Origin of the sequence: Neorhizobium sp. T25_27 (genome assembly GCF_002968565.1) — a bacterium.
GTDB classification, from domain to species: Bacteria; Pseudomonadota; Alphaproteobacteria; order Rhizobiales; family Rhizobiaceae; genus Neorhizobium; species Neorhizobium tomejilense.
Map to the genome: position 1 here is coordinate 498,425 of NZ_PVBJ01000002.1, position 112,049 is coordinate 610,473.

The window sequence follows — 112,049 nt, forward strand, 5'->3', positions numbered from 1 at the left end:
GATTGGAAAGAAAGGCGAGAGGCGCGAGGATGACATAGGTCGCATAGGCGAGCGGGACGGTAAACCAGTTGCGCACCACGATCAGAATCCGCACGAGCGGCATGAAGCGCAGAATGAAGCCGAGGGCGATAAGCGCCACGGCCGGCACGACCCATTGGGCTGCTTCGAGGACCAGCATCTTCAGGAAAAAGATGAAGGAATAGTCCTCTCGTTGAGGGAAATGGCGAAGGTATTCCATCCGCCGGAAGATCCAGCCGATAATTAATGCCGGCGCGCACCAGGCGACTGCCCAGAACGAACGTAACACGCCCTCGTCCGAAATATCGAACGGCCGCAAACCGCGCGCATCGCCGCGGATCAGCAGCCAGAGGCCGCCGAGGTAGAGCCTGACTTCATGATAGGAGGGCATTATCGAACCAGCGGGAGAGAAAGGTCCCATAGATTTGGGTAAGCGTCTCCAGATCGGCAAGGGCCACGCGCTCGTCGATCATGTGCATGGTCTTGCCGACCAGGCCGAATTCCACAACGGGGCAATAATCCTTGATGAACCGGGCATCAGACGTTCCGCCCGTCGTAGAGAGCTTCGGCACCTTGCCGGTCACGCTCTCGACAGCGCCGGAAAGCGACGCGATCAGAGCGTTGTTGCGGGTCAGGAACACGTGGCTTGGGCGCTCCGCCCAGGTGATTTCGTAGCGCGCCGGTTCCCGATTCGGGCGAAACGGGCCGCCGATCGCCGCCACATCCAGCCGTCGGACGATCTCTGCCTTGACGGTATCGGCAGTCCAGGTGTCGTTGAAACGGATGTTGAACGCGAAACTGGCCTTTGCCGGAATGACGTTGGTCGCCGGATTGCCGACATCGATGGATGTCACTTCCAGGTTGGAGGCCGGGAATTCCGCCGTGCCGCCGTCGAAGGGCGGGTCCATCAGGGCAGATGCAAACGGCAGCAGGCCGCGCACCGGATTGTCGGCCAGATGTGGATAGGCCGCGTGGCCCTGCACGCCGAAGATGGTGACCTTGCCGGAGACCGAACCGCGCCGGCCGATCTTGATCATGTCGCCGAGCACATCGGGATTGGTCGGCTCGCCGACCAGGCAGGCATCCCAGGTCTCGCCCCGTTCAACGGCCCACTTCAGCAGCTTCTCGGTCCCGTTGACCGCCGGGCCTTCCTCATCGCCGGTGATCAGAAAAGAAATCGAGCCTTTTGGCGCGCCATTTTGCTCTATGTGGCGGGCGACGGCGGCGACGAAACAGGCGATCCCACCCTTCATGTCCACCGCGCCGCGGCCGAACAACTCGCCCCCGATGATGTCGGCGGCAAACGGTGGCCGGCTCCATGACGTTTCATCCCCCGGCGGCACCACATCCGTATGGCCGGCGAACATCAGATGCGGCGCATCGCTGCCGAGCCGGGCATAAAGGTTCTCGATGTCCGGCATGCCGGGCTCCGTCGCCACCATGCGCTCGACCTTGAAACCGAGCGGAAGCAGCATGGCCTCCAGCGTTGCCAGCGCGCCGCCCTCGGCGGGTGTCACCGAGGGGCAGCGGATGAGCGTCTGGAGATTGGCGATGGGATCGGCACTGGACATTGGATGAGATCAGTCGCGCAGCAGTTCGTTGATGCCGGTCTTGGAACGGGTCTTTTCATCGACGCGCTTGACGATCACGGCGCAATAGAGGCCGGGGCCCGGCTCGCCGTTCGGGAACGGCTTGCCCGGCAGCGTGCCGGCGACGACCACCGAATAGGGCGGTACTTCGCCATAGCTGATCTCACCGGTGGCGCGGTCGACGATCTTGGTCGACTTGCCGATGAACACGCCCATGCCGAGCACTGAACCCTGGCGGACGATGCAGCCTTCGACCACTTCCGAGCGGGCGCCGATGAAGCAATTGTCCTCGATGATGGTCGGGCCTGCCTGCATCGGCTCCAGCACGCCGCCGATGCCGACGCCGCCGGAAAGATGCACGTGCTTGCCGATCTGGGCGCAGGAACCGACGGTCGCCCAGGTGTCGACCATGGTGCCTTCATCGACATAGGCGCCGAGGTTGATGAAGGAGGGCATCAGGACGACGTTTTTGGCGATATAGGCAGAGCGACGCGCGACCGCGTTCGGCACGGCGCGGAAGCCGGCGGCGCGGAACTCGTTCTCACCCCAGTTCTCGAACTTGGAGGGCACCTTGTCCCACCAGGTGGAGGCACCGGGGCCGTTCTTGACCACTTCCATGTCGTTGAGGCGAAAGGACAGGAGCACCGCCTTCTTCAGCCACTGGTGCACCGTCCACACGCCGTCTTCGCCCCGGCTTGCAACTCGCGCCCTACCGCTGTCCAGCAGGTTGAGCGCTTCTTCGACCGCGTCGCGGATCTCTCCCTTGGTCGAAACCGTTACGGTGTCGCGGTTGTCGAAGGCCGTCTCGATAGTCTTTTCAAGAGAAGAGAAGTCGGGGCTGCTCATGGGAAATCCTTAAACGTCACTCTGTATCGTGATGGTGGGAGAGGTGGCCATTTGGTGTCTTTTGATCTAAGCGACCGCCACTCAAGCGTCAATGTGAATTGGCGTCAATGCATTTGACGCCGGAAGGATCATGCGAATGGCAAAGGCGAAGAAGGACGGGCCGCGGCGCAAGGACGGGGTCTGGGATCCGCTGAAGGACAACAAGGCGGACAAAAACGACGCCGCAGTCCAGCCGAGGACGCCGCAGACGGAATCGCATTCCTATCGCCTCGCCTATGCGGATGACGAATTCCTGAGCCGCGAAGAGCTTCGTCCCGTGCGGCTTCAGCTCGAGCTGATGAAGACGGAAATGGCACTGGCAGAGCGCGGCATCAGATCGACGGTCGTGCTGTTCGGCGGCGCGCGCATCCCGGCTCCCGGCCAGAGCGCCTGGGCCGCCCGCAACGACACCCAGCGCCAGAACCTCGAAGCGGCTTCGGTCTATTACGACGAGGCGCGCAAGTTCGCGGCCCTTTGCGGCAAACACTCGGCCGGCTACAATCATCAGGAATACGTGGTGGTGACCGGCGGTGGCCCCGGCGTCATGGAGGCTGGTAATCGCGGTGCGTCGGAAGCCGGTGCCCCGAGCATCGGGCTCAACATCATGCTGCCCCACGAGCAGGCTCCCAACCGCTTCGTAACGCCGGAGCTCAGCTTCAACTTTCACTATTTCGCCATCCGCAAGATGCATTTCATGATGCGGGCGAAGGCAGTCGTTGTCTTCCCCGGCGGATTCGGCACCCTGGACGAAATGTTCGAGGCGCTCACCCTCATCCAGACCAAGCGCATGGAGCCCATACCGCTCATCCTGTTCAGCGAATCCTTCTGGCGCGGCATCATCAACTTTGGCGCGCTCGCGGAGTTTGGCACCATCGCGCCGGATGACCTGAACCTCATCAGTTTTGTTGAAACCTCGGAACAGGCTTGGAAGATCATCTCGGATTTTTACGAGCATTGAGGGCCTGATTGAAAGTCCGGACGTTCGCGATTAGATTGTTGGTAGAGGATCGTACCGATGAGCGATGAAGTCGTAGACCTGAATTTTCTGGCGAAGCTTGGACAGCGGACGAACGATGAGATTCGTGCGCTTCGCAAGGAAGTTGCTGAAATCAGAACCCTGACGATTCAGACTTATGAATTTTCGAAGCGCCTGGAACGACGTCAGGCGGAAGTTCGGGATGATCTTGAGCTTTCCATCAAAATCGAACTTGGCGGGGCTTTATCCCACATGCAGTCGACGATCGAGCACTCTCTTGTCCGGATCGAGGACAAGGTGGAGGAGGTCGCCGACCGGGTGACTGCGGTCGAGCAGAGACCTTCCTGACCCGAAAATAAAAGAACCCGCCCCTTGGGGAGGGGGCGGGTCCTTTGGACGACTGTCGGAGCTAGTTCCAAGGGGGCGGAGAACTAGAGGGGGCGGTCCGGCAGGTCGTCGATGGAAATGGTTCCATCCTTGTTGCTATCCATGCGGGCGAACAGCTTGTCGGATGCGGTGGTGGCTTCCGTCTTGGTGATCTTGCCGTCCTTGTCTTCATCGACCATGCGGAACATGCCCCGGCCCATCATCTGACGGTCGTGCGGGCCTTCCCACCGAGCGTCTTCGCGGCGCCCGCCGTGGCGGCCCTGACCATCATGGTTCCATGCGGAACGATCGCGGTCCCGACGGTCATCACGCCGGTCGGCCATGTTACGGTCGGCCATTTTATCGTCGGATTGGTCGTCCTTCGGGTCCGTGGTATTGGCGACGTCGGGCTGATGGGTCTTGCGGAACTCTTCCATCTTCGCCTGACGATAGTCTAACATCTCGCCTCGGGTCAGTGAGCCATCCTTGTTGGCGTCGATCGCGGTGAAGAGCTTGTCCTGAAATGCGGTCATCTCGTCCTTGGAGATTTTGCCATCCTTATCGGTATCGGCATTCTTCAGGAGGCGCACGAACATCACGTCCTGCATCATCGCGCGGCCGGGACCACCATGGCGGCCGGGACCATCACGCCCTGGGGCTGCAAAGGCAGGAACGGCTGCGCCGGCGATCAGCGCTGCTCCAAGGGTCGCCAGAACGATCTTCTTCGCGGTCATTGCGGTGGTCCTTCAGGTTGTTTCGATAGCCTGAAGATAGAGCCTGCAACGGTCAAAACCACTTAAACATCCGTAATGTGGATGAACTTTTAGTAATGCCGATAAAACCTTAGCCGATATTGAGGCCGCTGAGGAAGCCTGTCAGATCGTCCGTGACGTAGTCGATATGATCGTCCTCGTCGCTGAGCTTTTCCCACCGTTCCATCAGCACCGCGTCCAGGTTGCGCGGCACGAGGAGGATGGTGCGCATGCCGAGTGCTTTCGGCACCTGCAGGTTGCGCGGCAGATCCTCGAACATCGCGGCTTTTTGCGTATCGACCCGGTGCAGGCTGGCGAACTTGTCGTAAGTCGCGCCCGCCGGCTTCGGCACGTAGTCTGCGGCGACGATGTCGAATATGTCGTCGAAATTGTCGAGAATGCCGAGTGCCCTGGCGGCGGCTTCAGCATGCGGCACGCTGCCATTGGTGAAGATGAACTTGCGGCCGGGAAGCGCCTTGATCGCCTCGCCGAGTTCCGGATGCGGCAACAGCGCCGAATAGTCGATCGCATGCGCCTGCTCGAGAAACCCGTCCGGCTCGATGCCGTGGTTCAGCATCAGGCCCTGCAGCGTCGTACCATGCTCGTGGTAATAGCGTTTCTGCAGGGCTTTCGCTTCCGCCGGCTCGAGCTGCAGCAGTTCCTGCACATAGGCCGTCATGTTCTTGTCGATTTGCGCGAACAGATTGATGTGATGCGGATAAAGCGTGTTGTCGAGATCGAACACCCAGTCGCGGACATGGGCGAAATCGGCGGGGTCGGGCGAGGTCTGCGGCTTTTTTTCCATGGCCGCTTTATGCACCGGCTCGACGGCAAAGAAAACGAAAAAGACGAACGCTTTCGGCCTGAGCCGGCCTTGGCGATCTGCCGGAACGCGTGATACCGCCAGCATATGGAACTCTGGATCCCCATCACCATCGCCGCTGCCTTTCTGCAGAACCTGCGCTCTGCCCTGCAGAAGCATCTGCAGGGTTCGCTTGGCACGCGGGGAGCGAGCTTCGTGCGCTTCGGCTACGGTTTTCCGATCGCGATCCTCTATGTCCTCTGTCTTCACCATATCGCCGGTTATCCGTTCCCGGTACTGAACTGGACCTTCGCTCTTTGGGCGGTGATCGGCGGCCTGGCGCAGATCTTTGCGACCATGATGCTGGTGCATCTCTTTTCGCTCAGGAATTTTGCGGTCGGGACGGCCTATTCCAAGACCGAGCCGGTGCAGGCCGCCATATTCGGCTTCATCCTGCTCGGCGAAAAGCTGACGCCGGGCTCAGTCGCGGCGATCATCGTCGGGGTGATCGGCGTGATGACGATCTCGATGGCGCGCATGCCGCTCTCCTGGCGCAACCTGCTGGTCGCGCTGACTAGCCGCACCGCCCTGATCGGCATCGCCTCCGGGGCGGTCTTCGGTATTTCGGCCGTCTCCTACCGTAGCGCTTCGCTGTCGCTCGGCGGCCCAGGACCCGTCATGGAGGCCGCGGTGACGCTCGCCTGCGTCACGACGTTCCAGACGGCCTTCATGCTGGTCTGGATGTTCTGGAAGGACAAGCGCGAGATCGTCCAGGTCGTTCTCTCGTGGCGTTCATCCTCTCTCGTCGGCCTGGCAGGCGTCGTCGGCTCGGCCGGCTGGTTCACCGCCATGACCCTGCAGCAGGTGGCCTATGTCCGCGCGCTCGGGCAGATCGAACTCGTCTTCACCTTCATGGCGTCCTATTTCCTCTTCCATGAACGGGTGAACCGCATGGAAGTGTTCGGCTGCCTCTTGATCGTCGGCGGCATCCTCGGGTTGCTCTTTTCCTGATCGACGCCCGATTTGCGGCGGCATCCGTCACCGAAACCGGTTAGGGTATTCCGATCAATGGGAGGATCATTCATGCCACAGAAAGACAAGGCTGCCGCGTTCGCAGCGCTTCACCGGAAGGGCAATCCGGTCATCATCTACAACATCTGGGATGCCGGCACCGCCAAGGCGGTTGCGGAGGCTGGGGCGAAGGCGCTCGGCACCGGAAGCTGGTCGGTTGCCGCAGCGCAAGGGTATGCCGACGGCGAGAACCTGCCGCTGGACGCCTTGCTCGCCACGGCGAAATCGATCACTGCAGCGATCGACCTTCCCTTGTCGGTGGATTTCGAGGGCGGTTATGCGGAAGACCCGGCCGAACTGGCGGCAAATGTCGCTAAGGTCATCGACGCCGGCGCTATAGGCGTCAATTTCGAGGATCAGGTTGTTGGCGGCAGCGGCATCTATCCGGTGGAGCAGCAGGCCGAGCGCATCCGTGCCATCCGGGCCTTGGCAGACACCCGTGATATGCCGTTCTTCATCAACGCCCGCACCGATCTCTTCCTGCAGGAAGGCGACCGGACGAAGCATGCAGCACTTCTCGATCAGGCGATCGAACGTGCCAAAGCCTATGCCGAGGCTGGGGGTAACGGGTTCTTCGCACCCGGACTGGCCGATGAGGCGTTGATCGAGACGCTCTGCAAGGCCTCGCCGCTTCCGGTCAACATCATGATGTTCGGAGGCGTTCCGTCGCCGAAACGCCTCGGTGAGCTCGGGGTTGCCCGGGTCAGTTACGGGCCGGGGCCGTATCGGGCGATGATGGCGAAGCTGAAGGAAGACGCCGCGGCGGTTTTCACCGCCGCCGGCTGAGCCTTGAAGCCGTCCGCGATCAGGGAACGATCAGGGTGCCGGCGCCGTGCTCGGTGAAGATTTCGAGCAGCACCGAGTGGGCCGTCTTGCCGTTCAGGATGACGACACCCTGCACGCCAGCCTTGATCGCCTCGATGCAGGTCTCGACCTTGGGGATCATGCCGCCGGAGATCGTGCCGTCCTTGATGAGGGCCAAGGCCTGGGCGACCGTGAGTTCCTTGATCAGCTGCTTGTCCTTGTCCAGAACGCCCGGAACGTCGGTGAGGAAGAGCAGGCGGGTGGCGCTGAGCGCGCCGGCGATGGCGCCCGCGAACGTGTCGGCATTGATGTTGTAGGTCGCGCCGTCGCGGCCTGGGGCGACCGGAGCGATGACCGGGATCATTTCCGATTTGGCGAGCAGGTCGAGCAAGGTGCGGTCGACTTCCACCACTTCACCGACGAAACCGAGGTCGAGGACCCGCTCGATATTGCTGTCCGGATCGATGATGGTCTTCTTGGCCTTTTCGGCAAAGACCATGTTGCCGTCCTTGCCGCAAAGGCCGATCGCCCATTCGCCGGTCTGGTTGATCAGCGCGACGATTTCCTTGTTGATCGAGCCGGCGAGAACCATTTCGACAATCTCGACGGTCTTCTGGTCGGTGACGCGCAGGCCGGCTTCGAATTTGGACTCGATGCCCATCTTCGTCAGCATGGCGCCGATCTGCGGGCCGCCGCCATGCACGACGATCGGGTTGACGCCGGATTGCTTGAGAAGCGCGATATCCGCGGCGAACGCCTTGCCGAGTTCGGTGTCGCCCATGGCGTGGCCGCCGTATTTCACGACGATCGTCTTGTTTTCGTAACGCTGCATATAGGGCAGCGCCTGTGCCAGAAGCTTGGCCTGAAGTTCGCTTTCGGAAGCCGTCATCGGATACCCCTGAATAATAAGTGGGGCCTTTTAGCGCATGTTTCTGACAGAGGAAATAATCAGTCCGCGAGATTGTCGTCCAATCGACGTGCCGGCGCCGGATAAATGGTGGTCGTATTCCGGCAAATACCCTTCGCGGGAAGGCCCAGACATTGCAGTTTGCAAATGGCCCGACAGATATAGGCAAATAAAAACAGCAGCTTGAAAGTTTAACGGCGGTTTTGTCGTCAGCGTTGAAACTCTTCTTCCCGGCCTTCCGTCTCTTGTGATGTCTCCGCCGATGTCGGGACGCCATGCCTTGGGAGGCGCGCATCCGCGCCGGGGCAATTAGTTTCGTTGAGAGGAAGCCATCATGTTCAAGACCGCATTCCGCACGCTCGCTGTCGCCACCGTTCTGTCCGCCACCGCCGTGGCCGTTTTTGCCGCCAATCCTAAGGTCGGCGGCGCGGCGATGTACGAAGGCAAGAACATCGTCGAAAATGCCGTGAACTCCAAGGACCACACGACGCTCGTCGCGGCCGTCAAGGCTGCCGGCCTGGTGGAGACGCTCCAAGGCAAGGGTCCGTACACGGTTTTTGCGCCGACCAACGAAGCCTTCGCTGCTCTGCCCAAGGGCACGGTCGAAACGCTGCTGAAGCCGGAAAACAAGGCTCAGCTCACCAAGGTGCTGACCTGCCACGTGGTCGCGGTCAGCGCCATGTCCACCGCCATCGAGAAGATGATCAAGGACGACAAGGGCACCCATGACGTCAAGACCGTCGGCGGCTGCATCCTGAAAGCCAAGGAAAGCATGGGCAAGATCACGCTCACCGACGAAACGGGCGGCGTGTCGAATGTCACGATCGCCGACGTCAAGCAGTCGAACGGCGTCATCCACGTGGTCGACAAGGTTCTGCTGCCGAAAATGTAAAAGCCGGTCACACCCCTTTGGGGCTTTTGCATCAGGATCCGGTCGCCTCGCTCGGGGCGGCCGGATCTGCCGTTTCTAATAGGGCAGCGTCAGAGCGCCCGGCCGACGGTTTCGGCGATCGCCTGACGCAGTTCCTCGATCCCCTTGCCTTTTTCGGACGAGGTGGAGAGCACGAACGGGAAGGCCGCCGGGTGCATGCGGATCTTTTCCTGCGTCTCGGCCAGCAGCTTCACCACGGCCGGTTCCTTGATCTTGTCGGTCTTGGTCAGCACGATCTGGTAGGAGACAGCGGCCTTGTCGAGGAGGTCCAGGACTTCGTCGTCGTTCTTCTTGATGCCGTGGCGGCTGTCGATCAGCACATAGACGCGCTTCAGCGTCGCGCGGCCGCGCAGATAGTCGAAGACGAGCCTGGTCCAGGCATCGACGGTTTCCTTCGGAGCCTTGGCATAACCGTAGCCCGGCATGTCGACCAGCGCCATCGGCGGCAGGTCGGCACCTGCGCCCGAATAGCCATCCGGCACGAAATAGTTGAGTTCCTGAGTACGGCCGGGCGTATTGGAGGTGCGCGCCAATCCCTTCTGGCCGACGATCGCGTTGATCAGCGACGACTTGCCGACGTTTGAGCGACCGGCAAAGGCGACTTCGAGCGGGCCTTCCGGTGGCAGGAACTTCATCGAGGGCACGCCGCGGATGAAAATCCAGGGGCGGCCGAAAAGCGGCTTGTCGTCCGTGCTCATGTCTGCGGGCATCGGTTCTGGTCGTCCTGTTCTGTCGAAGGGCACGGCTTCAAGGTTTTGGCCGGCAATGTCAAGCTTTCGGGCTTCCCAGCCCTATTCCAAAAGAAAAACCCCGGACCAGCCGGGGTTCCTCATCGGTGTGTTGGGGGATGCTATTTTGTCGGCGCTTCTTTTCGTCGGAAGAAGCCCTTCAGATTGTCAAAGAGTTCGATCTTGGCGCCATGACGCTTCATGATGATCGCCTGCTGCGTCACCGACAGGGTGTTGTTCCAGGCCCAGTAGATGACGAGACCGGCCGGGAAGGACGCCAGCATGAAGGTGAACACCAGCGGCATCCAGGTGAAGATCATCGCCTGGGTCGGATCCGGCGGCGTCGGGTTCATGCGCATCTGCACGAACATTGTGACGCCCATCACCAGCGGCCAGACGCCGATCATCAGCGCGCTCGGCACGTCGAAGGGCAGCAGGCCGAAGAGGTTGAAGAGCGACGTCGGGTCGGGAGCCGAGAGATCCTGAATCCAGCCGAAGAACGGCGCGTGCCGCATTTCGATGGTGACGTAGATGACCTTGTAGAGCGCGAAGAAGACCGGGATCTGCAACAGCACCGGCCAGCAGCCGGCGATCGGATTGATCTTTTCTTCCTTGTAGAGCGCCATCATCGCCTGCTGCAGGCCCATCCGGTCGTCGCCGAACTTGGCCTTCAGCTCTTCCATCTTCGGCTGCATGCGCTTCATGTTGGCCATGGAAGCGTATTGCTTGCTGGCGAGCGGGAAGAACAGCGCCTTGACGACAATGGTGGTGAGCAGGATTGCCACGCCGAAATTGCCCACGTGACGGAAGAAGAAGTCCATCAGCTGGAACATCGGCTTGGTGATGAAGTAGAACCACCCCCAGTCGATCAGGCGGTTGAACTGCGGAATGCCGAACTCCGTCTCGTAGCGCGAGATCAAGGGCACTTCCTTGGCGCCGGCAAAGACGAGGTTCTTGAGCTCGGTGGATTGACCCGGCTGAACCGTCAGGTCGTCGCCCTTGTAGTCCGCCTGATAGCTCGCCTGAGCACCGGCGAAATGCGAGAAGCGTGCAACATAGGGCAGCGTCTGCGGCGGCACGATGGTGGCAGCCCAGTACTTGTCGGTGATGCCCATCCAGCCGGTCGTGGATTTCTCGTTGGTGAACTGCTCTTTTTCAATATTGGAGTAGGTGTGTTCGTCGAGGCTGCCGCTCTCACCCATCACGCCGATGAAGCCTTCGTGGATGACCCAGACGGACGGCGTCGCCGGCTTGTTGTTGCGCAGCACGCGGCCATAGGGCGTCAGCGTCACCGGGGCGGCCGTCTTGTTGTCGACCTTGTCGGCGACGGTCAGCATGTAGTGGTCGTCGATCGAAATCGTGCGCGTGAAGGTCACGCCCTTCTCGTTGGTGAAGGTCAGCGTCACCGGTGTCTGCTGAGTCAGCTTGTCGCCGCTTGCGAGCGTCCATTGCGTGCCGGTGCCGGGGGTGGCGCCGATCGATTCATTAGGGATATAGCCGATTTCCGTGAAATAGCCGTCGGTCGTATCGGACGGCGAAAACAGCGTGATGATCGGGCTCTTGTCGTCGACAGTCTCGTGATATTCGCGCAGCTTCAGGTCGTCGAAGCGGGCCCCGGTCAGGTTGATAGAGCCGATCAGGGCCGGCGTCTCGATCTGCACGCGCCGCGACCGTGCGAGCGCCTGGTCGCGGGAGAGCGCGGCAGCTGCCGGGTTGGCGCCGGGCAGATTGCCCAGTACGCCACCACTCTGAGCGCCGGGGCTCTCCGGGGAAACAGGCTGAGCGCTTTCGCCCTGAAGCGCACGGCTGGCTTCTTCGGCACGCTGCTGGGCTTCCATCCTCGGGTTCATATAGAGGAACTGCCAGGCAAGAACGATCAGCACCGAGAGCGCGATCGCGATGAAGTAATTGCGGTTCTTTTCCATCATGCTTTCCTGGAACGGGTCTCCTCGGACCGCTTTGGTCTCGGCTTGCTTTCGATACGCTCGATAAGCTGGGCCGTCATATCCGCAAAGGGAGCCTTAAGCACCTCCCGCCGCGCGACAATCACATAGTCGTGTCCGTTCTTCATTGCAAATCCGGCAGATTGCCTCACCGCCTCGCGGAGACGGCGGCGCATGCGGTTGCGTTCGACCGCGTTGCCATGTTTTTTGGTAACGGTGAAACCGACGCGCGGCGCTTCGTCCGGCTGGTTTCTATCAAGGACTTCCAGAAGGAAGTTCCGGCCTCGGCGGGCTTCGCCTGCCCGGACGGCAAGGAACTGCGGCCGGCTTTTAAGCCGCCCGACAGTTTTCTCGTTCTTTGTCTCAGTCGTCATCGCCCGGTCGTCTCGGGCATCTCAGGCCTTAGGCCGAGAGACGCTTGCGGCCACGGGCGCGACGTGCGGAGAGAACCAGACGACCACCTTTGGTGGCCATACGGGTACGGAATCCGTGGCGGCGCTTGCGAACAAGCTTAGACGGTTGATAGGTACGCTTCATTTATTTTAATACCGCGGTGTGCGGCCCTTCTTGGAGTTTGCCGTCATCACGACGGCAAGAGCGCTTCGGAAAAACGATCTGCGCAAGCGGCTGCATGCGTGCAAGCCCGCCGGAGCTGAACGTGGGCGGCTTATAAGAGGACTCCGCCGCAAAAGTCAATCGCTGCCGGGATTTTTGGGCCTTTAGGCCGAGAGCTGGCCGATCTTGATCTGTCCCGCCTGCCGGGCGACGTTGCAGGTGCCGCTCCACTAATGTTCCCCCATGAATTTAGGGGTGAGAAATAGTAGGTAACGGCCATCTTCCCTGTCAAACGTCAAATATCTCAACCGAGGCGCGCGCCCGTGAAAACCATGCCCGCCGGGGCTGCGCAAACACTTTTTCTCTAAGCGTTTCTTTAATTTCTAAAGGCTAATTTTAGCAGTTGAATGGAAGAGAATTGGGTTACGGGCCTGCCTTCCGCGCATGACAAGTCCCGTCTGGAAGGGAAAGAAATGAAAATTCGAGGGAAAATCAACCTCCTCGTCGGCCTCATGAGCCTCGTCGCCTGCTTTATCGGCGGCATGGCTCTGTTTGCCATGGCCGAATATCGCCAGATGATGGTTCAATATGAATTGGCCGCAGACCGGGCGCACAAGGGCGAACACCTGAACCGGCTCGTCACCGCCGTCGTGATGGAATCCCGCGGCGTCTACATGTCGAAGGATACCAAGGAGGCTGCAAAATTCGCCGACGGCATCCTCGTGTATCTCGATGAAATGGGCAAGCTTCTCAAGGAATGGGACAAGATCGTCCCGGCCGACGAGCGTGCCGTATTCGATAAGCTGCTTGCCCGTTCCAAGGAGTTCAACGGCTTCCGGACCGAGACCGCCCGCCTGGGTCGGGAAGTGAGCCCGGCTGCCGCCAACGAGCAGGGTAACAACGACGGCAACCGCAGCAACCGCAAGGCCTATCAGGTCGAGATCGATGCTATCGTCGGCACCGACAAGGCCGTCCTCGCCGCGGTCAATGAAGAGCTCAACAGCTTCACGCGGACCCTTTTTATTCTTGTCTCCGCAGTAACCCTTGCAGGCGTTGCCGCAGGTGCTGGTTTCGGCCTCTATCTGGGGCGCCGCCAGCTCAGCCATCCGATCACGGCTCTGACCAAAGCGATGAAACATATCGCCGACGGCAAATTTGATACGGTGGTCCACGGGGCCGACCGCGCCGACGAGATTGGCGACATGGCCGCCGCGATCGAGATCTTCCGCAGGAACGGCATCGAAGTCGCGCGCATGAATGCTTCCGAAGCGACCATGCGCGGCAAGAACGACGACCTCCAGGCGCGTATGGCCACCGTCGTCGCCGCCGCTGCCGAGGGGGATTTTACCCGCCGCATCGACAAGCAATGGGGCGAGGAGAGCCTCGACCGCTTCGCTCGTGACGTCGACATGCTCGTTGCGAGCGTCGATGCCGGTGTGTCGGAAACCCGGCGCGTCGTCAAAAGCCTTGCCGAAGGCGACCTTACCGACAGCATGCGGGGCAACTTCAAGGGCGCATTCGCCGAGCTGCAGCACAATGTCAACGGGACCATGGATACGCTGCGCGGCACGATGCGGAATGTCCGTACCGCCACCGGCTCTATCAACGGTAGCGCCGCCGAGCTGAGCCGGGCGACCAATGATCTGTCCCGCCGCACCGAACAGCAGGCTGCCGCGCTGGAAGAAACGTCCGCTGCGCTGGAAGAGATCACCGCCGTCGTCAAGACGTCGACCGAGCGGGCGCATGAAGCAACCGTGATGGTCGGCGAGGCCAAGCAGAGCGCGGTCCAGTCGGGCGAGGTGGTGCGGAGCGCCGTCGACGCGATGGGCCGGATAGAGCAGGCCTCCCGCGAGATCGCCCAGATCACCAATGTCATCGACGAAATCGCCTTCCAGACCAATCTTCTGGCGCTCAATGCCGGCGTCGAGGCCGCCCGTGCAGGCGAAGCCGGCAAGGGTTTTGCCGTCGTCGCTCAGGAGGTCCGCGAACTCGCCCAACGCTCGGCAAGTGCCGCAAAGGGCATCAAGGCGTTGATCAGCAAGTCCGGCGAGGAAGTGGCCGGAGGCGTGATGCTGGTCCAGAAGACCGGCGAGGCATTGTCGGAAATCGAAAGCCGCGTGTTGCGCATCAACGACCATATCCATTCGATCGCCGTCGCTTCCCGCGAGCAGGCGACGGGGCTTGCCGAGGTCAATACCGCCGTCAACCAGATGGACCAGGTGACGCAGCAGAATGCCGCCATGGTCGAGGAGACGTCCGCGGCGACGCAGACATTGTCTTCCGAGGCCGACAGCCTGTTTGCACTTGTCTCCAATTTCGACATCGGCCAGGAGGGCGAGCGCGCCGCCGAGCCGGTCAAGACCACGCGGTCGGTTGCGGCAGCTGCCGTGCGGCCGGTTGCGGCAGCTCCCGTCCATCGGCCGCGCGTCTCTCCGGTTAAGGCGATGACGGGTGCGCTCTCGCGGGCCTTCGGCGGAGCCGCCGTCGCAACGGCAGCGGTTGCCGGAGAATGGGAAGAATTCTGATCCAAGTTCGCACATCAGCCGAATAAGAAAGCGGAGAGGGGCAACCCTCTCCGCTTTCTCTTTTGCACTGCGGCAAAGGGGACTGGTAAAAAACCGCCGAACCTCTAAAATAAGCGATCATCCGTAGGCTCGCATCAATCCGGCGGGCCGGGTATTCGGAAATGGAGATCCGCATGGACGACGAGGTTCATACCTCGGGGCGCTCGGGGTCCTCGCCGGTAGGCGTAGGTCCGGAAACCATGCCGCGCCTTTTCCGCGGCCTTTCCGGCAGGCTTCTCTGGCTTACCGTCATTTTCGTGATGATGGCCGAAGTGCTGATCTTCGTCCCCTCCGTCGCCACCATGCGGATGAACTGGCTGCGCGATCGGCTGGATACGGCCGCCGCCGCCGGCATCGTCATCGACGGGCTGCAGCCCGCCGAGCTTCCCCGCGCCGTGCAGGACGATACGCTGCTTGCGACCGGCACCAAGGTGATCGCCCTGCGCAAGGACGGCACCTCGCGGCTGCTGGCTGCAACGGACACGCAGCCGCAGATCGACGAAGTGTTCGATCTTGCCAATGTCCCGATAGCATCCTCGATGCGTGACGCACTCGACACGCTCATCTTTGGCGGCGGCCGCGTGATGCGCGTTTATGGCCCGATCGGCGACAGCGACATGGTCATCGAACTGGTCATGACCGATGACGCATTGCGCAAGGACATGCTGAAATATTCGAAGACGATGTTTCTCCTGTCGCTGCTGATCTCCCTGATTACCGCCGTACTGATCTTCCTCGCCATCAACCGGATGATGATCATGCCGATCCGGCGGCTCACCCATAGCATGCAGTTTTTCTCGGAGCAGCCGGACGACCCCGCCCGCGTCTTTAGCGCCGATCGTTCCCGGGGCGAACTTGCAGTCGCCGGCCGGCACCTCACGGCCATGCAGGCGCAATTGCAGCGAACGCTGAAGCAGCAGAAGAACCTGGTCGATCTTGGCCTCGCCGTTTCGAAGATCAACCACGACATGCGCAACATCCTGGCATCGGCGCAGCTGATGTCGGACCGCCTGACGGACGTCGACGATCCGATGGTGAGGAGTTTCGCGCCGAAACTGTTGCGCACGATCGACCGGGCGGTAGGTTACACGAACGAGGTGCTGGCTTACGGTCGGGCCTCCGAGGCAGCGCCCCGCCGCCGCCGCATCCGCTTTGCAGCGCTGGCCCAGGAAGTGCGCGACATGCTGGCGATCGATCCGGAGATCGGCATCGAATTCCTGGATCAGATCGCCGCCGATCTCGAAGTGGATTGCGACAGCGAGCAGATTTTCCGTGTCATCCACAATCTCTGCCGAAATGCCGTCCAGGCGCTGCTGAATTTCGATCCGCAGGATACGTCCATTGTTCGCCGGGTCACGGTCTCCGCGCACCGGGTGGGCAGCGTTGTCAGCATCACCATCGACGACACCGGCCCCGGCATGCCGCGAAAAGCCCGTGAGAACCTGTTCTCCGCTTTCCGCGGCTCGGCGCGGTCGGGCGGCACCGGCCTCGGCCTCGTCATTGCCCGTGAGCTAGTCCTGGCCCATGGCGGCACCATCGCACTTGTCGAGAAACCAGGCCCCGGCACGCAGTTTAGAATAGAAATTCCCGACCGTCCGGTCTCTCTGGAGGACTACCGGGTTCGGGCTTGACGCAAATAAATGTTGCTTCTCAACGGTTTGAGCGAGAAGTGACAGCAAAATGACGTTGCCTTCGGTAAAATCGCTTGCAATCGGAATGCGGACGTTTTAGAGGATCGCCACGCAAGCGGTGACGCACTGCTTGCAGACGCACCCGTAGCTCAGCTGGATAGAGCACCAGACTACGAATCTGGGGGTCAGGAGTTCGAATCTCTTCGGGTGCGCCATTTTTCCTAGACGACGCCATTGGCGTCACTCTCCATCGTCTACGTGTCCTGAAGGACAATCTTCCTCAAAATCTTGATTTGGCGACCGTGTAGCTGCTTTCGATTGGAGTCGCGGAACCTCTCAGCCGGCGGAGCCGATCCTGCCGAGCGCCTGCCGCAGTCTCGGTGCGGCAAAATCCAGAAAGCTGCGCATCTTGAGCGGCATCTGGCCACGCGCGGCGTGAACGAGATGGACGGGTGCGGGCTCCGGCTCGAAGGATTCCAAGATGATCCGGAGCGCTCCGGCTTTGATTGCTTCCGCCGCCTGGTAATGGAGCAACCGCGTGACCCCGACATTGCATATCGCGGCCTCCGCAGCGGCCTCGGCGGTCGAGACGGATAGACGGGATGCAGCCACGGTCGCACTCAATCCTGGCGGCAGCATTTGCCGAATTGACGATGGAGCCGGCCCTTCGAATGTCACCCACGGCATTCTTCGAAGATCCTCCGGTATCTGCGGAACGCCGTGAGCCGCAAGCAGGGCCGGGCTGGCGCAGGTCACCATCCGCATCGATCCGACCCGCGTCGCAACCATCGTGCTGTCCGGCAGCTGGCCGATCCGGACTGCCATATCGACATGATCGTCGACGAGGTGAACGTTGCGGTCGGCCAACTGCAGGCGGATGTTGATTTCGGGAAACAGAGCCAGGAAATCGATGACGATGGGCAGGACATGGAGCCGGCCGAACATGATCGGCGCTGTGATGACCAATTCGCCCTTTGGTGTTGTGAACTCACCGGCGGCCTCCCGTTCCGCATCCTCGACCTGTTCGAGAATGCGTCGCGCCGCCGCTACATAGGTGGCGCCGACATCGGTCAGGGTGAGTTTGCGGGTCGTGCGGATCAACAGACGCGTGCCGAGCGATGCCTCGAGCTCCGAGATTTTCCGGCTGAGCGTCGGTACGGGCACCCGGAGGGCCCGGCCTGCGGCAGACAGGCTACCCTTGTCCACCACCTCCAGCAGCATCGACATGGCTTCGAAGCGATCCATCCATCTTTCCATTTTTTGACAAGATGAGTTCCAGCAATACTATATTATGCTGGATTATGGAAAAGGCTATGCATCCTCTTCAACGGCGCCGATAGCGGCTCTGCCGGGAAGGAGCTCCTTCATGCCCTATGGCTTTCTAGACATCGCCATCACACCGAGCGTTCGGGCCGCACAGAAGGCTATGGGCGCCGATCACATCTGGCAGAATTTCGCTGGTGATCGTGACTTCGATCGCCTGACAGAGAATGAAGCGGCCTTCATCGCCGACCGGGACAGCTTCTACGTGGCGACGGTCTCGGAGACGGGTTGGCCCTATGTCCAGCACCGCGGCGGCCCGCGCGGCTTCCTGAAGGTAATCGACGACCGGACATTAGCCTTCGCGGATTATCGCGGCAATCGCCAGTATATCAGCACCGGCAATATCGCGGCGAACGACAGGGCATGCCTATTCCTGATGGATTACGCCCGTCGTGCCCGGCTGAAGATCTATGTGCATGTGGAGGAGGTGGCGCTTGATGCGGATCCAGCCCTGGACGCACTTGTCATCGATGCGGTCTACCGGGCGAAGCTCGAACGGATTTTCCGGCTGCGGCTCGAGAGCTTCGACTGGAACTGTCCGCAGCACATCACTCCCCGCTTCACCGAGGAACAGGTCGGCGAGGCGGTCCGTCCCCTTCGGGACCGACTGGCCGAGCTCGAATCCGAAAACGCTGAACTGCGCGCCCGCCTTGCCATTCATGGAGATACCCAATGAGCGATCAACGTCCGCCCCTGCCGCCGTTCACGCCGGAAACGGCGGTCGAGAAAGTCCGCCTTGCGGAGGATGGCTGGAACAGCCGGGATCCGGCGCGCGTGGCGCTCGCCTACACGGTCGATAGCTACTGGCGGAACCGGGCCGAATTCGTCGAGGGGCGTGAGGCGATCATCGGCTTCCTCACCCGCAAATGGCAGCGCGAGCTGGACTACCGTCTTGTCAAGGAGCTGTGGAGTTTCCGGGAGAACCGCATCGCGGTCCGCTTTGCCTATGAGTGGCACGACGACGGCGGCAACTGGTTCCGCTCCTACGGCAACGAGAATTGGGAGTTTGACGAACATGGCTTGATGCGCCGACGGCTCGCCTCCGTCAACGACGCGCCCATCCGCGAGTCGGAGCGGCGTTTCCATTGGCCGCTCGGCCGGAGGCCGGACGATCATCCAAGCCTCAGCGCTCTCGGTTTTTGACCTGTAAGGAGATTGGCAGGAAATCCACACGCGTTCAATTTGGCGCAAGTTATCAAACGGCGAGCGCGCGGTTTCTATTGATCCGCGTCGCAGGCTGTGCCACCTGCTTTGTATGATAACTTTCTCATAAGGCAAAAATGAATCGCGAGAGCGTGGGCGCGGTGCGTTCCGAAGAGTTGATCAAACCCGGCCGGCTGACAGGGTTTCTGGCTGGCGGCCTTTGGCCCGCGGCGCTTTTTTTAGGCGCTTATTTCCTGCTGAGCATCGCTGTCCGCCTGATGCTGCCCAACGCACTGACGCTGGACGAGGCCGAGCAGGCGCTGTTTTCACAATACTGGCTTGCCGGCTACGGTCCGCAGCCGCCTTTCTACAACTGGGTTCAGAATGCCTTTGTCAGCGTGATCGGCATCTCGCTCTTTTCGCTGACCTTGCCGAAATTCCTGATGCTGCTGTTGTGCTACCTATTCTTTGGCATGGCGGCGCGTGAGATCGACGCCCGACCCGCCTTTGCGGCGATGGCGATGCTGAGCCTGCTCACCCTGCCGCAGCTTTCCTACATGCCACAGCAGGATCTGACGCACACCGTCGCGGTGCTGATGGCGACGTCGCTGTTCCTCTACGGGCTCTTCCGAACCCTTGTCCGGGCGGATTGGCAGGGCTACCTGATCGTTGGGGTCGCGATCGGCATCGGCATGATCTCGAAATACAATTTTGGGCTGCTGCCTGCCTCCGCCCTCATTGCCGTATTCTGCGACAGGGAATGGCGTGCCCGTCTTCTTGATCCGCGCATCCTGCTGACCGCGATCGTCGGCCTGGTAATCGTCTTCCCGCACGCCCTCTGGCTTCGCGGCAATCTCGATCTCGCGACATCCGGCACGATCGGCAAGATGGTTGAAGCGAACGCGCCGCATGGCATTGTTCGTATTGTACGGGCACTTGGCTCGCTGGTGCTTGCCTGCATCGCGTTCGGCGCACTGACGGTCGCCATCTTCGCGATAGCCTTCAAAAAGGACTTCAGGCGATCGCTGTCCGCTGGCGACCGCTGGACGCGCCTGCTGGGCCTGATGATGGCGGTAGGCCTGCTGGGTGTCGTATTGGTGATCCTCTTCGCCGGCACGACCAAGATCACCGAGCGCTGGCTGGATCCCTATCTGCTGCCTCTGCCACTCTATCTTCTGCTGAAGTTGGAACGAGCGGGCATCGATACCACGCTCCATCTCAAGCGCCTCGTCCCCGTCTTCATCGTCATCATGGCTGTGACATCGGTCCCGCTGGCGGGCAAGACTTTCACGGGTGGGCTCACCGGCGCCTATACCCGGATCAACTATCCGCTCGCCTCCGTCGCGGAAGCGCTGAAAGCGGAAGGCCGGCCGGCGGTGATCGTTGCAGCCGGCATGCATCTTGCCGGCAATATGCGGCTACAGTTTCCCGATGTGCCGGTCGTCAATTCCGAGCAGCCGATCGCCGGCTTCCCGGCTCCAGATGACATGAAGGGGCCGGTTCTGGCGATCTGGGCCGATGGCGCGCGCCCGACGGGCACGCCGCAGATCGATCTTTCCTCCGCTGCTACGCTCGGATTAACCGCATCGCCTGCAAAATCTCTCTCGCTGCCCTATTATTACGGCGACGGCAGAATGCAGCTCAACCTCGGTTATCTCTGGCTTCGCTGAAGACGGTAGGCAAACCGGCGAGGCTGATATATCTGTTCGGGGAAGCCTGCTCGAGGCGGATAAAGACCCCAAGGAGATTCCGATGGCTGAGACGGAAAAGGTCGCGCTAATTACCGGCGGCGGACGTGGCATGGGTGAGGCGATCGCCCGCGAACTGCACGCCGAGGGTTACAAGCTCGCGCTGATGTCGCCCTCGGAAAGCTGCGAGAAGCTGGCAGCCGAACTCGGTGGCGTCGCCTCGCGGGGTGTCGCGGAAAAGGCCGAGGACATCCAGGCGATTTTCGACCTCACCATGAAGACCTACGGCCGTATCGATGCCGTGGTCAATCATACCGGCCATCCGCCGAAGGGCGACCTGCTCGACATCAGCGACGAGGACTGGACACTCGGTTCGGACATGATGATCCTGTCGCTGGTGCGCATGGCGCGCCTGGTGACGCCGGTCATGCTGAAACAGGGCAAGGGCGCCTTCGTCAACATCACCACCTTCGCCGCCTACGAGCCCTCGCTCGTCTTCCCGGTTTCCTGCACTTACCGTGCAGCTGCGGGTGCCTTCACAAAGCTCTACTCGGATCGCTATGCGGCCGACAATATCCGCATGAATTGCATCCTGCCGGGGTTCATCGACAGTCTCGATCACAAGCCCGGAACGGCGGAAAAGGTACCGATGAAGCGTGTCGGCCAGGTCGAAGAAATCGCAAAGACTGCCTCTTTCCTCTTGTCGGATGGCGCCGGCTACATCACCGGCCAGAACATCCGCGTCGATGGCGGCATCACCCGTCACGTCTGATCGGAGTATCTGAGATGAGATGGAAGCGCACGATCCAGCTGCTGGACGTTCATTGCGAGGGTGAGATCGGCAAGGTCGCGATCGGCGGCGTGCCGAAGATCCCGGGCGAAACGGTTGCCGCCCAGCTTCACTGGCTGAACACCGATCCGAAGGGCAACGAGCTTCGTCGTTTCCTCTGCCTCGAGCCGCGCGGAGCGCCGATCGGCTCTGTCAATCTGCTGCTGCCGCCGAAACATCCCGATTCGGACGCCGCATTCATCATCCTGCAGCCGGACCAGGCGCATGCGAGTTCCGGGTCGAACTCGATCTGCGTGACAACGGCGCTTCTGGAGTCCGGCATTGTCGAAATGCAGGAGCCTGAAACCGTCGTTATTCTGGAAACCGCGGCCGGCCTCGTGCGTGCGACCGCGACGTGCCGCGACGGGCGCTGCGAGAAGGTGAAGCTCACCATGGTGCCGTCTTTCGTGCATCAGCTTGATGTCACGGTTCAGACCCCGTCGTGGGGCGATATCACGCTCGACCTTTGTTATGGCGGGATCTTTTACGGGCTGGTGGATGTCGGCCAGATCGGTCTCACCATCGAGAAGGGCAATGCGGCAGCACTCGTCCAGGCCGGCATGGTGCTGAAGGACCTCATCAACAGGCAGATCGAAGTCGTCCACCCGGAAATCCCCGCGATCTCCGGCGTCGCTTATGTGATGTTCCGGGACACCGAAGCCGATGGCACGGTGCGGACCTGCACGACGATGTGGCCGGGCAGGGCGGACCGTTCGCCCTGTGGCACCGGCAATTCCGCCAACCTGGCAGCGCTCCATGCGCGCGGCAAGGTCAAGGTGGGGGACGTCTTCAAGTCGCGCTCGATCATCGGTTCTGAGTTCGAGGTGGGATTGGCGTCCGAAACGGAGGTCGCAGGAAAGCCGGCGATCGTTCCGACGATCACCGGCCGTGGTTTCACTTTCGGTCTGCATCAGATTGCCCTTGATCCGTTCGATCCGCTGTCGGACGGATTTGCGATGACCGACGTATGGGGGCCATCCGCTGGGGAAATCTGAGTTTCAGATTTTCTTGCCGTTGCCGGCCGACTGCTCCATGTCGCCCGGCTTCAGCACCAGCGAATTGACACCTTCGATCGTCGCGGGGTCGCTCGGACCCGGGACAATGCCCAGTTCCTGCATCTGCATAAATTTGTAGGCGCCGAAGACATCGCCTTTCTCGGCAGCCTTGCCGTACATTTCGGCAGCCTTCAGAGCATTGGCTTCGATGCCTTCGCCGGCCTCATACATCAGCCCGAGATTGATCATCGCATCGGTATTGCCGCGCTGAGCCGCAAGGTCGTACCAGGCGATCGCCGTCTGGTCGTCCTGCTCCACAAGTTGGCCTTCGTCATAGATCGCCCCGATATTGAAGGCAGCCGTGTCGTCGCCTTCCGCCGCCGCCTTTTCAAACCACGTGAGCGCCCGCTCGACATCCGGCTGGGTGCCGAGGCCATCGCGATAAGCGACGCCGAGATTGTAGGCGGCCAACACGTTGCCGCCATTGGCAGCCTCGGTATAGAGCTGGAACTCCGATCGTTCGTCGCCGAGCCGGCCCATCAGCATGCCGAAATTCACCTTGGCGGCGGCATATCCCGCCTGGACTGCAACATCGTAGGCATTCATCGCCTGGTCGGCCTGCTGGGTCTTGTTGAGAGCCCGGCCGAGCTGATAGGCGAAACGCGGATTGCCGGTCGCGTCATAGGCCATGCGGCAGGCGTCTACCGCGGTGCCGTCGATATCCGAAATGCCGACAGGTGCAAACTTTCCGTTGCGCTGCTGATCGTAGGGGCTGCCGGCGAGGCGGTCACATTCCGTCTGCACGGCAGAGGTGAGCTGCAGTTTGGCGCGTTCCTCGGCGCCCAGTGAAACCGTCAGGGCGCAGAGCGCGACGGCGGTACCTGTGGCAATTGCAAAACCCCTGTTGACTTTCGAGAGGCGGGATTTCATCTTGCGCTCCGATTTAACTGATCATTCAGATTGCTTAACGAACGCCGGAAGCAGGCACCGGTTCCGCGTGCCTTTCAGGTTTCGTGCGCGAGAAGCCTTTGCATCCCGCACATTCGCGTGAGAAGTAACCTGGATCGGGCCTGCTGGATTGCAGGTTCCTCGCATGATCGGATTGTTTTGTCCGAACCATTGATGTTATGGCGGACTGATCGACCACGTCCGGAAGTTCTCCCATGAAAACGCTCACGCTCCGCCGCCCTGACGACTGGCACCTGCACCTTCGCGACGGCGACGTCCTGCAAGCGGTGATCGGCGATACGAGCCGGCATTTCGCACGCGCAATCATCATGCCCAACCTGGTGCCGCCGGTGGTGACGACCTCGGATGCCAGGGCTTATCGCGACCGCATTCTCACCGCCCTTCCGGCAGGCGATCGCTTCGAGCCGCTGATGACGCTCTACCTGACGGAGAATACCGACCCGGACGACGTGGAAGAGGGCAAGACGAGCGGCCTGATCTCGGCCGTAAAACTTTATCCCGCCGGGGCCACGACCAATTCCCATGGCGGCGTGCGCGACTTCAACAAGGCGATGCCGGTTCTGGAACGCATGGCGAAGATCGGTCTGCCGCTCTGCGTGCACGGCGAGGTGACCACCCCGGAAGTGGACATCTTCGATCGCGAAGCCGTCTTCATCGAAACAGTGCTCGATCCGCTGCGCCAGCGCCTGCCGGAACTGAAAATCACGATGGAGCACGTGACGACCGCCGACGGCATCGATTACATCAAGTCGTCGAAGGGCAATCTGGCCGGTTCGATCACCACCCACCACCTGATCATCAATCGCAACGCCATCCTGGTCGGCGGCATCCGCCCCCATTATTACTGCCTGCCGGTGGCCAAGCGCGAGAACCATCGCCTCGCACTACGCGCGGCAGCGACATCCGGTGATGCGCGCTTCTTCCTTGGCACCGATTCCGCACCCCATGTCGATCCGCTGAAGGAATGCGGCTGCGGCTGCGCTGGCATCTATACGTCGGTCAACACCATGAGCTGCCTCGCGCATGTGTTCGAGGACGACAATGCACTCGACAAGCTGGAGGCTTTCACCTCGCTGAACGGCCCTGCCTGGTATGGGCTGAAGCCGAACGAAGAAACGATCACGCTTGAAAAGCGTGATGAACCGGTGAAGTTTCCAGCCAAGCGCGACAGCGGCGCCGGGCCGATCACGGTCTTCGATCCGATGTTCCCGCTTCATTGGCAAGTGATTGATTAGTAAATTCTAATGGTCATCGATTGATGGAATTTGGATCGATCCGGTAACCTTTTGGATAGAATCCGGGCTTAGCTTGGCGCCCAAGATTTTCCGGCGGGGATGTACCCGAAGAGAAAGCTAGGCATGATGCTCGACTATCATTCTCTTCTGCTCGCGCTGGGCGTCTCAGCGGCGTGCCTGATGGTGACGCTGTTCGGCACATGGTATTCGCGTCGCACCGATTCCTTCCTTCTCACCCTCGTCATCGCGCTCTGCCTCACGGTTTCGGGCATTTTCGCCTATAGTTCCTATACCGTCGAAGCCGACGTCGTCGGCGCCTCGATCGCCTATACGTTCCTGATGGCGGGGTTCGGCACGATCTATGCGGCATCGGTGCAGTTCCGCAGCGGGACCCGGCCCTGGATCATGGCCGGTGCCATTACCGCTGCTTCCGTGACTTTCGGCCTGCCGCTGATGATTGCCGGCCTCGATGGCCTCGGGTTCATCGTCATGAACCTTGCCACGGCGGGGCTACTCCTCGAAACCGCCAGGCAATATTGGTGCGCACGCCGGGAGGCGCCGGGACCACTCATCGGAATGGCGGTGCTCTACGCCGCCACCGCGGTGTCTTTCGCCCTATGTGCCGTCGTCCTGATCGACGGGCAACAATGGGTGCTGGGCCACGCGCCCGACAACTGGGCCGAAAACCTCAATATCGCTGTCTGCATCGCCGGCATGACCGGCATCGGTGCGCTGTCGCTGGCGCTGCATCAGTGGCGCATGGCGGCCCACCATCGCCACGAAGCGATCACCGATGCGCTGACGGGGCTTCTCAACCGCCGCGCTCTCTTCGAGCAGTATGGCCATCGCACTCTCGGTCCGTCGACTGCCGTCGTCGTTTTCGATATCGATCGGTTCAAGGCCATCAACGACCAGCACGGCCATGCCGCCGGCGACGAAGTGCTGAGGCTTTTTGCCGACGATCTCAGAAGCGGCACTAAAATTCGCAACACCGTGGCTCGGCTTGGCGGCGAGGAGTTCGTGATGATCCTCGTCAACGCCCTTCCCGGACGGGCCGAGCGGATCGCCAATGACATCTCCCGCCGTTTCGCCGCTCGCGAGATCATCATCGGCGACGCGGTGCTCAAGTGCACGGTCAGCGCCGGTGTGGCGGTCGGTGCCCCGACCGGCCAGCCTTTCGAAGCCGTGCTGGGCCTTGCCGATAACGCGCTCTACGAAGCAAAGCGGGCCGGCCGCGACCGCGTGCATGTCGCAGGTTATCTTCGCCCGGTGGACCTGAACGAAACGCGTACCACCGCCTGACTCCCTCCTTATTTTTCGCATCGTCTGGCATACTCTGCCGCATGCTGCTATTGCGGCGCGTGGTTTTGACAAAAGGAGCGGGCGCATGATTCAAACCACATTTCCGGACCGCGGCGTAATGGCCGAACTGATGGCGAAGATGCTCTGGGAGATCGGAGCGGTCCATTTCAGCGCCGACAAGCCCTATAAATTTGCCTCCGGCCTGATGAGCCCGGTCTATATCGACTGCCGCAAGCTGATTTCCTATCCGCGCATCCGCTCGGCGATCATGGATTTCGCGGCCGCGACCGTCATGCGCGACGCCGGTTTCGAGAAGTTCGACTGCGTTGCCGGCGGCGAGACCGCAGGCATTCCCTTCGCGGCTTTCCTCGCCGAACGTTTGGGCCTGCCGATGATCTACGTTCGCAAGGCGCCGAAGGGCCACGGGCGCAATGCCCAGATCGAGGGCCATCTGCCGGAGGGCGCGCGCGTGCTGGTCATCGAGGACCTGACGACTGCCGGCGGCAGCATGTTCAAGTTCATCGATGCGATCCGGGCTGCCGGCGCTACCGTCGATCACGGCATCGCGCTCTTCTTCTACGATATTTTCCCGGAAGCCTACGAACGCTTCTCGAACGGCCAGGTGAAGCTTCATCACATCGCCACCTGGCGTAACGTCCTGGCGGCGGCCAGGGAAGGCAAGCTTTTCGATGACAACACGCTGTCGGAAGTCGAGGCCTTTCTCGACGCACCGCTGGCCTGGTCGGGACGCAATGGCGGCGTCGGCGAGATCGCGCTCTGAATTTTTGCTCTGGCCTTTTGGCAAAAGCTCGCTTAATCGATTGAAAAACTGCTGAGAAGCGCGCGGGAGGATTTTATGATTTTGTGCTGCGGCGAAGCCCTGATCGATATGCTTCCGCGTGACACCACGCTCGGTGAAAAAGGCTTTGCGCCTTACGCCGGCGGCGCGATCTTCAACACCGCGATAGCGCTCGGGCGGCTTGGCCAGCCGACCGCGTTTTTCACCGGCATTTCCGATGATCTGATGGGTGACGTCCTGCGAGACACGCTGGCAAAGAGCGGCGTGGATTACAGCCTTGCGGCTGTCTCTTCCCGCCCGACCACGATTGCCTTCGTGAAACTCGTCAACGGCCAGGCGACCTATGCTTTCTACGACGAAGGCACTGCCGGCCGGATGATCACCGAGGCCGACCTGCCGCCGCTCGGCGATGACTGCGAGGCCATGCATTTCGGCGCGATCAGCCTGATCCACGAACCCTGCGGCGGCACTTACGAGGCGTTGATGGCCCGCGAGTACCGCAAGCGGGTGATCTCCTTCGATCCGAACATCCGCCCCGGCTTCATCAAGGACAAGCCGAAGCACATGGACCGCGTCCGCCGGATGGCCGCCATGTCCGACATCATCAAGTTTTCCGATGAGGACCTGGACTGGTTCGGCATGCAAGGCGACCATGACACGCTGGCAGCGCATTGGCTGGATCAGGGCGCCAAGCTGGTGGTCCTCACTCGTGGCGCGGATGGCGCCACCGGCTATACCAAGAGCTTCAAGGTATCCGTGCCGAGCGAGCGCGTCACGGTGGTCGACACGGTGGGCGCCGGCGACACCTTCGATGCGGGCATTCTGGCCTCGCTGAAGATGCAGGACCTGCTGACCAAGGAAAAGGTCGCGCGTCTGACCGAGGATGCCGTGAGCAAGGCTCTGGCACTCGGCGCAAAGGCCGCTGCCGTCACCGTATCGCGGGCGGGCGCCAACCCGCCGTTTGCCCATGAGATCGGTCTCTGAGGCCCTGCCTTCGGTCTTTAAAGGGAGATAGTTCGGCCCCCGGACGTGAGGGCCGAAACGTCATTTCCGGGCGGTGAGCAGCGCCTTCACCAGCCCTTGCGTCGATGCGTCGTGGCCGGAAGCACTTTCCTTGCCTTCCACGACGGGTAGCAGGCCGGTCGCCAGTTCCTTGCCGAGCTCGACGCCCCACTGGTCGAACGAGTTGATGCGGAACAGCACTCCTTCGACGAATACGCGATGTTCGTAGAGCGCGATCAGCCGGCCGAGGGCGAATGGCGTCAGCTTGTCGTGGACGAAGGTGATCGAGGGGCGGTTGCCGGTGAAGACGCGGTGCGGCGCGATGAAGTCGGCCTGCCTATCGTCCATTCCCTTTGAGGTGAGCTGCGCCTTGGCCTCCGCCACGGTGCGGCCCTTCATCAGCGCTTCCGACTGCGCCAGGCAATTGGCGATCAGCAACTCGTGCTGGTGGCGCAGATGCGGCTCGAAACTGTTGGCCGCGATCATGAACTCGGCTGGGATGACGGTCGTGCCCTGGTGGATGAGCTGATAGAAGGCGTGCTGGCCGTTGGTGCCGGGTTCGCCCCAGACCACCGGGCCGGAATTGCCCTCGACCGGGGTGCCGTCGATCGTCACGCCCTTGCCGTTCGATTCCATATCGAGCTGCTGCAGATAGGCCGGGAAGCGCAGCAGCCGCTGGTCATAGGGCAGGATGGCGCGCGACGGATAGCCGAGAACGTTGCGGTGAAAAAAGCCGATCAGGCCGAGCAGCATCGGCAGGTTCTGGCGCACCGGCGCAGTGCGGAAATGGGTGTCCATCGCATGCGCGCCGTCCAGGAACTTGCCAAAGTTCTCAGGGCCGACGGCGATCATCAGCGGCAGGCCGATTGCCGACCAGATCGAATACCGTCCGCCGACCCAGTCCCAGAACCCGAAGATGCGGTCGCTGTCGATGCCGAAGGCGGCGACCTTGTCGAGCGCGGTGGAGACGGCGCAGAAGTGATGCCCGACGGCTGCCTCCCCGAGCTTGTCGGCAATGAAGGCGCGCGCCGAGGCTGCATTGGTCATCGTCTCTATGGTCGTGAAGGTCTTGGAAGCGACGATGAACAGCGTCGTTTCCGCATCGAGCAGCTTCAGCGTGTCGGCGATATGGGCGCCATCGACATTGGAGACGAAATGCGCCCGCGGGCCGTCGTGGAACGGTGCCAGTGCCAGGGTGACCATGACCGGGCCGAGATCGGAACCGCCGATGCCGATATTGACGATATCGGTGATCTTTTTGCCCGTCGCGCCCTTCAGCGCGCCCGAGCGGATGCCGTCGGCGAACTTGCCCATGGCGGCGAGCACGCCGTTGACATCCGGCATCACGTCCTTGCCGTCGACCAGAACAGGCGTATTGGAGCGGTTGCGCAGTGCCGTATGCAGGACAGCGCGGCCTTCGGTGAAGTTGATCGCAACGCCCGAGAACATCTCCTCGCGCTTGGCCGCAATCCCGCTGGCATCTGCCAGCTTTTCGAGCAGCACCATGGTCTCCTCGTTCACGGCCGTCTTGGAATAGTCCATCAGGAGATCGTCGAAAACGGCGCTGAACTTGGCGAAACGGCCGGAATCGGCCGCGAAGGCGGCGCGGATGTCCGTGGCATTGGTTTTCGCGACGGTGGACTTCAGGTCTTGGACGATGGCCTGCATGGGTGATTCCTCGGCACTCTGAATGGGATGATCGGGAACCTATTCCGTTTCCATGTCAAATCAAGCACGGCCGAAAGCGATGGCGTGTTTATTGCCCGACAGCAGTCGTCACCGTGTTGCCGACAGCATTGCCGAGCCGGTCGACTTGGTCGTTGTAGGTGCGTCGCGTCGCCGGATCGAAGATCGCGATCGGCGTGCTGACGGCGACGCTCGCCGCCCCGCCGACTGTCTGGGCGGCACCCAACGCCACGGCACCGAGCCGGTCGCCGAGCCCGACATCGCTATCGGTTACCGTCTGGCCGGCAATCAGCCGGTTGCCGATCAGCTTCACCACTTCCGGGCTCTCGGCGAACTTGCCGTGGTTCAACCTGTCGCCGGTCTTGAGCGCCGTGAGGTCGAGGACGACAATGCCAGCCTTCTCGAATTCGCTGCGATAGGGCTCGACGGTCGGATCCACCTGGCCGAGCCGGTCGATATTGCCGGAAATCCGTCGCGACAGGCTGAGCGCCCGATCGTCGCGGGAAACGAACAGCGTGAAATGCGGCCGCTTTTCGCCGATTTCGGCAAGCTGCTGGCCGAACACGTCGACATCGAGATCGGGGGAGGCGAGGATGACGTTCTGGATCTTCGGCGCCACCCGACCGTCGCGGATCGCCATCTGCCGGAGCGCCTCGACGGTCAGCCACGATCCCATGGAATGGGCCATGACGGTGATTTCCCCGACATTCGGCTCTTTCGCCAGCCGGCGCAGCATCTCCTCCAGCGCATCGCGGGAATAGTTGGTGCTTTCCTTGTCGTAGTTATAGGCGAAGATGCTGCCGCGCGACGGCCAGGTGAACAGGACCGGAGCCACGTCGGCGTTGGAGTCATGGACGATCTGGGCAAAGCGGTAGACGGCGTCCTCGTAGCGGTTGTTGAAGCCGTGCACGAAGACGAAGACCCGCCGGCTCTTGCCCAGGTGGCCCTTGAGCCAGGATTCAGCAGCCGGGGTGGCAAGCGGCGTCACGGAAACCGTCGCGAACTCCTTTGCAGGATTGGCAGGCAGCTTCGACGGCCACTGCACCTGCCCGATCTCTCGGGCCTTGTCCGGCGGGATGGAGACCGCAATCTCGGTAACGACGGGCTCCTTGCCGCGCTCGCCGGAAAACAGCACACCGGGCGTCTCGGTCGGGCGTCGCGTGGTTGCCACCAGCACATCGACCGTCGAGGTCCCGGCTGCCTGCGTCTGGGTTGGAATGAGCACGCCTTCTGGGCGCCCCGCACAGCCTGCAAGGACGCTCAGCACCGTGACGACGGCAATCACACGAAACGAAACTCCGGCGCGGCTTTCCAAGCGAACTCCAACATGCTTTGACCAGCCCCCGCGGAAAGGGCTAATCAAGGACTGCCGCATCGTCCACCGCTAACGGAGGGATTCCGGCTTTACGACACACGCTTGGTCGTCATCTGTCGCAGCGTTGCAACGGTAGGTTAGCCGCGCAGCTCCCGACGCAGGATCTTGCCGACATTGGATTTCGGCAGTTCGGTGCGGAATTCGATGAATCGCGGGCGCTTGTAGCCGGTCAGGCTGGCCACGCAATGGGCCTTGACGTCCGCCTCCGTCAGGTTGGGATCCTTCTTGACCACGAAGAGCTTCACTGCCTCGCCGGAATGTTCGTCCGGCACGCCGATCGCCGCACATTCCAGCACGCCGGGATGGGTTGCGACGACCTCCTCGACTTCGTTCGGATAGACGTTGAAGCCGGAGACGAGGATCATGTCCTTCTTTCGGTCGACGATCTTGGTGTAGCCCTGGCGGTCCATATAACCCATGTCGCCGGTCCGGAAATAACCGTCCCCCGTCATGACCTTGGCGGTTTCGTCCGGGCGGTTCCAGTAACCGGCCATCACCTGCGGGCCACGGATGCAGATCTCGCCGACATCGCCGAGTTCCACCTCGGAATCGTCGTCGTTACGGATCGAGATTTCCGTGGAGGAGATGGGAAGCCCGATCATGCCGCTGAATTCGGTGGCGTCGAGCCGGTTGGCGGTGGCGACCGGCGAGGTTTCCGACAGACCATAACCCTCGGTTATCTGGCTATGGGTCATCTTCAGCCAGCGCTCGGCGACCGGCCGCTGCACCGACATGCCACCCCCGAACACGAGCAATAGAGAGGAGAAGTCGAGCTTCTGGAAATCCGGGTTGTTCATCAGCGCATTGAACAGCGTGTTGAGCCCGGGGAAGATGTGGATCTTGTATTTCTGCAGTTCCTTGACGAAGGCCGGAATGTCGCGCGGGTTAGCGATCAGGATATTGTGGCTGCCGGTCGCAACCCCCATCAGCGAATTCACCGTCAGCGCAAAGATATGATAGAGCGGCAGGGCGCAGACGAACTGGATCTGCTCCGGGCGCGGTTTGTTGAGGAACGCGGTTTCCAGCCACAGCGCCATCTGCTCCTTGTTGGCGAGCAGGTTGGCATGCGTGAGGATCGCGCCCTTGGAAACGCCGGTCGTGCCGCCGGTATATTGCAGGAAGGCGATATCGTGAGGCGAGACCTCGACCGGTTTCATCGTTTGCCGGGCGCCTTCGGCAACCACCTGCTTGAAGCTTCGGCTCGATGGCAGCGACCATTCCGGCACGAGCTTCTTCACCTTGCGCACGACCAGATTGACGATATGGCCCTTCAGGCCGAGCATGTCGCCCATCGTGGCGACGACCACTTGGCTGATCTCCGTCTGCGGCAAAGCCTGCTGCACGGTATGGGCAAAGTTTTCGAGGACGAAAATCATCTTGGCGCCGGCATCTTTCAGCTGGTAGGCCAGTTCGCGCGGGGTGTAGAGCGGGTTGACGTTGACGACCACCATGCCGACGCGAAGGATGCCGTATACGATCACCGGGTTCTGGAGAATGTTGGGCAGCATCACCGCCACGCGGTCGCCCTTGACGAGGCCCTGGGCTTCCAGCCAGGCGCCGATCTTGCGGCTTTCCGCTTCGAGCTGACGGTAGGTCAGCGACTTGCCCATGCTCGAAAAGGCGGGACGGTCCGCATACCGGGCGCAGCTGTCCTCGAAAAGGTCTCCGAGCGAATGATGGTGCAGCGGCGGGATCTCGGCCGGCACCGTCGGCGGATAGGAGGCGAGCCAGATCTTGGGTGGATTGGCACCGGTACGTGCGGTGACTTCGTTCATGCCGACCTCCTCTATCGTTCTTGTTGTTGTCCCGCGCTTTCCCGGCGCGTGCGGGTCAGGTCCTCCACCTTCCCGCGAACAACAGATTATGCCATGCCGCGACAGCATCAAGCCATCCGCACAGATTTAAACAGCTATCCGCCTTTGACGTAAACGTCAACGAGGGGCCTGATGTTCGTATCCAGGTGCAATTGAACCGACAGCGGAACATCCCAAAGGATCGGGCGTTTTCCATCCGTTGCGAAATGCACGAGGAATCACGAAAAGGAGGTGCGCAATGTTGCATCAAGAACCACGAGCCGGACAGGATCCCTATGTCAAGGACAGCCCATCGCTGATCGCCAGCGACAAGGTCGAAGGGACAAAGGTTTATGGCGCCGACGGCAAACATATCGGCTCTATCGTCCGCGTGCTTCTCGAAAAGCGCGGCGGTCGGGTCGGTTATGCGGTGCTCAGCTTCGGCGGCTTTCTGGGTATCGGCGACGACTACTACCCGCTGCCCTGGGAAAAGCTTCGTTACGACGAACAGCTCGATGGCTACCGCATCGACCTGACCAAGGAGCAGATCACCGGCGCCCCGCGTTACCGCGATCTGGATGACGATACCTGGTACAACGACAAGGGCCGGACGATCTACGACTATTACGGCATTCCGCCGTACTGGATGTAAGCGTTCCGCCAATGGAACTCCGGAGGCTCCGCGTTGCGGGGCCTCTTTTCGTTTATTTAATTCTCCTGATGCAAGGTCCTCGCGACAAGGGGACGGCGATGACGGGAAAGACGGAAGCGGGCACGGTCCGCGATTTCGAGCGCGGTGATATCGAGGCTGTAGCGCAGCTTTTCCAGGAGACGTTCCGCAAAACGAATGCGCCGTCGCCCTCATTGATCGCCTATCTGGAAGAAGCCTTTTTCGACCATCCCTGGGCGGAGCCCGATATCCGTTCGAAGGTCTTTGCCGGCACTGGTGGAAGGGTCTCCGGTTTTATCGGCGTCTTTCCGTCGCGGCTGGAACTTGACGGCCGACCGCTCCGCGCCGCCTTCGCCGGCTCGATGATGGTCCAGAACCCGAAGGATAATCCACTCGCCGGGGCACGGCTGCTGCGCTCCTTCCTCGCCGGTCCGCAGGATATCTCGCTGACAGAGACCGCCAATTCCACGGCGCTCGGCATGTGGCAGAAGGCCGGCCATCCGCTCGATCCCGGCTACAGCATGAATTGGCTGCGCATCCTGCGTCCGGCTTCCGCAGCGGTCGAGGTCCTGGCCAGGCGGTTGCGTCCCGCGGCCCTCCTGCGTCCCTTCGGTCGGATCGCCGACCGTGGCTCGGCGCTGGTCCGCATGACGCCTCTTCGGCCGGCCGAACGCAACGCCTCGAAGATCACGTTCCGCGACGTCACCCGCGAGGAGTTCGGCACGGCGGTTCTGACGCTTGCCTTGAACTATCCCCTTCGCCCGCGCTGGGATGATCGTTCGTTGGGATGGTTCCTGGATCAGGCGGAAAACAAGCGGAATTTCGGCTATCCGGAATGGCGCGTCGGCTCTGCTCCGGACGGACGACCGCTTGCGGCCTACGTCTATTTCGCCGGTCCCGGCGAGATCGGCTGGCTGCTGCAGGCGTTGTCGGCGCCGAACGCGGCAGCGGAAATGGTCGACGACCTGTTTGCCCACGCTTACGAGATGGGATGCTCCGGCATACGCGGCGGCGGGCATCCATGGCTGATCCCGACGCTGATGAGCCGCAAGACAATTTTCTACGGCCGATCGTTCTTTGTCGCGCAGGCGCGCGACAAGAGCCTGCTGGAGCCGATCAGGTCCGGCCAGGCGCTGATCAGCGGCCTAGCCGGAGAAAGCTGGACGCGCCTGATCGGCGACCGGTTCGACTGAGGCTTCTCAGCCGAGCCCACTTAACCGAGCATAGTCACCGGTTCAGCATGCAGATATTCCGCCACCTTGCGCTTCGAGGCGATATTGCGCCAGACGGCATCGACCTCGTCCGGCGTCAGCCCGGCGGCGTCGCCGACCTCTTCCCGCGCAATCCCGTTGTCGAGCCCGTAGAGGCAGAGATCCATCCGGTCATAGGGAAGCGAGAAGTAATACTCGTCCTGGCCCTGCGGCAGCGACCATGTGTCCGTCGTCGGCGGGCGCCGGCGAATATCGGCGGGTACGCCGAGGGCTTCGGCAAGCTGATAGACCTGGCTCTTGTAGAGATGCGCGATCGGCTTGAAATCCGCGGCGCCATCGCCGTTCTTCACGAAGAAGCCCTGATCGTACTCGAGCCGGTTCGGCGTGCCGGCGACGGCAAAGTTCAGCCGGTCGGCATGATAATATTCGATCTGCTTGCGGGTACGCTGTTTCATGTTGGCGGCCGCGATCATGCCGAGATAGACCTCGAGCGGCATGCGGTGGCGGCTCTGTTCGCCCGCCGGATTGGCGACCACCAGCCAGGAAATATTGTAGCCGCGGCCGGTCAGCGCATTTTCCAGCACCACCTTGCAGCCCCAGCCCTCGCCGAACGCCGGAACGATCTGGCGGATGAAGCCGTCGCGGCGGGTATAGCAGCCGGCCGCGGCAAGCGCCGGTCCGATATCTTCGAGCACGGTCTCCACGCCGACGGCTTCGGCCAGCGCCTTGCCGAGTTTCAGGCTGTCCGGATCGGAATCATGTTCCGGCATGAAGACGCCCGTCACCTTGCCCGGACCGAGCGCGCGGGCGCAGAGGGCCGCGGTGACGCTGGAATCGATGCCGCCGGACAAGCCGAGCACCGCGCCGCGCTTGCGCAGATCCTTCAGCACCGTCTCGCGCAGCCACCCGCAGATGCGCTCGATCTCGGCCTCCGCATCGAGCTTCAGCGTCTCGGCCGAGAATTTTCCCGCCTTCTGGGCCTGCTTCAGGCTCTGGATCATGCGACATTCCCCCGTGTGACTGTGTTTGTTTCGTCCGCGCCGAGCCGGATCTTGCCGGTCGTCGTACGCGGCAGCGCGTCGCGGAACTCGACGCTTTTCGGCACCATATAATCTTCAAGCAACTGGGCGCAGTGGCGGATGATTTCCCGTTCGGTCAGCGTCACGCCGTCCTCCACCACCACATAGGCGCGGACGACCTGGCCGAAGATCGGATCGTCGATGCCGCCAACCGCCGCTTCCGTGATGCCGGGCAGCGCATAGAGCGCGCGCTCGACTTCCTGCGGGCTGACCTTTTCGCCGCGTGTCTTGATGATGTCGTCGCGCCGGCTGACGAAATAGAGAAAGCCGTCCGCATCCGCCTGGAAGAGATCTCCGGTGTGCAGCCGCCTGCTGCCCGCAACCCGCGAAAATGCCCTTACCGAGGTCAGGCCGTTGCCCCAGTAACCGGACATCACATGCGGCCCCTCGACGACAAGTTCGCCGATCGTGCCCGGAGGGGCGGGCCGTCCGTCCTCGCCGATCACGAAAGCGCTGGTGCCGGGAATGGCGCGGCCGACCGAAAGCGGCCGGCGGGAAACCTCTTCAGGCGGCAGGTAGGTGGCACGCAGACATTCCGTCTGGCCGTACATCAGGAAAAGCCGGATCTCCGGGAAAAGCTGCTGCAACCGTTCTGCAAGGGCCGGCGGCATGGCCGCGGCGGCGCTGGTGATGGTGCGCAGATGTGGCAGGAAACCCGGCTCCAGATCCTTCATGCCGGTAATCAGAGCGGCCATCGGCGGCACGAGCGGGAAACCCGTCGCCTTTACCTCTGTCAGCCGTTCGAGGATCTTCCGCGGAAACGCGAAGCTCTTTTCGAGAACCAGCGTACCGCCGGCCATCACCATCGTCACCACCTGCGTGATGCCGTAGCCGAAGGACAGCGGCAGGACACTGAGCACGACGTCCTCGGACGTATTGCCGAGATAGGCAACGATCGCTTCGCAGGCGGCGCCAACATTGGCGTGGGTCAGCATCACGCCCTTCGGCTGGCCGGTGGAGCCCGAGGTGTGAAGCAGCAGCGCCAGCGCTTCGGTGTTGTCGAATTTCCCGAGTGGTACCGAAACCTCGTCGCGGACCAGATCCTCGAACCGTAATCCGCGACCGAGATCGTCGCCGGCATCCGCCTGGGCGACGATCGTCAGCGGCTGCATCTTCGCCATGGCGATGGCCGCATTCACGGTTGCCCGCTGACGGGCATGGGTGATGACCGCGGAAGCCTCTGTGCTGGTGAGAATGACAGAGAGCTTTTCCGCCTTGATCGACGGATAAAGTGGGCAGGGCACGGCACCCGCCTTCCAGAGGCCAAAAAAGCTGACCACCGCCTCATGGCTGTTGTCCAGCACCATCAGTACCCGGTCACCGGGCTTGATGCCGCCGCTGGCAAGGCTTGCGGCGAGGCGATCGGACAAGGCATCGAGTTCTGCGTAGGTCAGCCGGACGTCGCCCGCGATGAGCGCGAGCTTTGTCCCGAAACGTCTGGCACTATCGCGGAGCCTGGCCTCTATGCGCACCGGCGCAGCCTCAGGCCGCTGCCAGCTTGATCGACAGGTAGCTCGTCATGTTGTCGATACTGTCGAGGTTTTCCGGAACGATTTCATCGTCGGCCACGGTGATGCCGTAGGTCTGTTCCAGGAAGGCGATCAGTTCGAGCACGCCGGTGGAATCGATCACGCCGCTTTCGAGCAGCGACTGGTTGTTGGAAACCTGCGCGTCGGCCCGGAAAAGAAAATTTTCCGCGATGAACTCGCGCACGCTATTTTCGATTGCTTCCGCCATCGACGGACCTCTCCACAAATGGTTTTTGCCGCGCGGATGCGGCGCGGTCGATTGAAAAGGCATCTTCCAGACTATCCCTGAACGTTTTGCTAATTTGTAAAACGCTTTTGTCCACAAGCTTAACCGCATCCAAATGCCGCCCTCGACGTTGATGCATCCATGAAGATCGCGACCTTCAATGTGAACGGCGTCAACGGTCGCCTCGGCCTGCTCCTCGAATGGCTTGAGGAGGCGGCGCCGGACGTTGTCTGTCTGCAGGAGCTGAAGGCGCCGCAGGAGAAGTTTCCGGCAAAGGCGATCGGGAAGGCGGGTTACGGCGCAGCCTGGCACGGCCAGAAAAGCTGGAACGGCGTCGCCATCCTTGCACGCGACGCCGATCCGATCGAGACGCGCCGCGGCCTGCCGGGCGATCCGGAGGACCTTCACAGCCGCTATATCGAAGCCGCGGTGCAGGGCGTGCTGATCGCCTGCCTCTATGCTCCGAACGGCAATCCCGCCCCAGGGCCGAAGTTCGCCTACAAGCTTGCCTGGTACGAGCGGTTTCTGGCGCACGCTCAGGCGCTGCTGGAGACAGGTGCACCCATCGTCCTTGCCGGCGACTATAACGTCATGCCGACCGATCTCGATGTCTACAAACCGGAACGCTGGCGGGATGACGCGCTGTTCCGGCCGGAGGTACGAGAGGCTTTCTCCCGACTGCGGGAACAAGGCTGGACCGACGCGATCCGCAAGCTCCACCCCGGCGAGCGCATCTATACGTTCTGGGATTATTTCAGGAACGCCTGGGGCCGAGACGCCGGCCTGCGGCTCGACCACCTATTGCTCAGCCCCTCGATCGCGGACCGGTTGCAGGCAGCCGGCGTCGACCGCCACGTCCGCGGCCGCGACCATGCGAGCGACCACGCGCCGGCCTGGATCGAACTCGGCGACTAGGTGAGATCGATTGCCATCTCGGACTGGGTGAGGGTACTTTTCCGCCAGCCGATCCGCCGCATGAAGCGGTCGAGCAGGCCCTCCGGCACGTTTTCGATGATGAAGAGCCTGCGGCCCGGATAACGGGCGGCGAGGGCATCGGTCAGCGACCGGCCAAACCCCTGCCGGCGATGGGTGGGATCGACCGCGAGGCCGAGGAGCCGGATATCCTTGCCCGAGTCATCCAGAAGCACGGCCGCCTTGTCATCGAGCACGAAACCTTTCAGCGGCGCGCCGGCTCTCTCAAAACTTCGGGGATCCGTCTGCCAGGAGAGGCCGGCATCGGCGAATTTTGCGAGCATCGCTGCGGCCCTCTTCAGGTCGCTTTCCTTGGTCGGCGCCACATCCGGAGCGGCAAGCCTGCGGCTGCGGCCGAAGCCCACAAGTTTGCGGGTAATCACGAAGCCGAGCGACAGATAGAGATCGCGCGCCCGCTCATTGGTGTTGATCACCTCGAGGATGAGTTTTCGGTCGCCGCGCCCCTTCGCCGCCTCGATGGCATTGAGCATGACGCTGCGTCCGAAACCGCGGCCGCGGATCGTCGGCCCCATGCCGACCGCGCCGACCCGCGAAAGATCACCCCGCCGGCCGATCAGCAGAATGCCAGCCGGTTTTTCGCCGTCGAAATAGACGAAGCTCTCATCGAGATCGACATGATCGCGTTCGATGCGCAACCGCAGCGACGGGACCGTCACATTCATCGGCACCACATAGCCCGAAAAGCCGGCAGTAAAACCTTCAGCCGCCTCTTCCAGGCTGCAATCCGACAAGCGACGATGGGAAATGGCGGATGTCATGACCTCTCTTCCGAGCGTGTTGCCTCAGAGCACGTTGGACGGCGAGCCCTTTTCGAAATTCTCGACATGGGTGATGACCTGCGCCCAGAGCGTCTGCATCGCCTCGTCGCTCGCCCAGGCCACATGCGGGGTGAGGATGAAGTTCGGCCGTTCCAGGATCGTCAGCAGCGGATTGTCCGGCGCCGGCGGCTCCCTGGTCAGCACGTCGAAACCGGCGCCGCCGATCAGGCCCTCGTCGAGCGCGGTCACCAGATCGGCCTCGTTCACCAGGCCGCCGCGGGCGGTATTGATGATCAGCGGATGCCGCTTCATCTTTCGGAACTCGGGCAGGCCGATGAGGTCGCGGGTCGCCGGCGTCAGCGGCATGTGGAAGGTGATGATATCCGACGTTTCCAGCACCTCGTCGAAGGCGGTGTAGCCGGGCTCGACCTTTTCGGCATCTTTCCGGGCCGCGAAGATGACCTTCATGCCGAACGCCTCGGCGATCTTCGCCACCGACTTGCCGAGCGTGCCGCGGCCCAAAATACCGAGCGTCGATCCGGCCAGATCCTTAATCGGATGGTTGAAGAAGCAGAACTGGTTGGCGCGCTGCCATTCGCCGGCGATCACGTCCTCACGAAAACCGACGATGGAACGGCGGAGCGCGAAGATCAGGCCGAACGTATGCTCCGGCACGGTGTTGACCGCATAACCGCGCACGTTGGAGACGGTGATGCCGCGCTCCTTGGCGAAGGCCAGATCGATCACGTCATAACCCGTGGCAGCAACCGCGATCATCTTCAGCTTCGGGGCATTGGCGATCGATTGCTCGCGCACCGGCGCCTTGTTGGTGATGACGATATCGGCATCCGCGATACGGGAAGCCACATCCTCCAGCGCCGTCTTGCCATACTCTACCCATTCATGAGCGAACGCGGGCCGGGTGATCGTCACCGAAGGGCCGATCGTGTCGCGGTCCAGAAACACGACCTTCATTGCGAAAATTCCTGCATGATTTGAACTCCTCCCAATCGAACCCACGGCGGCCGAAGCGCTGGCCGCAATGGATTTCTCGTATATCATCCCGCCCGCCGACCGGAAGGCAAAAGTGCGGAGAATGGCATGGGTGAAGTGTTGACGCTCGATTGCGTCGTCATCGGCGGGGGCGTGGTGGGGCTGGCGGTGGCCCGCGAACTGGCAATTGCCGGCCGCGAGGTCGTGCTCCTGGAAGCCGAGTCGATGACCGGCAGCATCACCTCTTCCCGCAACAGCGAAGTCATCCACGCCGGGCTCTATTATCCGACCGGTAGCCTGAAGGCCGAACTCTGCGTCGCCGGCAAGGAGAAGCTCTACGACTATTGCCGCGATCGCCATATCCCGCACAAGAGATGCGGCAAGCTGGTCGTCGCCTCGAACGAGGCCGAAGTCGCCTATCTCGAAAAACTGCTGAAACAGGCGCAAGCCAATGGCGTCGACGATTGCCGGCTGATCGACGGGGCCGAACTTGCCCGCCTCGAGCCGCAGATCACGGGCTTTGCAGCACTTGTCTCCCTTTCGACCGGCATCATCGACAGCCACAGCCTGATGGGAGCCTATATCGCCGATATCGAGGCGCATGGCGGCAGCGTCGTGCTCAACTCGCCCGTCCTGGGAGGCGAACTTCTGGCCGACACGGTGCGGCTCTCGGTCGGCGGCCGCGATCCCGTGGAGATCGAGGCGAACCTGGTGGTCAACTCGGCCGGCTTAAGCGCCTGGGCGATCTCCGAAGGCATGATCGGCCTCGACAGGGGAACTATCCCCGAGCGCCACTATGCAAAAGGCTGCTATTTCTCATTGACCGCCCGCGCGCCCGCAGAACGGCTGATCTACCCGGTGCCGGAGACCGGCGGGCTCGGCGTCCACCTGACGCTTGATCTCGCCGGCCAGGCGCGGTTCGGCCCGGATGTCGAATGGGTCGAGACGATCGACTACGACGTCGATCCCCGCCGCGCCGACAAGTTCTATGCAGCGATCCGCCGCTACTGGCCAAATCTGCCGCACGCCGCCCTGCAGCCTGCCTATGCGGGCATGCGGCCAAAAGTAGTCGGTCCGAACCGGAGAGGGGCCGGCGACTTTATCATTCAGGGGCCTGAAACTACCGGCCACCCGGCCTATGCCGCGCTTTACGGCATCGAAAGCCCCGGCTTGACCGCCTCCATGGCGATCGCGGAGAGGGTGGCGCGCCTGACCTTGCGATAAGGTCAGGCGCTTGCAGCTCAAAACGCCGCGCGCCTGTCGTGTTTGGCGAGGCGGGTGAGCAGATAGTCAACTTCTGCCTTGGCGGTCGCAGAAAGCATCTGGGCCGGCTTGCGCTGCGCATCCGAGGTGATGACGCCGCGCCGTTTCAGCACGTGTTTGCGGATCGCCAGACCGATGCCGGCCTGCTGCTCGTAGCGGATCAATGGCAGATGCGCATCGAACAGGTCATGCGCCTCGTCGCGCCTGCCGGCGGCAAAAAGGCCAACCAGTTCCGTCAGCATGTCGGGGAAACCGTAGCCGGTCATTGCGCCGTCGGCGCCGCGTTCCGGTTCGAAATCGAGGAACATGCCGCCATTGCCGCAGAGGATCGAGAAGACGCGCAGTTCGCCGGCCTTCTGCATGGCGCGCAGCTTCGACACCTTTTCGAGCCCCGGCCAGTCCTCATGCTTCAGCATCAGGCAGGACGGGTGGTTGGTGATGATCCTGGCGATCACGCCCGGCGACATGACGACGGTGAGCGTCAGCGGATAATCCTGCAGCACCCACGGCACATCCTCGCCGACCGCTTCGACGGCGCCGGCAAAATAGCTGACGATCTGGTCGTCGGTACGCAGCGCAGGCGTCGGGGCGATCATCACGCCGGCAGCACCCATGTCCATCGCATCGCGAGCAAGCGATCGCATGCCGGCAAAGCCCGGCGCCGAGACGCCGACGATGATTGGAACTTTGGCGCGAGAGACGACACGTTTGATGATGGCGCGGCTTTCCTCCGGCTCCATCTTCGGCGCTTCGCCCATGATCCCGAGAATGGTGATGCCGGTGCAGCCGCTCTGCTCGTAGAAATCCGTCAGCCGGTCGATCGAGGTAAAATCGATCGATCCGTCTTCAAAGAACGGCGTGGTGGCGATGGCGTAGACGCCTTTGGTCTCGATCCCGAAGGTCATCATTGGGCGTCCTTCCAGGCCTGGTAGCGGGCTTTCATTTCGGCGTTCATCGGGTAGAGGCCGGGCAGCGGCACGCCCCGGTCGACCTCGGTCATGATCCAGCCTTCCATGCGTTCCTGTTCCGGCGCCTCGGCGACAACTGCGTCGAGCAGCTTGGCGGGGATCAGCACCGCGCCGTCATCATCGACGACGACGATATCATCCGGGAAAACGGCAACGCCACCGCAGGAGATCGGCTCCTGCCAGCCGACGAAAGTCAGGCCCGCGACGGAAGGCGGAGCAGCGATACCATCGCACCAGACCTTCATGCCGCTGCCGAGCACGCCTTCGGCATCACGCATCACGCCGTCGGTGACAAGCCCTGCCACGCCGCGCTTCGCCATCCGGGAGCAGAGAATGTCGCCGAAAATGCCGGCATCGGTGACGCCAAGCGCGTCAGCCACCGCGACGCAGCCTTCGGGCATCGCCTCGATCGCCGCGCGGGTGGAGATCGGCGAAGCCCAGCTTTCCGGCGTCGCCAGATCCTCGCGGGCGGGCACGAATCGCAGTGTGAAAGCAGGCCCCACGACGCGGCCCTGGCCCGGCCTCAGCGGCTTGGTGCCGCGCATCCAGACATTGCGCAGGCCCTTTTTCAAAAGCACCGTGGTCAGCGTGGCGGTGGAGACACCCTTCAGCGTCTCGATGATCTTGGGGTCCAGCGGCATGAATTCTCCTTGGGAATCTTGAATGCCGCCTTCGCAGGCGGCGGGCGATATTCGGTCGCGACTTCTCGTTCGTCAAGGAACTAACGCCTCCGTCGTCATTGACACGACAGCCGTCTGTCGAGGTATAACGTCTTTCAACACTGACACATGGGAGGATGAGACAGTGCTTTTTCCAACGACACTCGTAGGCAGTTATCCGCAGCCGGAATGGCTGATCGACCGCGCCAAGCTTGCGGGCCGTTTCCCGCCGCGCGTCCGCGCCAGGGAACTCTGGCGCATCCCCCAGGAATACCTCGCCGAGGCACAGAACGATGCGACGATCATGGCGATCAAGGCGCAGGAGGAGGCCGGCCTCGACATCATCACCGATGGCGAAATCCGCCGCGAGAGCTATTCGAACCGCTTTGCGACCGCGCTTGAAGGCGTCGATCTCGACAATCCGGGCTCGGCGCTTGATCGTTCCGGCCACCCGAACCCCGTTCCGCGCATTACCGGCAAGATCCGCCACAAACACGCGGTCGAGGCGGAGGACGTGAAATTCCTGCGCAGCCACACGGACCGCAAGATCAAGATCACCGTTCCCGGCCCCTTCACCATGTCGCAGCAGGCCCAGAACGATTTCTACAAGTCGGAAGAAGAAGCCGCCTACGACTATGCCGACGCGGTGAACGCCGAGATCCGCGATCTCTTCGCCGCCGGCGCCGACGTGGTGCAGATCGACGAACCTTACATGCAGGCCCGGCCGCAGAAGGCGGAACAGTACGGTCTCGCGGCGCTCAACCGCGCGCTCGACGGCGTGCAGGGCACGACGGCCGTGCATATCTGCTTCGGTTATGCGGCCATTATCCACGAGCGGCCGTCAGGCTATTCCTTCCTGACCCAGCTTTCGGGCTGCTCCTGCCACCAGGTGTCGCTCGAAACGGCGCAGTCGAACCTCGATTGCTCGACGCTGACCGGTCTTTCCGGCAAGACGCTGATGCTCGGTGTCATCGACCTGTCGGACATGAATATCGAGACTCCCGAAACCGTCGCCGACCGCATCCGCCGGGCGCTGCCTTACGTCGAGGCGAAGAACATCATCGTCGCGCCCGATTGCGGCATGAAATACCTGCCCCGCGAGGTCGCCTTCGGCAAGATGAAGGCGATGGTCGAGGGCGCCAAGATCATGCGCCGGGAACTCGGCGAGGCTGCCTGATCTTCCAGTTGAGTGCGTGGATAATAGGGGCGATTGCCACGGCAATCGCCCTTTTGTTTTGCGGTCTTGGCGCCTGAGCACACGCGATTCGGGGATATGTATCCCAAATATGTAAATTTTGACCATTTCTGGCTTATGATCCGGTCTATTGTATCCCAAATAAAATCGATATATACATTGCGCCAGAGGATTTTCGGCTGGCGGTTGTGCGATCTGCCCCACACAGGCTGGTCCGATAGGAAGATCATGACGACCCTTGTTCTCATACCCGGGCTTGTATCGGACGCCATCGTCTGGGCGCCCTTGGCCGAAGCGGCGTCTGGCGTCATGCCGGTTCATCACGCCGATCTCTCCGACGGCGCATCGATCACGGGTATGGCTCGAACGCTTCTCGATGAGACGGATGGCGATATCGTTGCTGTCGGCCACTCGATGGGTGGCCGCGTCGCTCTGGAAATGGCTCGCATGGCGCCGCACCGGGTTCGCGGTCTCGTGCTGGCCAATACGGGGCATCATCCGAAGCGCGAAGGCGAGGAAATCAAGCGTCAGCAGATGATCGATCTCGGCAACCGCAGCGTCGAGGACCTGGCGCAGCAATGGTTGCCGCCGATGCTCGATCCGGCCCGCGTGGGTGACAAGGACCTGATCGAACGCCTCCACGCCATGGTCCTCAGGGCAGGCTCGCAGGTTCATGAGCGCCAAATCCGCGCCCTTATCTGCCGCCCGGATGCCAGCGCCTATATCGCCGATCTTCGTTGTCCCATCCTGCTTGTCGCCGCTCGCCAGGACGGCTGGAGCCCGATCGCCCAGCACCAGGAAATTGCCGACGCAGTGCCGGATGCCGAACTCGTCATCATCGAAAATGCCGGGCATTTCGCTCCCGTCGAACGCCCCGTGGAAACGACCGCCGCCATCACCGAATGGCTGGCGCGCAGATTTGGAGAATCCCAATGAGTGAAGCAGCAGCTACGATACCGGATACCCCGCTCTTCGACCGGGCAGGCTCGATCCGCGGCTACCGGATCAACAAGATGGCCATGGCGCTTGGCCAGCCCGCCAACCGCGCAGCCTTCAAGGCTAACGAAGAGGCCTATCTCGACAGTTTTGGCCTGAGCGCCCACGAAAAGTCGGCGGTTATGGCTCGCGACTGGCACGAGATGGTGCGCCTCGGCGGCAATCTCTTCTTCATCCTGAAGATTTCCGCGGTCGATCCGACCCCGATCACCAGGATCGGTGCGGCCCAGGCCAGCATGGAACACGAAGACTTCCTGCATCTGAGACTGGGAAAAAAGCGCAATGGCTAAGATCATCGGTGGGCTTGGAACGAGCCACGTTCCCTCGATTGGTGCGGCACTCGACAAGGGGCTGCGCGACACGCCTGACTGGAAGCCGTTCTTCGACGGTTACGAAGTCGGCAAGCAGTGGATGCGGGATGCCAAGCCCGACATCGCCGTCGTCGTCTTCAACGATCACGGCAATACTTTCTTCCTCGATCGCGTGCCGACCTTCGCCGTCGGCGTCGCTGAAACCTACAACCCAATCGACGAAGGCTGGGGTCCGCGCGCCATCCCGGCATTCGAGGGTGCCGTGGATTTCTCCTGGCATTTCGTCGACAAGCTGGTTGAGCGCCATTTCGATCCGATGGTCTGCCGCGAGATCGAGGTGGATCACGGCTTGCAGGTGCCGATGGAACTGTTCTTCGGCCGGCCGGAAGCCTGGCCGGTGAAGGTCCTGCCGATCTGGGTCAACACCATCCAGTATCCGATCCCCACCCCGCAGCGCTGCTGGGACATGGGCAAGGTCCTGCGCGAAGCAATCGAGAGCTGGCCGGGCGACGAGCGCGTCGTCATTCTCGGCACCGGCGGCCTGTCGCATCAGTTGCAGGGCGCCCGTGCCGGCTTCATCAACCAGGCGGCCGACCGCGCCTGGCTGGACGGCATCGCCAGCAATCCGGAACCCTATCGCGCCATGAGCCGCGAAGACTATGTCGAGCAATTCGGCTCCGAAGGCGCCGAGCTGATCATGTGGCTGGTCATGCGCGCCGCGATGAACAGCGACGTCAACCTCATCCACAAGCACTACCACGCCCCGGCATCGATGACCGGCGCCGGCATGGTCGTGCTGGAAAATGCGGCCTGATCCGATGTTTCTCCTGATGCGCTGCCTGCACCATGAAGGCCAGGATGCCGCCCGCGATACCCATCGCCCGTCGCACCGGGCCTGGGTCCAGTCGGGCGGTGAAGGCCTTGCCGCGGTCCTGATCGGTTCGGCGCTTGTCGACGAGGGCGGTTCGTCGCTCGGCAATTTCGGCATCCTGGAGGCCGCGAGCCTCGAAGAGGCGCAGGCTTTTGCGCAAGGCGATCCCTTCAATCGTGCCGGGATCGTTTCGGCGATCGAGCTGACGCAGCTGCCGGACACGTTCCAGGCGGCTCGGATCAGCGACCCGATGACCCCGCGAAAGCACGGCTGATCCCATTTCGGCCAATAAAAAGCCCGCCATCCGGCCAGGATGGCGGGCTTTTCGTCATGTCGTTCAGTCCCCGATCGTCTCATGGGCATCCGCCTTGCCCTCGGCCCAATATCCGGCGGCCTTGATCCAGGCGAGCGGATATCCGCGCTTTTCGACCAGATAGGCTCGAACCGCACGGGCAACCGAGGCTTCGGCGGCGACCCAGACGAAGGTCTCGGGCTCAAGCGTGATCGTATCGAGTACCGAGATCAGCCCGGAGGCGTCCGTGGCGTGGGAAAGAGGGCGGTGCACCCAGAGTGTCTCCAGCGACGCCGGCGTCTCGAAGACCTGTTCCTCTTCAGGCCCGGTGACCAGCCCGATACTCGTGATCACGGCGTCTTCGCCGGCCTCTTCGATACGGCGGCCCATCGCCGGAAGTCCGGTCTCGTCGCCGATAAGCAGCCAGCGCTTCACGCCGGAGATGACGGCCGAGCCTCGCGGGCCGCCGATCGACAACGTACTGCCCGGCTCGGCATCCAGCGCCCATCGCGTGGCGGGACCGGCATCATGGACGGCGAAATCGAGCACCAGCGACCTGGCGTTCTGATTGTATCGCCGGGGCGTATAGTCACGGCGCTCCGGTTCGCCGGTTTCGGTCGGCAGGAAAATCTTGACGTGGTCGTCCGGCGCAGCGCTGACGAAATCCGAAAGATCCTCGCCGCTGAGCGTGACGCGCAGCGTCTGCGGCGTGATACGTTCGACGGTTTCAACCGTCAGCACGCGACGCTTAAGTTCGTGACGAATGCGCTCGATCTTTGGGGTGGAGGAAGTCTGGTCCTGGATCGTAAGGTCGTTCATCTAAATCCTTTCACGGGATGTCGATATCGACCTGCCGGACACAGCCGCGCAGACCGAAACCGGCAATGCCCGGTCGATCAGCGCGTTGAGTGACGTTAACGCTTACGTGCGAAGCCTTACGGCAATCGCAGTGTGAGCTTTAGGTAGGCGGGCAAAGCCCCGACGGCAAGGGTTGGCGAGCGTCAATTCCGGCAATTTTGCCAGTTGGGAAACTGCAAACAGCTGTCTTCGAGGTCATCGTCTTCGCAGCGCTGGTCTCGACATCCACCTTCCCTGCACCAGATACCTCCGATCGTTCAGCCTTTGTGAAGGACTGGCGGCCAATGTGCTGCAATCCCTGGGCGATTCGCCCGACAATATGGAGATGGCATGACGCTGCTGCAATTCCCCGCCGATCGGCGCACCGCTGACGTAAAACGTTGCGCCGAAGCGCTTCTGCGGCTTCACGGCGAACAAGCGAACCGTTTCTGGAGATCGGAAATGGCCAGTTTTGCGGCAGTTCTCAGAGCCCAGGGTGTGGCAGACGAGGAAATCTCCCGCCAGGCCGGCCTGTTCATGCACGCCGTCCAGATGCAGCTCCAAAACGATTGCCTCAACGACGAAACGAGCCTTGTGGCAGGTTGACGCCCGCCGACCTTCTGGCCGAGATATCGCAAGGTCTGACTGCGAAGGTTAGCTTCGACCGGGACAATGGCATAAAGCCCGACCGTCTTCGGCTCAAAAATTGCGCTATCGCAGTATGGTTTCGGTTGCAAAGGTTTCTGACGGCGGTTGTCACATATTACATTTGTTTGATCCGCGTGCTCGTCATAGGCAATTCGAACATTGCTCCACCCTGAACTATGGCAGACTGTGTCTCGATCGTTTGCCATAGCGCGAGAATGCGTTCCATTTGCTTGACGATCGGCGACTTATAGAGCCCTTTGGAAAGGAAGAAACCTACCATCTGAGAGTTTCGGAATGCGTTGTATTCAGCTTTGTTGCGCGTGATACGCCTGTCGCCCGACAGCACAATCCATCGACCCTCCGAATTGAGCTGACTAATCCAGTCCACGTCCTTGACGCCTGGCCCGAAGCGATCTCGGATGTGAATGATTTCGTGTTTTCCAGCGAATAATGCGCCTAGGGAGCGAGCTAGCACAGGCGGGAGGTTCTCATCGACAAGAACCTTCACGCAACTCTCTTCAAGCCGTCTTCGAAATGCACGGCGTCACGAACGACAGCGACCGGCACATCATAAAGTCGGGCGACATCCTCGGCGGACCCCTCGACTTCCACAGCTTCAGCAAGTGCGACAGTAGGGACGCCGAACTGAGAGGCAATCGGTTGCCCGAATGCTCGGTCGGGATCGATAATGATTGACTGTTTTCCATTGAAGGGGCGCCAGCGAGCTACTGTGTCGTCCTGAATGTCGAGATCTTTGAAAGTCTTCTCGATTACTTGTTTGAAAACATACTGCCGTTTTTTGAGATCGAGGAGCTTCGGCTCGCTAGTCCGCTCAATACTTTCGAGGAAAATAGTACGGCCGTCCGTTTGAAACCGGCGTGTGGAAAACGGACGATCGTCCTTCGCGCATTCTCTTGCATATTCCAAGCAGTTTCGGACGGCGAGCAGTCCAACGCCGGCGTCCAGGAACGCCTTTACGAAGCGAAGCTCAATCAGGTCACGGAAGCCGATTTCCAAGTGCTCCTGAATGTCGGCATGTTGAGTGGGCCAAAGAGGCTGGATACGGCGCTCCTCGCCGGATCGTCGGTAAATGTAACCTCCAAGCCAACGGTTCACATTAAGCGGAGAGGTTCGGAGCAAGCGAGCTGCTTCTGGCGCGGTGTAGGAGCCCACGCCAGTCGCGTCAGATATCGAAGCATGCTCTCGCGTTAAAACCATAAGCGCAACCTACCCATATCGCCGCTTGCTGCAAGATGGAGCGGCTACAGTCATGTAGAATTTTTCCAGCTGAAACGCACTCTCTTCCATAGGCCAGGCGTAGACAGCGACATGCTGCTTCCTATCAAAAAATATTGTCGTTACTAAGCGGTGATCACTTGGAGCCCTATGATACACCAACGGCCCTTAACGACAGGGCGTCCTCGCCAAAGGCTTAGTTTTTGAGATATAACTGGTGCCGCTTGCAGGAAGCGTTTCCTAAGATCAAAGGCGTTGCAAACCAAGGGGTCTGCGGGCAGGCGGTGAAACACGATGTCTCACCTTATTGTACCAGTTTTATACGAGCAGACAGTACGCGGCAATATGCGAGCCGTGCCGCTGCGGCGCATTGAACAACAAGAGGTGTGCGGGAGAGGTGGCGCAGGAGGGAGCGCCCACCATCGCTTAAAAGCCTTAGAAACCGGGCTTTCGGGGATGGGAAGGGAGACACAACGTCCCCCTTGTCCCCCAGCATTACATAAGCTCACTGAATATGCAAAGGGTGCGGGTGTCCTCTACGCATCCGGAGGATGCCAACGCACAAAATCATCGATGATGATTTACGGAGTGAAATGGCACCGCGTACAGAAGCGCTTCCTGATATCTAAGGCTTTGAATACCAAGAGTCTATGCAGGAGGTGGTTAAACGCGATGTCTCTCTTTGATGTACCGGCTTTATACGAGTGGACAGCGTGCGGCAACATATGAGCCGCGCGGTTGAGGCGCGTAATTAACGGTATAGTGGGGAGAAAATGTCCTTCTTATACATGGGTTATATGCAGCAATATCTCACGCAACAGCGACGAGCTAACGCCCGATACGGTCGAAAGATGCCAACGCATAAGAAATCTCTGAACGAACAGCGCTTACACTGCGTCCGCCTGCAGGCATTTCTTTAGGAGGTCTGAGGCTTCTTATGCAAGGGCGTCATGGGCGGGGAGTGAAACACGAGGTCCTGATATCCCTAGTAGCTTTAACTTACCCCCGCTTAGAAGACTGCAAGGCATAATTCTGTGCGTGAGTTAAGGTAGCCAAGATTGTTCCGCTACCGATATCTTCTAGCGGACCGAGCGGCTGGTTCCAGTTCGTAATTTTCGGGCATAGCATGAAGTTCATTGTCGGCGATCGCAGCGATAATGCGTCTATAAAAGGTAGGCTCATAGACATTCTGAATCTCGCTGCTAAGTTCCTTACGTCGATCGTTTAGATGCAGAATTCTACCAGATGCGAAAATGAGGTGCGGATCTCCCTCAATAAGGCCTGTCTTTAGGTATTCGCCAGCATATTTAATAGCATCTTCGACAAGCCCTGCTTTAAGCAAAAGATTAAGAACCGAATCTTGGTTTCCCGATTCAGCCAGCCGACGTAATGAAGGAGGAGCAATTAACACATCGGGTACAGCAACTTCGTTATCCGCCTCTTCAACAGATGCCCAAGCTGCTAATAACTTATCGCTCGAAATAACCAAATCCTGATTTTGGGAAATCAGAGAGCGAGCTTCCCTATAAGACTCATTTCTTACAAGCTGAACAATTAAAGTTGAAAATACATTTTCATCCGTCGGGTCTATCGCAAATGCGCGACGAAGAACGCTCGCCGCAACGTCTCTATTGGAGAGGTTATCGTAGCTTTCTGCAAGATCAACTGCCACCTTCATACTCGGCTGATTGCTGTTCGTCCAAACTTCATGAATGAAATCTAGTGAATAGTTTTTAGTGCGCATGGCATACGCGTAAACTTCACTAAAATTGGCATTCACGACGGATTCTATTAGCGCGTGATCTTGCTCTTCTCTAAACGACCACAAACGCGCTGCGGCCTGTAAAATTTCGTCGCCCTTAACATTTCTCAGCCGGTAAAGTTTAAGTAATTCCCGAAATGCTTGAGGTATGTTGAACGAGTAAGCAAGGTTTTCAATCTCCTTCTGGGACTCATCCGGGAATTCCATCAATTTGTTTAAAGCACGATCAATGATCGGCGTTACGCTCTCTCGAATAGTTTCAGCGCTCAATTTCGCAAATAACAAAAGATAATCTTGCAAAAGCTGAGATTTTTCCGCCGAAGTGCTGCCGCCGACGAGAATTTTTTCTCCTTGGAGGATGTCAAGGTCATTATGAAGAACGACAAGTTCGCCAAAATTCAACGTATCTTGCAGATCTTCAGCTTCCTCGTTGAGAAAATTCAGCGTCTTATCGATGATTTGCTTCTCGTTCTGGAGGCCGTGCGGCAAGCGCGAGACAACAGGGAAAATTTGGGGAGTAGGCATCTCGGGCGGTCTTGGAGATTGACGCAATGCTCTGAGAACCATACGGGCGCCGTCAAGATTTTCTTGCATCGGGGTGACAAGACAAACAATCTTATCTGCCAAGAGCGTGGTAGCCACGCCGCCAATTTCCGTAATGCCCGTACGTGCATCAATAAGAAGAAAGTCTGGGTTTATCTCTTCTCGTATTTGCTCTTTGAGTTCCAGAAATCTCAAGGCGCCACTGGTAGGTGAATTATATAAGAAATCCTGCCAATCGATGTTAGATAGCTTTCTCCAATATTCCCTCTCTGGAGCCGCTCCAGCGGGCATCATCAAAATGCTTCCTTCGGCTCCCTTCATCAAGGATATGCTGATCAAGTATTTTGAAACATCCGACGCCTGACCAGTTTCCATTGTCTCGACGAGATAGTCGATCAATCCATGCCTGATGGCTGTACGCTCAGATCTTTTATTTACAAGCTTATAATGGAGCCCTGGCGCCTCCAAATCGAAATCTATAGCAACAACTTTTTTCCCCAATAGCGCGAGATAGTGGGCTACATTGGCCAACGCTAACGTTCGCCCTACGCCGCCCTTATATGAATAAAATGTAATGGTTTCCATCAGCACCGTCCCTAAAATGCGAACATACTACGACGCTTCGAATACACGGCGCCTATCGCAACCAAATCCTCCACTCCATATCTTTTGGTGCAGTGAGGAAATCTTGAGGGAACATCGATCGCTTTGATATGCACATGAGCACGCTTCTCTCGAAGAGCGGTGCACTTTTTGAGTAAACCTATGCATCTCTCAAAAATTTGATTATCTTTCTTGGAAAGTGGAACTTCTAGTATTTCCAAGATTATTCCTTCTGCGAGATTGAAATCTGCTGTTTCTAATATATCAACTTCGATGCGCTCAAGAAGATTATTTATGTGCCGCGCATCTGCATACTGTAGCGCCCTAAGTGCTAAAGTCTTAGATGACTCAATTGGCGCAACTTCGCTGCGGTAATCCCCGACTAGACGATCGAGATAATCAACCGTCGCTTGATAATCAGTAAAGACCTCTTCCGAAGGGATGAAGCCGCCTGTTTCAATGGTAGACTTGATGGCGGTTTTCTCAATCCGCTTCTTCTGTTCGCTTCGGTACGGTGGGTAAATCAAAAAAGTGTCATCTTTATCTTCAACGATTGCCCATCCATCAACCGGTGAGACAAATAAACACTTTATCATGCAGTGATCTCCATGGCGTTGAGAGGAATTTTATAAGCCTCCGCCTGAGCAACGATTTCTAGAAAGTCCTGCGCCAAAGCACGATCTGCATTGCCTCGGGTTTTACCATACATGCCACCTAGGGCCAGGTCCATCAAGGCATCGTATTCGGTTCTGGCTATCCTAATTTCTGCGATAGAAGTAGGTGTAAGTTGCTCATCGACAATCGCCTCTACATAAGTGTTGTCGTTGCAAGCCATTCGTGACCACGACAGCGAATCGTGGATAAGTGGATCTCCAGCGTGCTTTAAGCAGCACAATTCTGGAAGCGACAGTTTCGAGCAGGCATTGGCTATCAGCCCGGCAACATTTACGTTAGCGTTGTCATCAACGTAGTTTTGTAAGCTGTCGGACGCTACAAACACAGCCTTATCTTGATCTACGGCCAAGCCGTTTAGAATCACGCAGAAACTTCCGTATTTAGGGGCGCCGAGGCCACCTAAGTTCACGGCGGCATAATATATCGTGTCGGGTATTTCCAAAGCTGCATCAAGGGCTATTCGCTTGCTAAAGTACTCACCCAGAAGTCGCCTCAGTTCTTGCTCAACAGATCGCTTACTAATGCCGGACAACTTTTTCGCTTGCTGATAAATATTTTCATAATATCCCTTACTCAGCACCGCTCCCACGACGTGAGGTCGCATATTAATCGACAGTCTACCAGACGTTCGGACACCAACACAAAAATCCTGAAGCTTGCTGGGATCCGGCAATGATCTTGTTGCAGTTTCGAAGAGTTGCCGAATTGGCTGGTCATTATTCGTTGCTTCGACAAAGAGCTTAGGCATATGCGCTTGGATCTCGATATAGGTGTTAATGTCTCTAGTATGCAACCATATATATGACTGCTATGGCAATGGCAAAAAATAAAATGTAACAGAACCTTAGCTGTTAATCGTAGCTGTTCCACAGTCATCGAGCCCGACAAAGTAATTTTACCTTCAGGGATCGGAGAGTTTGCTTCAGGTTCAGGGCTTCCGGCAGGCGAATCTACCGTCATGCGGTGGGGCTTTCACTACGGGGACTTTTGCTTGCAGACGGAGGAGGGGAAGTCTGTGCTGTGCATCCCTTGGAGGCGCTGACCCTGACTGTAGCAGGTTAGAGATTTTGCTATTTTGGCAAGTATTCTTATAGAATGCTAATGGTTCCGTGCATGTCGAAAAACTAGAAATTTTTGCGAGAGGGTATTTAAGTTCCTTCGTACAGCCGTTTCCCCATAGGGCGCTGTCGGTCTGGCGTGTAGCAATTCGCTCTCGGCAATGCGTGCGATATTTCGCGCCAGCCTTCGTCATGACAGAAGGCACATAAGGCCCGGGTACAGGGTCTTGTCCGCAGGGGATACCGTAATGGCTGTTGGTTATCGCCTACGTTTCTTGTCTACAAGGCTGTGCCGACTTCTTCCTATGGTGCATCCAACAGGCGTGACCGCAACGGACGCGGTACATCCAGCTTAGTGGGTTTCACGTCGCTCCGTACATAAAGGTATACCTTTTCAGCACAGCACTCTTGACTGTACAGATAGAGTACACTAATGGTTCGTACACATAAGTCTAAAAGATAGGAGTACGAACTATGGGTGCAGTTGTCGGCTATGCGCGGGTGTCAACTAGCCAGCAGGACCATTCCAGTCAGGTTGCGAGGCTAGAAGCAGCCGGAGCTACAAAGGTTTTTACTGAGAAGCGATCCGGCCTAGACGGTGAGCGTCTGGCATTGGCTGAATGCGTACGTTATTTGCGGGAAGGGGATACGCTGCTTGTGACCAAGCTTGATCGATTGGCCCGGTCCACGGCGGACCTGTACAAGATAGTGAGCGACATCGATAAGCGCGGGGTTTCATTCAAGGTACTGGACGACGCCGCAATCGATACCAGCAGCCGAACCGGCAAACTTGTGATGGGTATACTAGCTTTGATCGCTGAGTTCGAAACCGACATCCGCAAGGAGCGGCAAATGGAAGGAATTGCCAGAGCCAAAGCCGAGGGCCGTGCAGGCGGTAGACCGGCTCTTGTGACCGAGGAAGTCCGCACTAGGGTATTTGGTTTACGAGAGCAGGGCCTGAGCATTCGCAAGGTGGCTGAGGAAATTGGCTTCTCGAAGGCGACGGTTCAAAACATCATTCAAAATCAATAAGATATGAAGCTCGAAACGGACTTTTTTGGTACTGGACCCCTTTTAGGAATAACAACTCCTGTATCGGTTTAAGCAGATATACGAATGTATATATGAACAGTTAACAACAGTAGCGTGTATAGTATGCAATCCGGAAAATGATAGCATAGCGAAAACTAGGAAAATTGATATAATATAATATAGTACATATCTCAGTAATGTAGCTATAATACATTAGGCATCGATAGATATGCTGTCTATATAATACCATAGATACATAAATATGATTGTGTAATTGGATATAATACAGAGATATAACAATTGAATACATATAGATATCGACACAGGATAGAAAACAATGACGGCGCCAGCTAAAATACCTATTCGTTTTCAATGGCCTACGATCATGTGGACTGTGCATTCCATTTGGCCATGGCGGTCGCACCTTCCATACTGACCGGTTCATAATCAATGGCTAAACATATGGAACATACCAGGCCCCGGCTGGATGAAGTTCATAGTCCTCGGAATTTGAACTGGACCACGATTGAGTACGACCGGGCTGTGATGAAGTAACGTGCAAGACGTTAGTCTGGTTTACAATACGACACCGATGCACGGCATAAGAAGTACAGCAAAGTCTTGGTATTTAATCACGGCTTTCGCATAAGGGTTGTCGATTTCATAAGTTTGATTGGACGGGGTTCTTTCCGATGCAGCCTCTTTCGGTCGCAGAGGCCCGTCAGGGCGCAAACTCGGGTCGGGATAGGCAATGGTGCTGCGATGGCCCGATGCCTCCCTACGGTCGAATGCGGGAATTTTCGATATCGCTAAACTTAATTTAGATCTTGGTATCCTTCAATATTCCTGTGCTGAACTGGTAAAATCGCGTTGTTTTTAACGTCTGTTGTCCCGCCATTATTCTAATGCCATCAGCACCACGGTTGCCTTCGCCCGGTCCATGTCCGGGCCAAACCTTCCGAACACGAGAATGCCGCAAGGGATCGACCTCCCCGTACCAGTACTCGGAGTTCGCGCCCGTTCCTGTCTTTGTCTCGGTTTCTCCATGCCAATATGTGGAAGGGGCCGTCATTGACCAGTTCCATGAGCCTTACAGTTGCCCGTTCGCCTAGCGCCTTTTCGGCTGCACAATGGGGCTGACTGATTTCCGGTGTGTCGATGTCGGCAATACGGATTTTGACACCATCGTTCCAGAGCGTATCACCGTCCACGATGCAATTTACTCGTGGGCCGGTCCCGCATCGCTGGTAGGCCGGTTGCACTATATCGGCTACAGCCGGACAAGTGAGAGAGAATAGGACGCCAAGCGGTACGACTAGCCAGACCGCAAGGCTCATGCCGGTGATGACACTCATACCGTCAATGCTGGGTCACGAACTGGAAATACCCATCTGCAGCAAGCCGGGGATGAACGCCCCGTTCGAAGCTGCTGTTGATCCGGGCCGGATCGGCTCTCTCAAGCCAACCGCGAAACTGCGCTGTATCGGCGGCAAAACGTCTAAGCTCGTCCTTGAAGGCAGCATAATAGCTGTCGTAGGTCTGGTAGCGTTCCGTAGTCAGGCCGTGCTTGTGACAAAACGAGGCAGCGAGAACGAGGGGGTCAACTCTGTCACGATATGCTCGTTGCAGCGGCTCGTCTCCCAGGAAGTCTATAACGTTCAGTTCACTGCCGCTCCTGCCGGAAAGCCGGTGAACCTCGTCCGCGAAGCTCTGGTAGAAAGCGTTGTAGTTGTTACCCACGCTTGGCTGCCTGCTGGCTTGCGCCTCGTCAGCTTTGGGAGCGGGCGTACCACCGCCATAAGTGGCATCCAGTGCGACAGTCTGCGGCGCTGACAGAGCCATGTTCCGATACCAAGCGGGCATCGCTGATCTCATACCGCGACGATATGCATATCCGATAACTGGAAGCTGCTTGCCGCCATGCACGGTCTGCAACTGATGCTTGGCCATAAGGGCGACATTCCTCATCTGATCGGAAGCAAGGTCGCGCATGATCGTATCAGCATCCTGGTTTGCACCGTGTTGCGATCCGCTAATCTTCAAGGCTTCGAGGTAGACGTAAGCCCGAACAGTCTCTTTGCCTGCGCTCGTGGTATGCCGAAAAAACTTGTACCCAGCGAATGCCAGCAACCCAATGATGATGATTTCCAAGTGCCTGCCCCTGCGCCCAACACGGCTCAAATATCCGATTTTTGGATAATCCGAAATTCGGATTACCGCACGGTTGAAGGGACAGTCAACCGAGCATGGCGAAAACGCTGCACTCAAAAAGGCAAGAGGTGCTGGTAGCGGCGATTGCAGAGCAGCGCCGTGCTAAGGGCTTGTCTCAGGCGCAAGTAGCCAAGGCGCTAGGACGGCACCAACCGTTCGTTGCCAATATCGAAAGCGGTGAACGGCGGGTTGATTTGCTGGAGCTTCTCGCCCTGGCGGACATCATTGAGCTAGACGTGCATGCTCTGCTTGATCGGTTGCAGCAGGTTTCCGGCTGAAGTCGAGTTTTTGTATTGCTTCGTTGAGCAATTGCAGGGTATGGCCGCCGAAATAACTCTGGTACGTCACGCCCTGTTGGCTGTGTCCCACAAGGGCTTTGATAAGAGGTCCGTCAACCTTCGCGTTTATCAGCTCAGTGATGACCGTATGCCTCAGGCTGTGGAATACTAGTAGCTTCGTTTTGATGCCAAGGGATGGAAGCAGGGTCTCGTTGAACCAACGGCCAATAGCTCGACCACGCCCGTGTTCAACGGAAGTGCTAAGATCGTGAAACAGCTTTGATACGCCCCGCTGGCGCAATGTCTGTACATAGTCCAAGAAACCCAGTGCGATCAGGTCTTTATGTACTGGAACCCTGCGCTTTGCGGACAAGGTTTTCAGCTTCTTCTCATCGCCTTCATCGTTCAGGTCGAAAAACAGGACACCATCCTCTTGCTTGATGTCTGTAAGATCGATCTGCGCGATCTCGTTCAGCCTTGCACCCGTATATAAGCCAACCAGCGGTCCCCATTTTTGATGTGGTTTCCGCGCATGCACAAGGCCACCATCCACTATGGCGTCCAAAATGGTTCGTACCTGCTCTGGTGTAAACCCTTCGCGCCTCTTTGCCTGCAACCGCTGACGGTTCTGTTTAATGGCAACGGCTGCGAACAGGTTTTGTTTGATATGGCCGTGTTGGTGGGCGTAGCCAAAAAAGTCATTGTAGGTCTGTAGGTACTTGTTGATCGAGGGCACCGACAGACGGGGCAGATTTGTCATGATGAGTACCTCCGCCAACGGCTTCCCTATAGTCTCCTGCTTTTTGTGGCGATGCTTGGGGAGGGCAAACAGCGTGTCCTTAACGGTTGTCACGTCCTGTTGGGTCAGCGTGGCAATGTCCCGGTTAGCACCGAATAGCTCGGTAAGCAGGCTAAGATATTCCTCCTTGCCGCTTACTGTAGTCGCTACCCAGTTGCCACCCCGGGTTCGCTCCATGATGAACCGCTTGGCGAGTTCGTCTATCGTTACGCCCGTGCTGCTAGGCTGTTCCAATGGGGCAGGCGAGGGTCTGGGCTGCGGGTCCGCAACAGATATAGTGCGGTCAACCGGCGCGCTTAGGTCAAACTGATCGTAGGATGCATCGTGATCGAGCGCCGCTTTCAAAAAGCTGCGGACGGCCTTTTTGAAATCTCGTTCCAGCCAACCGTATTGTTCGTCCACATTCGAGAAAGGTACTCTGTACTGGGCCATGAAACCCGCGAGCAGGGTCTGGTAACTGGTATCAAAGGACAGAGGCCGACCTTCCACTATTTCCCGCTCGGTCGTGGCAAGCCGTAGCTCGTAATCCTGTCTCGTCTTTTCATTCAGACGGCCTTGGACATCTATCTCGTTTCTGACCTTGTCGAGAAGTTCGCGAAAATGCGTCTTCAGCAAGCCGTGCAGTTCGTCGTATCGCATCCCGTACGCAATTCCATGGTCGTTCAATTGTTCGCCTATCTGGATCAAAGAGCGAGACAAGCGCAATGCCTTATGAGGATCACGCGTCTGTAGTGATAGCTTGATCGTTTCGGCTTTGCGTTGCGGATGGAGCTGCTTCGGTAGTGGCCAACGGAAATAGAATAGGCCGTGCCGCGACTTGAGAAGGTACGTGGGAACGAACAAGAAATGCCTCACCGGAATGTCCCACCTGTGGAAGCCGGCAGCAAGTCTTTGATTTAAAAGGAACTGGTGCCGCTTGCAGGACTCGAACCTGCGACCCCATCATTACGAATGATGTGCTCTACCACCTGAGCTAAAGCGGCACGGGCAGCGGCCGGTTTTGCCGGGGCTGCGAGTGATGCGGCTGATACAGGCAATGACCTGCGATTTCAAGCCGGGTTTTGGGCTTCTCGACGATTTTCCTGAAATGGCGGTTATTATCCAGCCGTTAGTTCAGATCGTAAGGCGCTCGCGCGCCGCCCGGTATTCGCTTTCCAGCCGGTGAACGAGTTCCGCGACCGGAACCACCGCCTTGACCGCGCCGACGCCTTGGCCTGCCCCCCAGATCTCCTTCCAGGCCTTCGGCCCGCTGACCGCCTGTTCGAAATCCATCTTGGACGGATCGGCGACCGGAAGGGCGTCCGGGTCCATGCCGGTGGCGGTGATCGAACCCTTGAGGTAGTTGCCGTGGATGCCTGTGAAATAGTTGGAGTAGACGACGTCGGCAGCATTCGAATCGACGATCATCTGCTTGTAGCCATCGACGGCGCGCGCCTCCTTCGTGGCGATGAAGGGCGAGCCGATATAAGCCATGTCGGCGCCCATGGCTTGGGCGGCAAGGATGCCGCCGCCGGTGGCGATCGCCCCGGCGAGCAGCAGCGGCCCATCGAACCATTCCCGGATTTCCTGCACCAGCGCGAAAGGAGACAGCGTGCCGGCATGCCCGCCGGCGCCGGCAGCGACAGCGATCAGCCCGTCGGCGCCCTTGCGGATCGCCGAATTGGCGTGGCGGTTGTTGATGATGTCGTGCAGCACGATGCCGCCATAGGAGTGCACGGCGGCATTCACCTCCGGCACGGCGCCGAGCGAGGAGATGACGATCGGCACCTTGTATTTCACGCACATCATCAGGTCGTGCTCCAGGCGCTTGTTGGAGGTATGAACGATCTGGTTGACGGCAAAGGGAGCGGCAGGCCTGTCGGGATTGGCGGCGTTATAGGCGGCGAGATCCTCGGTGATCATGGCCAGCCATTCGTCGAGCTGGCTTTCCGGCCGCGCATTGAGCGCCGGGAAGGCGCCGACGACGCCTGCCTTGCATTGCGCCAGTGTCAGTTCCGGATGGGAAATGATGAACAGCGGCGACGCGACCACGGGCAGGCGGAGCCTGTCCTTGAGGACTGCTGGAAGCATGGATCAAAAACCTCCCGATTGACCTTTACGCAAACGTAAATTCGTCTACCAGATCGTGGGAGGCTCGAAAAGCCGGTGGAAAGATTTTCGAAGCAGATCTCCGCGACGCCCGGCAGGGGCCGCCGACATATCCTGTCCTTATTTTTCGCCATGGTGCAGTCGAAGGCGGTGCTTGCAGTTCCGCGGCGGAGGGGTTACCGAAACGTAAACTCCCGCGCGGTGGGAATGACGATGAAGAAGGACCGGCAGTGAGCGGTTTGGAAACGGCCATCAGAAACGCACTGGATCGCTCGAACCGGGCGGACCGGGAGATCAGGGCGCGTATTTATCAGTCGGCGCGCCAGGCACTGGACGCCGGCCTTCGCAAGCAAGGCGTTACCGACCGGTTGATCATCATGCAGCAGCATGAACTCCTGGAGCGGAAGATTCACGAGATCGAAATGGCGGAAGTCGAGCGTCTGGTGGAACCGGCGCCGGGACCTGCCGTGGAGCTCGAACCGGAACTGCCATACGCCGCGGAACCCATGGCGGTGGAGTCTCCGGTCATGCCAGCCAGCCCGCGGCCGGAAGCGCCGCAACGGCCGGCGGCACCTTCGCTTGTCGCTCCGTCCATCGATACCGTTTCGGGTGAGGCGCGCGCTCCATCTGCTGCTGCGGCGATTTCCTCCGGCGATCTCGGCGGCGTCAGCCCCGCGCGCGGCGAGCGGATCGAAGCCGAGCAATTCCAGCCGGAACCTCCGGCGAAAGCCGCAAAGCCGGGCAAGCCGAACAGGAACGCCCGCCCGTCCTCAGATAGCGGCCTGGACGTTCCCCCGGAACGGGCCGCCAAACCGCGAAAGCGTCGGGGTTTCCTGTCGCATCTCTTGACCTGGGTTATCACCCTTGGCGTGGTCGGCGGCGCCTGCTGGTGGTTCTATCAATCCGGTCTGGTGCAGTCGATCGTCGAAGAAGCGATGAAGTCGGCCGACCGCTCGGTCGCCGGCCAGGCGGCGGGAGGCCCGGTCGCCTTCGATCCGCGCCGCGGTTTTTCCGACGAATGGGTGGAGATCTTCGTGCCCGCCAAGGCGGCGGAAATGAAAGCCGGCGGCCAGGCGAAAGTCGAGGCAGTGGCCGCATCGGAAGGGCAGGCCGTGCGCATCGCATCGGCAACGTCAGGCGACGGCGGCGATGTCTCGGTCGAAGTGCCGCCGGAAGTGCTGCGCGAAATGGCCGGCAAGAGCTCGACGGTGGCCCTGACCCTGCAGTCGGGGCAGAACAGTTCCGTGCAGCTGTCGGTCCGCTGCGATTTCGGAAGCCTCGGCAACTGCAGCCGTCATCGCTTTACGGCAACGCAGGAGAAGCTGGAGGCGCTCTTCCGGGTGACCTTCGAGCGGTCGCTTGCCCCCAACCGGCCCGGCCGCCTGATCTTCAACAGCGGTATCGACGGCGCGGACCGGGCGGTTCTGCTCTATTCGGTGCGCATCCTGCCCGGCCAATGACCTTTATCTCAGGAACTTCGGGCCGAAACCGAAGATCTTGTCGTCGATCTCGCCGATAGCGTCCTTGTCCTTGCCCTCATAGTCGAGCGATAGCAGGATATGGCGAATGACGTTGAGGCGGGCGCGGCGCTTGTCGTTGGCACGCACGACCGCCCACGGGGTCTCCTTGTTGTGGGTTCTTTCGAGCATCGCGTCGCGCTTCTCGGTGTAGTCGTCCCACTTGTTGAACGCGGCGATATCCATCGGCGACAGTTTCCAGATCTTGAGCGGGTCGTGCCGCCGGTCATGGAAACGCTTGAGCTGCATCTCGCGGCCGATATCCAGCCAGAACTTGAAGAAGATGATGCCTTCGTCGGAAATCGTGTCCTCGAAGCGCGGAACCGCCTTCATGAAATCCTTGTACTGTTCCGGCGTGCAGAAGCCCATCACCGGCTCGACCCCGGCCCGGTTGTACCAGGAGCGGTCGAACAGCACGATCTCCCCCGATGTCGGGAAATGCGAGATGTAGCGCTGGAAATACCATTGGCCGGCCTCGGTCTCCGTCGGTTTGTTGAGCGCCACCACGCGGGCCGAACGCGGATTGAGATAGGCATTGATCGAAAAGATCGTGCCGCCCTTGCCGGCCGCGTCGCGGCCCTCGAACAGCGCCATCATCCGCTTGCCGGTCGCCTTCAGCCAGAACTGCACCTTGACGAGTTCGACCTGCAGCTTTTCCAGCTGCTTTGCGTATTTGTCCTTGTCGAACTTGTCGTCATGGGGATATCCGCCGGAGCTAAGCGCATGCTCCTCGATCCACGCCGGCAGCACCGGGTCGTCGATATCGAACTGCTTGAGCTTGCCGTTGATGTCGATGCTGACTGCCCGGCTTTCGGTTTTATCCGCCATGATAGTGCTTCCTCCGATCGATCCGCCGTACGGGGCGGTAGCCGATATGTAACGCAAGTTCGAAATTCCGCTACTCTCCGGATAGCGCCAATTTTCCAATATCCCAACGGAAGCGATGTATATCTGTCATGCAAGGGATATATGAGCGCGTGTTCAACCTGTGAAAGCTGCGAGTCTGTCTGTGGAGTCGGTACTGGAGAAATGGCGTCGGGGTCTGGGCACGCTCGTTGCGAGAGGCCGCCAGGAACGCGCTCTGCTGCTGCTTCTGACCCTGCTGGCGATGATCGCGTTCCTGATCGGTATGGACTGGGTGGGCGTCCTGGTGGGCTGGCTGCTCTTGGTGCTGGTCGTTGTTGGTCGCAAGCCTGCCGTCCTTCCGCCGCCGGCCCCGGTGATCGTCGAGGAAGAGCGATCTGGCTTCCAGCCGCTGCCCCAAGTGGCAGCGACGCTCAGCGCGCTGGACATTCCGGCTTTCGTGCTGGGCGATGATATAACCGTCCTCTACCAGAACAAGGCGGCCGAGAAGGCCTTCGGCATCCTTTCTCCAGGTTCGCATCTTTCGGCCCGGCTGCGGTCCCCCGGCATTCTCGACATGGTGCGGGAAACCATCGCGACTGATGAGCCCAACCAGATCGAGCATTCCGAGCGGTTGCCTTCCGAGCGCGTCTATACCCTGCGCATCGCGCCGATCGATCTCGGCCAACCGGTCCAGCAAAGCTCCGACGGAGTGGCGCAGAAGCTCTATCTCCTCTCTTTCAGGGACATTTCGGAACTGCGCCGCATCGATCGGATGCGTTCGGATTTTGTCGCCAATGCCAGCCATGAGCTGCGTACCCCGCTTGCCTCGTTGCGAGGCTTCATCGAGACCCTGCAGGGGCCGGCGCGCTCCGACGCTGCCGCGCACGAGCGGTTCCTCGCCATCATGTTCGACCAGGCGACACGCATGAGCCGCCTTGTCGACGATCTCATGTCGCTGTCGCGTCTGGAGCTCAAATCCCATATCGCACCGGACCAGACGATCGACCTGAAGCCGCTGATCGGTCATGTGCGGGACGCGCTGGTACCGCTCGCCGACGACCTCGGGGTGGAAATCCGCACGCATCTGCCGGAAGGCAAGGTGGAAGTGCTGGGCGACCGCGACGAGCTAGTTCAGGTTTTCGAAAATCTGATCGAGAACGCCTGCAAATACGGCCAGGAAGGCAAGTTCGTCGACGTTTACCTCAGGAACGGCGCTTCCGATCCGGTGGAAGTGACCGTTGTCGACCAGGGGCCGGGCATTCCGGCCGAACACGTTCCGCGGCTGACCGAGCGCTTCTACCGGGTCAGCGTGGCCGACAGCCGTTCCAAGAAAGGCACCGGCCTCGGCCTTGCAATCGTCAAGCACATCCTGACCCGCCACAGAGCCCGCCTGATCGTGAAGTCGGAAGTCGGCAAGGGAAGCGAGTTCACCGTCAGGTTCTGACAAAAGGGAGTGCTATCGACGTCCCATGTCCGGCGCCTCGGGGAGGCGCTCAATTTCTCCAAACATGCAGGGTGTCATCCGCACCGTTCGCGGCGCGGATTATTCGATAGAAACCTCGAGGAGCGGCGTCAGGCCGCCTCTGTCTGCCGTTGCCATTCCGGCAGCGGAAAGATGCGGTCATAGGCCCAGTTGAACACGAAGGCATAGACCACGTAGAAGACCGCGAACGACACGTCCATCGTCAGCGCATGGACGAGGCTGATGCCGAGATACCAGGCGATCAGCGGCAGAAGCGCGATCAGCAGGCCAAGTTCGAACAGCACCGCATGCGCCACGCGTATTGCGGTGTTTTTCTGCGTGCCGCCGGTAAAGCGCTGCATCAGGTGGTCGAAGCCGAGATTGTAGAGATAGTTCCAGCCGGTGGCGATCGTCGCACTGCCGATGCCGACCACGCCGATATCGGCGGCCGGCATGTCGAAGGCAAAGGCGCCGAGCGGTGTGATGAGAGCGAGCCCGATCAGTTCGAAGCTGATGGCATGGCGGATACGGTCGCGAGTCGAGCGCATGATGACCTCCTGGGTGCTTTCCGGGTCGTCCCGGAGTTTTTGCCCGAATGGGGGAGGTCGTCCTCACCGTCTTTCAGATAGGTGCAATGCCGATCCGGAGCAAGGCTTGGCCGGCATATCTGCCATGCGCAACAAAAAAGCGGGCCTGAGCCCGCCTTCGATCTTGTCCTCGTGTCGCGCCGCCGCTCAGACCCGAGCAGCAACCTTGCGGCGCTCGTTGACCGGCTGGTAGGCGAGCTTTGCATGATAGCCGCAATAGGGCGATGCATCCGGGGATTCACAGCCGCAGAAGTGGAAGTCGTCCTTGAGCGGATCCCCGACCGGCCACTTGCAGGTGCGCTCGGTAAGCTCGGTCAATGCAAGGCGACGGGAGATCGGCACCACCACGTTGGAGGCGGGACGATATTCCATCTCCTGATAGGGTTCGATTTCGACCTCTTCCTTGACCATCGTCGCGCCGACGGCGCGGGTAACGGTCCGGGTCGTGACGCGCGATGCATAATTCGGAGCCCGCGGCGCCGATGTCGTGCGCTTGGCCGCAGCTGAACGGCCCGTCGCTACCGTGCCGCCGGCTTTCGCCCGGCCCGGCAGGCTGAGACGGTGCACCTTGCCGATAACGGCATTTCGGCTTACGCCTCCAAGTTGCGCTGCGATCTGGCTGGCGCTGAGGCCCTCCGACCATAATCTTTTGAGCTTCTCGACACGCTCGTCTGTCCAGTTCATGCCCGTTCTCCGCCTTTGAACGTTGCTGGCATGCAGAATCCTTCCACCTTTGCTGCGAAATTCATTTCGCAGCACCCACTATATCTATGCTTGAGGTGACTAGTTCCGCCGCATGCAGTCTAGTAATTGATCTTTAACCTAGTGTGAGGCTGACTCCGTGGCAAGAGTCGGGGGAATCTGCGGGAATCGATTTCGTGGTTTTCCCCAACTTGCTGTCCGGGAGAGTCATTTTTGTCACATTGGCCGGCGCCTGCCGCTTTCCGGCCCGGGCCTGCCCAAAACGCCGAGCTTTGTTGACATTGATGGCCTAAACCCCGATAGTGCCCCCGCCGCCCAGTGGGCGGCATTTTTGATTTTTTCGGCCCCTTCCATGGGCCTTTCTGGACTGCCTAGAGGAGTGATGTCGCCATGGCTGAAGCCGCGCTTTTCGACACTTTTGCCCGGGCTCCGCTGCGTTTCGAGCGCGGCGAGGGCGTATGGCTTGTGACGGAAAGTGGGGAGCGATATCTCGATTTCGGCTCCGGCGTCGCTGTCAATTCGCTTGGTCACGGCCACCCGCACCTCGTCGGCGCGCTGAAGGCGCAGGCCGACAAGGTCTGGCACACGTCCAACATCTTCGAACAGCCGGGCCAGGAGACGCTGTCGCGTCGTCTCGCCGACAATTCTTTCGCGGATAAGGTGTTCTTCACCAATTCCGGCGCCGAGGCGCTCGAATGCGCCATCAAGACCGCGCGCCGCTATCAGTTCGTGAAGGGCCATCCGGAGCGCTTCCATATCATTACCTTCGAAGGCGCCTTCCACGGCCGTACACTGGCGACCATCGCCGCCGGCGGCCAGGCAAAATATCTCGAAGGTTTCGGCCCGAAGGTCGAAGGCTTCGATCAGGTGCCGTTCGGCGACATGGACGCCCTGAAGGCTGCGATCACCGATGCGACCGCGGCTATTCTGATCGAGCCGATCCAGGGCGAGGGCGGTGTCCGGCCGGTTCCGAAGGAATTCCTCCAGGCGTTGCGCCAGGTCTGCGACGACAACGGTCTGCTGCTGATCTTCGACGAAGTGCAGACCGGCGTCGGCCGTTCCGGCAGGCTGTTCGCCTATGAGTGGGCGGGTGTGGCGCCGGACATCATGGCGCTTGCCAAGGGCATCGGTGGCGGCTTCCCGCTCGGCGCGTGCCTTGCCACGGCGGACGCCGCGTCCGGCATGACCGCTGGCACCCATGGCACGACCTACGGCGGCAATCCCCTCGCCACGGCGGTCGGCAATGCCGTGCTCGACGTGATCCTGGGCGACGGCTTCCTGGAAAACGTCCGCGACGTCGCCTTGGTGCTGCGGCAGGGGCTCGCGAGCCTCAAGGACCGCTTCCCGGACGTCATCGAGGACATTCGTGGCGAAGGCCTGCTGCTCGGGGTGAAGGCGAAGGTGCCCGCGGGTGATCTGGTTGCCGCCATACGCGGCGAATACATGCTGACCATTCCGGCCGGCGACAATGTGGTGCGTCTCCTGCCACCGCTCACAGTCACGGCGGAGGAAGCCCGAGAAGGGCTTGCCCGTATCGAGAGGGCGGCGGAAAAGCTTTCCGCTTCCGAGATGAAAAAATCGGCCTGAGCGGGCAAAAGGGGGACGCCGTTGCAGGTTTCCCGCTTCACAGGGAACATCAAATGGCATCTCCCAAGCATTTTCTCGATCTTTCCGCCGTTTCCGCGGCTGATCTCAGGGCTATCCTCGACGACGCGAAGGTCCGTAAGCAGGCGACCAAGGCCGGTACTGCGGAAAAGCCGCTCGCCGGCAAGATGCTGGCGATGATCTTCGAAAAGCCCTCCACGCGCACCCGCGTATCCTTCGATGTCGGCATGCGCCAGCTCGGCGGCGAAACGCTTTTTCTGTCGGGTACCGAGATGCAGCTCGGTCGCGCCGAGACGATCGGCGATACGGCCAAGGTCCTGTCGCGTTACGTCGATGCGATCATGATCCGCACCACGGATCACGCCCGCATGCTGGAGCTTGCCGAACACGCGACCGTGCCGGTCATCAACGCCCTGACTGACGACACGCATCCCTGCCAGATCATGGCCGATATCATGACCTTCGAGGAGCATCGCGGGCCGATCGCCGGCAAGACGGTTGCCTGGACCGGCGACGGCAACAACGTGCTGCATTCCTTCGTGGAAGGTGCTGCCCGTTTCGGCTACCGCATGAACATGGCGGTGCCGATGGGCTCGGAGCCCTCCGACAAGTTCCTCAACTGGGCGCGCAACAACGGCGGCAACATCATGCTTTGCCATGATGCCGAAAAGGCGGTTGCAGGCGCCGATTGCATCGTCACCGACACCTGGGTGTCGATGAACCAGGAGCACAAGGCACGCGGCCACAACGTCTTCCAGCCGTTCCAGGTCAATGCCGACCTGATGAAGCGTGCCGACAAGGATGCGCTGTTCATGCATTGCCTGCCGGCCCATCGCGGCGAGGAAGTCACCGACGAGGTGATCGACGGGCCGCAGTCGGTCGTCTTCGACGAGGCCGAAAACCGCCTGCACGCGCAGAAGTCCATTCTCGCCTGGTGCTTCGGCGCCGTCTGAGTTCAACGTCCCGGATGGAGGACGCGGAGAGCCGGCGGCGGCAATCAACCTTGATTTCCGCCCCGCAATCCCCCATTTGTCGGCTTTCAACAATACGCCGTCTTCTGGACTGGCGTTTCAACACACATCGTCGACGTCTTTTCCTCCGGCCAGCGGTTCCGCTTGGGCTGGCGCTTGTGTAAAGGTTTGGGTCGGCGCGAAGGAGTGAAGTCATGGCGGAAGCGACTGTGGAACTCAACGAACTCGACTTTGCCGGAGACGATCGGGTCGTTCCCTTCCAGGTGGAAGGTCTCGACGTGCGCGGCCGTGCGGTCCAGCTCGGGCCGCTGCTCAACTCCATCCTCAGCCGTCACGAATATCCAGGCCCGGTCGCGCGGCTGCTTGCCGAGGCGATCGTGCTGACGGCCCTGCTCGGCACCTCGCTGAAATTCGATGGCAAGTTCACGGTGCAGACCAAGGGAGACGGCCCGGTCGATCTGCTGGTCGCGGATTTCTCGACGCCCGACAGCCTTCGTGCCTATGCCCGTTATGATGAAGAGGCGCTGGCCGCTGCTGTCGAGGAAGGCAAAACTTCGCCGCCCGATCTTCTCGGGCAGGGAGTGCTTGCGTTCACCATCGACCAGGGCCGCGGCATGCAGCCGTATCAAGGCATCGTGCCGATGGACGGCTCATCGCTCGAGGAGATTGCCGGCGTCTATTTCCGTCAGTCGGAGCAGATCCCGACCAGGGTCCGCCTGGGCGTTGCCGAACTCTTCGACCGCGATGCCGATGGCAAGCCGCGTCACAACTGGCGGGCAGGCGGGCTTGTCGCGCAGTTCCTGCCGCACGCGCCTGAGCGCATGCGCCAGCCGGACCTGCATGGCGGCGATGGTGACGAGCGCGATTTCGAGTTCACCGAGGACGATTCCTGGGCCGAAGCCCGCACGCTGGTGGAAACGATAGACACCGACGAGCTGACAGACCCGCGGGTTGCAATCGAACGGCTGCTGTTTCGCCTGTTCCATGAGCGCGGCGTGCGGGTCTATGCGCCGCACCCGGTGTTCGATCGCTGCAGCTGCTCGCGCGACAAGATCAAGGGTGTTCTCTCGGGGTTCTCTGCCGAGGAGATCGAGGCGAGCGAGGAAGACGGGGAGATCGCCGTCACCTGCGAGTTCTGCTCGACCACCTATCGCTACAAGGCGGATGAATTCGCCGCAGCCTGATCATCGAACGGCGGGAGTTTCCTCCCGCCGTTTTCACGTCAAGGCATCTTGCATTCAAAGTTTGCGCCGTCTTTCAGATCGCCGCTGCCGGAATATCTGGCTGATTGAGGATAGGGGCAGAGCGGCCGCGTCATCACCGGCTTGTTTTCCTTGATCTGCTTCGCCTGGATTACCGTCGGTGCCTTGCCGTTCTCCACCCAGTCCATCAGCGGCGTGAAGGCATCGAAGACATCCGTGCCGTAGCCCGCGGTGCAGTGGAACATGCCGGGCACCATGAACAGGCGGTAGAACTCCGCCGTCCGCTCGGCGCCCATCTGTTTGCGGACGGCTTCATAATAGTTGACGCCCATCATTGGGTTGAGCGCCGGGTCGGACCAGCCGAAATAGGTGATCATCCGCCCACCGCGTTTTTGGAATTCGCTGAGATCCGGGTTGGTGGCATCGACGATCTCGCGGATCGCGCCGATCTTCGGATATTCGCTATCGAAGTCGAACGTCTTCCAGTCGATCGCCTTTCCCGAGGCGGGCAGCATCGCCATATTCTTGACGAAGGTCTCGCCATAGGCCAGCTGCCGGCTCGGCCCCTGCTCGGATACCATCCACATGTCCCAGCCGCTCACACCGGTCGGATCGACACCCTCGGTGCCGAACTGTACACCCGGGAAAATCGTCTCCCCCTTGATCTTGACCCCGCCGGCGAGCGTCTTCAGCGTTTCCACCTGCGCCGGCGTAAAGCAGTCGGTACCTCCTGCCTCACAGGTCTTCAGGTCCTTGGCCGGATCGAAATTGCATTGACGGGGATCGGCGATCAGCCCGTCCCTGGCACCGTCGATCGCATCGCATTTGTCCATCACCGCCTTGGCGAGCACCGGAAGCTGAGCCCGGTTGATCGGCGCCTTGAGCAGAGCCCGCGCATTCCAGACGCCCCAGATCTGCGTATTGGTGAGATCGAGAACCGGAGCTCCGGCGAGGATGCCGTCGAAATCGCCCGGATAACGCTGCGCCGCCATCAGGCCCTGGCGTCCGCCGGTCGAGCAGCCATCCCAGTAGGAGAAGGAGGGATGCCGGTCGTAATAACGCGCGGCAATCGCCTTGGCGGTGTCGACCGTCACATGCACCGCGCGTGAACCGTAGTCGATCAAGAGGCCAAGGTCCTGCGCAAAATCCCCGAGCTTGTAGGCGGCCGCATCGTGGCCGGTATTCTGCTGGACGGTGAGGAAGCCTTTCGAAAGCGCCGCATTGCGGGTGGCGACCCGTGAAGGTGCCGCAAGGTCCTCGCCCGCGTAGCCGCCATTGCCGAACATATAGAGCCGCCGGTTCCAGTTGTCCGGCAGGGTGATCTCGAAGCGAACCTGCGGCCGGATATAGCCGGTCACCTGGCAATGGCCGGGGACCGTTCCCACGCCGGCCATATGCGTGGCTTTCAGCGCCGTGACCTCGGCAAAGGATTGGCCGTTCAGCATGCCGCAGGCGATCTGCGGCGACACGGTGGCGGAAGCGAAATCCGGCCTGTCCTTCTGATCGATGAAACTGCTCTTGTTTTGTGCGAGTGCCGGGGTGAAGGCCGCAACCGCCAGAAAGGCGCAGGGCGCCAGCAGAAAGGCCCGCTGAAGCGATCGTGTCATCAAGTTCTCCTCCCAAAGACCGGTTGACCAGGTCAAGATGCCGCAGGAGGGAAGGGGTAACAAATAGAAAAACCGACGCCACCCATAACCTGTAGGTTGTCGTCGGTAGCGCGGTTTAGTTGAGGACGCGCATCAGGCCTGGTGAATCCAGCGAGAAGGCCGGGATCGTCACCTCGAAGGTCTCGCCTTCATCGGTTTGCATGTCGTAATGGCCGAACATCAGTCCGGATGGCGTGTCGAGAGGACAGCCCGAGGAATATTCGTAGCTGTCGCCCGGCTTCAGCCGCGGCTGCTCGCCGACGACCCCCGGCCCGTCCACTTCGTCGACGATGCCGTTCTGGTCGGTGATGTGCCAGTAGCGATGCACCAGTTGCACGGTGAGCGTCGAATGGTTTTCGATGACGATGCGATAGCCCCAGACATAGCGGCTCTCTTCCGGATTGGATTGCTCCTCCAGATAGTAGGGTTCGACGGCGACATCGATATCTCTTGTCCGGGCGCGATACATGCGACACCTCAACAAATCTAACTTGGTTCGATATTGTACAGAGGCGCCGCAACGTCAAGAAATCTCGCGGTTTGAACAACCGAGTGTGAGCATTTGTTGAAGTTAAGGATAACCGGGATGGTGAATTTCTGGTCGATCCACCACCCCGGCCACTATCTCGAAAAGCGAACGCTTACACGCCGGCCTTGGAAAGCGCCCGGGCGAAATCCTCGATCAGGTCGTCTGTATCCTCGATGCCGGCCGACAGGCGCACGGTGCCGGGCGAGATGCCGAGTTCGGCCCGGGCCTCGTCCGTGAGGTTCTTGTGCGTCGTGGTCGCCGGATGGGTGATCAGGCTCTTGGAATCGCCGAGATTGTTGGAAATCTTGATGATTTCCAGCGCGTTCTGCAACTTGAAGGCCGCTTCCTTGCCGCCCTTCAGCTCGAAGCAGACGAGCGTCGAGCCGGCCTTCATCTGCCTGGCGATGATATCTGCCTGCGGATGGTCCTTACGGCCGGGATAGATGACCCGGGCCACCTGCTTCTGGTCGGCGAGGAAATCGGCGATCTTCGACGCGCTTTCCGTTTGCTGCTTGACGCGCAGCGGCAGGGTCTCGATGCCCTTCAGCAGTGTCCACGCATTGAACGGCGACATCGCCGGCCCGGTGTGACGGAAATAGTCGTGCAGGTTCTCGTCGATCCAGGCCTTGTCGGACAGCACGACGCCGCCGAGGCAGCGGCCCTGGCCGTCGATGTGCTTGGTGGCGGAGTAGACGACGATATGCGCGCCGAGTTCCAGCGGCTTCTGGTAGAGCGGGGTCGCAAACACGTTGTCGACGACGACCTTGGCGCCGATCTGGTTGGCGAGCTTGGCGACGCCGGCAATATCGACCACTTCGAGCGTCGGGTTGGTCGGGCTTTCCAGGAAGAACACCTTGGTCTTCGGCGTGATCGCCTTTTCCCAGTTTTCGAGGAAGCGTCCGTCGACCAGTGTGCATTCGATGCCGTATTTCGGAGCGAGCGTCTCGACCACCCAGCGGCAGGAGCCGAACAGGGCGCGGGCCGCGACGATATGGTCGCCGGCCTTCAGCTGGCAGAGGATCGCGGCGGTGACGGCCGCCATGCCCGAGGCGGTGGCGCGTGCGTCTTCGGCGCCTTCCAGCATGCACATGCGCTTTTCGAACATGTCGTTGGTGGGGCTGCCGTAACGCGCGTAGATGAAGCCGTCCGTCTCGCCCTTGAAGCGGGCTTCGGCCGCTTCCGACGTGTCATAGACGAAACCCTGGGTCAGGAAGATCGCTTCCGAGGTTTCGCCATATTGCGAACGCAACGTGCCGCCGTGTACGAGCTGGGTTGCCGGGCGCCATTTGTTAGTCATGCGTGTCCTCTTTCAGAACAAAAAAACCGGTCGCATAAGCAGACCGGTTTCGCACCCGGTCTTTTTAGCCACTTATTTAACGTGGCTGCAAGCCGACCGGCCAAATCACCACGGGATAAGATTGGCATAGCGCCGCGCCCCGCTTGCGTCAATGGCTCGCATTTGGTTTTGTCGCGTCGAAAACTTTAAGAGAGACATGATGGCTCGCGAAACAGGAATCTTGGCGGACCGCGCGATCGCGGCGCTTTTCGACAGTGGACGGCTGATTTCCGAGCGGGAGCTCGACCTGGATCAGGTTCAGCCCGCCAGCCTCGACCTGCGCCTAGGCGCCAAGGCATTCCGCGTCCGCGCGAGCTTCATGCCCGGTCCGACGAGCCTGGTCTCCGACAAGCTCGATCGGCTGAAGCTGCACGTGATCGACCTCTCCGAAGCCGCGGTGCTGGAAACCGGCTGCGTCTATATCGTGCCGCTGATGGAACGGCTCGACCTGCCGGCCAATATGTCTGCCTCCGCCAATCCGAAAAGCTCCACCGGCCGGCTCGATATCTTTACCCGCGTCATCACCGACTACGCGCAGGAATTTGACAAGATCCCGGCCGGCTACTCCGGTCCACTCTACCTGGAAATTTCGCCGCGTACTTTCCCGATCGTGGTGCGCCGCGGTTCGCGCCTGTCGCAGATCCGTTTCCGCGTCGGCAACGCGCTGCTTGGTGAGCCGGATCTCCTGCAGCTCCACAACGACGAAACCCTAGTCGCCTCCGCCAAGCCGAATGTCTCGGGTGGCGGCATCGCCCTGTCGATCGATCTTTCCGGCGACAGCGTCGGCCTGATTGGCTATCGCGGCAAACACCACACGGCCGTCGTCGATGTCGACAAGAAGGCGCAGCACGACATCTTCGATTTCTGGGAGCCGCTTTACAGCCGCGGCCGCAACGAACTAATCCTCGATCCCGATGAGTTCTACATCCTTGTATCGCGCGAGGCGGTGCATGTCCCGCCGCTCTATGCCGCCGAGATGACGCCCTTCGATCCCTTGGTCGGCGAGTTCCGCGTCCATTATGCCGGTTTCTTCGATCCCGGCTTCGGTCATGAGGCGGCCGGAGGCCGTGGCAGCCGGGCGGTGCTCGAAGTGCGCAGCCACGAGGTGCCATTCATCCTAGAAGACGGCCAGATCGTCGGCCGCCTGGTCTACGAACATATGCTGGAAAAACCCGAAGGCATGTACGGCGCAGGCCTCGGCTCGAACTATCAGGCACAGGGCCTGAAGCTCTCGAAGCATTTTCGCGTCTGACACCACCTCCGGCTTGACAGTCGATGCCGTCTGTTGGAAATCTGCAGACCGACGCGGGTGTAGCTCAATGGTAGAGCAGCAGCTTCCCAAGCTGAATACGAGGGTTCGATTCCCTTCACCCGCTCCACTTTCCCGCCACACGCACCAGCTGCCTTTCAGCCCAAAGGGCCATTTATCGCCCCATCAGTCGATGACGGGACTGCGAGGTTAGGGGAATTGCGCATCGTGTGGTAGCTTGGCGCAGATAGCTGCCCAGTCCCGACGACACGGAGGTAGGGTCCATGGCTGAGGGCATAGACGCACTTTTCGCGCAGGCGGCGCATCTGGCCGCCGGGTTTCGCCAGACAGATCCTCAGCTCCACCGGCCGCAACTGCAATACCAGGAATGTCTGGCGACGCTCGTCGAAGATCTCCAGGAGGAGACGCTTGCGATGGAGGACGTCCTTCAACATCTCGTGGAAAAGGCCGAGCCGGGTCTCCATCGCATGACGGGCCCGCGTTTTTTCGGCTGGGTGATCGGCGGCTCACATCCGATGGGCGTGGCGGCAGACTTCCTGACAAGCGCCTGGGGACAGAATGCCGGTAATCACACCGCGTCCCCTGCCGCCGCGTCTTTCGAGAAGGTGGCAGCCACCTGGCTCCTGGACGTTCTGGGCCTGCCTGCTCAATCTTCCGTGGGTTTCGTCACGGGAGCGACGGTGGCAAATTTCAGCTGCCTGGCCGCCGCGAGAGGCGAGGTGCTTCACCGTGCTGGCTGGAACGTCGATGCAGACGGGCTATTCGGTGCGCCGCCGATCACCGTTGTCGTTGGTGACGATGCCCACACCACCGTTTTCTCAGCCTTGCAGTTCCTGGGACTTGGGCATGATCGCGTCGTCCGGGTCGCCACAGACGGACAGGGGCGTATTCTTGCCGGGCATTTCGAGGGGGTGGTCAACAAGGCGGCTGGTCCAACAATCGCCATCCTTCAGGCCGGGCAGATCAACACCGGAGCTTTCGATCCGTTCGCGGAACTTATCCCGGTCGCGAGGAGCAGGGATGCCTGGGTGCATGTGGACGGCGCATTCGGTTTATGGGCCAAAGCTTCGCCGTTGACACGGCATCTTTGTCCTGGAGTGGAGTTGGCGGATAGCTGGGCCACCGATGGCCATAAGTGGCTTCAGACCCCCTATGACAGCGGCTATGCGATTGTAAGGGACGAAGTCGCCCACCGGCGCGCCATGACGATCGCTGCCAGCTACCTCCCCATCGCGGCGGAAGGGGAGCGGGACCCGTCACACTACGTGCCGGAGCTTTCGAGGCGAGCACGCGGCTTCGCGACCTGGGCAATGATGAAGCACCTCGGCCGAAACGGCATCGCCCGTCTCGTCGAAGGTTGCTGTTCCGCCGCGCGGATCATTGCCGAACATCTGTCGTGCGAGCCGGGGATCGAGATCCTGAACGACGTCGACCTCAATCAGGTGATCTGCCGCTTCGGCTCGGATCTCTCGACCACCGATGCCGACGAGGTGACGAGAAGAACCATTGCGCGGTTGCAGCGCGAGGGAACGATCTTCGTGACCGGAGCCAGGTGGAGAGGGATGGATGTCATGCGGATTTCCGTAAGCAACTACCGGACCGACGCGAGCACGGCGAAGCTGGCCGCGGAGACGGTGTCGGCTGCGTTCCGGAAGGAACGGTTGGGCAGCTGAGCTGCGGCAGGCCGTCCATCCAGGTTCAAGCGGCCCCGGCGACAGGGACCTTGCAGTCGGTGGCCGCCGGGCGCGTTGAGCGCCCGGCGAACCGGCTTTACTTCTTGGTGTCAGCCCAGCTCTTTACGAGCTCGTCGTAGTTGACGGTGACGGGCTTTTCCTTCTCGTTGGCGACCTTGAGCTGGGGAGCGAGGTTGCCCTTGGCGACCGCCTCCTTGTTCCAGTATGCGAGGTCGTGTTCCTCGGCGAGCTTCGGACCCATGTCACCCTGGACCTTGGCGCGTTCCAGGCGCTGCAGGACCTTTTCCTGCTCGGCGCAAAGGGAGTCCATGGCGGCCTGGGCCGTCTTGGCGCCCGAGGACGCGTCGCCGATCGCCTGCCACCAGAGCTGCGCGAGCTTCGGGTAGTCAGGCACGTTCGTGCCGGTCGGCGACCACTGGACGCGGGCCGGTGAACGATAGAACTCGATCAGGCCGCCGAGCTTCGGCGCGCGGTCCGTGAAGCTCTTGTGCCGGATGGTGCTCTCGCGGATCAAGGTGAGGCCGACATGGCTCTTCTTGACGTCCACGGTCTTCGAGGTGACGAACTGGGCATAGAGCCAGGCCGCCTTGGCGCGGTTGGTGGGCGTGGACTTCATCAGCGTCCAGGAGCCGACGTCCTGATAGCCGAGCTTCATGCCGTCTTTCCAGTAGACCCCGTGCGGAGACGGAGCGAAACGCCATTTCGGCGTGCCGTCCTGGTTCATGACAGGCAGGCCTGCCTTCACCATGTCGGCGGTGAAAGCCGTGTACATGAACATCTGCTGGGCGATTTCGCCCTGAGCCGGCACGGGTCCGGACTCCGAGAAGGTCATGCCCTGGGCGGCGGCCGGCGCATAGGCCTTCATCCAGTCGAGATATTTCTGGATGGAGTAGACGGCCGCCGGGCCGTTGGTATCGCCGCCGCGTGCGACGCAGGAGCCGACCGGCTGCGACTTTTCGTTGACCTTGATGCCCCATTCGTCGACAGGCAGGCCGTTCGGAAGGCCCTTGTCGCCGTTGCCGGCCATGGAGAGCCACGCGTCGGTGAAGCGCCAGCCGAGCGAAGGATCCTTCTTGCCGTAGTCCATGTGACCATAGACCTTCTTGCCGCCCACGTCGCGGCCGGTGAAGAACTCGGCAATATCCTCATAGGCCGACCAGTTGACCGGCACGCCGAGCTCGTAGCCATACTTGGCCTTGAAATCGGCCTTGTTCTTGGCGTCGTTGAACCAGTCGTAGCGGAACCAGTAGAGGTTGGCGAACTGCTGGTCCGGCAGCTGGTAGAGCTTCTTGTCCGGTGCGGTCGTGAACTTCAGGCCGATGAAATCCTGAAGATCGAGGCCGGGGTTGGTGACGTCCTTGCCTTCACCCGCCATCCAGTCGGTGAGCGAGCGGGCCTGCTGGTAACGCCAATGGGTGCCGATCAGGTCGGAATCGTTGACATAACCGTCATAGATGTTCTCGCCGGATTGCATCTGGGTCTGCAGTTTTTCAACCACGTCGCCTTCACCGATCAGGTCGTGGGTGACCTTGATGCCGGTGATTGCGGTGAAGGCCGGAGCCAGCACCTTCGATTCGTATTCATGCGTGGTGATTGTTTCGGAGACGACCTTGATGTCCAGGCCGGCAAGCGGTTTTGCCGCATCGACGAACCATTGCATCTCCTTTTCCTGTTCGGCGCGGGAAAGCGTCGAGAGTTCGCCGACTTCCTTGTCGAGGAACTGCTTTGCCTCCTCGGTGCCGGCATAGGCGGAGCCGGTCAGAGCCAGCAGCACCGCTGCCGTCGTTGTCATAAGATGCCGTCGCATTTTATCCTCCCAGAGTTTTGCGATTGCAATTTCGTACCGAGTGGCGGTTCTCCCGCCACTTTTTCAGCTTGCCTTTCAGACGAAGCGGAAGACGCCGATTGCGTAGACCACTGCCAGGGCAAGAGCCCACCACAGGTTGGGACCGATAAGCCCCAACCATGCGAGATGAATGAATGCCGCGCCGAGCAGCGAGATGAAGAGCCGGTCTCCGCGCGTCGTTTCGAAGCGCAGGATGCCGACCCTGGGCGAACCGCCGGGCGCGAAATATTCCCAGATGCTCATGCCGATGAGCAGGGCGAGGATCGTCAGAAAGAACAGGGCCGTCGGCAGTGTCCAGGCCATCCATGAAAAGCTCATGCGTGGTTCCTCCTTGTCAGACCCGGCCGAGGGCAAAGCCCTTGGCGATGTAGTTTCGAACGAAATAGATGACGAGTGCGCCGGGAACGATGGTCAGCACGCCGGCGGCTGCCAGCACGCCCCAGTCCATGCCCGACGCCGAAACGGTGCGCGTCATGATGGCGGAAATGGGCTTGGCGGCCGTGGTCGTCAGCGTCCGGGCAAGCAGCAGTTCCACCCAGGAAAACATGAAGCAGAAGAAGGCCGCGACACCGATGCCGGAGGCGATCAGCGGCATGAAGATCTTCACGAAGAACCGCGGGAAGGAATAGCCGTCGATATAGGCGGTCTCGTCGATTTCCTTCGGTACGCCCGACATGAAGCCCTCCAGGATCCAGACAGCAAGCGGCACGTTGAACAGGCAATGGGCGAGGGCGACCGCGATATGCGTGTCGATGAGACCGAAGGCGGAATAGAGCTGGAAGAAGGGCAGGGCGAAGACGGCGGGCGGCGCCATCCGGTTGGTGAGCAGCCAGAAGAACAGATGTTTGTCACCGAGGAACCGATAGCGCGAGAAGGCATAGGCAGCCGGCAATGCCGCCAGAACCGAGATCGTGGTGTTCAGGGCCACATAGATGATCGAATTGATATAGCCGTTGTACCAGGAAGGGTCCGTGAAGATGACCATGTAGTTCCTGAGCGTCGGGTTCTGCGGCCAGAGCGAGAAGGCTCCGGTGATCTCGGAATTCTCCTTGAAGCTCATGTTGACGAGCCAGTAGATCGGCAGCAGCAGGAAGATGATGTAGATCGTCGAGACCAGCCAGGAGAGATTGCCTGCAGGCTTGTATTTGGTTGTCCTTGCCATGGTTCTTCTCCCTCCTTCAATTGTCTGCATCGCTGCTGGTCATCACGGTGTAGAAGATCCATGACAGCAGCAGGATGATCAGGAAGTAGACGATCGACATGGCGGCGGCCGGACCGAGGTCGAACTGGCCGACCGCTGTCTTGACGAGATCGATCGACAGGAAGGTCGTGGAATTTCCCGGGCCCCCGCCAGTGACCACGAAAGGCTCGGTATAGATCATGAAACTATCCATGAAGCGCAGCAGGACGGCGATAAGCAGCACCCGCTTCATCTTCGGCAGCTGGATGTAGCGGAACACCGACCACCTTGATGCCCCATCGATCTTCGCCGCCTGATAATAGGCGTCCGGAATGGAGACGAGGCCGGCGTAGCACAACAGCACGACGAGGCTCGTCCAGTGCCACACATCCATGACGACGACGGTGATCCAGGCGTCCAGAGGATCGCGCACATAGTTGTAGTCGATGCCGAGCGCCGCCAGCGTGTGGCCGAGCAGGCCGATATCGACACGCCCGAAGACCTGCCAGATCGTGCCGACGACATTCCACGGAATGAGAAGCGGAAGGGCCATCAGCACCAGGCAGACCGGCACGCCGATGCCCTTCTTGGGCATGTTCAGCGCGATGAAGATGCCGAGCGGAATCTCAATCGCAAGGATGATGAAGGAGAAAAGCAGATTGCGCTGCAGGGCTTCCCAGAAGCGGGCCGAATGCAGGATATCGTCGAACCAGTCGGTGCCGGCCCAGAAGAAGGCGTTGTTGCCGAACGTATCCTGGACCGAATAGTTCACCACGGTCATCAGCGGAATGGCCGCCGAGAAGGCAACCAGCAGGAGCACGGGAAGCACCAGAAACCAGGCTTTGTTGTTCCACGTCTTTTCCATGGTTCAGGCCTCCCTGCCAACGCGCCACGAATTGGCATAGATATTCAGCGCAACGGGGTCGAAGGTGACGCGAGGCTCTGCCGGAACCTCCGCATCCTCGGAAACGACAATCGCAATCGATTGTCCCCCAAGGCTTGCGCGAACGATCCGGCGTCGGCCGATGTCTTCGATGCGCGTCACCGTGACAGGCATGCCCTCCCGGCCGATGCGGATGAATTCCGGCCGGATGCCCAGCTCGATCCGGCCACCCGCATCGAGCTTCGGCGCATAATCGAGGGCGATCGTCTCGGCTCCGAGCTTGATAGTGCTCCCATGGATCTCGGCGGGTATCACGTTCATGCCGGGGGAGCCGATGAAATAACCGACGAATGTATGGCTGGGCCTCTCGAAGAGTTCGGCCGGCGTTCCGATCTGGACGATCTCCCCATCGTACATGACGACGACCTTGTCGGCGAAGGTGAGCGCTTCTGTCTGGTCATGGGTCACATAGACCATGGTGAAGCCGAATTGCTTGTGGAAGCGCTTCAGCTGGGAGCGGAGCACCCATTTCATATGCGGATCGATGACCGTCAGGGGCTCATCGAAGAGGATCGCGTTGACGTCGTTGCGGACGAGACCTCTCCCGAGCGAGATCTTCTGTTTCTGATCGGCCGTGAGCCGCTGGGCCTTGCGGTTCGACCAGTCGGAGAGATCGATGATCTCCAGCATCTCGCGGACGCGGCGATCGACATCCGGTTCCGCAATGCCTCTGTTGCGCAAGGGAAATGCCAGATTGTCGTAGACCGTCATCGTGTCGTAGATGACCGGAAACTGGAAAACCTGGGCAATGTTGCGTTCCTGCGTGGAAAGATTGGTGACGTCTTTTCCATCGAAGAGGATACGCCCGTGGGACGGCTGCAACAGGCCGGAAATGATGTTCAGCAAGGTGGTCTTGCCGCAGCCGGAAGGGCCGAGCAGGGCATAGGCGCCGCCATCGGCCCATTCGTGGTCCACCTCACGCAGCGCATAGGCGGCGTCGGATTTCGGGTTGGGACCGTAGGCGTGGCGGATGTGATCGAGCGTGATGCGTGCCATGTTCGCCGTCCTCAAGCCGCCGCCGCGATGGCGCGGCCGTCTGTTCCAAAAGCCATCAGATGGCGGGTATCCAGAAAAAGCTCGATTTCGGTATCCGGATCGATGTCGTGGATGCCGGGTGCCAGCATGACCCAGCGCACACCGTTGTAGTGCATATGCACGAAGCTTTCGGAGCCCGTGATTTCCGAAATCTGCGTCTGGGCCTTCACCCTTGCAGCATTGCCGGTCTGTGCCGCGAGCCCCAGGTGATGGGGGTGGAAGGCGATGGTTACCGGGCCATCCGGCACGCCGGACAGATGCGGCGGCACCGCGAGGCTGTCTGCTTGCTGGTATCGGAACGAGCCGCCGGACTTGACCACCTCGATGAAGTTGAGCGGGGGATCGGCAAATGTCTTGGCGGTCACCAGGTCAGCCGGACGACGGTAGACCTCGATCGTCGGCCCGAATTGCGTGACCCGTCCTTCGGAGAGCGTTGCCGTATTGCCGCCAAGCAACAAGGCTTCGGATGGTTCGGTCGTCGCGTAAACGAAGATGGCGCCGGACTGCGCAAAGATCTTCGGCAATTCCTCGCGCAGTTCCTCGCGAAGCTTGTAGTCGAGATTGGCGAGCGGCTCGTCCATCAGCACCAGGCTCGCATTCTTGACGAGTGCGCGGGCGAGCGCCGTACGCTGCTGCTGCCCGCCGGAAAGGTTGAGAGGCGTCCGATCGAGATAGGGAGACAATCTCAGCAAGTCCGCAGCACGGCGGACTTCCCGGTCGATGGTCTTCGCATCCTTGCCTGCAATCCGCATCGGCGAAGCGATGTTTTCGTAGACGGTCAGAGCCGGGTAGTTGATGAACTGCTGGTAGACCATAGCGACGTTGCGTTTTTGCACCGCGACGCCGGTGACGTCGGCACCGTCGAAATACACGGAGCCGCTGGTGGGACGGTCAAGTCCAGCCATCAGTCGCATGATCGAAGTCTTGCCCGAGAGCGTCGGGCCGAGCAATACGTTCAGCGAGCCGCGATCGAATGCAAGATTGGTCGGATGAATATGATACTCACCCCCCACCATCTTGGCGACGTTACGCATTTCCAGCATTCGAGTTCCCGTGCCTCCTCACATCAGGAACACATGTCGCTTATCCGGCCATTTTTGCCGGTATAGCGGCCATGTACTCCTCCAGATATTGTCTTTCCGTCTCGCTCAACCGCAGACCGTCCTTGGTTCTCCGCCACAACACGTCCTCCGCGCTCATGGCCCATTCACGGTCGACAAGGTATTTCACTTCAGCCTCGTAGAGATCGCCGCCGAAATGGTGGCCAAGGTCCTGCATCTTGGCGGCGCCGTCGAGGATCACCGCTGCGCGGGTTCCATACCGGCGCACCAGCCGCCGCGCATGCCGTTCCTCCAGAAACGGATAGCGGGCTTTCACCTTTACCACTTCTTCCTCGTAACCCTGCGCAGGAAAATCGCCGCCGGGCAGATGGCTCTTCGCCGTCCAGGAATGGCCTTTTGCTCCGATCGCTTCGGCGATCTTCTCCAGCGCATGTTCCGAAAGACGGCGATAGGTAGTCAGCTTGCCGCCGAAGACGTTAAGCAGAGGTGCGCCCTGAGTGACGTCGACCTTCAGCACATAATCGCGCGTTGCTTCCTGCGCCTTTGAAGCGCCGTCGTCAAAAAGCGGGCGAACCGCCGAATAGGTCCAGACGATGTCGGCCGGTCGCACCGGCTCCCGAAAATACTCGCTCGCGGCATTGCAGAGATAGGTCGTCTCCTCCTCGGAGATTTTCACATCTTTCGGATTGCCGGAATAGTCCCGGTCGGTCGTGCCGATAAGCGTGAAGTCGTTCTCGTAAGGAATTGCGAAAATGATGCGATTGTCCCGGTTCTGAAAAAAGTAGGCGCGGGATCCCTCGAATTTCCTCTTCACGACGATATGGCTGCCCTGGACGAGGCGCACATGGCGGGCGTCATTGTTGCCGAGTGCCTCGCGGATCACCTGGTCCACCCAGGGGCCTGCGGCATTCACCAGCATGCGGGCCTGATAGGTCTCGGTCTTGCCGGTGCGGGTATCGCACGTGCCGATCGTCCAAACACCGTTCTCCCGGCGGGCGGCAACCACCCGGGTACGCGGCAGGATCAAGGCGCCGCGATCGGCGGCATCCCGAGCGTTCAGCACGACCATCCGCGCGTCGTCGACCCAGCCGTCGGAATATTCGAATGCCTTGGTGAAAAGCGGCTTCAAAGGCTTTCCTGCCGGGTCGCTGCGCATGTCGAGGACCGCAGTCGGCGGGAGCAGCTTTCGGCCACCGAGATGATCGTAGAGAAACAGGCCGAGGCGGATCAGCCATGCGGGGCGAACCCCTCCCTTGTGGTAGGGCAGGACGAAACGCATCGGCCAGATGATGTGCGGTGCCATGGCCCAGAGGGTTTCGCGCTCCATCAGCGATTCCCGCACGAGCCTGAATTCGTAGTGCTCGAGATAACGCAGGCCGCCGTGGATGAGTTTGGTGGCACCGGAGGAGGTGCCCGAGGCAAAATCGTCCATCTCCGCGAGTGCGACCGAATAACCCCGTCCGGCCGCATCGCGTGCGATGCCGCAGCCGTTGATGCCGCCGCCGATCACGAAGATATCGTGGATTTTTTGACCCATTATTTCCCTCGCTGATCCGAAACGGCAGCAAGCCCCCAGGCATTGTGAACTTAAAATGGATTAAATCGAAAATATTCCGAATGTCAAACGAAACTGAAGGGCTAATGAACTTCAGCGTTCGTCTCGGAAGTCTCCACCAGCGCGACGCCGTTCTGCAGACAGATTTCCCGGATCGAAGGAGACGCGCAGTGGTCGGTGATAAAGGTCTGGACCTGGGAGATCTGGCCGATACGCACGGGGGCGGTGCGCTCGAATTTCGTCGAGTCGGCAACCAGGATCACGTGCCTGGCATTGGCGATGATCGCCTGGGCAACTTTCACTTCGCGAAAGTCATAATCGAGAAGAGCCCCATCCGGGTCGATCGCCGAAACGCCGATGATCGCGTAGTCGACCTTGAACTGGCGGATGAAATCGACCGCGGCTTCACCCACGATGCCACCGTCCGATTGACGAACGACGCCACCGGCAATAACCACCTCGATTTCGTCGAGAAGTCGTAACCGATTGGCAACGTTTATATTATTGGTAATCACCATGAGTTCCCGGTGATTGACGAGTGCCTCGCTGACGGCTTCGGTGGTGGTGCCGATGTTGATGAGAAGCGAGGCGTTGTCCGGAATGAGGTTGGCAGCAGCGACCCCGATCGCCTGTTTTTCCGCGGCGGCGATCTGCCTGCGCGCGTCATACCGGACATTCTCGTTGCTGCGGGGAAGAGTGGCGCCGCCATGGATCCGCGTGAGAATTTGCTTGTCGCACAGATCATTCAGATCTTTGCGGATCGTTTGCGAGGTTACCGAGAACGTCGTCGCCAGGTCGTCGACGAGCACCCGCCCCGCCGACTTCGCAAGTTCGACGATCTTCGTCTGGCGGTCCGTGATGAACACTTCACCCCTCCGTTCGCTTTTCTTTCACTTTTAGCGAAAGCGCGCGTAAAGGCAAATGCCGTGCGTCAATTTTCGACGCGCGATGGGGAGCATCCCGGAATGTTCAGGCGGAGCGGATGCCGGCGACACCCTCCAGCTCGGCCATCACGGTGTCCGACAGCTGCAGTTCCGCTGCGGCGAGGTTTTCACGCAGGTGGCCCACGGACGAGGTTCCCGGAATGAGGAGAATGTTCGGTGCGCGGCGCAGCAGCCAAGCAAGTGCGACCTGCATCGGCGTGGCGCCGAGGCGCTGGGCAACGTCCGACAGGACCGACGACTGCAGCGGGCTGAAGCCGCCGAGCGGGAAGAATGGCACGTAGGCGATGCCATCGCGGGCGAGATCGTCGATCATGGCGTCGTCTTGCCGGTGAGCGAGATTGTACTGGTTCTGCGCGCAGACGATCTTGGCGATGCCCTGACCTTCGGCAACCTGTGCCGGCGTGACGTTGCTGAGCCCGATATGCCGGACCAGGCCCTTGCGCTGCAGCTCCGCCAGAACCGTCAGGGGCTCTTCGATCGAGCCTTCGGCCGGGCCGTGGACATCGAACATGATGCGCAGATTGACGACGTCCATGGCGTCGAGACCAAGATTGCGAAGGTTGTCGTGGACGGCCTGTGTCAGCTGCTCGGCAGAGAACGCCGGGTTCCATGAACCGTCGGTCCCGCGCATGGCGCCGATCTTGGTCACGATCACCAGATCGTCCGGGTACGGATGAATCGCTTCGCGGATGATCTGGTTGGTCACGTGCGGGCCGTAAAAATCGCTGGTGTCGATATGATTGACCCCAGCCTCGACCGCCTCGCGCAGGACTGCGATTGCCGCATCGCGGTCCTTCGGCGGGCCGAACACACCCTTGCCCGCAAGCTGCATGGCGCCGTAGCCGAGCCGTCTCACGTTGCGGTCGCCGAGAATAAATGTACCCGCTTGGTCTATGTTCGACATGGGATATCTCCTTTTCAAGATGACGTGGATATAGAACTTGAGAGACCGCACGAAAATTGGGTACAGTCGGCACAGGCTGTGCGGAATTTCGAACAATGAAGATCGATCTGAGTGATCTGAATGCCTTTGTGGCAGTGGCGCGCGCCGGCGGGTTCCGCGAGGGTGCGCGGACCACAGGCGGCAGCGCATCAGGATTGAGCGAGGCGGTACGGCGTGTCGAGGCGCAACTCGGAGTCAGGCTTCTCAATCGCACGACACGCAGCGTGGTGCCGACGGAAGCAGGCGCCGGTCTGCTGGATCGGTTGACCCCTGCGCTCGCGGAGGTGGACGCGGCACTCGACGTGGTCAACAGGTTTCGCGACAAACCTGCGGGCGTTCTCCGTCTCAATGTACCGGTCAGCGCCGCGCGGCTGGTGCTCCCGGCGATCGTCCCGCGGTTCCTCGCGGCCTATCCCGACATCAGGCTCGAAATCGTCGCTGATGACAGCTTCGTCGACGTGCTGGCTGCGGGATGCGATGCCGGCATCCGTTATGACGAGCGGCTGGAGCAGGACATGATCGCGGTGCCGATCGGTCCGCGCTTGCAGCGCTTCGCGGCCGCGGCATCCCCCGCATACCTCGATCGCCATGGCCGTCCCGATCATCCGCGCGACCTGCTTGGCCACGCCTGCATTCGCGGGCGTTTCACAAGCGGGGCGATGATGCTCTGGGAATTCGAGCGGGATGGCGAGGTGGTGCGGATCGATCCGACGGGGCCGCTGATCGTGCAGGTAGGTGCAGCAACCGATCTTGCCGTCGAAGCAGCGATTGCCGGCACCGGCATCATGTTGCTGTTCGAGGACTGGTTGCGGCCCCATCTCGACAACGGCTCGCTCGAACCCGTGCTTGAGCCATGGTGGCCGCAATTTTCCGGCCCATTTCTCTATTACCCCGGCCGGCGGCTCGTACCGGCGCCGCTGCGGGCCTTCATCGATTTCGTCAAGGCGTCCAACCAATCATGAGAGCGTGACGCCGCCCTCGTGTTCGACCGAGGGGCGTCCCTCATGTCGGATGTCCGTTAGCTGCAGCCCGCCTTCTGCCGGTCCCGGCTGGAACCACGTTCCCGATGGGGCGTTCAGGAGCAGCGCGGAGCATGACATGGCTGGCAACTGGATTCATCTTTGCATCGACATGCAGCGGATCTTCGCTGAAGACACTCCTTGGCACGTCCCCTGGATGCGCCAGGTATCGCCATCGATCGAGGAGATTTCCGGCCGCCACCCGGAGAAGACGATCTTTACGAGGTTCGTCACGCCGTCGCGGCCCGAAGCGATGGAGGGCATGTGGCGGGTGTATTATGAAAAGTGGAGGATGATGACGCGAGAGCATCTCGATCCAGGCCTCGTCGATCTGATCCCGCCCTTGAAAGCGCTTGTCCCTCCTGCACGCATCTTCGACAAGATGACGTATTCTCCCTGGGTGAGCGGAGGGCTGCATGGAATGCTCTTGAAGGAGGGTATCGAAACCGTGGTCCTGACCGGCGGTGAGACCGACGTTTGCGTCCTCTCCACAGCGCTTGGCGCCATCGATCTCGGATACCATGTGATCGTGCTGAGGGATGCCGTCTGCAGCGGAGCGGATGACACACATGACGCGTCGCTCGAACTTTTGGGAGACCGCTTCTCGGTTCAGCTCCACCTCGCGACGACCGAAGAATTCCTGCGAGAACTCTAGAAAGCCCGCCCGCTCGGCGGAAGCACCAGCCTGCCCGATTTCCGAGCTAAAAGCCCGGTTTAACCCCGTGAAATAAAGCACTCCGCGCGACCCTGCTCCATTTTGCTGCTCCGGGTTTGGAGGTCCCTGCCGACATATTAACGAGTCGTTGACTACGTGCTTTAGCGATTTTTAATATTCGCATATGCTAGTGGATGCGAGCAGCGCAATGCGGACATGACGTCTTCTGCAGCCTTGGGCAAAACAATAACGCAGGGATCCGCCATGCTCGCACGCCGACCGAAGGAGAGCCGTGAAGGCTACTCCGTTTTCATCGCCACCTCGCTACTCCTTCTTGTCGCCATGATCCTGGGTGGGATAGGTGCTCACGTGGTCGATCGCATGCGCAGTTCCGCAAACGCGCTGGACGACAACAGAGCCATTCTGGCGGCAGAGGCGGCGGTCTCCTCGTTCAAGGAAAAACTTGCCGCGACCGTGCGGGACAATGCCGTCTGGGATGATGCCTACAAGGCGATAACCCAAGGGGATCGCGAGGGTTGGGTCTATGAGAATTGGGGCAAGACCAGCGAGGACTACGCGCTCTATGACGGGATAGTGCTGACCGCGCCAGCAGGCGGCAAGAGCATCGCCTATCTCAAGGCCGATATAATAGACCCGACCGAATATCTCGGTTCCAAGTTTACGGGGCAGACGGAAGCCGCCGCTCGGCCTGGCATCGACCCCATCGTCAATTTTTTCAGAAACGGCGATGATATCATTGCTGTGGCTTCGGAAGCGGTCCAGCCGTTCGGGTCGCAGGTACAGGATCAAACCTTCTATGTTCTCAGCTTCTTCAAGACCCTGACGTCTGAAGTCGTGGCCCAGATGGCCAAGGAACATCAGCTCCCGGAACTCCACATAACTGACCGTCCGGCGGGCGATCTTCTGAATTCCCCGCTCATGGATGTGGATGGAATTGAAGTCGCGCGTTTGGCTTGGCCAAGTGCCGCTCCGGGAAACACGATTTTTGACGAGGCGCGCCCCTTTATCGCCGCGGCGGTCGCAATCCTGGGAGTTTATCTGGTTGGCGTTCTGTTTGCAGGCTTGTCAGAAACGCGGCGGCTGAAGAGCCTGGCGGATCGCGCCCAGCACGAAGCAACGCATGACAGCCTCAGCGGTCTCTTGAACAGGCTCGGCCTGATCGAAGGACTGGACCGGTTGATGCAGGCCGACAAGAGCCAGGTGCTGGTTTTGCACCTTATCGATCTCGACGGGTTCAAGGCAGTCAACGATGCCTGGGGGCACGCGATTGGGGATCAACTGATCAGGCTGGTGGCGGAAGCCCTGCGCGACATCCATGGAGACGTATTCGGTGTTGCCCGGTTGGGCGGTGATGAATTCGCTCTGGTTCAGCGCGGCTCCGCGAACCTCGCCGAATTTGACAATCAAGTTCTCGAACGTCTCAAAAGGCCGTTTCTCATCGAAGGCCGCACGATCGAAATTGGCGCAAGCATCGGCGTCGCCTGCCGTGACGACGCAGGGAATGCGCACGAACTTCTTCGCCGGGCGGATATGGCCCTTTATGAAGCGAAGGAAATGGGCAGGGGATGCGCCGTCACCTATCATCCGGATCTTGACCGCCAGCGCGAGAAGATCGCGGGCTTGGAAAGCGACCTTCGGCGCGCCCTCCAGAACGACGAGATCCAGCCGGTTTTCCAGCCGCTGGCTTCGGCGGCCTCGGGCGAGATCACGGGCGTGGAGGCTCTGGCAAGGTGGAGACGCGCCGAAGGAGCAATCGGCCCGGACGCGTTCATACCTCTGGCGGAGAAATGCGGATTGATCGATATCCTCGGCCTCCAGATGCTTCGGAAGTCCATCGTGGCATCCCGGGCATGGTCTCCGCTCTCCCTGTCGGTCAATGTTTCTCCGATCCAGCTATGCAACCCCAATTTCGCCGGGGATGTGCTCACCGTCTTGAGAGAGGAAGGTTTTGATCCTTCGCGGCTGACATTGGAGATCACCGAAGCGGTGCTGATGTCCAATCCTGAACAGGCACGACGCTCCATCACCGCCCTGAAATTGGCAGGCATCCGTTTTGCTCTCGATGATTTTGGCGCCGGTTATGCCAGTATCGGCACGCTTCGTGAGTTCGGCTTCGACCGGATGAAGATCGACCGGTCTCTCGTTCAAGCCATAGATGACGGCAGCACCGGCCGGAACGTCCTGACGGCCACGATCTCCTTGGCCCAGGCCCTCGGGATTCCTGTCACGGCCGAAGGCATAGAATCCGCCGATCAAGCGGACGTCCTCCGAATTGCCGGTTGCGATCAGCTGCAAGGCTTTCTGGTGGGCAGACCCATGGGGCGAGACGAGCTTGCGTCCTGGTTAGCGTCATCGATCGCCGCCTGAGGGTTCTTGTGACAGCGCCGGCCTAAGCCGAATGCTGTTGTCTGACCTCGTCGAACGGCAGCTCCACCGTGAAGGTCGTACCCTTGCCCAGAAGGCTCTGGACTGAGATCGAGCCGCCGTGCAACTCCACAATTTCCTTGACGATATTGAGACCGATCCCCGTTCCCGCGATACCGGTGGCGCTGCGGGCGCGAAAGTAGGGTTCGAACAGCTTCGGCAGGTCGTCGGCATCCATGCCGATGCCGGAATCGCTGACGCTGACCAGAACCCGCTGGCCGTCCCTCCATCCGCTGACGCTGATTCTGGAACCGGCAGGCGAATATTTCACTGCGTTTGACAACAGGTTGGAAAAGACCCGCTCTATTGCGGCCCCGTCGATCATCTGCAGAGCTGGAAGCGCTTCCAGATCATGGCCGATCGTATGGCTCTTGCTGATTTCCGCCCGGCTTGCGATGCAATGGCGCAGAATCGCGCTGAGCGAACCGGCTTCCTTGTTGATCGCAATGGTCCCCGTCTCCAGCCGTCCGGCGGCGAGGATGCTTTCCATCAGCTCGACCATGCGGGCGACGGCGCCCTTGATCTGCAGAGCCTTGCCTTCCAGGAACTGGGGAGTTGCAGCCGCCTTCGTGCGCGTCAGCCGCTGAGCCGCTCCGTCGATCACGGCCAGAGGTGTCCTGAACTCGTGCGAGATCATCCCCACGAAGCGGCGCTGCAGCGCATTAATGCCCCGTTCATGCTGGAGAAGGCGATCCAGTTCGACGTTCTTCTCCTGCACTTCCGCGGTCCTCGCCAGAACGATCTTTTCGAGTTCGTCCCGATGCTGGCGCAATCTGCGCTCGCTGGACTGAAGAGCTTTGAGGGCAAGCTGGCGGTCGTGCACGTCCTCGAGGAGGCCATACCAGCGGATGACCTTGCCGTCGCCGTCGAGCCGGGGAGCAGCACGGTTCCGATACCACCGATACCGCCCTTTCGTTGTCCCGATCCTGTAGATCATGTCGAACGGCACGCCGGTGTGGACCGCGGATCCCCATTTGGCAATCACTTCAGGCAGGTCCGCCGGGTGCAGGGTCTTCTCCCACCCGCGTCCTAGCGCCTCGCCGACCTCCCGTCCGGAGGCATTCTGCCAACCCGGACCGACTTCGATGACGTTTCCTTCTGCGTCGGCCAACCACGGTGTTTGGGGATGCAGTTCAACGAGCGAGCGATAGTGTTCCTCACTGGCCCGCAGGACCTGTTCTGCGTGACGGAGTTTGGTGATGTCGGAAATGACGACAACGACAACCGGTTTCTTTCCGCCGGGCACTGGTACGAAAGACCGCCGCTTGTGCGTGAAAAGCGTCCGGGTCGAACCATCCGGCCCGGTGAGCTCTTCCTCGAACCGCCGTTCCTCGCCGGTGGCCAGCACTCCCGCATCCACCTTCTGGATTCGATCGGCTTCGTCCGCAGGCAAGAAGTCGTGGTCCGTGTGGCCAAGCACGTCTTCGAGGTTCACGCCGAACATCTCGCATGCCTTGCTGTTGAGGAACAGGAAACGCGACTCTCCATCCTTGATGATCGTAGGTCCTGGAGCGTCCTCGAACAGGTCTTCCAGAAGTTCGCGGTGAGGCGTTTGCAGATCAGGTTCGATGGCGGAGCAATGGTTCATTGGCAGGCGTCCAGTTACTCGCGTAAATTGATCGATGCCTAATGTACATTCAGAGCGTTACCGAATGCTGAAACCGGACGGTGCTGCCTTACGCGGCAAGGCGCTTCTATCAGCAGGTCGGCGAGGGCCATTTCTTCAGCGCGCCTGACGGAAATTTCGTGGCCGCATCACGGTATGCGGCCGCTTATCAAGGCGTGCCCGGTGACCGCTGCGGGCATGCCGGGCAATTACTCCTCGACCCAGTAGGAGGTCGTATTCTCGATGACTTTCTTGATTTTGCGATTGTCTCTCCACTCTCGTCCGGTGTCACGGATGACCGGTTTCTGCTGGGGAGAGAATATGTAGTTCCTGTGCGGCGCCGCCAACCGTTCAAGCTCTGCGTTGACGCCGGAATAGAATTGTTTTTCCGGATCCCGAGAAGGGTCCATCAGGCTTGAAGCCTGCCGGGCGAACGAGCCCCGAAGAATGGAGGGGGAGGTAGTGAATTTCGGAAAAGTCCTGAACAGCGGGATTTTTATACCGAGGAACCGCGCATATTCGTTCCTCTCGTGAAGATGGCCGTGCTTGGCGATATTCCAGTTCTGATCGGCCGTGTGAAAGGAAACCTGCATCACGCCCGGATCTGAAAACGGGCCGAAAATCTCCTCGCCGAGGTCGGTCAGCGCAACCCAGTCATCCTCGATGTGGAACACATAGTCGGAACGCGTATTGGCCCACAGACGCTGGACCGCGGCGCCAAAACCCGGCTCGCGCGGTCTGAAGAAGGAGGCTGACGGCAGATAGTTGCCGACCACGCGCAGGCACTCGGCTTCATCCTCTTCCGTGCCGAAGATCGGATCTATGTTTACGAGGACATTTGAGAAGGAAAAATGGGCAAAGCATCGCTTGGAGAAACTTTCCAATGTCTGCTCGAGCAAGCCCGGCCTTCTGCCGGCAACGATACACAAATCCATACTAAAATTCGCCACGCGGCATATCTCCGGAAAACCCGGAACTCCGTATAGAGTTTCTTTCGCCCAGATACCATAGTGCCCGCGAGGTCACCCCCGGCGTCGAGACATGCTGTCCCGTGACCGTGCACAAAGACGCTTGATCGGAGCCATCCGAAATCGACGGCACACGCACGCCGCCGGGGAGGGGCCTGGCCCCGCCTCGACCTTCGGAACACAACTCGGCTCACGGCCGCCTCCCGCAATGGCAAGCGGCAACGCCGAGACGTCGGGCAACTGCTCCGGCAGGGGACACGCCGATTGCGTCCCATCAACCGATACGGGCTACCTTCTGAAGAAGGAAGCCAGGTATGCAAGGGTGCCACTGGATCTGCGGGTGGCTATCGAACGCACCTGATGGGCGACTGTACTTGCGCTCACATGGGCTCCGAAGTGGCAGAAGCAGACCAGTTTGTGGAGCTGTCGGTCGGACAATTCAAAAAAACGTCTGGCTTCCCCATAGGTGTCGTCGCGCATCCCCGCTGCGCGCAGGATCGGATCGCCGAAGGCGACGGCAATCGCCGTCCCGTCGCCACGCATGGCGGCCCTTATTTCATCCGGCTGATATTCGGTTTCCCGAAATGTCGAAAGGGATCGATCGGGGTTGAGCTCAAGAATCTCGGCCCACCGCTCGAGCCGCTCGCTGCTGGACATCTGGAAGTCGGGATAGCTGCGATTTATCCTGGCGATAGTCCTCAGCTGGTCGACTGCACGTTGCTCCATTACGGCCTCCTATTTGAACAAAATAGATGCCCGTCGCCCAATCTGTAATGTGATCCAGACCGCTTTTGATGTCCAATCACGATTGGCCACCGGCAGGAGCTCCGGTCTTTCCTGTAATCAAAATTGATGAGCGGGAATCAACGTCGCCTTTGCGTCCCGCCGCGCCTGGAGTTGCCGGATCGGCAGAGACCTGCTCAGGCGCCGTCCTCAGGCGAAAAGGTCACCCTTCTGAAGGATCTCGCGGGGATGGGCGGAATGTTCCTTCACCACCGTCTCGCTGCTGTCGATTTCCTGCAGCATGACGTCGTAGCCCCAGAGATCCGCCAGATGCTGCAGAACCTGTCGGGTTTCGCTGTCTTCGAGAACCCAGTCGTTCGGCGCCCGGTGCTGCAGGAGAAGGCGACGGTCCCCGGCGAGATCGACATCGATGATGTCGATCCTCGGATCGGTCCAGCCGATATCGTATTCGCGCGCCAGCTGGCGGCGAACGCGTTTGTAGCCCCGCTCGTCGTGGATCGCCGAAACCAGTATCCCTTCGCTCATCTGCGGATCGTCGTAGAGCTGGAAAAGGCGCCACTTGCGGATCAGGTGCGGGCTCAGGAACTGGCTGATGAAGCTCTCGTCGCGGTAGTCCGCCCAGATGCCGCGCAGGACCTGCATCGGATCTCCGCGGCCGGCGATATCCGGGAACCATTCGCGGTCCTCATCGGTCGGCTTCGTCACGATCCGCTCGATATCCTGCATCATCGCAAAGCCGATGGCATAGGGGTTGAAGCCGGAGAAACGCCGGTCGTCATAGGTCGGCTGGAATACGACATTGGTGTGGGATTTCAGGAACTCGAAATAGTTCCCGTCGCTGATCTGCCCACGGTCGTGCAACCTTTCCATGATCTGGTAATGGACATAGGTCGCAGTCCCCTCGTTCATCACCTTGGTCTGGCGCTGCGGGTGGAAATATTGCGCCACGTGGCGGACGATGCGGAGGATTTCCCTTTGCCACGGCTGTAGCCGGGGCGACGACTTTTCGAGGAAATAGAGCAGATTGTCCTGCGGCAGGCCGAGCGCCGCACGCCGTCTTTCGAAATCGACGTCGGCCGCATCGCGCTTGCGGCCCGTTGGCACCGTGCGCCAGAGGTCGTTGAACATCTGCTCTTCATGGGCGCGCCGTTCCAGCTGGCGTTTTTCCTCCTGACGCAGGTCGAGCCGCGTCTTGCCCGCATAACGGTGCACGCCATGCGACATCAGCGCGTGGGCGGCATCGAGGGTCCGTTCGACCGCCGTTTCGCCGTAACGTTCTTCGCAGCGGGCGATGTAGCCCTTGGCGAAATCGAGATAGTCGAGAATGCCCTCGGCATCCGTCCAGAGCTTGAAGAGATAGTTGTTCTTGAAGAAATGGTTATGACCGAAGGCCGCATGGGCGATCACCAGGGTCTGCATCGTCGCGGTGTTCTCCTCCATCAGGTAGGAGATGCAGGGCGACGAATTGATGACGATCTCATAGGCGAGATCCCGCATGCCGCGGCGGTAGAAGGCCTCGTGATGGGCGAAATGTTTCCCAAACGACCAGTGCCGGTAAAACAGCGGCATGCCGGTCGATGAATAGGCGTCCAGCATCTGCTCGGCGGTGATCACCTCGATCTGGTTCGGGTAGACATCGAGCCCAAGTTCGCCGATCGCGATCTCCTCGCAGGCATCGTGGATGCGCTGCAGGGTGGTGAAATCCCAGTCGGCGCCGTCGAAGAGCAGTCGATTCTTCTGCATAGCCGCCTGGGTCATGGCACCGCCTTCGTTGGTGTCGAACGCTTCTGGAAGAGGTCGTGGAAGACCGGAAAGATCTCGTTCTTGCGGCAGACCTTGCGCATCGCAAGAGTTGCCGAGCTCGATCGGATGCTTTCATAAAGGCGCCAGAGGGGCGAATTGGAGGCGAGGGAATCCCCACCCTCCTCATCGACTTCGATATAGGCGAAATACTGGCAGAGCGGCAGGATCTCGTGTCTCAGCAGATGGCCGGTCGGAGCTTCGTCCCGGTAGGAGTTGTCGCCATCCGACGCCTGCGCAGCGTAGATGTTCCATTCGGTGGGATCGAAGCGTGCGGCGATGATGGAGCGCATCGCCACAAGCGCGCTCGATACCAGCGTGCCGCCGGTCGCCTGGCCGTAGAAGAAGGTCTCCTCGTCGACCTCCTCGGCCTTCTCGGTGTGGCGGACGAAGACGATTTCCACCTTCTCGTAACGCTGCGAAAGAAACAGATAGAGCAGCAGGTAGAAGCGCTTGGCCAGATCCTTCATATGTTCCGACATCGATCCGGAGACGTCCATCAGGCAGAACATCACCGCCTTCGCAACCGGCTTCGGTTCGTTGTCGAAGCGGCGGTAGCGCACGTCGAGCGGATCGACATAGGGAATGCGCCGGATCCTGTCGGTCAGCGACTTGAGTTCCGCCTCCAGCGCAAGGCGGGTCTCATCATCCTCGCTTTCCTCGATCTGGCGTTGCAGCGCCTCGATCTCGGCAGGCTTGGGGCGTTTGAGAGCGATGCGCCGCATCATGGCGAGCCGCGTCGTCCGGTCGATGGAGAGATTGGAAGGGGAGCCGGAAATGGAGTAGCCGGCGCGAACCGGGCTCATCTCCTCGGTCTCGCTCAGCCGCCGCTTGGCGAGTTCGGGCAGTTCGAGGTCATCCAGAAACACCGAGAGGAATTCCTCGCGCGTCAGCACGAAGCGGAAGCCGTCTTCACCGTCGCCCTGGCCGGCCTCCTTGGGCCTGCCGGCACCCTGACCCGGCGGGCGGGGAATGATATCGCCTTCGACGAACGCCCGGTTGCCGGGCAGGACATGATCCGTAATCCCGCCTTCGGCTCGGCGGAAGCTCGGCTCGCCCATGCCGCCGATCGGGAGGCTGACTTCGCCGCCATCCAGTACATCACGGATGCTGCGGCTTTGCAGGGATCGCCTGACTGCCTGCTGCACGGCCTCCTTCGCGCGCCGCAGAAACCGCTGCCGATTTTCCAAACTTTTACCGCGCGGGTTCAGCCGCCGGTCGATGATGTGCATGTTGGCTCCTGCATGAGCATTAGGGTCTGTACTCAACTAGGTTTCGGACGCCGCACAACCCAGTATGCCACAATCCTACGTCCTGTCGTCACACACAATGATGGAGATGGAATCCACCTTTGTGTGTCTAAGGAACTGAACGGTTTTCCTGCATGCTGCGTTCCAAATCCTAATTGAGTACAGACGCTAACCTGCCTGTTTAACCCGCATGTACCACTCCACCAGACGGCGAACCTGTCTCTCGGTGTAGCCGCGCCCCGTCATGCGCGACACGAACTCGCTGTGTTTCTTTTCTGTTTCGCCGTCCTTCTTCGATCCGAAGGAGATGACCGGCAGAAGATCCTCCACCTGGGAGAACATTCTTTTCTCGATCACTTCCCGAATCTTCTCGTAGCTCGCCCAGGACGGGTTCTTGCCGCCGTTATTGGCGCGCGAGCGAAGGCAGAACTTGACGATCTCGTTGCGGAAATCCTTTGGATTGGCGATGCCCGCCGGTTTTTCGATCTTGGTCAGTTCCTGGTTCAGGAGTTCGCGATCGAGAAGCTGCCCGGTGTCGGGATCCTTGAAGTCGACGTCCTCGATCCAGGCGTCGGCATAGTCGACGTAGCGATCGAAAAGATTCTGGCCGTAGTCGGAATAGGATTCCAGGTAGGCCTTCTGGATCTCGTTGCCGATGAACTCCGCATACCGCGGGGCAAGGTCTGCCTTGATGAACTCGATATACCGCTTTTCGGTTTCCTCCTGAAACTGTTCGCGGCGGATGGCCTGTTCCAGCACGTACATAAGGTGGACCGGATCGGCGCCGATATCCGTCGTGTCGTGGTTGAAGGTCGAGGCGAGTACCTTGAAGGCAAAACGTGTCGATATTCCGTCCATGCCTTCATCGACGCCGGCCGCGTCACGATATTCCTGGACGCTGCGGGCGCGCGGATCGGTTTCCTTGAGGCTTTCGCCGTCATAGGCGCGCATCTTGGAGAAGAAGGTCGAGTTCTCGTGCTTGCGCAGCCGCGAAAGTACGGAAAACCGGGCCAGCATCTCAAGCGTTGCCGGCGCGCAGGAGGCATCAGCAAGCTCCGAGCCTTCGATCAGCTTCTCATAGATATGCTGTTCTTCGGTCACCCGCAGGCAATAAGGAACCTTGATGACGCAGATGCGGTCGATGAAGGCCTCGTTGTTCTTGTTCGCCTTGAAGCTCTGCCATTCCGCTTCGTTCGAATGGGCAAGGATGACGCCGGAGAAGGGAATGGCGCCGATATTCTCGGTGCCCATGTAATTGCCTTCCTGCGTCGCCGTCAGCAGCGGATGCAGCATCTTGATCGGCGCCTTGAACATCTCGACGAATTCGAGCACGCCCTGGTTGGCCCGGTTGAGCCCGCCGGAATAGCTGTAGGCGTCCGAGTCGTTCTGGGAATAGTTTTCGAGCTTGCGGATGTCGACCTTGCCGACCAGCGACGAGACGTCCTGATTGTTCTCGTCGCCCGGCTCGGTCTTGGCGATGCCGATCTGGCGCAGTCGCGAGGGCTGCAGCCTCACCACCCGGAAACGGGATATGTCGCCTCCGAATTCATCGAGCCGCTTCAGGCACCAGGGGCTCATCAGCCCGCTGAGGCGCCGGGTCGGAACGCCGTACTGCTCGAGCAGCATCGGCCCCATCGCCACCGGATCGAAGAGATTGAGCGGGCTTTCGAAGACCGGGCTGATGTCGTCGCCGGCCTTCAGCACGTAGATCGGATTGGCCTCCATCAAGAGCTTCAGCCGCTCGGCGAGCGACGACTTGCCGCCGCCGACCGGCCCGAGCAGGTAGAGGATCTGCTTTCGCTCTTCCAGTCCCTGCGCGGCATGCCGGAAGAAGGAAACGATCCGCTCGATCGTCTCTTCCATGCCGAAGAAACCGGCAAAAGCCGGATAGGCCCGGATGGTGCGGTTCATGAAAATCCGGCCGAGCCTGGCATCCTTGGCCGTGTCGACCATCTGCGGCTCGCCGATCGCCGCCAGCAGCCGCTCGGCGGCGTTGGCATAGGCCATCGGATCTTTCTTACAAAGCGCCAGATACTCGGCGACAGACATGTCTGTCTCGCGCCGGGCTTCGTAGTTCCTGGTGAAGGCATCGAACAAGGATTCACTCGGCATAGGCTACTCCAGTCAGGGTTGCGCTACTGCTCGACTGCCGCAAAGATTGAAAACGCTGCGGCAATCTATTGAGAATCAAGATGTTTCTAAACCTAATACGACACCCGGAGCGTTTTCATGGCAATGCACAAAAATGTGCGTCCACAAATCCGTGCTGACTTGGCAAACAGCAAGTGAGGGGCCCGTTGCATCCCCACGACAACGTCTGCGCAACGCTTCGGGCCTTCCAGGATGTCGCGTCGTCGGCGGGGAAGACAAGCCCTGCTTCGCCGTCTATGGATGCAACCGGCAGCGAGACGGGCATTTTTTTATGGACCAGCAATTTTTCGATAGAGGCTCCGTGGAGGTGGCGCGTGACCTGATCGGCGTCGAGCTTGATGTCTCTGGCGCGGGCGGCGTGATCGTCGAGACGGAAGCCTATGAGCCGGACGACCCGGCATCCCACAGTTTTCGCGGGCCCACGCAGAGGAACGCGGTGATGTTCGGCCCGCCCGGGCATGCCTATGTCTATCGTTCCTACGGCATTCACTGGTGCCTGAATTTCGTCTGCCGGCCCGGCAGCGCCGTGCTGATCAGGGCGCTGCAGCCGGTCAGAGGCCTTGAGGAGATGGAGAAGAGGCGCCGCCTTGCCGATCCGCTACTCCTGTGTTCCGGTCCGGGCCGACTCTGCCAGGCGCTCGACATCACCATTGAGCACAACGGCCTGCCGCTGTTCTCGCCTCCGTTCGATCTCACTTTGCCGCAAACACCGCCATTGATCGTCACCGGGCGGCGGATCGGCATCTCCCAGGCTGTCGATCTGCCATGGCGTTTCGGTCTTTCCGGCTCGCTGCATGTCAGCAGGAAATTCACCGGCAAGGGTGGCATGGCGCTTTGAGTTAAAGCTTGTCCGTTGCTGCCGCTCGCCGATATGGGAGACAAGGCGGGTTGGCCGACGTTCAAGCGGCGATTTGAGAAAAACCGTAACCACCGCGCAATGCCGAAGCGAATGCCCTGATAGCGGGTAATATGCGCCCGGTTGAAGCAAATCAGGCATCCTTGCACCTTCCATTAACCTTCAGGCAAGGAATTAACCATACATATTAGAGACCACGGCGAAATGGGACGACTGCGGTCTCCCACCAGGCATGAAGCCGCAAAGCCGTACCGGTCCAATCCGGTATCCGCTCATGAAAATCCAGCAAAGCCGTGGTGACCGCGTTGCCCATGCCCGACGGATATTGGTCCGGTTTGGCGAGCATCCCCGTTCATCAGGCGCTGGCGACAGCAGCTCGCATGCCGCCGATCCTCTCCGAGGATTGGCTTGATTAATTTGGGGACGGCTTTGGTGCAGGAAATGCCATCGGATCAGGCGCGACGTGGCCAGGCAGGCAGCCTGGGCGAGAGACTGGCATTTGCCGGCCTCGACGGCGAACTGCGCGATCTGCTGCGCCGCTGCCGCCCGCAGCTCGACCGGCATCTGAAGACCGGTCTGCGCGACCTTTTTCACCGCTTTCAATCCTTTCCGGAAGCCGCTCGCAATTTCGAAAGCGAGCAGCAGATCGAACGGCTGCACGACCTGCAGGCCTCCCATTGGGGCGTGCTGACCGATGCCCGCTTCGATGCGCTCTACGCCGAGCGGGTGAAGGTTCTCTCCGACGCCGAGAGCCGCATGGGCCTCGATCCGCGCTGGCACGTCGCCGGTCACGCCGTGATGCTCGAACATCTGATCGCCGGCGCGATCGTCGACCTCGCTCCGAAATCGCTGCTGCCCGGCGGCCGCAAGCGTGAGCAGGAGCTGCTCGACCTCGTCGGCGCGATTACCCGCCTGGTGATGGTCGATGTCGAGATTGCCGTCTCGCTCCGCTTCAACGAACAGCGCCAGAAGCACCAGCGCGCGCTCGCCGAACAGCGCGAAGCCGATCATGCGCAGGCGATCGAAACATTCACCGACGTCATCGCAGCGCTTGCCGACCGCGATCTGACGGCGTCTCTGCCGGCCGATGTGCCGGATGTCTATCGAGAGCTCGCCGATCTTCTCAATCAGGCGGTCGCCGGCATGCGCTCCTCGGTCGAGACCGCCGATGGACATGGCCAGAAGGCTGGTGCGCTCACCCAATCGCTTGCCGAAGGCGCCCGCTCGTTCGCCTCCGCTTCCGAAGAACAGTCGGCCCGCCTCAGGGAGGCGGCACGCGTGCTGCTCGACGTCACCGCCAGGGTCAAGGGAAGTGCCGCCGAGACGGCTGCCGCAGAAAAAGCCGCCGCCGAGACGCGCCGTTCGGTCGAGGCAAGCGGCGAAGTCGTCGGCCGGGCGATCAACGCCATGGCGGATATCGAATCCTCGGCCGAAAAGATTGGCGAGATCATCGGCGTCATCGACGACATCGCGTTTCAGACCAACCTGCTGGCGCTGAACGCCGGCATCGAAGCGGCCCGCGCCGGCGAAACGGGCCGTGGGTTTGCGGTCGTCGCCCAGGAAGTGCGCGCGCTTGCCCAGCGCTCCGCCGATGCGGCCCGCGAGATCAAGACGCTCGTCAACGGCACCAAGTCCCAGGTGGATGCGGGTGTACAGATGGTTCATCGCACCCAGGAGGCGATCGGCGGCATTGTCCGCCAGGTTTCCGATATCAATGACGCGATCGCCGGCATTGCCCGCGATACCGGCGAGCAGGCCGTCGGTCTCGACCGATTGACCCTCGAGATCGGTTCGGTCAGCGAACACGTCGCCTCGAATGCAAGCCTCGCGTCCCGCGCTGGCGAAGGCGCCGACGAACTCCATACCGTCATTCTGGAACTCGGACGGACGGTCCGCGAGTTCCGGATCGAACGACAGAACCGCTATGCGGATGCGCGCCGACCGGCGGCGCCAAGACCCCAGCCGACTCTCGTCCCGATCGCGCCGATGGCCTCCGAGCGTGCGGATGACGGCGAATACATCTTTCAGAAACGACAAGGAATAAGCTGATGGCAGCAAAGAAGGCTGGACCTGCAAGTTTGAAGCTGGCCGCGGTGCTGGACCTCAACGAGGCCTCGAACCTGCATGGCAAGCTGGTCTCCATGCGCGGCAGCGATCTCAGGATCGATGCGTCGGGCGTCGAGCGCGTCGGTGTCCAGTGCGCCCAGGTTCTGCTCGCCGGCGTCAAGGCTTGGGAAGAAGACAAGAAGTCCCTCCTCGTGGAGAAGGCTTCGGATGCATTTCAGAAGACGATGCAACTCATCGGCATCAATAACCAGAATTTGGTTGCTAAGGAGATCTAGCAATGAAGAAAAAAGTACTGACCGTGGATGACTCACGGACGATCCGGAACATGCTTCTGGTGACCCTTAATAACGCAGGTTTTGAAACGATTCAGGCGGAAGACGGCGTTGAAGGCCTCGAAGTCCTCGAGGGCTGCAATCCGGACGTGATCGTCACGGATATCAACATGCCACGCCTCGACGGCTTCGGTTTCATTGAAGGCGTTCGCCGCAACGAAAAATTTCGCGCCGTCCCGATCCTCGTCCTGACGACGGAAAGCGATGCCGAGAAGAAGAACCGGGCCCGGCAGGCCGGCGCGACGGGCTGGATCGTCAAGCCTTTCGATCCTGCCAAACTGATTGATGCGATCGAGCGTGTAACCGCCTGAGCCAGGAATTCCCCCGATGGATATGAACGAAATCAAAGAGATCTTCTTTCAGGAATGCGAAGAGCAGCTCGCTGAACTGGAGTCGGGTCTTCTCAAGCTGAACGACGGGGATCGCGACCCCGAAACGGTGAACGCCGTTTTCCGTGCCGTTCATTCCATCAAGGGGGGCGCCGGTGCCTTCGGTCTGGACGACCTGGTCTCCTTCGCCCACGTCTTCGAGACGACGCTCGATTGCGTGCGCTCCAATAAGCTGGAGCCGACGCAGGATGTCCTGAAGGTCATGCTGAAATCGGCCGACGTTCTCGCCGACCTCGTCACCGCGTCGCGTGATGGCGGCGGCGTCGATGAGTCGAGAAGCCGCAGCCTCGTCAAGGAACTCGAGGCGCTTGCCCATGGCGAGTTGCCGTCCTCCTCCGGCCATGACGCCCCGAAACCGGCCGCAAAGGCTGCTCCCGCCGCGGCTCCTGCGGCGAAAGCGGAGCTTCCCAAGCCGAGCGACGACAGCGGCTTCCAGCCGATCCCCTTCTCGTTCGACGGTTTCGGCGAGGACGATGAGCCGGTAGTCGAAGGTTCGCTCTACGAGGTGATCTTCAAGCCGCGCCGCGAACTCTATTCCAAGGGCAACGAGGCGGCGCTCCTGCTGCGCGACCTGTCCCGTCTGGGAGAGATGAGCATCAATTGCGACACGGATGCTCTGCCGACCCTCGACAAGATGGACCCGGAAGCGTCCTACTTCAGCTGGAAGATCTCGATCCGGACCACCCGGAGCGAAGACGACATCCGCGCCGTTTTCGAATTCGCGGAATGGGATTGCGATCTCGAAGTGAAGTTTGCCGAAGAGGCATCTTCCAACGAGGAACTGCCGATGGTCCCGGTTCCATTCGATCTCTCGATCCTCGATGACTCTTCGTCCGGCGAAGACGAAAGGACCGGCGAACGCGGTGCTTCGGAAGAAACCGTTGCCGCGGCCCTGTCCGCCGCCGAGACCGCGAGCAACGTCTCCAGGGCCGCCCGTGTCGCCGAGAAGAAGGAGTCGGCCGCCGCCAGTGCCGCCGCCCAGAACAATGCCGCAGCCGCCGCTGCTGGCGCGGGCCAGACGATCCGCGTCGATCTCGACCGCGTCGACCGCCTCATCAACCTCGTCGGCGAACTCGTCATCAACCAGGCGATGCTCTCCCAGAGCGTCGTCGAGAACGACGCGACCGGTACTTCGGCCGTCAACATGGGCCTCGAAGAGCTGCAGCAGCTCACCCGCGAGATCCAGGACTCGGTCATGGCGATCCGCGCGCAGCCGGTGAAGCCGGTCTTCCAGCGCATGTCGCGTATCGTTCGCGAAGTGGCCGACATGGTCGGCAAGTCGATCCGCCTGGTCACCGAAGGTGAAAACACCGAAGTCGACAAGACGGTCATCGACAAGATCGCCGAGCCGCTGACCCACATGATCCGCAATGCCGTCGACCACGGCATCGAGTCGCCCGAAAAGCGCGAAGCCGCAGGCAAGGACCCGGAAGGCACGATCAAGCTGACCGCGAAGCATCGTTCGGGCCGCATCCTGATCGAGCTTGCCGACGACGGCGCCGGTATCAACCGCGAGCGCGTTCGCCAGAAGGCGATCGATAACGACATCATCGCGGCCGACGCCAACTTGTCGGACGACGAGATCGACAACCTGATCTTCATGGCGGGCTTCTCCACCGCCGACAAGATCTCCGACATTTCCGGCCGCGGCGTCGGCATGGACGTGGTCAAGCGGTCGATCCAGGCGCTTGGCGGCCGTATCTCGATCTCATCGCGGCCGGGCTACGGCTCGACCTTCACCATGAGCCTGCCGCTGACGCTCGCCGTCCTCGACGGCATGGTGGTCACGGTCGCCGGCCAGACGCTGGTGGTACCGCTCACCGCCATCGTCGAGACGCTGCAGCCCGAGGCTGCCGCCATCCATTCCTTCGGCGCCAATCAACGGCTTATCTCGATCCGCAACTCGTTCTGCCCGCTGGTCGATGTCGGTCGGGTCCTCAACTACCGCGCCACCCAGGCCAATCCGGTCGAAGGCGTCGCGCTGCTGGTGGAATCGGAAGGCGGCGGACAGCGCGCACTGATGGTCGATGCCATCCAGGGCCAGCGCCAGGTCGTCATCAAGTCGCTCGAGGCGAACTACACCCACGTCCCCGGCATCGCAGCGGCCACCATCCTCGGTGACGGCCGCGTCGCGCTCATCCTCGATGTCGATGCGGTCGTCGCAGCGTCGCGAGGCCAGTCCATGAAACCTGAAATGTCGTTAGCCGCCACGGGTTGAGTTCACATGTCGTATGCCGTGAAGAATCTGGTCCAGGGAAGCAAGGAGCTGATCGCTTTTCGCATCAGCGATCAGGAATTTTGCGTGAACATCATGTCTGTCCGCGAAATTCGCGGATGGACGCAGGCAACGCCGCTGCCGCATGCGCCCGCCTACGTCATGGGTGTCATCAATCTGCGCGGCGCGGTTCTGCCGATCGTCGACCTTTCAGCCCGGCTTGGCATGAAGGATGCCGAGCCGACGGCACGCCATGTGATCATCGTGGCGCAGATGAAGACCAAAGTTGTTGGTCTGCTCGTCGAAGCCGTTTCCGATATCCTTACGATTAGCGACGAGAATATCCAGCCAGTACCGGAAGTCTCTTCCGATCTGGAGAGACAATACGCCCGGGGGATTCTCGCCATCGATAAGCGGATGATCTGCATGATCGAGTTGGACGCCCTCTTCCCCGACATGGAAAGCGAAGTTGCATGAAGCCCCTGGGCGCCATCGAAAGCCGACAGTCACCGGATGAAGTCCTCGCAAGCGGAGAATATCCGCTGACGCGTCGTGACCTCACCGACATTTCGGCGATGATCTACTCGGATGCCGGGATCTACCTCAACGATTCCAAGGCCTCGCTCGTCTATTCCCGCCTTTCCAAGCATATCCGGGCTTTGGGGCTGCGCGGGTTCAAGGACTATTGCGTTCTGGTGGCGTCGCCCGAAGGCGCCGCCGCCCGCCGCGAGATGCTGTCGCATCTGACAACCAACTTCACCCGTTTCTTCCGCGAGAACCATCACTTCGAGCACCTGCGCGACGAGGTTCTGCCGGGTCTGATCAACCGCGCCAAGAGCGGCGGTCGCGTGCGCATCTGGTCGGCCGCCTGTTCGGACGGGCAGGAGCCATATTCGATTGCGCTGACCGTACTGTCGCTGCTTCCCAACGCGGCTGATCTGGACTTTCGCATCCTGGCGACCGATATCGATCCGAAGATCCTGGCCGCGGCCCGCGCCGGCGTCTACGATGAGAACGCGCTCGAGACCATGACGCCCGCCATGCGCAAGCAGTGGTTCCGGGAGGTCGATGCCGGCGGACGTCGCAGGTTCCAGATCGATGAACGCGTCAAGAAGCTGATCACCTTCAACGAGCTGAACCTGATGGCGCAATGGCCCTTCAAGGGCAATTTCGATGTCATCTTCTGCCGCAACGTCGTCATCTATTTCGACGAGCCGACGCAGATGAAAATCTGGTCCCGCTTTGCCTCGCTCCTGCCTGAAGGCGGACATCTTTATATCGGCCATTCCGAGCGCGTCTCCGGCGACGCGAAAAACCTCTTCGATAATATCGGTATCACGACCTATCGTTATACCGGTAAGAGCGCAGGGAGGAAGGCATGAGCGCTCCGGCACGGGTCCTGGTCGTCGACGATTCCCCGACCATGCGTGGCCTGATTACGGCCATCCTGAATTCCGATCCGGAAGTCAATGTCGTCGGCCAGGCCGGCGATGCGCTGGAAGCGCGCGTCGCGATCAAGCAGCTCAACCCCGATGTCGTTACCCTCGATATCGAGATGCCCAATATGAACGGGCTGGAATTCCTCGAAAAGATCATGCGCCTGCGTCCGATGCCGGTCATCATGGTTTCGGCCATGACCCATCAGGGTGCCAACGCGACGCTCGCCGCTCTCGAGATCGGCGCCTTTGATTGTGTCGGCAAGCCGGCTCCCGGCGACGTTCGCCCTTTTATGGATCTTGCTGAAAAGGTGAAGGCTGCAGCCCGGTCAGGCCCACGCCGGAACGGACCTGCGCCGGTCATCGCAGCCTCTCCCGCCTCGGAATACCGCGTCGGCAGGAAGGTTGTGGCCATAGGATCGTCAACCGGAGGCGTCGAAGCTCTCATCGCGGTACTGCAAAAGTTCCCACAAAACTGCCCGCCGACTGTAATTACTCAACATATGCCCTCCACGTTTACCAAAAGTTTTGCTGAACGGCTTAATCGTATCTGCGCTCCTGTGGTGCAGGAAGCCACCGATGGCGCGCGGCTGGAGATCGGCAAGATCTACCTCGCGCCTGGTGGCGAACGGCACTTGCAGGTGGTCAATCCGTCGGCGCCATGTTGCCGGCTGATCGAAAGGGAGCCGGTAAACGGTCACAGGCCCTCGGTGGACGTCCTTTTCGACTCGGTCGCCGATCTGGCGGGTCGCAATGCGGTCGGGGTTATCCTGACCGGCATGGGCCGCGACGGAGCTGCAGGTTTGCTCAGAATGCGTAGCGCGGGCGCACGCACGATCGGGCAGAACGAAAAGACGTGTGTGGTCTACGGCATGCCGAGGGTTGCCCATGAAATGGGGGCCGTCGAGCAGCAGCTGCCGCTAGGCGCCATTGGTGAAGAAGTGTTGAAGTTAACTGCCGCCCGAAAAGAAGGTACCGAATAAATGTCTATCGCTGAAAAAATCAAAGTTCTGATCGTTGATGATCAGGTCACCAGCCGCCTGCTGCTCAGCGACGCCCTGACACAGCTCGGCTTCAAACAGATCACGTCTGCCGGCGATGGCGAGCAGGGCATGAAGATCATGGCCGAACAGCCGCACCATCTCGTCATTTCGGATTTCAACATGCCGAAAATGGACGGTATCGGTTTCCTTCAGGCCGTTCGCGCCAATCCGAACACCAAGAAGGCCGCGTTCATCATCCTGACGGCGCAGGGCGACCGCGCCCTGGTTCAAAAGGCTGCGTCGCTCGGCGCCAACAACGTTCTCGCCAAGCCGTTCACGATCGAAAAGATGAAGGCCGCTATCGAAGCGGTGTTTGGAGCATTGAAATGAATGACGCCGCTGCAGTCAGGCGTGTCCATATCATCCAGGGGGAATTTAAGGTCCTGAACGACCCGAATGCTGTTCTCTCGACGATCTTGGGCTCATGCGTGGCTGCTTGTCTTCGCGATCCTGTCGCCGGTATCGGCGGCATGAACCACTTCCTGCTTCCGGGATCCGGCGGCTCCATGACCTCGGGCGGCGATGCAACGCGTTATGGCGTGCATCTGATGGAGTTGCTGATCAACGGACTTTTGAAGCAGGGTGCCCGGCGAGACCGGTTGGAAGCGAAGATTTTCGGCGGCGCCAAGACGATTGCCAGCTTTTCGAATGTCGGCGAACAGAATGCCGCATTCGCGATGCAATTTCTAAAGGACGAAGGCATTCCGGTGGTCGGTTCCTCAACGGGCGGGGAACACGGGCGCAAGCTGGAGTTCTGGCCCGTGAGCGGCCGGGCTCGTCAGTATCCGCTGACCGGCGCCGAAACGCAACGGACGGTGGCTATGGAGGAGCGTCCGGTACGCACGCCGCCGAAGCCGGTCGAGAGCTCAATCGAGTTCTTTTAAAGAAGTCATTTCTCGGGGCGAAAGAAGCCATGAACGACATCGTCAAGACGCCAATCGCTCCCTTTGAGGAATCTCTTCCAGAAGTCCTGATGCGTCTGGTCTCGGAGCTTCATGACGTCGCATACCTGATCGAACGGGTCGAGCCGCAGCTTCTGGAGCTCGGCGGCGAAACGATCCTGCAGTCGCCGGACAGCTTGAAAGTCCTGCAGGGCATCGACCTGGCCGTCCAGAAGACGCGCGGCCTTGCAGAATTCGTCGACACGATCACCGGCGGCATTCCGAGCGACTGGATGGTCGATGTCTCGACCGCCCTTAATCTCGTCAAGCTCGCCGACATGCAGAAGGCGCTCACCAACGGCATGCGCCACGGTCATTCCCAGCCTTTGAGCAAGGCAGCCGGCGATTTCGATTTTTTCTGACCGCCAGCCCTGACATGCATGCTTCGGCCATGATGGCCCAGGCCCCCGCCAGTCTCACAATCCCATCCACAATCGCCAAAACCATGCTCCCGCGAAACGCTCGCACAAGCTTCGCTTCTTAGGGTGCGATTGAGCATAGGCTCGAATACCTAGTTGGCGATGTGGGAACAGAATGAATCTGTTGGCTCAATTATCACAAGTCTTTAAAAATCTGGCCGGTTTAGGCCAGACGCGACTTATTGCTTTAGGCGCTGTCGGCGTCGTTTCAATTGCGATCGTCATTGCTGCGGCCCTCTTCGTTAACAAGCCGGCCTACGAGACGCTCTATGTCGGTCTTGATACGGCCGACCTCAACCAGGTAAGCATCGCGCTGGCCGAGGCCAACATGTCCTTCCAGGTCGGTACGGACGGTACGAGCCTTCAGGTTCCTGCCGGCTCGACGAGCAAGGCGCGGCTTCTGCTGGCCGAGCGGGGCCTGCCGAACAGCACCAACGCCGGTTACGAACTCTTCGACAATGTCGGTTCGCTCGGGCTGACCTCCTTCATGCAGGAAGTCACGCGTGTTCGCGCCCTTGAAGGTGAGATCGGCCGGTCGATCCAGCAGATCAACGGCGTCAACGCCGCCCGCGTTCATATCGTCATGCCGGATGTCGGCAATTTCCGCAGGGGTGAGCAGAAACCGACGGCATCGGTGATGATCCGGGCCAGTTCGACGACGGGGCGCAAGGCTGCCTCGTCCATTCGCCACCTTGTTGCCTCCGCAGTTCCCGGCCTCGACGTCGACGACGTGACCATTCTGGATTCCGCCGGTCAGCTGCTCGCCTCCGGCGACGAATACGGCGGCAGCGAAATGAACAAGTCGCTGAGCATCGTCCAGAACGTTCAGCAGGAAATCGAAAACAATATCGACAAGGCGCTGGCGCCTTTCCTCGGCATGGACAATTTCCGTTCCAGCGTCACGGCGGCCTTGAACACGGACAGCCAGCAGATCAACGAGACGGTGTTCGATCCGAACTCCCGCGTCGAACGTTCGGTCCGCACCACCAAGGAAGCGTCGAAATCGCAGCAGACTCAGGACGACAACGCCACGACCGTCGAGCAGAACGTGCCGCAGGCCGCTCCGCCTCCGGGTGGTGCGAACGGTCCGAAATCGTCTGATCAGTCCGATAAAAAGGAAGAGCAGACCAACTACGAAATCAACCAGAAGACCGTCGCCACGACGCGCAACAGCTACCAGATCGAGAAGGTTTCGGTTGCCGTCGTCGTCAACAAGGGTCGTATCGCGAAAATGGTCGGCGAGCCGGCTGACCAGGCCAAGGTCGATGCCTATCTCGCCGAGATGCAGAAGATCGTGGCATCCGCAGCCGGCATCAATGCCAACCGCGGTGACATCGTCACGTTGACGGCCATGGACTTCCTGGAAAACCAGCTGCTCAGCGAAGCCTCCAGCGGGCCGGGCGTGATGGACATGCTGAGCCGGAACGTCGCAGGCATCATCAACTCGCTCGCCTTCGTCCTGGTAGCTTTCCTGGTGGTCTGGCTCGGTCTTCGCCCGCTCATCCGCACCGTCAGTGGCAACAGCGTCGCCGGCGAAGCAGCGGACGGCGCAGGTCTGGAACTTCCGGACTTCTCGCCGACGACCGGCAGCCCGGCACTCATGGACGGTTTCGGCTCCGACTTCGGCTTCGACAGCTCGAACGACATGCTGGGCGGTGGCGACGACGAGGGCTTCAACCGCCGCGTCAAGGAAGGCCCCGAAAAGCGCCTGGCCCGGATGGTCGAAATCTCCGAAGAGCGCGCCGCCAAGATTCTCCGCAAGTGGGCACTCGAAAAGGCAGCCTGACGGGGTATCACGAAAATATGATCGCTATGGGCCGGACCTTGTCCGGCCCATTTCTTTTCAGCCCCGCCGCACACTTGGCGCATTTATCTATCTGGCGAATCAGCATGAATATGGCGCAACTGGGGAAATCCGATGTCGAGGCGATGGTAATTCGCAACGCGTCTCCTACAATGGCCTTGATTCGTACAATCACTTCCAGAGGTCCCAAAGAGGTGGAACTGCTGAAACTCTCGGTGTCTACGACGAGGGAAGGCGGCTACCACCATTATTCTTGATGTATTTGCTAAATCCGGGATCGTTTCGGCGCTGGAGGGGTTGTATGGGAATCGCAACATGCCGCGATGCGGGCATTCATGATGAATGCGCCACGTGGCGGGGAGCAGGTACCGAATGGAGTTGTCGGGGGTAGAAAAGATGACGGAGGGGCGCTCCTATGCGGAGTCTGCCGGCTCCAGAGGACTCTCGCGTGAGCAATTGGTACGCCGTCTTTCGGTTTTGGCGGGCTCAAACAACATTCAGGCGGTCATGCGCCTGCTCGCGGATTACGTCGGCGCTTCTCATTTTCTGCTGGCCCGCTACGACCTCATCCAGGAACAGGGCCTCGATTTCATCGTTACCTCCAACTGGCCCTTTGATCTCGTACGGCGCTTGGGCTCGGAGCTAGCAAGCGGTTATGCGCGTTCCACCGAACTGGAAAAATGCCTCTCGCTGCTGACCCCCAGCTTCGCCTTGTTGCCTGACGACATCGTGCCGCCGGATGACATCAGCCGGCAATATTGCGCGCTGACCTTTTGCGTCGGCAGGACGCGGTTCTCGCTGATGCTGCTGTTCCTCGACGGCATTATCCTGTCGCAGGAACGGTTGAGGGAGGTGGGCTTGTTCGCCGCCTACGGCGCCAGTTTTGGAGAAAACGCCGACGCCAGGACGGAGCGTGATTTCGAACTGACGGAACGCGAGCTGGAATGTCTCTTCTGGATTGCGGAGGGCAAGACCAGTGACGAGATCGCCGTGATCCTCGGCATATCCCGCAATACGATCAACAACTACATTACCAGCGTGATGCGCAAGACGGCAACCAAGACTCGCTCCGAGGCGATTGCCTACGCCGTTCGCAACAACTTAGTTTAGGAAAATAATTTCAATGGGTTATTCGCGCAGCGGCACGGCAGACGGACCTGGAAGCATCCAGTATCTGCGCCTCCAGCGCGCATCGAGCCGGTCGGACATCTTTCCGAAACTCGTCGCCATGCAGAAGAACCTGAAGGCGCGGAATTTTGCGGTTTTCCGGATTGCCGGCGCCGGGCTGCCCAACAAGCGCAAGCTTGTATGCGAGCTCGAAAACTGGGGAGCCGGCGCGCTCGAGAGCAGCAACCAGCTCATCGGTGTTTATGGCGAGGCGCTGCTGGACCATATCGAAACGTCGCTTCTGCCGCTGATCTGGAACGGATCGGAAAATACCAGTTTTGCCGATGCGGGCGAATTTTCGCCATTGACGCATCGCCTGGATTCCAGCGTCGTTCCCTTTTCGGGGATCGCCTTTCCCGTGCGCCTCGGTGCCCTCGGCAACGGCTACGTCGCTTTCTTCGGGACATCGATGGATTTGGTGAGCGATGTGATCATCGACCAGCATGTTAGGAGCTGCCAGGTGGTTATGGACCTCCTGGCGCTTGACGAACGCCGCAGCGTTCCCGCGGAATCCCTGAGCGAACGCGAGATTGCCTGCCTTCAGCTGGCCGGCGACGGCCGTATCAGCGAAGAAATTGCCGAGAAGCTCGGCCTCTCCGTCCACACCGTCAACGCCTATCTCGGCTCGGCTACCATCAAGCTGGATTCGGTCAACCGCATCCAGGCGATCGCCAAGGCGATCAGGCTCGGTTACATCCACTGATCCGTTCGGAGAAGAGCCTGTCTTTTCCGTTTGGGGTAGGGCGGCTCATATCTGCGAGTTGCTGGTCTTCACGAACTTGGCGTCCTGGAGGCTCTTTGCCAGGAAAGCTGTGTTGTCGTGGGGATCCTCGAAAGGGGCCTGGAACGCAATGTGATCGATTTCGAGGGCTGCCAACTGGTCGGCCAGCGTCAGCCGCGCATAGACCGAAACACCGCGCGGCTTGATTTCGAGGTCGAGGACGACTTCCGGCTTGCCGTTCCATTCGAGCTTGTAATCGCCGCCGGCGCCGAAACTGACGGTCCCGGGGTGGAAATAGAGCTCGGCTGCTGAAGACACGAGATCGGCAAGGCTGCTGTGGCACTCTAGACGTAGAAGTGAGATGAGATCGCCGGCATCGAGCAGGCGAAGTTCCGAAGCCACCGGGCTGATTGCTTGTGCAACGATTTCTTCCCGTTCGGTGGAGTAGGTGCATTTCTTCATGACGCTCAGCGTGTCCGTTTTTTGAGCGACCGGGAAGCGTAGACCCGGTGCACGAGTTCTGCCACAGCCTTGTAGAAGACTGGCGGAATGACACTATCCGCCGAGACTTGCGCAAACATGGAGCGCGCCAGAGGCGGATCCTCGAAAATGGGGATATCGTTTTGCTCGGCGATTTCACGAATCTTGAGGGCAATCAGGTCCTGGCCCTTGGCGACGACGACCGGGGCGTCGTTCTCCTCG

107 protein-coding genes, 3 tRNA genes, 1 pseudogene and 1 riboswitch (2 of these 112 running past the window's edge) are annotated in these 112,049 nt (G+C 60.3%); of the genes and pseudogenes, 54 read left to right on the plus strand and 57 right to left on the minus strand.

Translation table 11 applies throughout. The annotated features are described in order from the left end of the window. The 3 genes in view from C5J24_RS09285 to dapD are tightly spaced (at most 9 nt apart) and all read right to left on the minus strand, a layout consistent with a single transcriptional unit that may run on beyond the window. A protein-coding gene (locus C5J24_RS09285) for a hypothetical protein (protein ID WP_105417376.1) crosses the window boundary here: on the minus strand, window positions 1-409 show its 5' portion. It extends 212 nt beyond the left edge of the window; only the first 409 of its 621 coding nucleotides appear in the window; its start codon is at window positions 407-409; the stop codon falls past the left edge of the window. Then, window positions 393-1,589, minus strand: a complete 1,197-nt coding sequence (dapE, locus tag C5J24_RS09290) for a succinyl-diaminopimelate desuccinylase (protein ID WP_105417377.1) — start codon at window positions 1,587-1,589, stop codon at window positions 393-395. The genes C5J24_RS09285 and dapE overlap by 17 nt, the downstream gene beginning before the upstream one ends. Window positions 1,590-1,598: 9 nt before the next feature. Further along, window positions 1,599-2,453 (minus strand): 2,3,4,5-tetrahydropyridine-2,6-dicarboxylate N-succinyltransferase, encoded by an 855-nt coding sequence (gene dapD, locus C5J24_RS09295; protein WP_105417379.1) that lies wholly within the window; start codon window positions 2,451-2,453, stop codon window positions 1,599-1,601. 136 nt (window positions 2,454-2,589) lie between these two features. Here dapD and C5J24_RS09300 point away from each other — a divergent pair, with 136 nt between their 5' ends. Continuing rightward, a complete protein-coding gene (locus C5J24_RS09300) occupies window positions 2,590-3,450 on the plus strand; it encodes an LOG family protein (RefSeq protein WP_105417381.1) in 861 nt (286 codons plus the stop codon). Window positions 3,451-3,507: 57 nt separating this feature from the next. After that, window positions 3,508-3,816: a hypothetical protein gene (locus C5J24_RS09305; RefSeq protein WP_105417383.1), complete on the plus strand. Its 309-nt coding sequence runs from the start codon at window positions 3,508-3,510 to the stop codon at window positions 3,814-3,816. 83 nt (window positions 3,817-3,899) lie between these two features. On the opposite strand, the gene C5J24_RS09310 is transcribed toward C5J24_RS09305, so the two are convergent. Together C5J24_RS09310 and C5J24_RS09315 are read right to left on the minus strand one after the other, a co-directional pair. Further along, window positions 3,900-4,568, minus strand: a complete 669-nt coding sequence (locus tag C5J24_RS09310) for an EF-hand domain-containing protein (RefSeq protein WP_105417385.1) — start codon at window positions 4,566-4,568, stop codon at window positions 3,900-3,902. A 109-nt stretch (window positions 4,569-4,677) separates the two neighbouring features. Beyond that, window positions 4,678-5,391 carry a pyrimidine 5'-nucleotidase gene (locus tag C5J24_RS09315; RefSeq protein WP_105404245.1) on the minus strand — a complete coding sequence of 238 codons (714 nt, stop codon included), beginning with the start codon at window positions 5,389-5,391 and terminating at the stop codon, window positions 4,678-4,680. A 105-nt stretch (window positions 5,392-5,496) separates the two neighbouring features. Between C5J24_RS09315 and C5J24_RS09320 the strand changes: the two genes are divergently transcribed. Further along, window positions 5,497-6,399 (plus strand): DMT family transporter, encoded by a 903-nt coding sequence (locus C5J24_RS09320; protein WP_105417387.1) that lies wholly within the window; start codon window positions 5,497-5,499, stop codon window positions 6,397-6,399. A gap of 72 nt (window positions 6,400-6,471) precedes the next feature. Beyond that, window positions 6,472-7,245, plus strand: a complete 774-nt coding sequence (locus C5J24_RS09325) for an isocitrate lyase/phosphoenolpyruvate mutase family protein (RefSeq protein ID WP_105417391.1) — start codon at window positions 6,472-6,474, stop codon at window positions 7,243-7,245. Between the two features lie 19 nt (window positions 7,246-7,264). On the opposite strand, the gene argB is transcribed toward C5J24_RS09325, so the two are convergent. Further along, on the minus strand, window positions 7,265-8,152 hold the full coding sequence (argB, locus tag C5J24_RS09330) for an acetylglutamate kinase (RefSeq protein WP_046630503.1): 888 nt from the start codon (window positions 8,150-8,152) through the stop codon (window positions 7,265-7,267). A 352-nt stretch (window positions 8,153-8,504) separates the two neighbouring features. Here argB and C5J24_RS09335 point away from each other — a divergent pair, with 352 nt between their 5' ends. After that, window positions 8,505-9,062 (plus strand): fasciclin domain-containing protein, encoded by a 558-nt coding sequence (locus C5J24_RS09335; RefSeq protein WP_105417393.1) that lies wholly within the window; start codon window positions 8,505-8,507, stop codon window positions 9,060-9,062. 89 nt (window positions 9,063-9,151) lie between these two features. Here the strand turns inward: C5J24_RS09335 and yihA are convergent, their stop codons facing one another. The 4 genes from yihA to rpmH all read right to left on the minus strand — a co-directional run bounded on the left by yihA (window position 9,152) and on the right by rpmH (window position 12,309). Further along, complete coding sequence (gene yihA, locus C5J24_RS09340; RefSeq protein WP_105417657.1) at window positions 9,152-9,799, minus strand: ribosome biogenesis GTP-binding protein YihA/YsxC; 648 nt, start codon at window positions 9,797-9,799, stop codon at window positions 9,152-9,154. A 152-nt stretch (window positions 9,800-9,951) separates the two neighbouring features. Further along, window positions 9,952-11,754, minus strand: a complete 1,803-nt coding sequence (gene yidC, locus C5J24_RS09345; protein WP_105417395.1) for a membrane protein insertase YidC — start codon at window positions 11,752-11,754, stop codon at window positions 9,952-9,954. Further along, on the minus strand, window positions 11,754-12,146 hold the full coding sequence (gene rnpA, locus C5J24_RS09350) for a ribonuclease P protein component (RefSeq protein WP_046664847.1): 393 nt from the start codon (window positions 12,144-12,146) through the stop codon (window positions 11,754-11,756). The genes yidC and rnpA overlap by 1 nt, the downstream gene beginning before the upstream one ends. 28 nt (window positions 12,147-12,174) lie before the next feature. Beyond that, window positions 12,175-12,309, minus strand: coding sequence for a 50S ribosomal protein L34 (gene rpmH / locus C5J24_RS09355; protein ID WP_080719113.1), 135 nt, complete (start codon window positions 12,307-12,309; stop codon window positions 12,175-12,177). Between the two features lie 491 nt (window positions 12,310-12,800). Between rpmH and C5J24_RS09360 the strand changes: the two genes are divergently transcribed. From C5J24_RS09360 to C5J24_RS09370, 3 genes are all read left to right on the plus strand, one after another. After that, entirely contained in the window at window positions 12,801-14,852 is a 2,052-nt protein-coding gene (locus tag C5J24_RS09360; protein WP_105417397.1) for a methyl-accepting chemotaxis protein, read from the plus strand. A 173-nt stretch (window positions 14,853-15,025) separates the two neighbouring features. Further along, the gene (locus C5J24_RS09365; RefSeq protein WP_105417399.1) at window positions 15,026-16,522 is read left to right on the plus strand and encodes a HAMP domain-containing sensor histidine kinase; all 1,497 of its coding nucleotides are present in this window, start codon (window positions 15,026-15,028) and stop codon (window positions 16,520-16,522) included. Between the two features lie 138 nt (window positions 16,523-16,660). Continuing rightward, window positions 16,661-16,737 (plus strand) — tRNA-Arg (locus C5J24_RS09370). 121 nt (window positions 16,738-16,858) lie between these two features. Here the strand turns inward: C5J24_RS09370 and C5J24_RS09375 are convergent. Then, window positions 16,859-17,767: a LysR family transcriptional regulator gene (locus tag C5J24_RS09375; protein ID WP_105417400.1), complete on the minus strand. Its 909-nt coding sequence runs from the start codon at window positions 17,765-17,767 to the stop codon at window positions 16,859-16,861. A gap of 121 nt (window positions 17,768-17,888) precedes the next feature. Between C5J24_RS09375 and C5J24_RS09380 the strand changes: the two genes are divergently transcribed. The 5 genes from C5J24_RS09380 to C5J24_RS09400 all read left to right on the plus strand — a co-directional run bounded on the left by C5J24_RS09380 (window position 17,889) and on the right by C5J24_RS09400 (window position 22,500). Then, a complete protein-coding gene (locus C5J24_RS09380) occupies window positions 17,889-18,521 on the plus strand; it encodes a pyridoxamine 5'-phosphate oxidase family protein (protein ID WP_105417402.1) in 633 nt (210 codons plus the stop codon). Then, entirely contained in the window at window positions 18,518-18,988 is a 471-nt protein-coding gene (locus tag C5J24_RS09385) for a nuclear transport factor 2 family protein (RefSeq protein ID WP_105417404.1), read from the plus strand. The genes C5J24_RS09380 and C5J24_RS09385 overlap by 4 nt, the downstream gene beginning before the upstream one ends. A 137-nt stretch (window positions 18,989-19,125) precedes the next feature. After that, on the plus strand, window positions 19,126-20,658 hold the full coding sequence (locus C5J24_RS09390; RefSeq protein WP_245446596.1) for a glycosyltransferase family 39 protein: 1,533 nt from the start codon (window positions 19,126-19,128) through the stop codon (window positions 20,656-20,658). 82 nt (window positions 20,659-20,740) lie between these two features. Continuing rightward, entirely contained in the window at window positions 20,741-21,448 is a 708-nt protein-coding gene (locus C5J24_RS09395) for an SDR family oxidoreductase (RefSeq protein WP_105417405.1), read from the plus strand. Between the two features lie 14 nt (window positions 21,449-21,462). Beyond that, window positions 21,463-22,500 (plus strand): 4-hydroxyproline epimerase, encoded by a 1,038-nt coding sequence (locus tag C5J24_RS09400; RefSeq protein ID WP_105417408.1) that lies wholly within the window; start codon window positions 21,463-21,465, stop codon window positions 22,498-22,500. A gap of 3 nt (window positions 22,501-22,503) precedes the next feature. Here C5J24_RS09400 and C5J24_RS09405 read toward each other — a convergent pair whose 3' ends face one another. After that, window positions 22,504-23,430 (minus strand): tetratricopeptide repeat protein, encoded by a 927-nt coding sequence (locus C5J24_RS09405; protein ID WP_105417410.1) that lies wholly within the window; start codon window positions 23,428-23,430, stop codon window positions 22,504-22,506. Between the two features lie 233 nt (window positions 23,431-23,663). Here C5J24_RS09405 and pyrC point away from each other — a divergent pair, with 233 nt between their 5' ends. The 4 genes from pyrC (at window position 23,664) to C5J24_RS09425 (ending at window position 27,789) form a co-directional block, all read left to right on the plus strand. Next, on the plus strand, window positions 23,664-24,704 hold the full coding sequence (gene pyrC / locus C5J24_RS09410) for a dihydroorotase (RefSeq protein ID WP_105417412.1): 1,041 nt from the start codon (window positions 23,664-23,666) through the stop codon (window positions 24,702-24,704). A 123-nt stretch (window positions 24,705-24,827) separates the two neighbouring features. Continuing rightward, window positions 24,828-26,006 carry a GGDEF domain-containing protein gene (locus C5J24_RS09415; RefSeq protein ID WP_105417414.1) on the plus strand — a complete coding sequence of 393 codons (1,179 nt, stop codon included), beginning with the start codon at window positions 24,828-24,830 and terminating at the stop codon, window positions 26,004-26,006. A gap of 85 nt (window positions 26,007-26,091) precedes the next feature. Further along, entirely contained in the window at window positions 26,092-26,787 is a 696-nt protein-coding gene (locus tag C5J24_RS09420) for an orotate phosphoribosyltransferase (RefSeq protein ID WP_105417416.1), read from the plus strand. A 75-nt stretch (window positions 26,788-26,862) separates the two neighbouring features. Further along, the gene (locus C5J24_RS09425) at window positions 26,863-27,789 is read left to right on the plus strand and encodes a carbohydrate kinase (protein WP_105417418.1); all 927 of its coding nucleotides are present in this window, start codon (window positions 26,863-26,865) and stop codon (window positions 27,787-27,789) included. Between the two features lie 60 nt (window positions 27,790-27,849). On the opposite strand, the gene pgi is transcribed toward C5J24_RS09425, so the two are convergent. The 3 genes from pgi to C5J24_RS09440 all read right to left on the minus strand — a co-directional run bounded on the left by pgi (window position 27,850) and on the right by C5J24_RS09440 (window position 32,643). Then, a complete protein-coding gene (pgi, locus tag C5J24_RS09430; RefSeq protein ID WP_105417420.1) occupies window positions 27,850-29,475 on the minus strand; it encodes a glucose-6-phosphate isomerase in 1,626 nt (541 codons plus the stop codon). Between the two features lie 88 nt (window positions 29,476-29,563). Beyond that, window positions 29,564-30,808: an alpha/beta hydrolase gene (locus C5J24_RS09435; protein ID WP_105417422.1), complete on the minus strand. Its 1,245-nt coding sequence runs from the start codon at window positions 30,806-30,808 to the stop codon at window positions 29,564-29,566. A 137-nt stretch (window positions 30,809-30,945) separates the two neighbouring features. Continuing rightward, window positions 30,946-32,643: a long-chain fatty acid--CoA ligase gene (locus C5J24_RS09440; RefSeq protein ID WP_105417424.1), complete on the minus strand. Its 1,698-nt coding sequence runs from the start codon at window positions 32,641-32,643 to the stop codon at window positions 30,946-30,948. Between the two features lie 277 nt (window positions 32,644-32,920). Between C5J24_RS09440 and C5J24_RS09445 the strand changes: the two genes are divergently transcribed. Both C5J24_RS09445 and C5J24_RS09450 read left to right on the plus strand, forming a co-directional pair. Continuing rightward, window positions 32,921-33,313 carry a PRC-barrel domain-containing protein gene (locus C5J24_RS09445; protein ID WP_105404153.1) on the plus strand — a complete coding sequence of 131 codons (393 nt, stop codon included), beginning with the start codon at window positions 32,921-32,923 and terminating at the stop codon, window positions 33,311-33,313. Window positions 33,314-33,411: 98 nt separating this feature from the next. Continuing rightward, window positions 33,412-34,524 (plus strand): hypothetical protein, encoded by a 1,113-nt coding sequence (locus C5J24_RS09450; RefSeq protein WP_172723899.1) that lies wholly within the window; start codon window positions 33,412-33,414, stop codon window positions 34,522-34,524. A 20-nt stretch (window positions 34,525-34,544) separates the two neighbouring features. On the opposite strand, the gene nadE is transcribed toward C5J24_RS09450, so the two are convergent. From nadE to C5J24_RS09465, 3 genes are read right to left on the minus strand one after another with little or no spacing between them, the layout of a single operon-like run. Next, on the minus strand, window positions 34,545-35,543 hold the full coding sequence (gene nadE, locus C5J24_RS09455) for an NAD(+) synthase (RefSeq protein WP_105417428.1): 999 nt from the start codon (window positions 35,541-35,543) through the stop codon (window positions 34,545-34,547). Further along, complete coding sequence (locus tag C5J24_RS09460) at window positions 35,540-37,093, minus strand: class I adenylate-forming enzyme family protein (RefSeq protein WP_105417429.1); 1,554 nt, start codon at window positions 37,091-37,093, stop codon at window positions 35,540-35,542. Before C5J24_RS09460 ends, nadE begins: the two co-directional genes overlap by 4 nt. Window positions 37,094-37,103: 10 nt before the next feature. Further along, window positions 37,104-37,358, minus strand: a complete 255-nt coding sequence (locus C5J24_RS09465) for an acyl carrier protein (protein WP_046610902.1) — start codon at window positions 37,356-37,358, stop codon at window positions 37,104-37,106. 159 nt (window positions 37,359-37,517) lie between these two features. Here C5J24_RS09465 and xth point away from each other — a divergent pair, with 159 nt between their 5' ends. After that, entirely contained in the window at window positions 37,518-38,291 is a 774-nt protein-coding gene (xth, locus tag C5J24_RS09470) for an exodeoxyribonuclease III (RefSeq protein WP_105417431.1), read from the plus strand. On the opposite strand, the gene C5J24_RS09475 is transcribed toward xth, so the two are convergent. Together C5J24_RS09475 and C5J24_RS09480 are read right to left on the minus strand one after the other, a co-directional pair. Beyond that, window positions 38,288-39,127 (minus strand): GNAT family N-acetyltransferase, encoded by an 840-nt coding sequence (locus C5J24_RS09475; protein ID WP_105417433.1) that lies wholly within the window; start codon window positions 39,125-39,127, stop codon window positions 38,288-38,290. The two genes, xth and C5J24_RS09475, sit on opposite strands and share 4 nt — an antisense overlap. Window positions 39,128-39,151: 24 nt before the next feature. Further along, window positions 39,152-40,102 carry a D-2-hydroxyacid dehydrogenase gene (locus C5J24_RS09480; RefSeq protein WP_105417435.1) on the minus strand — a complete coding sequence of 317 codons (951 nt, stop codon included), beginning with the start codon at window positions 40,100-40,102 and terminating at the stop codon, window positions 39,152-39,154. A gap of 126 nt (window positions 40,103-40,228) precedes the next feature. Here C5J24_RS09480 and C5J24_RS09485 point away from each other — a divergent pair, with 126 nt between their 5' ends. Then, a complete protein-coding gene (locus C5J24_RS09485) occupies window positions 40,229-41,344 on the plus strand; it encodes an NAD(P)/FAD-dependent oxidoreductase (protein ID WP_205836929.1) in 1,116 nt (371 codons plus the stop codon). A 17-nt stretch (window positions 41,345-41,361) separates the two neighbouring features. On the opposite strand, the gene C5J24_RS09490 is transcribed toward C5J24_RS09485, so the two are convergent. Beyond that, window positions 41,362-42,288, minus strand: a complete 927-nt coding sequence (locus C5J24_RS09490; protein WP_105417660.1) for a dihydrodipicolinate synthase family protein — start codon at window positions 42,286-42,288, stop codon at window positions 41,362-41,364. Next, window positions 42,288-42,992 (minus strand): ribonuclease activity regulator RraA, encoded by a 705-nt coding sequence (locus C5J24_RS09495; protein WP_105417437.1) that lies wholly within the window; start codon window positions 42,990-42,992, stop codon window positions 42,288-42,290. Before C5J24_RS09495 ends, C5J24_RS09490 begins: the two co-directional genes overlap by 1 nt. Window positions 42,993-43,155: 163 nt before the next feature. Here C5J24_RS09495 and C5J24_RS09500 point away from each other — a divergent pair, with 163 nt between their 5' ends. The 5 genes from C5J24_RS09500 to C5J24_RS09520 all read left to right on the plus strand — a co-directional run bounded on the left by C5J24_RS09500 (window position 43,156) and on the right by C5J24_RS09520 (window position 46,657). Next, a complete protein-coding gene (locus tag C5J24_RS09500; RefSeq protein ID WP_105417439.1) occupies window positions 43,156-44,187 on the plus strand; it encodes a uroporphyrinogen decarboxylase family protein in 1,032 nt (343 codons plus the stop codon). 246 nt (window positions 44,188-44,433) lie between these two features. Continuing rightward, entirely contained in the window at window positions 44,434-45,141 is a 708-nt protein-coding gene (locus C5J24_RS09505; RefSeq protein ID WP_105417441.1) for an alpha/beta fold hydrolase, read from the plus strand. Beyond that, window positions 45,138-45,491 carry an extradiol ring-cleavage dioxygenase gene (locus tag C5J24_RS09510; RefSeq protein ID WP_105417443.1) on the plus strand — a complete coding sequence of 118 codons (354 nt, stop codon included), beginning with the start codon at window positions 45,138-45,140 and terminating at the stop codon, window positions 45,489-45,491. Before C5J24_RS09505 ends, C5J24_RS09510 begins: the two co-directional genes overlap by 4 nt. Further along, window positions 45,484-46,326 carry a class III extradiol dioxygenase family protein gene (locus C5J24_RS09515; protein ID WP_105417445.1) on the plus strand — a complete coding sequence of 281 codons (843 nt, stop codon included), beginning with the start codon at window positions 45,484-45,486 and terminating at the stop codon, window positions 46,324-46,326. Before C5J24_RS09510 ends, C5J24_RS09515 begins: the two co-directional genes overlap by 8 nt. Window positions 46,327-46,330: 4 nt before the next feature. After that, complete coding sequence (locus tag C5J24_RS09520) at window positions 46,331-46,657, plus strand: YciI family protein (RefSeq protein ID WP_105417447.1); 327 nt, start codon at window positions 46,331-46,333, stop codon at window positions 46,655-46,657. A 63-nt stretch (window positions 46,658-46,720) separates the two neighbouring features. Here C5J24_RS09520 and C5J24_RS09525 read toward each other — a convergent pair whose 3' ends face one another. Continuing rightward, a complete protein-coding gene (locus C5J24_RS09525; RefSeq protein ID WP_105417450.1) occupies window positions 46,721-47,494 on the minus strand; it encodes a siderophore-interacting protein in 774 nt (257 codons plus the stop codon). Between the two features lie 369 nt (window positions 47,495-47,863). Between C5J24_RS09525 and C5J24_RS09530 the strand changes: the two genes are divergently transcribed. Then, window positions 47,864-48,118, plus strand: coding sequence for a DUF6074 family protein (locus tag C5J24_RS09530; protein WP_105404137.1), 255 nt, complete (start codon window positions 47,864-47,866; stop codon window positions 48,116-48,118). 157 nt (window positions 48,119-48,275) lie between these two features. On the opposite strand, the gene C5J24_RS09535 is transcribed toward C5J24_RS09530, so the two are convergent. The 5 genes from C5J24_RS09535 to C5J24_RS09555 all read right to left on the minus strand — a co-directional run bounded on the left by C5J24_RS09535 (window position 48,276) and on the right by C5J24_RS09555 (window position 53,727). Beyond that, window positions 48,276-48,668: a hypothetical protein gene (locus tag C5J24_RS09535; protein WP_105417452.1), complete on the minus strand. Its 393-nt coding sequence runs from the start codon at window positions 48,666-48,668 to the stop codon at window positions 48,276-48,278. Beyond that, window positions 48,665-49,333 carry a hypothetical protein gene (locus C5J24_RS09540; RefSeq protein WP_245446598.1) on the minus strand — a complete coding sequence of 223 codons (669 nt, stop codon included), beginning with the start codon at window positions 49,331-49,333 and terminating at the stop codon, window positions 48,665-48,667. The genes C5J24_RS09535 and C5J24_RS09540 overlap by 4 nt, the downstream gene beginning before the upstream one ends. A 1,129-nt stretch (window positions 49,334-50,462) precedes the next feature. Then, entirely contained in the window at window positions 50,463-52,286 is a 1,824-nt protein-coding gene (locus C5J24_RS09545) for a KGGVGR-motif variant AAA ATPase (protein WP_105417454.1), read from the minus strand. Window positions 52,287-52,297: 11 nt separating this feature from the next. Next, window positions 52,298-52,900: a hypothetical protein gene (locus C5J24_RS09550; RefSeq protein ID WP_105417456.1), complete on the minus strand. Its 603-nt coding sequence runs from the start codon at window positions 52,898-52,900 to the stop codon at window positions 52,298-52,300. Then, entirely contained in the window at window positions 52,897-53,727 is an 831-nt protein-coding gene (locus tag C5J24_RS09555; RefSeq protein WP_105417458.1) for a hypothetical protein, read from the minus strand. The genes C5J24_RS09550 and C5J24_RS09555 overlap by 4 nt, the downstream gene beginning before the upstream one ends. A gap of 784 nt (window positions 53,728-54,511) precedes the next feature. On the opposite strand from C5J24_RS09555, the gene C5J24_RS09560 reads away from it, so the two are divergent. Continuing rightward, window positions 54,512-55,069: a recombinase family protein gene (locus C5J24_RS09560; RefSeq protein WP_105417460.1), complete on the plus strand. Its 558-nt coding sequence runs from the start codon at window positions 54,512-54,514 to the stop codon at window positions 55,067-55,069. A 911-nt stretch (window positions 55,070-55,980) separates the two neighbouring features. Here C5J24_RS09560 and C5J24_RS09565 read toward each other — a convergent pair. Together C5J24_RS09565 and C5J24_RS09570 are read right to left on the minus strand one after the other, a co-directional pair. Continuing rightward, window positions 55,981-56,424 (minus strand): thermonuclease family protein, encoded by a 444-nt coding sequence (locus tag C5J24_RS09565; RefSeq protein ID WP_205836931.1) that lies wholly within the window; start codon window positions 56,422-56,424, stop codon window positions 55,981-55,983. 4 nt (window positions 56,425-56,428) lie between these two features. Continuing rightward, window positions 56,429-57,220 (minus strand): hypothetical protein, encoded by a 792-nt coding sequence (locus C5J24_RS09570; RefSeq protein WP_105417462.1) that lies wholly within the window; start codon window positions 57,218-57,220, stop codon window positions 56,429-56,431. A gap of 95 nt (window positions 57,221-57,315) precedes the next feature. Here C5J24_RS09570 and C5J24_RS09575 point away from each other — a divergent pair, with 95 nt between their 5' ends. Beyond that, entirely contained in the window at window positions 57,316-57,558 is a 243-nt protein-coding gene (locus C5J24_RS09575) for a helix-turn-helix domain-containing protein (RefSeq protein WP_105417464.1), read from the plus strand. Here the strand turns inward: C5J24_RS09575 and C5J24_RS09580 are convergent. The 4 genes and pseudogenes from C5J24_RS09580 to C5J24_RS09590 all read right to left on the minus strand — a co-directional run bounded on the left by C5J24_RS09580 (window position 57,503) and on the right by C5J24_RS09590 (window position 60,427). Continuing rightward, a complete protein-coding gene (locus tag C5J24_RS09580; protein WP_172723900.1) occupies window positions 57,503-58,996 on the minus strand; it encodes a site-specific integrase in 1,494 nt (497 codons plus the stop codon). The two genes, C5J24_RS09575 and C5J24_RS09580, sit on opposite strands and share 56 nt — an antisense overlap. A 51-nt stretch (window positions 58,997-59,047) precedes the next feature. Further along, window positions 59,048-59,212, minus strand: a pseudogene (locus C5J24_RS32640) (DUF6538 domain-containing protein); the annotation flags it as partial. A gap of 52 nt (window positions 59,213-59,264) precedes the next feature. After that, window positions 59,265-59,340 (minus strand) — tRNA-Thr (locus tag C5J24_RS09585). Between the two features lie 130 nt (window positions 59,341-59,470). Continuing rightward, complete coding sequence (locus tag C5J24_RS09590) at window positions 59,471-60,427, minus strand: nitronate monooxygenase family protein (RefSeq protein ID WP_105417468.1); 957 nt, start codon at window positions 60,425-60,427, stop codon at window positions 59,471-59,473. A 248-nt stretch (window positions 60,428-60,675) separates the two neighbouring features. On the opposite strand from C5J24_RS09590, the gene C5J24_RS09595 reads away from it, so the two are divergent. Next, window positions 60,676-61,905, plus strand: a complete 1,230-nt coding sequence (locus C5J24_RS09595) for a hypothetical protein (RefSeq protein WP_105417470.1) — start codon at window positions 60,676-60,678, stop codon at window positions 61,903-61,905. 3 nt (window positions 61,906-61,908) lie between these two features. Here C5J24_RS09595 and ppk2 read toward each other — a convergent pair whose 3' ends face one another. Beyond that, the gene (gene ppk2, locus C5J24_RS09600) at window positions 61,909-62,790 is read right to left on the minus strand and encodes a polyphosphate kinase 2 (protein WP_105417472.1); all 882 of its coding nucleotides are present in this window, start codon (window positions 62,788-62,790) and stop codon (window positions 61,909-61,911) included. A 280-nt stretch (window positions 62,791-63,070) separates the two neighbouring features. Between ppk2 and phoR the strand changes: the two genes are divergently transcribed. After that, window positions 63,071-64,252 carry a phosphate regulon sensor histidine kinase PhoR gene (gene phoR, locus C5J24_RS09605; protein WP_105417663.1) on the plus strand — a complete coding sequence of 394 codons (1,182 nt, stop codon included), beginning with the start codon at window positions 63,071-63,073 and terminating at the stop codon, window positions 64,250-64,252. A 128-nt stretch (window positions 64,253-64,380) separates the two neighbouring features. On the opposite strand, the gene C5J24_RS09610 is transcribed toward phoR, so the two are convergent. Further along, window positions 64,381-64,818, minus strand: a complete 438-nt coding sequence (locus C5J24_RS09610; protein ID WP_105417474.1) for a PACE efflux transporter — start codon at window positions 64,816-64,818, stop codon at window positions 64,381-64,383. Between the two features lie 186 nt (window positions 64,819-65,004). Continuing rightward, complete coding sequence (locus C5J24_RS09615; RefSeq protein ID WP_046664813.1) at window positions 65,005-65,541, minus strand: GcrA family cell cycle regulator; 537 nt, start codon at window positions 65,539-65,541, stop codon at window positions 65,005-65,007. Window positions 65,542-65,949: 408 nt separating this feature from the next. Between C5J24_RS09615 and C5J24_RS09620 the strand changes: the two genes are divergently transcribed. From C5J24_RS09620 to C5J24_RS09630, 3 genes are all read left to right on the plus strand, one after another. Next, on the plus strand, window positions 65,950-67,146 hold the full coding sequence (locus C5J24_RS09620) for an aspartate aminotransferase family protein (RefSeq protein WP_046603194.1): 1,197 nt from the start codon (window positions 65,950-65,952) through the stop codon (window positions 67,144-67,146). A 53-nt stretch (window positions 67,147-67,199) separates the two neighbouring features. Next, on the plus strand, window positions 67,200-68,117 hold the full coding sequence (argF, locus tag C5J24_RS09625) for an ornithine carbamoyltransferase (RefSeq protein WP_105417476.1): 918 nt from the start codon (window positions 67,200-67,202) through the stop codon (window positions 68,115-68,117). 212 nt (window positions 68,118-68,329) lie between these two features. Continuing rightward, on the plus strand, window positions 68,330-69,319 hold the full coding sequence (locus tag C5J24_RS09630; protein ID WP_105404047.1) for an Hsp33 family molecular chaperone: 990 nt from the start codon (window positions 68,330-68,332) through the stop codon (window positions 69,317-69,319). A 38-nt stretch (window positions 69,320-69,357) separates the two neighbouring features. Here the strand turns inward: C5J24_RS09630 and C5J24_RS09635 are convergent, their stop codons facing one another. From C5J24_RS09635 to C5J24_RS09645, 3 genes are all read right to left on the minus strand, one after another. Beyond that, on the minus strand, window positions 69,358-70,944 hold the full coding sequence (locus tag C5J24_RS09635; RefSeq protein WP_105417478.1) for a tannase/feruloyl esterase family alpha/beta hydrolase: 1,587 nt from the start codon (window positions 70,942-70,944) through the stop codon (window positions 69,358-69,360). A 115-nt stretch (window positions 70,945-71,059) separates the two neighbouring features. Then, a complete protein-coding gene (gene apaG / locus C5J24_RS09640; RefSeq protein WP_046603197.1) occupies window positions 71,060-71,452 on the minus strand; it encodes a Co2+/Mg2+ efflux protein ApaG in 393 nt (130 codons plus the stop codon). A 172-nt stretch (window positions 71,453-71,624) separates the two neighbouring features. Further along, window positions 71,625-72,809: an O-succinylhomoserine sulfhydrylase gene (locus C5J24_RS09645; protein ID WP_105417480.1), complete on the minus strand. Its 1,185-nt coding sequence runs from the start codon at window positions 72,807-72,809 to the stop codon at window positions 71,625-71,627. Between the two features lie 43 nt (window positions 72,810-72,852). Beyond that, window positions 72,853-72,931: riboswitch (SAM riboswitch) on the minus strand. Between the two features lie 74 nt (window positions 72,932-73,005). Between C5J24_RS09645 and C5J24_RS09650 the strand changes: the two genes are divergently transcribed. The 3 genes from C5J24_RS09650 (at window position 73,006) to C5J24_RS09660 (ending at window position 75,791) form a co-directional block, all read left to right on the plus strand. Continuing rightward, window positions 73,006-74,100 (plus strand): 2'-deoxycytidine 5'-triphosphate deaminase, encoded by a 1,095-nt coding sequence (locus C5J24_RS09650; protein ID WP_172717201.1) that lies wholly within the window; start codon window positions 73,006-73,008, stop codon window positions 74,098-74,100. Window positions 74,101-74,153: 53 nt separating this feature from the next. Beyond that, window positions 74,154-74,227 (plus strand) — tRNA-Gly (locus C5J24_RS09655). Between the two features lie 154 nt (window positions 74,228-74,381). Next, the gene (locus C5J24_RS09660; protein ID WP_105417482.1) at window positions 74,382-75,791 is read left to right on the plus strand and encodes an aspartate aminotransferase family protein; all 1,410 of its coding nucleotides are present in this window, start codon (window positions 74,382-74,384) and stop codon (window positions 75,789-75,791) included. Window positions 75,792-75,888: 97 nt separating this feature from the next. Here the strand turns inward: C5J24_RS09660 and C5J24_RS09665 are convergent, their stop codons facing one another. The 9 genes from C5J24_RS09665 to C5J24_RS09705 form a co-directional block, all read right to left on the minus strand. After that, complete coding sequence (locus tag C5J24_RS09665; RefSeq protein ID WP_105404051.1) at window positions 75,889-77,619, minus strand: ABC transporter substrate-binding protein; 1,731 nt, start codon at window positions 77,617-77,619, stop codon at window positions 75,889-75,891. A gap of 75 nt (window positions 77,620-77,694) precedes the next feature. After that, entirely contained in the window at window positions 77,695-77,976 is a 282-nt protein-coding gene (locus C5J24_RS09670) for a DUF2160 domain-containing protein (RefSeq protein ID WP_046603202.1), read from the minus strand. 16 nt (window positions 77,977-77,992) lie between these two features. After that, window positions 77,993-78,820, minus strand: coding sequence for a carbohydrate ABC transporter permease (locus C5J24_RS09675; RefSeq protein ID WP_105417484.1), 828 nt, complete (start codon window positions 78,818-78,820; stop codon window positions 77,993-77,995). Window positions 78,821-78,836: 16 nt separating this feature from the next. Continuing rightward, window positions 78,837-79,703 (minus strand): carbohydrate ABC transporter permease, encoded by an 867-nt coding sequence (locus tag C5J24_RS09680; protein WP_046610946.1) that lies wholly within the window; start codon window positions 79,701-79,703, stop codon window positions 78,837-78,839. A 3-nt stretch (window positions 79,704-79,706) separates the two neighbouring features. Beyond that, on the minus strand, window positions 79,707-80,777 hold the full coding sequence (locus C5J24_RS09685; protein ID WP_037087140.1) for an ABC transporter ATP-binding protein: 1,071 nt from the start codon (window positions 80,775-80,777) through the stop codon (window positions 79,707-79,709). An 11-nt stretch (window positions 80,778-80,788) separates the two neighbouring features. After that, window positions 80,789-81,859: an ABC transporter ATP-binding protein gene (locus tag C5J24_RS09690; RefSeq protein WP_105417486.1), complete on the minus strand. Its 1,071-nt coding sequence runs from the start codon at window positions 81,857-81,859 to the stop codon at window positions 80,789-80,791. A gap of 40 nt (window positions 81,860-81,899) precedes the next feature. Beyond that, window positions 81,900-83,414 carry a glycerol-3-phosphate dehydrogenase gene (gene glpD / locus C5J24_RS09695; RefSeq protein WP_105417488.1) on the minus strand — a complete coding sequence of 505 codons (1,515 nt, stop codon included), beginning with the start codon at window positions 83,412-83,414 and terminating at the stop codon, window positions 81,900-81,902. A 101-nt stretch (window positions 83,415-83,515) separates the two neighbouring features. Beyond that, the gene (locus tag C5J24_RS09700; RefSeq protein ID WP_105417490.1) at window positions 83,516-84,298 is read right to left on the minus strand and encodes a DeoR/GlpR family DNA-binding transcription regulator; all 783 of its coding nucleotides are present in this window, start codon (window positions 84,296-84,298) and stop codon (window positions 83,516-83,518) included. Window positions 84,299-84,401: 103 nt separating this feature from the next. Next, window positions 84,402-85,280 (minus strand): aldo/keto reductase family oxidoreductase, encoded by an 879-nt coding sequence (locus C5J24_RS09705; RefSeq protein ID WP_105417492.1) that lies wholly within the window; start codon window positions 85,278-85,280, stop codon window positions 84,402-84,404. Window positions 85,281-85,375: 95 nt separating this feature from the next. Between C5J24_RS09705 and C5J24_RS09710 the strand changes: the two genes are divergently transcribed. From C5J24_RS09710 to C5J24_RS09720, 3 genes are all read left to right on the plus strand, one after another. Next, window positions 85,376-86,281 (plus strand): LysR family transcriptional regulator, encoded by a 906-nt coding sequence (locus tag C5J24_RS09710; RefSeq protein ID WP_105417494.1) that lies wholly within the window; start codon window positions 85,376-85,378, stop codon window positions 86,279-86,281. A 136-nt stretch (window positions 86,282-86,417) separates the two neighbouring features. After that, window positions 86,418-86,993, plus strand: a complete 576-nt coding sequence (locus C5J24_RS09715; RefSeq protein ID WP_105417496.1) for a cysteine hydrolase family protein — start codon at window positions 86,418-86,420, stop codon at window positions 86,991-86,993. Between the two features lie 264 nt (window positions 86,994-87,257). Beyond that, window positions 87,258-89,381, plus strand: a complete 2,124-nt coding sequence (locus tag C5J24_RS09720) for an EAL domain-containing protein (RefSeq protein ID WP_105417498.1) — start codon at window positions 87,258-87,260, stop codon at window positions 89,379-89,381. 22 nt (window positions 89,382-89,403) lie between these two features. On the opposite strand, the gene C5J24_RS09725 is transcribed toward C5J24_RS09720, so the two are convergent. The 6 genes from C5J24_RS09725 to C5J24_RS09750 all read right to left on the minus strand — a co-directional run bounded on the left by C5J24_RS09725 (window position 89,404) and on the right by C5J24_RS09750 (window position 97,918). Next, the gene (locus tag C5J24_RS09725) at window positions 89,404-91,026 is read right to left on the minus strand and encodes a PAS domain-containing sensor histidine kinase (protein ID WP_105417500.1); all 1,623 of its coding nucleotides are present in this window, start codon (window positions 91,024-91,026) and stop codon (window positions 89,404-89,406) included. A 227-nt stretch (window positions 91,027-91,253) separates the two neighbouring features. Continuing rightward, on the minus strand, window positions 91,254-91,943 hold the full coding sequence (locus tag C5J24_RS09730) for a hypothetical protein (protein ID WP_245446600.1): 690 nt from the start codon (window positions 91,941-91,943) through the stop codon (window positions 91,254-91,256). 357 nt (window positions 91,944-92,300) lie between these two features. Beyond that, a complete protein-coding gene (locus tag C5J24_RS09735; protein WP_105404061.1) occupies window positions 92,301-92,738 on the minus strand; it encodes a hypothetical protein in 438 nt (145 codons plus the stop codon). Window positions 92,739-92,945: 207 nt separating this feature from the next. Beyond that, a complete protein-coding gene (locus tag C5J24_RS09740) occupies window positions 92,946-94,514 on the minus strand; it encodes a SpoVR family protein (protein WP_105417502.1) in 1,569 nt (522 codons plus the stop codon). After that, window positions 94,511-95,788 (minus strand): YeaH/YhbH family protein, encoded by a 1,278-nt coding sequence (locus tag C5J24_RS09745; RefSeq protein ID WP_105417504.1) that lies wholly within the window; start codon window positions 95,786-95,788, stop codon window positions 94,511-94,513. Before C5J24_RS09745 ends, C5J24_RS09740 begins: the two co-directional genes overlap by 4 nt. 186 nt (window positions 95,789-95,974) lie before the next feature. After that, complete coding sequence (locus C5J24_RS09750) at window positions 95,975-97,918, minus strand: PrkA family serine protein kinase (RefSeq protein ID WP_105417506.1); 1,944 nt, start codon at window positions 97,916-97,918, stop codon at window positions 95,975-95,977. Between the two features lie 310 nt (window positions 97,919-98,228). Between C5J24_RS09750 and C5J24_RS09755 the strand changes: the two genes are divergently transcribed. The 14 genes from C5J24_RS09755 (at window position 98,229) to visR (ending at window position 111,329) form a co-directional block, all read left to right on the plus strand. Continuing rightward, window positions 98,229-98,795, plus strand: coding sequence for a DNA-3-methyladenine glycosylase (locus C5J24_RS09755; RefSeq protein ID WP_105417508.1), 567 nt, complete (start codon window positions 98,229-98,231; stop codon window positions 98,793-98,795). Window positions 98,796-99,254: 459 nt separating this feature from the next. Then, window positions 99,255-100,862 carry a globin-coupled sensor protein gene (locus C5J24_RS09760; RefSeq protein WP_105417666.1) on the plus strand — a complete coding sequence of 536 codons (1,608 nt, stop codon included), beginning with the start codon at window positions 99,255-99,257 and terminating at the stop codon, window positions 100,860-100,862. Then, a complete protein-coding gene (locus C5J24_RS09765; protein WP_037087115.1) occupies window positions 100,862-101,155 on the plus strand; it encodes an STAS domain-containing protein in 294 nt (97 codons plus the stop codon). The genes C5J24_RS09760 and C5J24_RS09765 overlap by 1 nt, the downstream gene beginning before the upstream one ends. Window positions 101,156-101,157: 2 nt before the next feature. Beyond that, on the plus strand, window positions 101,158-101,523 hold the full coding sequence (gene cheY1 / locus C5J24_RS09770; RefSeq protein WP_037087114.1) for a chemotaxis response regulator CheY1: 366 nt from the start codon (window positions 101,158-101,160) through the stop codon (window positions 101,521-101,523). Window positions 101,524-101,539: 16 nt separating this feature from the next. Further along, window positions 101,540-103,819: a chemotaxis protein CheA gene (locus C5J24_RS09775; RefSeq protein ID WP_105417510.1), complete on the plus strand. Its 2,280-nt coding sequence runs from the start codon at window positions 101,540-101,542 to the stop codon at window positions 103,817-103,819. A gap of 6 nt (window positions 103,820-103,825) precedes the next feature. After that, the gene (locus tag C5J24_RS09780; protein WP_105417512.1) at window positions 103,826-104,293 is read left to right on the plus strand and encodes a chemotaxis protein CheW; all 468 of its coding nucleotides are present in this window, start codon (window positions 103,826-103,828) and stop codon (window positions 104,291-104,293) included. After that, entirely contained in the window at window positions 104,290-105,198 is a 909-nt protein-coding gene (gene cheR, locus C5J24_RS09785) for a protein-glutamate O-methyltransferase CheR (RefSeq protein WP_105404066.1), read from the plus strand. The genes C5J24_RS09780 and cheR overlap by 4 nt, the downstream gene beginning before the upstream one ends. Further along, window positions 105,195-106,235, plus strand: coding sequence for a protein-glutamate O-methylesterase CheB (gene cheB, locus C5J24_RS09790; protein WP_105417514.1), 1,041 nt, complete (start codon window positions 105,195-105,197; stop codon window positions 106,233-106,235). The genes cheR and cheB overlap by 4 nt, the downstream gene beginning before the upstream one ends. Further along, the gene (locus C5J24_RS09795; protein ID WP_007759259.1) at window positions 106,236-106,625 is read left to right on the plus strand and encodes a response regulator; all 390 of its coding nucleotides are present in this window, start codon (window positions 106,236-106,238) and stop codon (window positions 106,623-106,625) included. Continuing rightward, complete coding sequence (cheD, locus tag C5J24_RS09800; RefSeq protein WP_046603224.1) at window positions 106,622-107,179, plus strand: chemoreceptor glutamine deamidase CheD; 558 nt, start codon at window positions 106,622-106,624, stop codon at window positions 107,177-107,179. The genes C5J24_RS09795 and cheD overlap by 4 nt, the downstream gene beginning before the upstream one ends. 29 nt (window positions 107,180-107,208) lie before the next feature. Beyond that, entirely contained in the window at window positions 107,209-107,598 is a 390-nt protein-coding gene (locus tag C5J24_RS09805) for a hypothetical protein (RefSeq protein ID WP_046664774.1), read from the plus strand. A 172-nt stretch (window positions 107,599-107,770) separates the two neighbouring features. Beyond that, window positions 107,771-109,441 carry a flagellar basal-body MS-ring/collar protein FliF gene (fliF, locus tag C5J24_RS09810; RefSeq protein ID WP_105404067.1) on the plus strand — a complete coding sequence of 557 codons (1,671 nt, stop codon included), beginning with the start codon at window positions 107,771-107,773 and terminating at the stop codon, window positions 109,439-109,441. A 414-nt stretch (window positions 109,442-109,855) separates the two neighbouring features. Next, the gene (gene visN / locus C5J24_RS09820) at window positions 109,856-110,569 is read left to right on the plus strand and encodes a transcriptional regulator VisN (protein ID WP_245282687.1); all 714 of its coding nucleotides are present in this window, start codon (window positions 109,856-109,858) and stop codon (window positions 110,567-110,569) included. Between the two features lie 13 nt (window positions 110,570-110,582). Beyond that, entirely contained in the window at window positions 110,583-111,329 is a 747-nt protein-coding gene (gene visR, locus C5J24_RS09825) for a transcriptional regulator VisR (protein WP_105404069.1), read from the plus strand. A gap of 45 nt (window positions 111,330-111,374) precedes the next feature. On the opposite strand, the gene C5J24_RS09830 is transcribed toward visR, so the two are convergent. Both C5J24_RS09830 and flhB read right to left on the minus strand, forming a co-directional pair. Further along, entirely contained in the window at window positions 111,375-111,809 is a 435-nt protein-coding gene (locus tag C5J24_RS09830; RefSeq protein ID WP_046630669.1) for a hypothetical protein, read from the minus strand. A gap of 5 nt (window positions 111,810-111,814) precedes the next feature. Then, window positions 111,815-112,049 carry the final stretch of a flagellar biosynthesis protein FlhB gene (flhB, locus tag C5J24_RS09835; RefSeq protein WP_105404070.1) on the minus strand. It continues 845 nt past the right edge of the window, so only the last 235 of its 1,080 coding nucleotides appear in the window; its start codon lies beyond the right edge, outside the window; it ends in the stop codon at window positions 111,815-111,817.

Excerpts from the sequence above, each read along its gene's own strand:
- dapE (WP_105417377.1), bottom strand. The coding sequence starts at position 1,589 with ATGTCCAGTGCCGATCCCATCGCCAATCTCCAGACGCTCATCCGCTGC.
- dapD (WP_105417379.1), bottom strand. The coding sequence starts at position 2,453 with ATGAGCAGCCCCGACTTCTCTTCTCTTGAAAAGACTATCGAGACGGCC.
- C5J24_RS09300 (WP_105417381.1), top strand. The coding sequence starts at position 2,590 with ATGGCAAAGGCGAAGAAGGACGGGCCGCGGCGCAAGGACGGGGTCTGG.
- C5J24_RS09305 (WP_105417383.1), top strand. The coding sequence starts at position 3,508 with ATGAGCGATGAAGTCGTAGACCTGAATTTTCTGGCGAAGCTTGGACAG.
- C5J24_RS09310 (WP_105417385.1), bottom strand. The coding sequence starts at position 4,568 with ATGACCGCGAAGAAGATCGTTCTGGCGACCCTTGGAGCAGCGCTGATC.
- C5J24_RS09315 (WP_105404245.1), bottom strand. The coding sequence starts at position 5,391 with ATGGAAAAAAAGCCGCAGACCTCGCCCGACCCCGCCGATTTCGCCCAT.
- C5J24_RS09320 (WP_105417387.1), top strand. The coding sequence starts at position 5,497 with ATGGAACTCTGGATCCCCATCACCATCGCCGCTGCCTTTCTGCAGAAC.
- C5J24_RS09325 (WP_105417391.1), top strand. The coding sequence starts at position 6,472 with ATGCCACAGAAAGACAAGGCTGCCGCGTTCGCAGCGCTTCACCGGAAG.
- argB (WP_046630503.1), bottom strand. The coding sequence starts at position 8,152 with ATGACGGCTTCCGAAAGCGAACTTCAGGCCAAGCTTCTGGCACAGGCG.
- C5J24_RS09335 (WP_105417393.1), top strand. The coding sequence starts at position 8,505 with ATGTTCAAGACCGCATTCCGCACGCTCGCTGTCGCCACCGTTCTGTCC.
- yihA (WP_105417657.1), bottom strand. The coding sequence starts at position 9,799 with ATGAGCACGGACGACAAGCCGCTTTTCGGCCGCCCCTGGATTTTCATC.
- yidC (WP_105417395.1), bottom strand. The coding sequence starts at position 11,754 with ATGGAAAAGAACCGCAATTACTTCATCGCGATCGCGCTCTCGGTGCTG.
- rnpA (WP_046664847.1), bottom strand. The coding sequence starts at position 12,146 with ATGACGACTGAGACAAAGAACGAGAAAACTGTCGGGCGGCTTAAAAGC.
- rpmH (WP_080719113.1), bottom strand. The coding sequence starts at position 12,309 with ATGAAGCGTACCTATCAACCGTCTAAGCTTGTTCGCAAGCGCCGCCAC.
- C5J24_RS09360 (WP_105417397.1), top strand. The coding sequence starts at position 12,801 with ATGAAAATTCGAGGGAAAATCAACCTCCTCGTCGGCCTCATGAGCCTC.
- C5J24_RS09365 (WP_105417399.1), top strand. The coding sequence starts at position 15,026 with ATGGACGACGAGGTTCATACCTCGGGGCGCTCGGGGTCCTCGCCGGTA.
- C5J24_RS09375 (WP_105417400.1), bottom strand. The coding sequence starts at position 17,767 with ATGGATCGCTTCGAAGCCATGTCGATGCTGCTGGAGGTGGTGGACAAG.
- C5J24_RS09380 (WP_105417402.1), top strand. The coding sequence starts at position 17,889 with ATGCCCTATGGCTTTCTAGACATCGCCATCACACCGAGCGTTCGGGCC.
- C5J24_RS09385 (WP_105417404.1), top strand. The coding sequence starts at position 18,518 with ATGAGCGATCAACGTCCGCCCCTGCCGCCGTTCACGCCGGAAACGGCG.
- C5J24_RS09390 (WP_245446596.1), top strand. The coding sequence starts at position 19,126 with ATGAATCGCGAGAGCGTGGGCGCGGTGCGTTCCGAAGAGTTGATCAAA.
- C5J24_RS09395 (WP_105417405.1), top strand. The coding sequence starts at position 20,741 with ATGGCTGAGACGGAAAAGGTCGCGCTAATTACCGGCGGCGGACGTGGC.
- C5J24_RS09400 (WP_105417408.1), top strand. The coding sequence starts at position 21,463 with ATGAGATGGAAGCGCACGATCCAGCTGCTGGACGTTCATTGCGAGGGT.
- C5J24_RS09405 (WP_105417410.1), bottom strand. The coding sequence starts at position 23,430 with ATGAAATCCCGCCTCTCGAAAGTCAACAGGGGTTTTGCAATTGCCACA.
- pyrC (WP_105417412.1), top strand. The coding sequence starts at position 23,664 with ATGAAAACGCTCACGCTCCGCCGCCCTGACGACTGGCACCTGCACCTT.
- C5J24_RS09415 (WP_105417414.1), top strand. The coding sequence starts at position 24,828 with ATGATGCTCGACTATCATTCTCTTCTGCTCGCGCTGGGCGTCTCAGCG.
- C5J24_RS09420 (WP_105417416.1), top strand. The coding sequence starts at position 26,092 with ATGATTCAAACCACATTTCCGGACCGCGGCGTAATGGCCGAACTGATG.
- C5J24_RS09425 (WP_105417418.1), top strand. The coding sequence starts at position 26,863 with ATGATTTTGTGCTGCGGCGAAGCCCTGATCGATATGCTTCCGCGTGAC.
- pgi (WP_105417420.1), bottom strand. The coding sequence starts at position 29,475 with ATGCAGGCCATCGTCCAAGACCTGAAGTCCACCGTCGCGAAAACCAAT.
- C5J24_RS09440 (WP_105417424.1), bottom strand. The coding sequence starts at position 32,643 with ATGAACGAAGTCACCGCACGTACCGGTGCCAATCCACCCAAGATCTGG.
- C5J24_RS09445 (WP_105404153.1), top strand. The coding sequence starts at position 32,921 with ATGTTGCATCAAGAACCACGAGCCGGACAGGATCCCTATGTCAAGGAC.
- C5J24_RS09450 (WP_172723899.1), top strand. The coding sequence starts at position 33,412 with ATGACGGGAAAGACGGAAGCGGGCACGGTCCGCGATTTCGAGCGCGGT.
- nadE (WP_105417428.1), bottom strand. The coding sequence starts at position 35,543 with ATGATCCAGAGCCTGAAGCAGGCCCAGAAGGCGGGAAAATTCTCGGCC.
- C5J24_RS09465 (WP_046610902.1), bottom strand. The coding sequence starts at position 37,358 with ATGGCGGAAGCAATCGAAAATAGCGTGCGCGAGTTCATCGCGGAAAAT.
- xth (WP_105417431.1), top strand. The coding sequence starts at position 37,518 with ATGAAGATCGCGACCTTCAATGTGAACGGCGTCAACGGTCGCCTCGGC.
- C5J24_RS09475 (WP_105417433.1), bottom strand. The coding sequence starts at position 39,127 with ATGACATCCGCCATTTCCCATCGTCGCTTGTCGGATTGCAGCCTGGAA.
- C5J24_RS09480 (WP_105417435.1), bottom strand. The coding sequence starts at position 40,102 with ATGAAGGTCGTGTTTCTGGACCGCGACACGATCGGCCCTTCGGTGACG.
- C5J24_RS09485 (WP_205836929.1), top strand. The coding sequence starts at position 40,229 with ATGGGTGAAGTGTTGACGCTCGATTGCGTCGTCATCGGCGGGGGCGTG.
- C5J24_RS09490 (WP_105417660.1), bottom strand. The coding sequence starts at position 42,288 with ATGACCTTCGGGATCGAGACCAAAGGCGTCTACGCCATCGCCACCACG.
- C5J24_RS09495 (WP_105417437.1), bottom strand. The coding sequence starts at position 42,992 with ATGCCGCTGGACCCCAAGATCATCGAGACGCTGAAGGGTGTCTCCACC.
- C5J24_RS09505 (WP_105417441.1), top strand. The coding sequence starts at position 44,434 with ATGACGACCCTTGTTCTCATACCCGGGCTTGTATCGGACGCCATCGTC.
- C5J24_RS09510 (WP_105417443.1), top strand. The coding sequence starts at position 45,138 with ATGAGTGAAGCAGCAGCTACGATACCGGATACCCCGCTCTTCGACCGG.
- C5J24_RS09515 (WP_105417445.1), top strand. The coding sequence starts at position 45,484 with ATGGCTAAGATCATCGGTGGGCTTGGAACGAGCCACGTTCCCTCGATT.
- C5J24_RS09520 (WP_105417447.1), top strand. The coding sequence starts at position 46,331 with ATGTTTCTCCTGATGCGCTGCCTGCACCATGAAGGCCAGGATGCCGCC.
- C5J24_RS09525 (WP_105417450.1), bottom strand. The coding sequence starts at position 47,494 with ATGAACGACCTTACGATCCAGGACCAGACTTCCTCCACCCCAAAGATC.
- C5J24_RS09530 (WP_105404137.1), top strand. The coding sequence starts at position 47,864 with ATGACGCTGCTGCAATTCCCCGCCGATCGGCGCACCGCTGACGTAAAA.
- C5J24_RS09545 (WP_105417454.1), bottom strand. The coding sequence starts at position 52,286 with ATGGAAACCATTACATTTTATTCATATAAGGGCGGCGTAGGGCGAACG.
- C5J24_RS09550 (WP_105417456.1), bottom strand. The coding sequence starts at position 52,900 with ATGATAAAGTGTTTATTTGTCTCACCGGTTGATGGATGGGCAATCGTT.
- C5J24_RS09555 (WP_105417458.1), bottom strand. The coding sequence starts at position 53,727 with ATGCCTAAGCTCTTTGTCGAAGCAACGAATAATGACCAGCCAATTCGG.
- C5J24_RS09560 (WP_105417460.1), top strand. The coding sequence starts at position 54,512 with ATGGGTGCAGTTGTCGGCTATGCGCGGGTGTCAACTAGCCAGCAGGAC.
- C5J24_RS09565 (WP_205836931.1), bottom strand. The coding sequence starts at position 56,424 with ATGAGTGTCATCACCGGCATGAGCCTTGCGGTCTGGCTAGTCGTACCG.
- C5J24_RS09575 (WP_105417464.1), top strand. The coding sequence starts at position 57,316 with ATGGCGAAAACGCTGCACTCAAAAAGGCAAGAGGTGCTGGTAGCGGCG.
- C5J24_RS09580 (WP_172723900.1), bottom strand. The coding sequence starts at position 58,996 with ATGCGATACGACGAACTGCACGGCTTGCTGAAGACGCATTTTCGCGAA.
- C5J24_RS09590 (WP_105417468.1), bottom strand. The coding sequence starts at position 60,427 with ATGCTTCCAGCAGTCCTCAAGGACAGGCTCCGCCTGCCCGTGGTCGCG.
- ppk2 (WP_105417472.1), bottom strand. The coding sequence starts at position 62,790 with ATGGCGGATAAAACCGAAAGCCGGGCAGTCAGCATCGACATCAACGGC.
- phoR (WP_105417663.1), top strand. The coding sequence starts at position 63,071 with ATGATCGCGTTCCTGATCGGTATGGACTGGGTGGGCGTCCTGGTGGGC.
- C5J24_RS09610 (WP_105417474.1), bottom strand. The coding sequence starts at position 64,818 with ATGCGCTCGACTCGCGACCGTATCCGCCATGCCATCAGCTTCGAACTG.
- C5J24_RS09615 (WP_046664813.1), bottom strand. The coding sequence starts at position 65,541 with ATGAACTGGACAGACGAGCGTGTCGAGAAGCTCAAAAGATTATGGTCG.
- C5J24_RS09620 (WP_046603194.1), top strand. The coding sequence starts at position 65,950 with ATGGCTGAAGCCGCGCTTTTCGACACTTTTGCCCGGGCTCCGCTGCGT.
- argF (WP_105417476.1), top strand. The coding sequence starts at position 67,200 with ATGGCATCTCCCAAGCATTTTCTCGATCTTTCCGCCGTTTCCGCGGCT.
- C5J24_RS09630 (WP_105404047.1), top strand. The coding sequence starts at position 68,330 with ATGGCGGAAGCGACTGTGGAACTCAACGAACTCGACTTTGCCGGAGAC.
- C5J24_RS09635 (WP_105417478.1), bottom strand. The coding sequence starts at position 70,944 with ATGACACGATCGCTTCAGCGGGCCTTTCTGCTGGCGCCCTGCGCCTTT.
- apaG (WP_046603197.1), bottom strand. The coding sequence starts at position 71,452 with ATGTATCGCGCCCGGACAAGAGATATCGATGTCGCCGTCGAACCCTAC.
- C5J24_RS09645 (WP_105417480.1), bottom strand. The coding sequence starts at position 72,809 with ATGACTAACAAATGGCGCCCGGCAACCCAGCTCGTACACGGCGGCACG.
- C5J24_RS09650 (WP_172717201.1), top strand. The coding sequence starts at position 73,006 with ATGATGGCTCGCGAAACAGGAATCTTGGCGGACCGCGCGATCGCGGCG.
- C5J24_RS09660 (WP_105417482.1), top strand. The coding sequence starts at position 74,382 with ATGGCTGAGGGCATAGACGCACTTTTCGCGCAGGCGGCGCATCTGGCC.
- C5J24_RS09665 (WP_105404051.1), bottom strand. The coding sequence starts at position 77,619 with ATGCGACGGCATCTTATGACAACGACGGCAGCGGTGCTGCTGGCTCTG.
- C5J24_RS09670 (WP_046603202.1), bottom strand. The coding sequence starts at position 77,976 with ATGAGCTTTTCATGGATGGCCTGGACACTGCCGACGGCCCTGTTCTTT.
- C5J24_RS09675 (WP_105417484.1), bottom strand. The coding sequence starts at position 78,820 with ATGGCAAGGACAACCAAATACAAGCCTGCAGGCAATCTCTCCTGGCTG.
- C5J24_RS09680 (WP_046610946.1), bottom strand. The coding sequence starts at position 79,703 with ATGGAAAAGACGTGGAACAACAAAGCCTGGTTTCTGGTGCTTCCCGTG.
- C5J24_RS09685 (WP_037087140.1), bottom strand. The coding sequence starts at position 80,777 with ATGGCACGCATCACGCTCGATCACATCCGCCACGCCTACGGTCCCAAC.
- C5J24_RS09690 (WP_105417486.1), bottom strand. The coding sequence starts at position 81,859 with ATGCTGGAAATGCGTAACGTCGCCAAGATGGTGGGGGGTGAGTATCAT.
- glpD (WP_105417488.1), bottom strand. The coding sequence starts at position 83,414 with ATGGGTCAAAAAATCCACGATATCTTCGTGATCGGCGGCGGCATCAAC.
- C5J24_RS09705 (WP_105417492.1), bottom strand. The coding sequence starts at position 85,280 with ATGTCGAACATAGACCAAGCGGGTACATTTATTCTCGGCGACCGCAAC.
- C5J24_RS09710 (WP_105417494.1), top strand. The coding sequence starts at position 85,376 with ATGAAGATCGATCTGAGTGATCTGAATGCCTTTGTGGCAGTGGCGCGC.
- C5J24_RS09715 (WP_105417496.1), top strand. The coding sequence starts at position 86,418 with ATGGCTGGCAACTGGATTCATCTTTGCATCGACATGCAGCGGATCTTC.
- C5J24_RS09720 (WP_105417498.1), top strand. The coding sequence starts at position 87,258 with ATGCTCGCACGCCGACCGAAGGAGAGCCGTGAAGGCTACTCCGTTTTC.
- C5J24_RS09725 (WP_105417500.1), bottom strand. The coding sequence starts at position 91,026 with ATGAACCATTGCTCCGCCATCGAACCTGATCTGCAAACGCCTCACCGC.
- C5J24_RS09735 (WP_105404061.1), bottom strand. The coding sequence starts at position 92,738 with ATGGAGCAACGTGCAGTCGACCAGCTGAGGACTATCGCCAGGATAAAT.
- C5J24_RS09740 (WP_105417502.1), bottom strand. The coding sequence starts at position 94,514 with ATGACCCAGGCGGCTATGCAGAAGAATCGACTGCTCTTCGACGGCGCC.
- C5J24_RS09745 (WP_105417504.1), bottom strand. The coding sequence starts at position 95,788 with ATGCACATCATCGACCGGCGGCTGAACCCGCGCGGTAAAAGTTTGGAA.
- C5J24_RS09750 (WP_105417506.1), bottom strand. The coding sequence starts at position 97,918 with ATGCCGAGTGAATCCTTGTTCGATGCCTTCACCAGGAACTACGAAGCC.
- C5J24_RS09755 (WP_105417508.1), top strand. The coding sequence starts at position 98,229 with ATGGACCAGCAATTTTTCGATAGAGGCTCCGTGGAGGTGGCGCGTGAC.
- C5J24_RS09760 (WP_105417666.1), top strand. The coding sequence starts at position 99,255 with ATGCCATCGGATCAGGCGCGACGTGGCCAGGCAGGCAGCCTGGGCGAG.
- C5J24_RS09765 (WP_037087115.1), top strand. The coding sequence starts at position 100,862 with ATGGCAGCAAAGAAGGCTGGACCTGCAAGTTTGAAGCTGGCCGCGGTG.
- cheY1 (WP_037087114.1), top strand. The coding sequence starts at position 101,158 with ATGAAGAAAAAAGTACTGACCGTGGATGACTCACGGACGATCCGGAAC.
- C5J24_RS09775 (WP_105417510.1), top strand. The coding sequence starts at position 101,540 with ATGGATATGAACGAAATCAAAGAGATCTTCTTTCAGGAATGCGAAGAG.
- C5J24_RS09780 (WP_105417512.1), top strand. The coding sequence starts at position 103,826 with ATGTCGTATGCCGTGAAGAATCTGGTCCAGGGAAGCAAGGAGCTGATC.
- cheR (WP_105404066.1), top strand. The coding sequence starts at position 104,290 with ATGAAGCCCCTGGGCGCCATCGAAAGCCGACAGTCACCGGATGAAGTC.
- cheB (WP_105417514.1), top strand. The coding sequence starts at position 105,195 with ATGAGCGCTCCGGCACGGGTCCTGGTCGTCGACGATTCCCCGACCATG.
- C5J24_RS09795 (WP_007759259.1), top strand. The coding sequence starts at position 106,236 with ATGTCTATCGCTGAAAAAATCAAAGTTCTGATCGTTGATGATCAGGTC.
- cheD (WP_046603224.1), top strand. The coding sequence starts at position 106,622 with ATGAATGACGCCGCTGCAGTCAGGCGTGTCCATATCATCCAGGGGGAA.
- C5J24_RS09805 (WP_046664774.1), top strand. The coding sequence starts at position 107,209 with ATGAACGACATCGTCAAGACGCCAATCGCTCCCTTTGAGGAATCTCTT.
- fliF (WP_105404067.1), top strand. The coding sequence starts at position 107,771 with ATGAATCTGTTGGCTCAATTATCACAAGTCTTTAAAAATCTGGCCGGT.
- visN (WP_245282687.1), top strand. The coding sequence starts at position 109,856 with ATGACGGAGGGGCGCTCCTATGCGGAGTCTGCCGGCTCCAGAGGACTC.
- visR (WP_105404069.1), top strand. The coding sequence starts at position 110,583 with ATGGGTTATTCGCGCAGCGGCACGGCAGACGGACCTGGAAGCATCCAG.
- C5J24_RS09830 (WP_046630669.1), bottom strand. The coding sequence starts at position 111,809 with ATGAAGAAATGCACCTACTCCACCGAACGGGAAGAAATCGTTGCACAA.